This window comes from Pediococcus sp. AC40, from assembly GCF_030252485.1.
Lineage (GTDB): Bacteria > Bacillota > Bacilli > Lactobacillales > Lactobacillaceae > Pediococcus > Pediococcus acidilactici.
Map to the genome: position 1 here is coordinate 922,746 of NZ_CP127012.1, position 115,343 is coordinate 1,038,088.

114 protein-coding genes, 1 other RNA gene and 1 pseudogene (1 of these 116 only partly in view) are annotated in these 115,343 nt (G+C 41.7%); 91 read left to right on the forward strand and 25 right to left on the reverse strand.

All coding sequences use genetic code 11. The features are described 5' to 3' along the window. Positions 1-34 precede the first annotated feature (34 nt). The gene (gene rpmB, locus NL111_RS04455) at positions 35-220 is read right to left on the reverse strand and encodes a 50S ribosomal protein L28 (RefSeq protein WP_002831485.1); all 186 of its coding nucleotides are present in this window, start codon (positions 218-220) and stop codon (positions 35-37) included. A gap of 296 nt (positions 221-516) precedes the next feature. On the opposite strand from rpmB, the gene NL111_RS04460 reads away from it, so the two are divergent. The 17 genes from NL111_RS04460 to NL111_RS04540 all read left to right on the forward strand — a co-directional run bounded on the left by NL111_RS04460 (position 517) and on the right by NL111_RS04540 (position 17,637). Beyond that, positions 517-879 carry an Asp23/Gls24 family envelope stress response protein gene (locus NL111_RS04460; RefSeq protein ID WP_002831486.1) on the forward strand — a complete coding sequence of 121 codons (363 nt, stop codon included), beginning with the start codon at positions 517-519 and terminating at the stop codon, positions 877-879. A 70-nt stretch (positions 880-949) separates the two neighbouring features. Next, positions 950-2,587, forward strand: coding sequence for a DAK2 domain-containing protein (locus NL111_RS04465; protein WP_502929580.1), 1,638 nt, complete (start codon positions 950-952; stop codon positions 2,585-2,587). A gap of 101 nt (positions 2,588-2,688) precedes the next feature. Further along, complete coding sequence (gene recG / locus NL111_RS04470; protein WP_024862404.1) at positions 2,689-4,716, forward strand: ATP-dependent DNA helicase RecG; 2,028 nt, start codon at positions 2,689-2,691, stop codon at positions 4,714-4,716. Between the two features lie 33 nt (positions 4,717-4,749). Further along, the gene (gene plsX / locus NL111_RS04475) at positions 4,750-5,793 is read left to right on the forward strand and encodes a phosphate acyltransferase PlsX (protein ID WP_285110548.1); all 1,044 of its coding nucleotides are present in this window, start codon (positions 4,750-4,752) and stop codon (positions 5,791-5,793) included. Between the two features lie 41 nt (positions 5,794-5,834). Further along, positions 5,835-6,077 carry an acyl carrier protein gene (gene acpP, locus NL111_RS04480; protein ID WP_002831490.1) on the forward strand — a complete coding sequence of 81 codons (243 nt, stop codon included), beginning with the start codon at positions 5,835-5,837 and terminating at the stop codon, positions 6,075-6,077. Positions 6,078-6,178: 101 nt separating this feature from the next. Then, entirely contained in the window at positions 6,179-6,877 is a 699-nt protein-coding gene (rnc, locus tag NL111_RS04485; protein WP_002831491.1) for a ribonuclease III, read from the forward strand. Between the two features lie 9 nt (positions 6,878-6,886). Further along, the gene (gene smc, locus NL111_RS04490; protein WP_285110549.1) at positions 6,887-10,441 is read left to right on the forward strand and encodes a chromosome segregation protein SMC; all 3,555 of its coding nucleotides are present in this window, start codon (positions 6,887-6,889) and stop codon (positions 10,439-10,441) included. Then, positions 10,442-11,599: a signal recognition particle-docking protein FtsY gene (ftsY, locus tag NL111_RS04495; protein WP_285110550.1), complete on the forward strand. Its 1,158-nt coding sequence runs from the start codon at positions 10,442-10,444 to the stop codon at positions 11,597-11,599. A gap of 5 nt (positions 11,600-11,604) precedes the next feature. Continuing rightward, positions 11,605-11,946, forward strand: a complete 342-nt coding sequence (locus tag NL111_RS04500; RefSeq protein ID WP_285110552.1) for a putative DNA-binding protein — start codon at positions 11,605-11,607, stop codon at positions 11,944-11,946. A 16-nt stretch (positions 11,947-11,962) separates the two neighbouring features. Further along, positions 11,963-13,396, forward strand: coding sequence for a signal recognition particle protein (ffh, locus tag NL111_RS04505; RefSeq protein WP_002831496.1), 1,434 nt, complete (start codon positions 11,963-11,965; stop codon positions 13,394-13,396). 112 nt (positions 13,397-13,508) lie between these two features. Further along, positions 13,509-13,781, forward strand: a complete 273-nt coding sequence (gene rpsP / locus NL111_RS04510; protein WP_002831497.1) for a 30S ribosomal protein S16 — start codon at positions 13,509-13,511, stop codon at positions 13,779-13,781. A gap of 76 nt (positions 13,782-13,857) precedes the next feature. Then, positions 13,858-14,373: a ribosome maturation factor RimM gene (rimM, locus tag NL111_RS04515; RefSeq protein ID WP_285110553.1), complete on the forward strand. Its 516-nt coding sequence runs from the start codon at positions 13,858-13,860 to the stop codon at positions 14,371-14,373. Continuing rightward, positions 14,373-15,110 (forward strand): tRNA (guanosine(37)-N1)-methyltransferase TrmD, encoded by a 738-nt coding sequence (gene trmD, locus NL111_RS04520; protein WP_002831499.1) that lies wholly within the window; start codon positions 14,373-14,375, stop codon positions 15,108-15,110. The genes rimM and trmD overlap by 1 nt, the downstream gene beginning before the upstream one ends. Positions 15,111-15,291: 181 nt before the next feature. Next, entirely contained in the window at positions 15,292-15,957 is a 666-nt protein-coding gene (locus tag NL111_RS04525) for an ABC transporter ATP-binding protein (RefSeq protein ID WP_002831500.1), read from the forward strand. Further along, on the forward strand, positions 15,941-16,696 hold the full coding sequence (locus NL111_RS04530) for an ABC transporter permease (protein ID WP_004165726.1): 756 nt from the start codon (positions 15,941-15,943) through the stop codon (positions 16,694-16,696). The genes NL111_RS04525 and NL111_RS04530 overlap by 17 nt, the downstream gene beginning before the upstream one ends. Before the next feature lie 115 nt (positions 16,697-16,811). After that, the gene (gene rplS / locus NL111_RS04535) at positions 16,812-17,183 is read left to right on the forward strand and encodes a 50S ribosomal protein L19 (RefSeq protein ID WP_002831503.1); all 372 of its coding nucleotides are present in this window, start codon (positions 16,812-16,814) and stop codon (positions 17,181-17,183) included. A 115-nt stretch (positions 17,184-17,298) separates the two neighbouring features. After that, a complete protein-coding gene (locus NL111_RS04540; protein ID WP_285110554.1) occupies positions 17,299-17,637 on the forward strand; it encodes a hypothetical protein in 339 nt (112 codons plus the stop codon). 297 nt (positions 17,638-17,934) lie between these two features. Here the strand turns inward: NL111_RS04540 and NL111_RS04545 are convergent, their stop codons facing one another. Continuing rightward, positions 17,935-18,261 (reverse strand): heavy metal-binding domain-containing protein, encoded by a 327-nt coding sequence (locus tag NL111_RS04545; RefSeq protein WP_119178850.1) that lies wholly within the window; start codon positions 18,259-18,261, stop codon positions 17,935-17,937. Between the two features lie 21 nt (positions 18,262-18,282). Then, positions 18,283-18,615 (reverse strand): DsrE family protein, encoded by a 333-nt coding sequence (locus tag NL111_RS04550; protein WP_053905986.1) that lies wholly within the window; start codon positions 18,613-18,615, stop codon positions 18,283-18,285. A 396-nt stretch (positions 18,616-19,011) separates the two neighbouring features. Between NL111_RS04550 and fabZ the strand changes: the two genes are divergently transcribed. From fabZ to fabI, 12 genes are all read left to right on the forward strand, one after another. Next, entirely contained in the window at positions 19,012-19,461 is a 450-nt protein-coding gene (fabZ, locus tag NL111_RS04555; protein WP_002831508.1) for a 3-hydroxyacyl-ACP dehydratase FabZ, read from the forward strand. A 12-nt stretch (positions 19,462-19,473) separates the two neighbouring features. Further along, entirely contained in the window at positions 19,474-20,433 is a 960-nt protein-coding gene (locus NL111_RS04560; RefSeq protein WP_063504288.1) for a beta-ketoacyl-ACP synthase III, read from the forward strand. 26 nt (positions 20,434-20,459) lie between these two features. Further along, positions 20,460-20,696, forward strand: a complete 237-nt coding sequence (gene acpP, locus NL111_RS04565; protein WP_002831510.1) for an acyl carrier protein — start codon at positions 20,460-20,462, stop codon at positions 20,694-20,696. 26 nt (positions 20,697-20,722) lie between these two features. Then, positions 20,723-21,667 carry an ACP S-malonyltransferase gene (locus NL111_RS04570; protein ID WP_285110555.1) on the forward strand — a complete coding sequence of 315 codons (945 nt, stop codon included), beginning with the start codon at positions 20,723-20,725 and terminating at the stop codon, positions 21,665-21,667. Positions 21,668-21,751: 84 nt separating this feature from the next. Beyond that, the gene (gene fabG, locus NL111_RS04575) at positions 21,752-22,480 is read left to right on the forward strand and encodes a 3-oxoacyl-ACP reductase FabG (protein WP_002831512.1); all 729 of its coding nucleotides are present in this window, start codon (positions 21,752-21,754) and stop codon (positions 22,478-22,480) included. Between the two features lie 15 nt (positions 22,481-22,495). Further along, on the forward strand, positions 22,496-23,722 hold the full coding sequence (gene fabF, locus NL111_RS04580) for a beta-ketoacyl-ACP synthase II (RefSeq protein ID WP_285110556.1): 1,227 nt from the start codon (positions 22,496-22,498) through the stop codon (positions 23,720-23,722). A gap of 4 nt (positions 23,723-23,726) precedes the next feature. Then, the gene (locus tag NL111_RS04585; protein ID WP_004165734.1) at positions 23,727-24,152 is read left to right on the forward strand and encodes an acetyl-CoA carboxylase biotin carboxyl carrier protein; all 426 of its coding nucleotides are present in this window, start codon (positions 23,727-23,729) and stop codon (positions 24,150-24,152) included. A gap of 12 nt (positions 24,153-24,164) precedes the next feature. After that, positions 24,165-24,575 carry a 3-hydroxyacyl-ACP dehydratase FabZ family protein gene (locus NL111_RS04590; RefSeq protein ID WP_002831515.1) on the forward strand — a complete coding sequence of 137 codons (411 nt, stop codon included), beginning with the start codon at positions 24,165-24,167 and terminating at the stop codon, positions 24,573-24,575. Positions 24,576-24,591: 16 nt separating this feature from the next. Next, the gene (gene accC, locus NL111_RS04595) at positions 24,592-25,959 is read left to right on the forward strand and encodes an acetyl-CoA carboxylase biotin carboxylase subunit (RefSeq protein ID WP_002831516.1); all 1,368 of its coding nucleotides are present in this window, start codon (positions 24,592-24,594) and stop codon (positions 25,957-25,959) included. Further along, entirely contained in the window at positions 25,949-26,773 is an 825-nt protein-coding gene (locus NL111_RS04600; RefSeq protein ID WP_285110557.1) for an acetyl-CoA carboxylase carboxyltransferase subunit beta, read from the forward strand. Before accC ends, NL111_RS04600 begins: the two co-directional genes overlap by 11 nt. 16 nt (positions 26,774-26,789) lie before the next feature. After that, a complete protein-coding gene (accA, locus tag NL111_RS04605; RefSeq protein ID WP_002831518.1) occupies positions 26,790-27,557 on the forward strand; it encodes a carboxyltransferase subunit alpha in 768 nt (255 codons plus the stop codon). A 16-nt stretch (positions 27,558-27,573) separates the two neighbouring features. Further along, positions 27,574-28,332 carry an enoyl-ACP reductase FabI gene (fabI, locus tag NL111_RS04610; protein WP_285110558.1) on the forward strand — a complete coding sequence of 253 codons (759 nt, stop codon included), beginning with the start codon at positions 27,574-27,576 and terminating at the stop codon, positions 28,330-28,332. A 265-nt stretch (positions 28,333-28,597) separates the two neighbouring features. Here the strand turns inward: fabI and NL111_RS04615 are convergent, their stop codons facing one another. Continuing rightward, positions 28,598-29,287 carry a CvpA family protein gene (locus tag NL111_RS04615; RefSeq protein WP_285110559.1) on the reverse strand — a complete coding sequence of 230 codons (690 nt, stop codon included), beginning with the start codon at positions 29,285-29,287 and terminating at the stop codon, positions 28,598-28,600. A 697-nt stretch (positions 29,288-29,984) separates the two neighbouring features. Between NL111_RS04615 and NL111_RS04620 the strand changes: the two genes are divergently transcribed. Next, complete coding sequence (locus NL111_RS04620) at positions 29,985-31,154, forward strand: hydroxymethylglutaryl-CoA synthase (protein ID WP_285110560.1); 1,170 nt, start codon at positions 29,985-29,987, stop codon at positions 31,152-31,154. A gap of 101 nt (positions 31,155-31,255) precedes the next feature. Here the strand turns inward: NL111_RS04620 and NL111_RS04625 are convergent, their stop codons facing one another. Both NL111_RS04625 and lexA read right to left on the reverse strand, forming a co-directional pair. Beyond that, a complete protein-coding gene (locus NL111_RS04625) occupies positions 31,256-31,864 on the reverse strand; it encodes a hypothetical protein (protein WP_002831523.1) in 609 nt (202 codons plus the stop codon). An 80-nt stretch (positions 31,865-31,944) separates the two neighbouring features. Next, positions 31,945-32,574, reverse strand: a complete 630-nt coding sequence (gene lexA / locus NL111_RS04630) for a transcriptional repressor LexA (RefSeq protein WP_002831524.1) — start codon at positions 32,572-32,574, stop codon at positions 31,945-31,947. Positions 32,575-32,680: 106 nt separating this feature from the next. Here lexA and NL111_RS04635 point away from each other — a divergent pair, with 106 nt between their 5' ends. After that, complete coding sequence (locus tag NL111_RS04635) at positions 32,681-32,929, forward strand: DUF896 domain-containing protein (protein ID WP_002831525.1); 249 nt, start codon at positions 32,681-32,683, stop codon at positions 32,927-32,929. Positions 32,930-32,998: 69 nt separating this feature from the next. Further along, positions 32,999-33,220, forward strand: a complete 222-nt coding sequence (locus NL111_RS04640; protein WP_002831526.1) for a YneF family protein — start codon at positions 32,999-33,001, stop codon at positions 33,218-33,220. An 11-nt stretch (positions 33,221-33,231) separates the two neighbouring features. Here the strand turns inward: NL111_RS04640 and NL111_RS04645 are convergent, their stop codons facing one another. Beyond that, positions 33,232-33,879, reverse strand: coding sequence for a lysophospholipid acyltransferase family protein (locus tag NL111_RS04645; RefSeq protein ID WP_002831527.1), 648 nt, complete (start codon positions 33,877-33,879; stop codon positions 33,232-33,234). 76 nt (positions 33,880-33,955) lie between these two features. Here NL111_RS04645 and NL111_RS04650 point away from each other — a divergent pair, with 76 nt between their 5' ends. From NL111_RS04650 to NL111_RS04770, 25 genes are all read left to right on the forward strand, one after another. After that, positions 33,956-34,708, forward strand: a complete 753-nt coding sequence (locus NL111_RS04650) for a tRNA1(Val) (adenine(37)-N6)-methyltransferase (RefSeq protein WP_285110561.1) — start codon at positions 33,956-33,958, stop codon at positions 34,706-34,708. Beyond that, a complete protein-coding gene (locus NL111_RS04655; protein ID WP_002831531.1) occupies positions 34,692-34,988 on the forward strand; it encodes a GIY-YIG nuclease family protein in 297 nt (98 codons plus the stop codon). The genes NL111_RS04650 and NL111_RS04655 overlap by 17 nt, the downstream gene beginning before the upstream one ends. Before the next feature lie 43 nt (positions 34,989-35,031). Continuing rightward, positions 35,032-36,027: a D-2-hydroxyacid dehydrogenase gene (locus NL111_RS04660; protein ID WP_285110562.1), complete on the forward strand. Its 996-nt coding sequence runs from the start codon at positions 35,032-35,034 to the stop codon at positions 36,025-36,027. Between the two features lie 162 nt (positions 36,028-36,189). Further along, positions 36,190-36,975, forward strand: coding sequence for a 30S ribosomal protein S2 (gene rpsB / locus NL111_RS04665; protein WP_002831534.1), 786 nt, complete (start codon positions 36,190-36,192; stop codon positions 36,973-36,975). A gap of 115 nt (positions 36,976-37,090) precedes the next feature. Further along, positions 37,091-37,969 carry a translation elongation factor Ts gene (tsf, locus tag NL111_RS04670; RefSeq protein WP_002831536.1) on the forward strand — a complete coding sequence of 293 codons (879 nt, stop codon included), beginning with the start codon at positions 37,091-37,093 and terminating at the stop codon, positions 37,967-37,969. 158 nt (positions 37,970-38,127) lie between these two features. Further along, entirely contained in the window at positions 38,128-38,850 is a 723-nt protein-coding gene (pyrH, locus tag NL111_RS04675) for a UMP kinase (RefSeq protein WP_002831538.1), read from the forward strand. A 1-nt stretch (position 38,851) separates the two neighbouring features. Next, positions 38,852-39,412, forward strand: coding sequence for a ribosome recycling factor (gene frr, locus NL111_RS04680; protein ID WP_002831540.1), 561 nt, complete (start codon positions 38,852-38,854; stop codon positions 39,410-39,412). Between the two features lie 131 nt (positions 39,413-39,543). Further along, a complete protein-coding gene (gene uppS / locus NL111_RS04685; RefSeq protein WP_002831542.1) occupies positions 39,544-40,293 on the forward strand; it encodes an undecaprenyl pyrophosphate synthase in 750 nt (249 codons plus the stop codon). Between the two features lie 10 nt (positions 40,294-40,303). Further along, positions 40,304-41,089, forward strand: a complete 786-nt coding sequence (locus NL111_RS04690; protein ID WP_036671223.1) for a phosphatidate cytidylyltransferase — start codon at positions 40,304-40,306, stop codon at positions 41,087-41,089. A gap of 20 nt (positions 41,090-41,109) precedes the next feature. Further along, positions 41,110-42,372, forward strand: a complete 1,263-nt coding sequence (gene rseP, locus NL111_RS04695; RefSeq protein ID WP_285110563.1) for an RIP metalloprotease RseP — start codon at positions 41,110-41,112, stop codon at positions 42,370-42,372. 28 nt (positions 42,373-42,400) lie between these two features. Continuing rightward, entirely contained in the window at positions 42,401-44,116 is a 1,716-nt protein-coding gene (locus NL111_RS04700) for a proline--tRNA ligase (RefSeq protein WP_285110564.1), read from the forward strand. Positions 44,117-44,251: 135 nt separating this feature from the next. After that, a complete protein-coding gene (locus NL111_RS04705; protein ID WP_285110565.1) occupies positions 44,252-48,562 on the forward strand; it encodes a PolC-type DNA polymerase III in 4,311 nt (1,436 codons plus the stop codon). Positions 48,563-48,683: 121 nt separating this feature from the next. Beyond that, entirely contained in the window at positions 48,684-49,160 is a 477-nt protein-coding gene (rimP, locus tag NL111_RS04710) for a ribosome maturation factor RimP (protein WP_002831548.1), read from the forward strand. A gap of 13 nt (positions 49,161-49,173) precedes the next feature. After that, positions 49,174-50,340, forward strand: coding sequence for a transcription termination factor NusA (nusA, locus tag NL111_RS04715; protein WP_002831550.1), 1,167 nt, complete (start codon positions 49,174-49,176; stop codon positions 50,338-50,340). A 21-nt stretch (positions 50,341-50,361) separates the two neighbouring features. Next, entirely contained in the window at positions 50,362-50,658 is a 297-nt protein-coding gene (rnpM, locus tag NL111_RS04720; protein WP_002831551.1) for an RNase P modulator RnpM, read from the forward strand. Then, positions 50,658-50,957, forward strand: a complete 300-nt coding sequence (locus tag NL111_RS04725) for a L7Ae/L30e/S12e/Gadd45 family ribosomal protein (protein ID WP_002831553.1) — start codon at positions 50,658-50,660, stop codon at positions 50,955-50,957. The genes rnpM and NL111_RS04725 overlap by 1 nt, the downstream gene beginning before the upstream one ends. Positions 50,958-50,969: 12 nt before the next feature. Continuing rightward, positions 50,970-53,603: a translation initiation factor IF-2 gene (infB, locus tag NL111_RS04730; RefSeq protein WP_285110566.1), complete on the forward strand. Its 2,634-nt coding sequence runs from the start codon at positions 50,970-50,972 to the stop codon at positions 53,601-53,603. 16 nt (positions 53,604-53,619) lie between these two features. Continuing rightward, positions 53,620-53,970 carry a 30S ribosome-binding factor RbfA gene (gene rbfA, locus NL111_RS04735; RefSeq protein ID WP_002831556.1) on the forward strand — a complete coding sequence of 117 codons (351 nt, stop codon included), beginning with the start codon at positions 53,620-53,622 and terminating at the stop codon, positions 53,968-53,970. A 192-nt stretch (positions 53,971-54,162) separates the two neighbouring features. Beyond that, entirely contained in the window at positions 54,163-55,065 is a 903-nt protein-coding gene (gene truB / locus NL111_RS04740) for a tRNA pseudouridine(55) synthase TruB (protein WP_002831557.1), read from the forward strand. Continuing rightward, positions 55,066-56,013, forward strand: a complete 948-nt coding sequence (ribF, locus tag NL111_RS04745) for a riboflavin biosynthesis protein RibF (protein WP_285110567.1) — start codon at positions 55,066-55,068, stop codon at positions 56,011-56,013. It abuts the gene before it with no gap. A gap of 107 nt (positions 56,014-56,120) precedes the next feature. Continuing rightward, a complete protein-coding gene (gene hrcA / locus NL111_RS04750) occupies positions 56,121-57,161 on the forward strand; it encodes a heat-inducible transcriptional repressor HrcA (RefSeq protein ID WP_024862376.1) in 1,041 nt (346 codons plus the stop codon). Then, the gene (gene grpE, locus NL111_RS04755; RefSeq protein WP_004165170.1) at positions 57,151-57,774 is read left to right on the forward strand and encodes a nucleotide exchange factor GrpE; all 624 of its coding nucleotides are present in this window, start codon (positions 57,151-57,153) and stop codon (positions 57,772-57,774) included. The genes hrcA and grpE overlap by 11 nt, the downstream gene beginning before the upstream one ends. 26 nt (positions 57,775-57,800) lie before the next feature. Continuing rightward, entirely contained in the window at positions 57,801-59,663 is a 1,863-nt protein-coding gene (dnaK, locus tag NL111_RS04760) for a molecular chaperone DnaK (RefSeq protein ID WP_058121413.1), read from the forward strand. A 93-nt stretch (positions 59,664-59,756) separates the two neighbouring features. Continuing rightward, entirely contained in the window at positions 59,757-60,881 is a 1,125-nt protein-coding gene (gene dnaJ, locus NL111_RS04765; RefSeq protein WP_002831562.1) for a molecular chaperone DnaJ, read from the forward strand. Positions 60,882-61,166: 285 nt separating this feature from the next. Next, on the forward strand, positions 61,167-63,080 hold the full coding sequence (locus NL111_RS04770) for an FUSC family protein (RefSeq protein ID WP_285110568.1): 1,914 nt from the start codon (positions 61,167-61,169) through the stop codon (positions 63,078-63,080). Between the two features lie 161 nt (positions 63,081-63,241). On the opposite strand, the gene NL111_RS04775 is transcribed toward NL111_RS04770, so the two are convergent. Next, entirely contained in the window at positions 63,242-63,715 is a 474-nt protein-coding gene (locus NL111_RS04775) for a TspO/MBR family protein (RefSeq protein WP_002831564.1), read from the reverse strand. 386 nt (positions 63,716-64,101) lie between these two features. Next, positions 64,102-64,332, reverse strand: a complete 231-nt coding sequence (locus tag NL111_RS04780) for a DUF378 domain-containing protein (RefSeq protein WP_002831565.1) — start codon at positions 64,330-64,332, stop codon at positions 64,102-64,104. 206 nt (positions 64,333-64,538) lie between these two features. On the opposite strand from NL111_RS04780, the gene NL111_RS04785 reads away from it, so the two are divergent. The 4 genes and pseudogenes from NL111_RS04785 (at position 64,539) to NL111_RS04800 (ending at position 67,421) form a co-directional block, all read left to right on the forward strand. Continuing rightward, positions 64,539-64,826, forward strand: a complete 288-nt coding sequence (locus NL111_RS04785; RefSeq protein WP_285110569.1) for a hypothetical protein — start codon at positions 64,539-64,541, stop codon at positions 64,824-64,826. A 177-nt stretch (positions 64,827-65,003) separates the two neighbouring features. Further along, positions 65,004-65,883: pseudogene (locus NL111_RS04790) on the forward strand (ABC transporter ATP-binding protein). After that, entirely contained in the window at positions 65,883-66,638 is a 756-nt protein-coding gene (locus tag NL111_RS04795; protein ID WP_285110570.1) for an ABC transporter permease, read from the forward strand. Before NL111_RS04790 ends, NL111_RS04795 begins: the two are co-directional and overlap by 1 nt. 12 nt (positions 66,639-66,650) lie before the next feature. Beyond that, positions 66,651-67,421, forward strand: coding sequence for a DUF2705 family protein (locus NL111_RS04800; protein WP_285110571.1), 771 nt, complete (start codon positions 66,651-66,653; stop codon positions 67,419-67,421). On the opposite strand, the gene NL111_RS04805 is transcribed toward NL111_RS04800, so the two are convergent. Then, complete coding sequence (locus NL111_RS04805; RefSeq protein ID WP_002831571.1) at positions 67,418-68,308, reverse strand: LysR family transcriptional regulator; 891 nt, start codon at positions 68,306-68,308, stop codon at positions 67,418-67,420. The two genes, NL111_RS04800 and NL111_RS04805, sit on opposite strands and share 4 nt — an antisense overlap. A gap of 130 nt (positions 68,309-68,438) precedes the next feature. Between NL111_RS04805 and NL111_RS04810 the strand changes: the two genes are divergently transcribed. The 5 genes from NL111_RS04810 (at position 68,439) to NL111_RS04830 (ending at position 72,392) form a co-directional block, all read left to right on the forward strand. Next, a complete protein-coding gene (locus NL111_RS04810; RefSeq protein WP_058121001.1) occupies positions 68,439-69,653 on the forward strand; it encodes an L-lactate MFS transporter in 1,215 nt (404 codons plus the stop codon). Further along, positions 69,650-70,606 carry a ketopantoate reductase family protein gene (locus NL111_RS04815; RefSeq protein ID WP_285110572.1) on the forward strand — a complete coding sequence of 319 codons (957 nt, stop codon included), beginning with the start codon at positions 69,650-69,652 and terminating at the stop codon, positions 70,604-70,606. The genes NL111_RS04810 and NL111_RS04815 overlap by 4 nt, the downstream gene beginning before the upstream one ends. 317 nt (positions 70,607-70,923) lie before the next feature. Continuing rightward, on the forward strand, positions 70,924-71,406 hold the full coding sequence (locus tag NL111_RS04820) for a QueT transporter family protein (protein ID WP_002831576.1): 483 nt from the start codon (positions 70,924-70,926) through the stop codon (positions 71,404-71,406). A 24-nt stretch (positions 71,407-71,430) separates the two neighbouring features. Next, positions 71,431-71,652: a DUF2829 domain-containing protein gene (locus NL111_RS04825; RefSeq protein WP_053906007.1), complete on the forward strand. Its 222-nt coding sequence runs from the start codon at positions 71,431-71,433 to the stop codon at positions 71,650-71,652. After that, a complete protein-coding gene (locus NL111_RS04830) occupies positions 71,652-72,392 on the forward strand; it encodes a 3-oxoacyl-ACP reductase (RefSeq protein WP_053906008.1) in 741 nt (246 codons plus the stop codon). Before NL111_RS04825 ends, NL111_RS04830 begins: the two co-directional genes overlap by 1 nt. A 100-nt stretch (positions 72,393-72,492) precedes the next feature. Here the strand turns inward: NL111_RS04830 and NL111_RS04835 are convergent, their stop codons facing one another. Beyond that, on the reverse strand, positions 72,493-73,056 hold the full coding sequence (locus NL111_RS04835; RefSeq protein ID WP_002831581.1) for an LOG family protein: 564 nt from the start codon (positions 73,054-73,056) through the stop codon (positions 72,493-72,495). 104 nt (positions 73,057-73,160) lie between these two features. Beyond that, a complete protein-coding gene (locus NL111_RS04840; protein ID WP_002831582.1) occupies positions 73,161-74,003 on the reverse strand; it encodes an AraC family transcriptional regulator in 843 nt (280 codons plus the stop codon). A gap of 116 nt (positions 74,004-74,119) precedes the next feature. On the opposite strand from NL111_RS04840, the gene NL111_RS04845 reads away from it, so the two are divergent. Together NL111_RS04845 and ebgA are read left to right on the forward strand one after the other, a co-directional pair. Beyond that, positions 74,120-75,595, forward strand: coding sequence for an amino acid permease (locus NL111_RS04845; protein WP_220444135.1), 1,476 nt, complete (start codon positions 74,120-74,122; stop codon positions 75,593-75,595). A gap of 18 nt (positions 75,596-75,613) precedes the next feature. After that, positions 75,614-78,688, forward strand: coding sequence for a beta-galactosidase subunit alpha (gene ebgA / locus NL111_RS04850; protein WP_285110573.1), 3,075 nt, complete (start codon positions 75,614-75,616; stop codon positions 78,686-78,688). 206 nt (positions 78,689-78,894) lie between these two features. Here ebgA and NL111_RS04855 read toward each other — a convergent pair whose 3' ends face one another. Continuing rightward, on the reverse strand, positions 78,895-79,584 hold the full coding sequence (locus NL111_RS04855; RefSeq protein WP_285110574.1) for a hypothetical protein: 690 nt from the start codon (positions 79,582-79,584) through the stop codon (positions 78,895-78,897). A gap of 178 nt (positions 79,585-79,762) precedes the next feature. Here NL111_RS04855 and lepA point away from each other — a divergent pair, with 178 nt between their 5' ends. Then, entirely contained in the window at positions 79,763-81,601 is a 1,839-nt protein-coding gene (lepA, locus tag NL111_RS04860) for a translation elongation factor 4 (RefSeq protein ID WP_285110575.1), read from the forward strand. A gap of 58 nt (positions 81,602-81,659) precedes the next feature. On the opposite strand, the gene NL111_RS04865 is transcribed toward lepA, so the two are convergent. Beyond that, positions 81,660-83,090 (reverse strand): C69 family dipeptidase, encoded by a 1,431-nt coding sequence (locus tag NL111_RS04865; RefSeq protein WP_285110576.1) that lies wholly within the window; start codon positions 83,088-83,090, stop codon positions 81,660-81,662. Between the two features lie 184 nt (positions 83,091-83,274). Here NL111_RS04865 and thmT point away from each other — a divergent pair, with 184 nt between their 5' ends. Further along, positions 83,275-83,463: a 2-hydroxymuconate tautomerase gene (gene thmT, locus NL111_RS04870; RefSeq protein ID WP_002831590.1), complete on the forward strand. Its 189-nt coding sequence runs from the start codon at positions 83,275-83,277 to the stop codon at positions 83,461-83,463. Positions 83,464-83,542: 79 nt separating this feature from the next. Here thmT and NL111_RS04875 read toward each other — a convergent pair whose 3' ends face one another. Further along, positions 83,543-84,355: a Cof-type HAD-IIB family hydrolase gene (locus NL111_RS04875; protein WP_285110577.1), complete on the reverse strand. Its 813-nt coding sequence runs from the start codon at positions 84,353-84,355 to the stop codon at positions 83,543-83,545. A 164-nt stretch (positions 84,356-84,519) separates the two neighbouring features. On the opposite strand from NL111_RS04875, the gene NL111_RS04880 reads away from it, so the two are divergent. Next, complete coding sequence (locus NL111_RS04880) at positions 84,520-85,902, forward strand: RsmB/NOP family class I SAM-dependent RNA methyltransferase (RefSeq protein ID WP_285110578.1); 1,383 nt, start codon at positions 84,520-84,522, stop codon at positions 85,900-85,902. A gap of 72 nt (positions 85,903-85,974) precedes the next feature. Here the strand turns inward: NL111_RS04880 and fni are convergent, their stop codons facing one another. From fni to mvk, 4 genes are read right to left on the reverse strand one after another with little or no spacing between them, the layout of a single operon-like run. After that, a complete protein-coding gene (gene fni, locus NL111_RS04885) occupies positions 85,975-86,958 on the reverse strand; it encodes a type 2 isopentenyl-diphosphate Delta-isomerase (protein ID WP_285110579.1) in 984 nt (327 codons plus the stop codon). Between the two features lie 8 nt (positions 86,959-86,966). Then, positions 86,967-88,049 carry a phosphomevalonate kinase gene (locus tag NL111_RS04890; RefSeq protein ID WP_285110580.1) on the reverse strand — a complete coding sequence of 361 codons (1,083 nt, stop codon included), beginning with the start codon at positions 88,047-88,049 and terminating at the stop codon, positions 86,967-86,969. Positions 88,050-88,063: 14 nt separating this feature from the next. Beyond that, a complete protein-coding gene (gene mvaD, locus NL111_RS04895) occupies positions 88,064-89,059 on the reverse strand; it encodes a diphosphomevalonate decarboxylase (protein ID WP_002831597.1) in 996 nt (331 codons plus the stop codon). A gap of 15 nt (positions 89,060-89,074) precedes the next feature. Beyond that, the gene (gene mvk, locus NL111_RS04900) at positions 89,075-89,995 is read right to left on the reverse strand and encodes a mevalonate kinase (protein WP_053906018.1); all 921 of its coding nucleotides are present in this window, start codon (positions 89,993-89,995) and stop codon (positions 89,075-89,077) included. A gap of 118 nt (positions 89,996-90,113) precedes the next feature. On the opposite strand from mvk, the gene NL111_RS04905 reads away from it, so the two are divergent. The 5 genes from NL111_RS04905 (at position 90,114) to NL111_RS04925 (ending at position 95,851) form a co-directional block, all read left to right on the forward strand. Further along, on the forward strand, positions 90,114-92,897 hold the full coding sequence (locus NL111_RS04905) for a helicase C-terminal domain-containing protein (protein WP_002831602.1): 2,784 nt from the start codon (positions 90,114-90,116) through the stop codon (positions 92,895-92,897). 30 nt (positions 92,898-92,927) lie between these two features. Then, positions 92,928-93,419: a cell wall elongation regulator TseB-like domain-containing protein gene (locus NL111_RS04910; protein WP_285110581.1), complete on the forward strand. Its 492-nt coding sequence runs from the start codon at positions 92,928-92,930 to the stop codon at positions 93,417-93,419. A 14-nt stretch (positions 93,420-93,433) separates the two neighbouring features. Continuing rightward, a complete protein-coding gene (locus tag NL111_RS04915; RefSeq protein ID WP_002831606.1) occupies positions 93,434-94,150 on the forward strand; it encodes a DnaD domain-containing protein in 717 nt (238 codons plus the stop codon). A 136-nt stretch (positions 94,151-94,286) separates the two neighbouring features. Beyond that, complete coding sequence (locus NL111_RS04920; protein WP_004165838.1) at positions 94,287-94,961, forward strand: helix-turn-helix domain-containing protein; 675 nt, start codon at positions 94,287-94,289, stop codon at positions 94,959-94,961. Beyond that, a complete protein-coding gene (locus NL111_RS04925) occupies positions 94,958-95,851 on the forward strand; it encodes an IS3 family transposase (protein WP_285110582.1) in 894 nt (297 codons plus the stop codon). Before NL111_RS04920 ends, NL111_RS04925 begins: the two co-directional genes overlap by 4 nt. 236 nt (positions 95,852-96,087) lie before the next feature. Here NL111_RS04925 and NL111_RS04930 read toward each other — a convergent pair whose 3' ends face one another. Together NL111_RS04930 and recU are read right to left on the reverse strand one after the other, a co-directional pair. Further along, a complete protein-coding gene (locus NL111_RS04930; RefSeq protein ID WP_159214044.1) occupies positions 96,088-98,409 on the reverse strand; it encodes a PBP1A family penicillin-binding protein in 2,322 nt (773 codons plus the stop codon). 33 nt (positions 98,410-98,442) lie between these two features. Further along, complete coding sequence (gene recU / locus NL111_RS04935; RefSeq protein WP_285109963.1) at positions 98,443-99,042, reverse strand: Holliday junction resolvase RecU; 600 nt, start codon at positions 99,040-99,042, stop codon at positions 98,443-98,445. A 156-nt stretch (positions 99,043-99,198) separates the two neighbouring features. Here recU and NL111_RS04940 point away from each other — a divergent pair, with 156 nt between their 5' ends. From NL111_RS04940 to NL111_RS04995, 12 genes are all read left to right on the forward strand, one after another. Next, positions 99,199-99,750 carry an SLOG family protein gene (locus NL111_RS04940; protein WP_002831616.1) on the forward strand — a complete coding sequence of 184 codons (552 nt, stop codon included), beginning with the start codon at positions 99,199-99,201 and terminating at the stop codon, positions 99,748-99,750. 75 nt (positions 99,751-99,825) lie between these two features. Then, a complete protein-coding gene (gene gpsB / locus NL111_RS04945) occupies positions 99,826-100,167 on the forward strand; it encodes a cell division regulator GpsB (RefSeq protein ID WP_002831618.1) in 342 nt (113 codons plus the stop codon). Positions 100,168-100,185: 18 nt separating this feature from the next. After that, positions 100,186-100,561: RNase P RNA component class B (rnpB, locus tag NL111_RS04950), an RNA gene on the forward strand. Between the two features lie 89 nt (positions 100,562-100,650). Beyond that, a complete protein-coding gene (locus NL111_RS04955) occupies positions 100,651-101,781 on the forward strand; it encodes a THUMP domain-containing class I SAM-dependent RNA methyltransferase (protein ID WP_220444127.1) in 1,131 nt (376 codons plus the stop codon). Between the two features lie 9 nt (positions 101,782-101,790). Next, entirely contained in the window at positions 101,791-102,897 is a 1,107-nt protein-coding gene (locus NL111_RS04960) for an NAD(P)/FAD-dependent oxidoreductase (protein ID WP_004165843.1), read from the forward strand. After that, complete coding sequence (locus NL111_RS04965) at positions 102,897-103,280, forward strand: EbsA family protein (protein ID WP_008840924.1); 384 nt, start codon at positions 102,897-102,899, stop codon at positions 103,278-103,280. Before NL111_RS04960 ends, NL111_RS04965 begins: the two co-directional genes overlap by 1 nt. A 6-nt stretch (positions 103,281-103,286) precedes the next feature. Beyond that, positions 103,287-104,954 carry a formate--tetrahydrofolate ligase gene (locus tag NL111_RS04970; RefSeq protein WP_285109964.1) on the forward strand — a complete coding sequence of 556 codons (1,668 nt, stop codon included), beginning with the start codon at positions 103,287-103,289 and terminating at the stop codon, positions 104,952-104,954. A gap of 12 nt (positions 104,955-104,966) precedes the next feature. Further along, positions 104,967-105,419: a signal peptidase II gene (lspA, locus tag NL111_RS04975; protein WP_002831627.1), complete on the forward strand. Its 453-nt coding sequence runs from the start codon at positions 104,967-104,969 to the stop codon at positions 105,417-105,419. Positions 105,420-105,428: 9 nt separating this feature from the next. Next, positions 105,429-106,337 (forward strand): RluA family pseudouridine synthase, encoded by a 909-nt coding sequence (locus NL111_RS04980; RefSeq protein ID WP_285109965.1) that lies wholly within the window; start codon positions 105,429-105,431, stop codon positions 106,335-106,337. A gap of 80 nt (positions 106,338-106,417) precedes the next feature. Then, a complete protein-coding gene (pyrR, locus tag NL111_RS04985; protein WP_002831630.1) occupies positions 106,418-106,951 on the forward strand; it encodes a bifunctional pyr operon transcriptional regulator/uracil phosphoribosyltransferase PyrR in 534 nt (177 codons plus the stop codon). A gap of 28 nt (positions 106,952-106,979) precedes the next feature. Further along, on the forward strand, positions 106,980-108,065 hold the full coding sequence (locus NL111_RS04990) for a carbamoyl phosphate synthase small subunit (RefSeq protein WP_002831632.1): 1,086 nt from the start codon (positions 106,980-106,982) through the stop codon (positions 108,063-108,065). A gap of 1 nt (position 108,066) precedes the next feature. Then, positions 108,067-110,526 (forward strand): ATP-binding protein, encoded by a 2,460-nt coding sequence (locus tag NL111_RS04995; protein WP_119178882.1) that lies wholly within the window; start codon positions 108,067-108,069, stop codon positions 110,524-110,526. Between the two features lie 122 nt (positions 110,527-110,648). Here NL111_RS04995 and NL111_RS05000 read toward each other — a convergent pair whose 3' ends face one another. After that, complete coding sequence (locus tag NL111_RS05000) at positions 110,649-112,364, reverse strand: Rqc2 family fibronectin-binding protein (protein ID WP_159215857.1); 1,716 nt, start codon at positions 112,362-112,364, stop codon at positions 110,649-110,651. A 133-nt stretch (positions 112,365-112,497) separates the two neighbouring features. Here NL111_RS05000 and NL111_RS05005 point away from each other — a divergent pair, with 133 nt between their 5' ends. Then, positions 112,498-112,908 (forward strand): MarR family winged helix-turn-helix transcriptional regulator, encoded by a 411-nt coding sequence (locus tag NL111_RS05005; protein ID WP_002831635.1) that lies wholly within the window; start codon positions 112,498-112,500, stop codon positions 112,906-112,908. Between the two features lie 85 nt (positions 112,909-112,993). Beyond that, a complete protein-coding gene (locus NL111_RS05010) occupies positions 112,994-113,857 on the forward strand; it encodes a DegV family protein (protein WP_004165850.1) in 864 nt (287 codons plus the stop codon). A 5-nt stretch (positions 113,858-113,862) separates the two neighbouring features. On the opposite strand, the gene crcB is transcribed toward NL111_RS05010, so the two are convergent. Both crcB and NL111_RS05020 read right to left on the reverse strand, forming a co-directional pair. Further along, positions 113,863-114,213: a fluoride efflux transporter CrcB gene (crcB, locus tag NL111_RS05015; protein WP_005916895.1), complete on the reverse strand. Its 351-nt coding sequence runs from the start codon at positions 114,211-114,213 to the stop codon at positions 113,863-113,865. Further along, positions 114,213-114,614 (reverse strand): FluC/FEX family fluoride channel, encoded by a 402-nt coding sequence (locus NL111_RS05020; protein ID WP_002831638.1) that lies wholly within the window; start codon positions 114,612-114,614, stop codon positions 114,213-114,215. The genes crcB and NL111_RS05020 overlap by 1 nt, the downstream gene beginning before the upstream one ends. A gap of 181 nt (positions 114,615-114,795) precedes the next feature. Between NL111_RS05020 and NL111_RS05025 the strand changes: the two genes are divergently transcribed. Next, complete coding sequence (locus NL111_RS05025) at positions 114,796-115,152, forward strand: DUF1516 family protein (protein WP_002831639.1); 357 nt, start codon at positions 114,796-114,798, stop codon at positions 115,150-115,152. Positions 115,153-115,341: 189 nt separating this feature from the next. Here the strand turns inward: NL111_RS05025 and NL111_RS05030 are convergent, their stop codons facing one another. Beyond that, positions 115,342-115,343, reverse strand: partial view of a LacI family DNA-binding transcriptional regulator gene (locus NL111_RS05030; RefSeq protein WP_004165123.1) — a 2-nt sliver only. 931 nt of this gene lie beyond the right edge of the window; only 2 of the gene's 933 nt are visible here; the start codon falls outside the window, past its right edge; the stop codon is cut by the window's right edge — 2 of its three bases fall inside, at positions 115,342-115,343.

Here is a 115,343-nt window from a genome sequence, read left to right on the forward strand (position 1 = left end):
GAGCATTTTTTGTTTTAAGCTTTTAAGTGCTTGGTTATACACGAGTTACTTTACCTGATTTTAGAGCTCGAGCAGAAACCCAAACGCGTTTAGGCTTACCATCAACTAAGATGCGAACCTTTTGTAAATTTGGCTTCCAGCTTCGGCGGCTGTGGTTCAAAGCGTGTGAGCGAGTATTTCCAAAACTTGTGCGCTTACCGGTGACAAAATCTTTTGCCATGTTGAAACCCTCCTTTGTCACTTCTATATCTCAATAGAATCTATTTCAATTACCATAACAATTTATCACATTGCCCGGTATATTGCAATAGGAAACTTTCAAGTAATTATCCTTGACAGATATTTTAACGTGACGAAATAAAAGTTGCTGTCACTTCTGTTTAAGAATTGGCACGAACATAATTTCCCAGTATAATAGGAATTGACGTCGATTTATGGGGCAGGTTCTTGTATTTAGCGTCTAGATAAGATATGGTAAAATATCGTTGGTATATATGATACTAAGGAGGCAGGAAGATGGCTGTCAAAATTAAAACAAAAAATGGAACCATCGAGGTTTCAAACGATGTGATCGCGACGGTGGTCGGCAGCGCAGCTACGGATAACTATGGTGTAGTGGGCATGGCCAGCAAGAATCAAATCCGCGACAACATTAATGAAATTTTAAAACGTGAAAATTATGCACGAGGCGTGGTAATTAAACAAGAAGATAATGGGGTTGCAATTGACGTATACATCATTGTCGGTTATGGTACAAAAATTTCTGAAATTTCAAAAAACGTACAATCAAAAGTAAAATATAACCTGGAATCAATGCTAGGCATTTCTGCTAACTCAGTGAATGTCTTCGTTCAGGGTGTAAAGGCACTCAGCGATTAGTTCGTTGGGTTGGGAGGATAAAGAATTGGAAGCAATCGAAACCTTAGTTACTAATGAAGTTTTTGATCAGATGGTGCAGGCTAGTGCTGATCGCTTAAAAATGAATGCGGATTTTATTAACTCATTAAACGTTTTTCCGGTACCGGATGGAGACACCGGAACTAACATGAGTTTATCGTTAGAAAGTGGTGCAAAGTACGAAGCTAACGATGCTAGTGAAGAAGTTGGTCACTTGGCAGGTTCCTTAGCGAAAGGACTTTTAATGGGCGCGCGAGGCAATTCGGGCGTTATTTTATCGCAAATTTTCCGCGGCTTTGCTAAAAGTGTGGAAGGTAAGGAAAGCTTAGATGCCAAGGATCTTGCAGATGCGGTCGCTAATGGCGCTAAGACGGCTTATAAAGCGGTAATGAAACCTACTGAAGGAACTATCTTAACGGTGGTTCGGGAAGCCGCTAAGGCTGGTAACGAAGCTGCTTTAACGAGTGAAAATTTGGCTGAGGTAATGCAGGCAATCGATACCGCAGCGCAAGCAGCTTTGAAAAAGACTACGGAACTGCTCCCGGTTTTAAAGGAAGTCGGAGTAGTTGATTCTGGTGGTCAAGGATTGGTTTTTGTTTTTGACGCCTTTAATGATGTTTTAAACGGTAAGGACGTCAGCGAATATCAACATGAACCAGACGTTACTGAAATCAATGAAATGGTGGAAGCCAAGCACCACCAAAGCGTGCAAGGAAAAATTAATCCCGAAGATATTAAGTACGGTTACTGTACCCAGATGATGGTGCGGATCGGTAAGGGACTCCAAGTTTCTCAAGAATTTGATTACGACACCTTCTACAACTACCTTGCGAACTTAGGGGATTCCTTACTCGTAATTAATGACGATGAAGTGGTTAAGGTACACGTGCATACCGAACATCCTGGCGACGTTTTAAGCTGGGGACAACAATTCGGGGATTTAACCAAGATCAAGATCGATAATATGCGCTGGCAACAAGAAGAGATTATTGAACAAGACGACTCGTTGACGGCTCCCGAACCTAAGGAAGCCCCCGAAACGGCGGTAATCGCGATTTCTTCGGGAGACGGGATTTCAAAATTGTTTAATAGCTTAGGCGTTACCCACATTATTAGCGGTGGGCAAACCATGAACCCAAGTACGGCAGACATTGCTGCAATGATCAACAATTCGGGTGCTAAGCAAGCCATTGTTTTACCTAACAACAAAAACATCTTCTTAGCAGCAGAACAAGCTGTGGAAGTTGCTGAAATTCCGACTAAGATCGTTCACAGTCGGACAATTTCCCAAGGAATGGCGGCAATGCTTGAATTCGATCCCGAAGCGGAACTTGATGAAAATGCAAGTGCAATGGAAGATAACCTAGATACCGTCAAAAGCGGTCAAGTAACGGTTGCGGTCCGCGATACTAAGTTAGACGGACGTCAAATCCGCAAAGATGATTACATGGGCATGATTGATGGCAAAATCGTTAATACCGCTGCAAACCTCATGGAAGCAACTACTGAAATGGTTAAGTTAATGCTTGATGAAGATAGTGAGATTGTAACGATTATTTATGGCAAAGATGCAAACCAAAAACAAGCAGGTGAATTAGAACAGGCTATCTTAGCAATTGACGAAGACCTTGAAATTGAAATTCACGAAGGGGACCAACCCGTATATCCATTTTTAATTTCGGTTGAGTAGGCTAAGCGATTTAAAAGTGTTAAGCTAATGCTGAAATAGATTTTAGAGGCTATGACAAACGTAATTGATGTCACAGCCTCGATTTGCATTGTGGAGGAAAAATGAAAAGTCTGACAGATTCAGTGCAGGTATTGGCAGGAGTCGGCCCTAAGCGCGCGCAAGCACTGCAAGAGCTGGGAATCCAGACGATTGAAGACTTGATCACCTACTATCCCTTTCGTTACGAAGATTTAGCAGCAAAAAAGCCGCAAGAAGTTGCTGATCAACAGAAAGTTACTTTTCAAGGAATCGTGGCTACTGCACCGACCATTGCTCGTTTTGGAAGGCATAAGGTGCGGGTTAATTTTCGGCTATTAGTAGAAAACAGCTCGGTGATGGTCACTTTTTTTAACCAACCGTGGATCAAAAAGCAGCTTGAAGCTAACCAAGAAGTGGCTATCTATGGAAAATGGGATGCTAACCGGCAAAGTTTAACCGGAATCAAGATAATTACTGAAGAACAGGGAATGGAAGCTGTCTATCCCGCTAACAAACATATTCGACAAGCGACAATCCAACAATTAGTGGAGGCAGCTTTGAATGAATATGCTAAGCAAGTCCAGGATGTGATTCCGGAAGCTTTAATTGAAAAATACCGGTTAATGCATCGTTTGGCAATGATTAAAGCTTTGCATTTTCCTGGCGACGAGCAGATTACTAAACAAGCCCGCCGAACCGCAATGTTTGAAGAATTTTTAGTTTTTCAAATGGGATTGCAAGTGGTTAAATCGCGGGACCGCGTGGAAAAAGGAACTAAAATTGACTATCAGATCCAACTAGTTCGGGAATTTATCCAACAGTTGCCGTTTGAACTAACTGGAGCTCAAAAGCGGGTTACCAATGAAATTTTAGCTAACCTTAAATCAGCTTGGCATATGAACCGGTTGTTGCAAGGGGATGTAGGTAGCGGGAAAACGGTGGTGGCGGCAATTGCCATGTACGCCACCATCACCTCCGGCCACCAGGCGGCCTTGATGGCGCCAACCGAAATCCTTGCTGAGCAACACGCTAATAACCTCATTAAGTTTTTTGCCAATTTTGACGTTAAAATTGGTCTGTTAGTTGGCGGAATGCGTAAGAAAGTACGCAATGAGCTTTTAGAAGCTGTTAAAGCTGGAGAAATTGACATCGTAATTGGTACCCACGCTTTAATTCAAGACGATGTGGAATTCAAAAACTTAGGCTTAGCCATCATTGATGAACAACACCGCTTTGGGGTGAACCAGCGGCAAAAGCTGCGCCAAAAAGGAGCTAATCCTGATATCTTGGCGATGACGGCTACCCCAATTCCCCGTACCTTAGCCATTACTGCTTACGGGGATATGGACGTGTCGATTATTGATCAACTTCCTGCTGGTCGCAAGCCAGTGGTTACTAAGTGGTTGAAAAAAGGCGAGTGGGATAAAGTACTGGCATTGATGGAACACGAATTTAAAAAGGGACGGCAAGCTTTTGTGGTGGCACCGCTAATTGAGGAATCAGAAGTCATGGATTTGCAAAATGCCATGACATTGTATGAGGAACTAAAAGATTTCTTTGGACAAAGATATGCGATTGGAATCTTGCATGGTAAAATGGATGGTGCAGAAAAGGACCAAATTATGGCCGATTTTAAAGCTGGAAAGTATGCGGGGTTAGTCTCGACCACGGTAATTGAAGTGGGCGTAGACGTACCTAACGCCACCTTAATGGTGATTCAAGATGCGGACCGGTTTGGGTTAGCCCAGCTCCACCAATTGCGAGGACGGATCGGTCGGGGACAGCAACAAGCATATTGTTTACTGGTTGCCGATCCCAAAAATGCCGTGGGTAAGCAACGGATGCAAATCATGGTTGAAACCAATAACGGTTTCCGAATTGCCGAAGCGGACCTTAAAATGCGTGGGCAAGGGGATTTGTTTGGTCAACAACAATCGGGAGTTCCAGAATTTAAAGTCGGGGACCCGGTGGTGGATTTAGGTGCCTTACAAACTGCCCAACTTGAAGCTGCTAAGATTGTTAACCAACCCGATTGGCAATCCCAACCAGCTTTCCAAAACTTAGCCAAGTATTTGAACCAAGTTATGCAAATTGAGCAAGGATTAGATTAATTAAATTAGATAATAAACATAAGGAGAGTAAAAATGAAAATTGCCGTTGATGCAATGGGCGGCGACAACGCCCCCGAGCAGATTGTTAAAGGAGTGGCTGCCGCTCGTGAAGCTTTACCGGACGTGGAATTTATTTTATACGGGAAAAAAGATGAAATTACTAAGTATATGGACGACTTTCGGAACGTCCAAATTGTGCATACTGACGAAGTAATCACTATGGAAGATGAACCAGTGCGGGCAGTTCGACGTAAGAAACAGTCTTCAATGGTTTTAGCTGCTCAAGCAGTTAAGGAAGGCAATGCGGATGCAATTTTTTCTGCTGGAAATACCGGAGCGCTGTTAGCGGCGGGATTGTTCGTCATTGGCCGGATTAAAGGGGTCGACCGTCCCGGAATGACCACCACGTTACCAAGCTTACAAAGGCCTCACGATAATTTCACCATGCTTGACGTGGGTGCCAATGCGGAAAGCAAAGCCAAGAATCTGCACGACTTTGCTATTTTAGGTAATTTTTATAGTGCTAACGTAATGCATATTACGAATCCCCGGATTGCTCTCTTAAACAACGGTACGGAATATGATAAAGGGGATCGGATTCATAAGGAAGCTTATCAGTTGTTAAATGACGATAGCTCTTTGAATTTTGTCGGCAATGTTGAGTCCCGGGAATTGTTAAACGGTGCGGCTGACGTTGTGGTAACCGATGGATTTACCGGAAACGCGGTTTTAAAAAATACTGAAGGAACGGCGCTATCCATGCTTAAACTGGTTAAGGACACCATTTTAAACAGTGGCGTAAAAGGTAAAATGGGCGGTTTACTGTTGAAGTCCGCCTTTAGTCAAATTAAAGACCAAATGGACTATTCTAAGCACGGGGGTGCCGTACTCTTAGGGGTTAAAGCCCCGGTAGTGAAGGCGCACGGCTCTAGTAATGCTAACCAAGTAAAAAATGCTTTAATTCAAGTTCACGAAATTGTGGACTCCAAATTAGTTAAAAATCTTGCCGAATACTTTGACATGCACGTTAAATGTATTCAACAAGACGAAGTGGACAAGCCTCGGGAAAACAATTAAAATATTATCAGGATTTATAACAAATTTAAGGAGCAAGTAAATTGTCAAAAGAAGAAATTTTTAACAAAATTGCGGCAATTTTGGCAGACCGTTTTGAGTTGGATGCCGATCAAATTACCGAAAAACTTAACTTCAAGGAAGATTTGAACGCTGATTCAATCGATATCGTTGAATTTGTACTAGAATTAGAAGATACTTTCGGAGCTGAAATCAGCGATGAAGACGCTGAAAAGTTGACTACAGTTGCCGATGCTGTTAACTACATTAGTGAACATCAATCTTAATACAATAATGGGAAACTCGGTGATTGAATGTATTTTGGTCACCGAGTTATTCTTATCTATAAAAGAATTATTGAGTTTAAATTTAGAAAGGAATGATCGAGTTGTTAAAAGATTTAGAAGACGATCTAAGTGAAATGTTTGATATTCATTTTACCAAGCACGAACTACTGGACGAAGCCTTCACTCAAGCATCTTATGTTAATGAACACCCGCACCAAGGGTTGAAGTTCTATGAACGGATTGAATTTTTAGGGGATGCGGTTTTACAGTTAGTAGTTTCGGAATATCTATACAAACGTTATCCTGAAATGCCACAAGGAAAGCTAACCCGTTTGCGAGCTGCAATGGTTTGTGAGGCCAGCTTCAGTGATTTTGCCAAGGAATGTCATTTTGACCGGTACATCCGGCTTGGTAAAGGAGAGGAAAAATCCGGCGCGCGGCAGCGTCCATCACTTCTTTGTGATATTTTTGAATCGTTTATCGGAGCTTTATATTTAGACCAAGGACGCCAAGCGGTTGAAAAATTCGTCCGCCAAGTGATTTTTCCTAAGCTTGATGAAGGCCGGTTTGACCACATTATTGACCATAAATCTGAATTGCAAGAACTTTTGCAACGAAACGGTGAAGTGGAGATTAATTACGAATTAATATCTGAAACTGGGCCGGATAATGACTTGGTTTTCACCGTTCAGGTAAGTGCGGCTAACCAAGTTTTAGCGAAAGGTAGCGGACATTCTAAAAAAGCGGCGGAACAAAATGCCGCTAACAAAGCTTTACAAAAATTGCGTAATAGGAATTAGGTATTTTTAATGAAACTACGGACAATTGAAATTAGCGGATTTAAATCTTTTGCTGACCATACCAAGATCGATTTTAAGGATGGGATCACGGGGATCGTTGGTCCGAATGGCTCGGGTAAAAGTAATATTATTGAGGCCATTCGCTGGGTGATGGGGGAAACTTCCGCTAAGAGTCTTCGAGGTGGAAAAATGCCCGACGTAATTTTTTCCGGAACCCAGAAACGTAAGCCGCTTTCCCGGGCAGCGGTCAGCATCGTTTTTGATAATTCGGATCATTTCTTAGATTCCAAATTTGACGAAGTAATGATTAGCCGACGCCTTTTTCGAAATGGTGAAAGCCAGTACGAATTGAACCATCAGGAGTGTCGTTTAAAAGATATCCTAAATTTGTTTATCGACACTGGGTTAGGTCGCGAATCTCTGTCGGTAATCTCGCAAGGAAAAATCGAAGAAATTTTTAATAGTAAACCGGAAGATCGTCGCGCGATCATTGAAGAGGCTGCCGGAGTGTTGGAGTACAAGCAAGATAAACGGCGGGCTGAAAGTGAATTAGAAAAGACCAGTGGCTATTTAGAACGGGTTAATGATTTAATTGTGGAACTTCAAAAACAGGTGGAACCTCTCGAAGAACAAGCTGCGGTAGCAAAGGACTATTTGCAACAAAAAAAGCGGTTTGACCGCTTAGAACAAACCCGGTTAGTGCGAACAATTACTCGTAATAGCGACCTCCAAAAGCGGTGGGCAAAGGAAGCTGAAGTTAAGCAAACTGAGGCGCATCAATTAGAAAATAAATTAAACGAGTTGGTTAAGCAGCGTGACCGGCTTAAGGAACAAGTGAACCAGCAAAGTAAGCAAAAAGACGACCTCCAAGCGGAGTTAGTCCGCTTAAACCGGCTTGAACAACAATTAGCTGGGGAGCATGACTTACAGATTGAACGCCGGAAATATTTTGAGCAAGAACAAAGCCGCTTAACGGAACAAATCGAACAAGTACAAGAGCAAATTGATGCGGGACAGCAGGACTTAAAGGACTTAGAACAATTAACCGCCGATCTTAATCGACAAATTAAAAAGACTAAGCAAGCTTTACAACTATTAACTGATGATCATCAAGAACAAAAGAAGGCTGATTTGCAAGCCCAAATTGAAGACTTCCGGGCGCAGTATGTTGACCATCTCCAAAAATTAACCTCATTGAAGAATCAATATAGTTTTAGCCAGCAAGATCAAAAGCGTGATGAACAACAACGGCTGAATGTGGAGTTAAATTTAGCACGGTTTAACAAAGAGCTTCAAGAGCTTCAGACTAAACTAGCTGAATTAAACCAAGCGGTGGCTAACACTACGGAAATTTTTCAAAAACAAACTGATAAACTTCAAGAACTGACGCAAAGGCGCAACCGACTAAGCCAAGAATACGAGGAAGCGCGTCAGCAGTGGCTAGACGGGTCGGACATCGTGCACCGCGCAACCAGCAAATTAGAAGCTCTGACCAGTTTGAAAAATGAATACACGGGCTTTTATCAAGGAGTACGTGCGGTTTTACAACAAAGGGAGCGGTTTCCAGGGTTGGTTGGTCCAGTTGCGGACGTGATTGAAGTACCGGAACAGTACACCGTGGCAATTGAAACCGCGTTAGGAAGCCAAATTCAAAACGTAGTGGTGGACACGGACCAAACTGCCAAGTCGATTATCGAATTTTTAAAGAAACAACGCCAAGGCAGGGTAACGTTCTTACCCCGAAATACGTTGCAGGCGCGAACGATTCGTAGCGAAATGCTTACGCAAGTTCACTCGCTAGCTGGTTTTTGCGGGGTGGCAAGTGATTTAATCAAGGTTGCTAACGTTGACCGCGTAGTTAGCCAGCATTTGCTAGGGACAACGTTGATTGCGGATAATTTAGACCATGCCTTACAAATTTCACAACGAATTCAGCGCCGCTACCGGGTGATTACTTTGGCCGGTGACGTAGTGGGCGTTGGGGGAACGATGACTGGTGGAACCATGAAACATGGTCGCCAAGGACTTTTGCAACAGGACCAAGAAATCAAGCGGCTGCAAACGCAAATTGCCGAAATGAAGCAAAAGTTAGCGATAAAGGAAAGGCATGTGCAAGAGTTATTAGCGCAGGGTAAACAAGTTCAAGGTGAAATAGCAAAATTAACTGAAACGCAGCGAACCAGCGAACAGTCTAAGGTTAAGGCAGAAAATCAAGTTAGCTTAACTAAAGAGCGGATTGCCGAACTCGAACGTCGGATTAAAGCTACTAACTTTGAATTAACCCAGTTGAGCCCAGTAGATGACGCAATTCAAAAATTACCTGCCCAAATCAGCGAATTAGAAGCAAAAATTCAAGATTTAAAGGACCAAACGGCCGAAAAGCAAAAGCAATTGGCACTTTTTGATAACGATGCTGAAGCTCGTCAGGAACAACGGGCTGAATTACAAATAAAATTAGCAAAACTAAACGAGCAGTACTCCCAAAAAGAACAACAATTTCAGACGGCAAGGCAAACCCAAATTGACTTACAGGATCGTTTGGAAGAAACTCGGCGTCAGTTAGTTCAGCTACAAGAAGAACAATCTTCTTCTGCGAAGTCCCAAACACAAGCGGTCAACTTAGTAGATGTTCAAAAACGTTTGAAACAACGTGAAGAAGCGATGACGAACTTACAAACAGAATGGCAAAAGGCTCAGGTAGCACAAGACCGGGTCATTGCCGACTACGAATTAACCCAAAAGCAATGTAGTGAAGCGCAAAGTCAGGTCCAAGAAGCGCAAAATACGTTGGCGTTGGTGGAAAGTAAAATCGAATTAGCTGCCGATCAGCTTAACGATGATTACCAACAAACGTTTGAAAGTGCTCAAGCAGTTGTTGACCAATCGTTGGACGATGAGCAGTTACGGCGTGAATTGAAATTATTGCGCCGGGGCTTAGATGAACTCGGCACGGTTAACCTCGGAGCGATTGCTGAATACGAGCGTGTTTCTACTCGTTATAATTTCTTGAAGGACCAAAAGGAAGACTTATCTAGTTCCAAACAACAGCTGGAACAATCCATTGCGGAAATCGATCAAGAAGCAAGTCAAAGATTTAAGCAAACTTTCGACCAAGTTGCTGAAGAATTTGGACAAGTGTTTGTTAAAATGTTTGGTGGAGGGCATGCCGAACTCGAATTAACTGATCCTGATAATCTACTGACTACCGGGATCGAAATAAAGGCCCAGCCACCGGGGAAGAAGCTGCAACGTTTGAGTTTGTTGTCCGGCGGTGAAAAGTCCTTAACGGCAATTACCCTATTGTTTGCAATTCTACAGGTTAAACCCGTCCCATTTTGCATTTTGGATGAGGTTGAAGCAGCCTTTGATGACGCAAACGTGGACCGGTTCGCGAAGTATTTGCGAACTTTCCAAGACACGACTCAATTCATCGTGATTACCCACCGAAAAGGGACCATGATGGAGGCGGACGTACTTTATGGAGTTACCATGCAAGAATCAGGTGTATCAAAAATGGTTTCGGTATCAGTTGATGAAATCGAACGAAGAGAGCAGGTGGGATAAATGGCATGGTTTTTTGGTAAAAAGAAAAAGAAGGCTAAAGAAGCCGAAAAAAAGGTTGAACCATCAACCCCAGTTTCACAACCCGAAGTAGAGGCTTCTCCGGATAAAGTAAAAGAAGCACCAACGAACACTACACCGGTAAAGGAACCGGAAAACAAACCAGAACCAACTCCGGCTAAGGAAGTTAGTTCTGCGGCACCAGTTAATGAAGAGCCCCAATTAAATGAAGCTGAAAAGTATGATCGGGGATTGGAACGTTCTCGAAAATCTTTTGGTCAAAAACTTTCGGCCCTGTTTACTAATTTTTCAGGGGTAGATGATGATTTCTATGATGATCTTGAAGAAACTCTAATCGAAGCCGACGTCGGCTTTGACACGGCGCTTGAGATTAGTGAAGAAGTTCGTGAAGAAATTGAGTTCGAAAACGTTTCGGACCCCGAAAAAATTTCGCAGCTAATCGTTCGGCGTTTGGTAGATTTATATACGCGTAACGGTAGTGCAGAAGATAACCATTTAGTCTTCAGTAAGGAAGGCCCAACGGTATTTCTTTTTGTAGGCGTCAATGGCGTTGGAAAGACTACCAGCATCGGTAAGATGGCGGCTCGTTTCAAAGCTCGGGGACGAAAGGTCCTTTTGGCAGCCTGTGATACGTTCCGAGCAGGGGCAATTCAACAATTAGAAGAGTGGGCTAACCGGGACGGTGTCGATATCGTTACCGGTAAGGAAAAATCTGACCCTGCTGCAGTAGCCTTTGAAGCGGTAAAAAAGGCCAAGGCTGAGAATTATGACTTGGTTTTCATTGATACAGCTGGTCGTTTACAAAATAAAGTTAACTTGATGAAGGAATTAGACAAGATTAAGCGGGTAATTAGCCGTGAAATCCCGGACGCTCCGCAAGAATCACTGCTAGTTCTGGACTCTACAACCGGGCAGAATGCGTTAACCCAAGCTAAAGCATTTTTGGAAACCACGAACGTAACGGGGATTATCCTCACTAAACTAGACGGGACTGCCAAGGGTGGAATCGTTTTGGCTATCCGTAACCAGCTTCACCTGGCAGTTAAATACGTTGGCTTAGGGGAAAAGGTTGAAGATCTTAGTCCGTTTAATCCGGAAGAGTACGTCCGGGGATTGTTTAAAGGTTTACTGGATGAATAGTGCCTATGGAAATTGAAAAGAATAATCGGGTCAATAGCTTGTTGGAATTTTATGAACAGTTGTTGACCCCGAAGCAAAAAGAGTACATCACCCTGTATTATGCTGATGACTATTCTTTAGGCGAAATTTCTGAGGAATTTCACGTTAGTCGTCAAGCAGTGTATGATAATATTAAACGGACCGTGAAAATTCTGGAAAAATATGAGCAACAGTTGCACCTTTTGCGTAATTTTGAGGCCCGAAACGCCAAATTTGACCGTATTAAGGCGTACGTTGCCAAGAAATATCCAGAAGATACCCAGCTCAAGCGTTTTTTAGCGGACCTTGAGCAAAGTGAAGAAGAATAAGACGGAGGGGCTGTCAATGGCTTTTGAAGGTCTAACAGAACGTTTACAGAAAACTTTTAATAATTTAAGAAAAAAAGGAAAGGTAACGGAAGCCGATTTACGGGATACCATGCGAGAGATTCGTCTCGCCCTGTTGGAAGCCGACGTTAACTTTACCGTTGTAAAGAAATTTGTTAAAACCGTCCGAGAACAAGCACTCGGTTCGGATATTTTAGAAGGATTAAATCCGGCACAACAAATCGTTAAGCTAGTTAATGATGAATTAGTGAAGATGATGGGAACCGAAGCTAGTCCTTTAAATCAGGCACCTAAGATTCCTACCGTAATCATGATGGCAGGGTTGCAAGGTGCTGGTAAAACTACGACGACTGGTAAATTAGCATTAAAGCTAAAAAATGAAAAGAAAGCTCGCCCGCTGTTAATTGCGGCTGACGTTTATCGGCCTGCGGCGATTGACCAATTGGTTCAAGTCGGTGAACAAATTGACGTCCCAGTTTATCAAGAGGGTACCGACGTCAGCCCGGTTGAAATTGTTCGGCATGGTCTTGAACAAGCAGCTGAAAACAAGAATGATTATGTTTTCATCGATACGGCAGGACGTTTACAAATTGATGAAAAGCTAATGCAAGAGTTAGCCGACATTAAGGATCTAGCACATCCGGATGAAATTCTATTGGTTGTCGATGCGATGACCGGGCAAAACGCGGTAAACACTGCGGAAGGCTTTAATGACAAGTTAGACGTCACCGGGGTAATCCTGACTAAGTTAGATGGAGATACTCGTGGTGGTGCTGCTCTGTCAATTCGAGCAGTAACCGGTAAGCCAATCAAGTTTGTTGGTCAAGGTGAAAAGATGGAAGACTTAGACGTCTTTCATCCAGACCGGATGGCTTCCCGAATCTTGGGCATGGGAGATATGCTTACTTTAATCGAAAAGACCCAAAAGGAATTCGACGAAAAGCAAGCGGCTGAAATGTCCCAGAAAATTCGGGAAAACACCTTTGATTTCAACGATTTCTTAGATCAAATGAATCAAGTTCAAAGTATGGGCCCGATTGAAGACATCGTCAAGATGATTCCAGGAATGGCGAATAATCCTGCGTTAAAGAACATTAACGTGGATCCGAAGGACATTGAGCATACTAAGGCAATCGTCTACTCAATGACTAAACAAGAGCGCGAAAATCCGGACATTTTAAATCCGAGTCGTCGGCGGCGGATTGCTGCCGGATCGGGTCGGCCAGTTGTCGAAGTTAACCGGATGATCAAGCAGTTTAACCAAATGAAGAAAATGATGAACCAAATGTCTAAGGGAAACTTTGGCCCAATGGAAGGGATGTTTGGTAACGGAATTAAAGGAAAATTGTCTAAAATGGCAATGAATTCGATGGTTAAGCGAAACAAAAAGAACAAAAAGAAGCGGATGAAAAAGAATAAAAAGCGGAAATAACCGTATTTTAGCTGATTAAATAATTAAATTTAATCTGTTAAGGAAAAAACCTTTACATCTCTTCGAATAACTGGTATATTATTACTCGTGAATAAATAGTGGAGGTGTTAACATGTCTGTAAAGATTCGTTTAAAACGTATGGGTTCGAAGAAGCGTCCTTTCTACCGTATCGTGGTTGCTGATTCACGTTCACCACGTGATGGTCGTTTTATCGCCCAAGTTGGAACATACAACCCATTAGTTGAACCAGTTGCTGTTAAGCTTGAAGAAGAAGAAATCATGAACTGGTTAAACAATGGTGCACAACCTTCGGATACGGTTAAGAATATTCTTTCTAAAGCAGGAATTATGAAGAAGTATCACGAAGCTAAATATACAAAATAGGTTTTAACCTGAAATGAAGGGCGTAAGTAAAACGGTTGTTTTATTACGCCCTTCTTTTTGTATCGGAGGAAGAATAATGAATTATTATAACGTGGCCAAAATCGTCAACACGCGTGGCTTACGCGGTGAACTCAAGGTGATTGCGTACACCGACTTCCCGGAAGAACGTTTCCAAGCCGGCACCGAGTTGCAATTGTTTAAAGACGCAAACGCAACGACACCAACCCAAGCGGTGACAGTGCAATCGGCAAAGCCTTTTAAGGGAATGTGGTTAATCCAATTGGCCGGGCTAGACTCAATCAACGAAGTCGAAAAGTTCAAGGGCATGATGCTAAAAATTGCTGAAGACCAGCTTCAAGAACTCGCAGATGGTGAATTTTACCAACATGAAATTATTGGTTTGACGGTAATTGAAGATGGACAAACCCTCGGCAAAGTGAAAGAGATTTTATCATATGGCCCTAACGATGTTTGGGTAGTTGAACGGCCGGGTAAAAAAGACTTGTTACTGCCATATTTGAACGACGTGGTTTTAAAGGTTGACTTAGATAAAAGTATTGTTGAGGTCGTGGTACCTGAGGGGTTAGATTAATGAAGATCGATATTTTAACTTTATTTCCGAAAATGGTTGAAGTGCCACTCCACGAGTCAATCGTGGGAAAAGCGATCGAAAGCGGCAAATTAGGCGTTGAGGTGACTGACTTTCGGGAGTATTCAACTAATAAGCACAAGAACGTTGATGACTACCCATACGGGGGCGGCGCCGGGATGTTGTTAACGCCGCAGCCAATTTTTGACGCTATGGAACATGTTAAAAGCCAAAACCAGCAATCGGCAGGTCGGGTCATTTTGGTAGATCCGGGTGGCAAACGATTCGACCAAGCGATGGCAGAAGACTTTGCGAAAGAAGAACATCTGACCTTTATTTGTGGCCATTATGAAGGTTATGATGAGCGGATTAAGACGTTGGTTGACGACGAAGTTTCTTTGGGTGATTTTGTGATTACCGGTGGTGAGCTAGCAGCGTTGACGATGATTGATGCAACGGTGCGCTTACTTCCAGATGTTTTAGGTAATGACGAATCTGCTGAAGATGATTCGTTTTCAACTGGATTACTGGAGTTTCCGCAATATACCCGTCCCGCTGACTTTCGAGGATTAAAAGTTCCCGAGATTTTATTAAGTGGTAATCATGGCAAAATTGACGAGTGGCGCCGAACCATGGCGTTAAAGAAGACGCTCGAACGTCGCCCAGATTTGCTAAAAACTGCTAGGCTAACGGCGGAAGACCAAAAAATCCTCCGGGAATTGCAAACGCCAGATATATAATGAGGATGAACATTATTTTAGCAATTATCTAGTAAAAGGATGACATGGCGCAAAGCTGGCCACCCTAAAAATATTTTAGAAGATAACTATGTTGCTAGAATAGCGGTTCATCCTCTTTTTACTAGTAACTTACGTTTTTTTAAATTATAATGAATCTAAACAAGTTAGGGGAGTGACTTTTATGACCAAAATCTTTTCCGTTCGTAATCTTAATTACGTGGTTAACGGAACCAGAATTTTAAATTCAATTGATTTTGATGCGGAACTTGGTGATTATGTTACGATAATTGGCCCATCGGGGTCGGGGAAAAGTACTTTTTTAAAGATTTTGGCCACGTTGCTGACCCCGACAAGCGGAACGATTATGTATCATGGGGAAGACCAGCTTGCGATCCCCAAAATTGAATACCGTAAGGAAGTTTCTTATTGTTTTCAGCAACCCACGTTGTTTGGGGAAACGGTGCGCGATAATTTAGCGTTTCCTTTTGAAATTCGTAACCATCCTTTTAATGCTGATAAGGCAGTTAGGTCGCTCGAACAGGTCGATTTAACGGCGCGCTTTTTGGACAAACCAATTGTTGATCTCTCAGGTGGCGAAAAACAACGGGTAGCGTTGGTACGCAACTTACTCTTCCCACCAAAGGTCCTTTTGCTAGATGAAGTTACCACGGGGTTAGATGTGGATACCAAGGCGATTGTCCATCAATTAATTGAAAAAATGAATCAAAAAAGTAAAATTACGGTTTTGGCAATTACGCACGATGAAGCCGAAATTGGTTTAGCTCATCGGTTAGTAACAGTTGAAAATGGCAGAATTGTAGGTGAACGACATGAACTTAATCGTTAGTCCCTTAGCATTATCCTTCGCCATCATCCTGGTGATTATTGCCTTAGGAATCAATTTACACGAAAAAATTGGTTTGGAAAAAGACATGGTGGTGGGAGTAGTACGAGCGGTTATTCAATTAACCGTCGTGGGTTACGTTTTAACGTACGTTATTAAGGTTGATCGGGTGTGGTTAACCATTTTAATGGTGTTAATCATCATCTTTAATGCCGCTCTTAACGCAAAAAAACGGGCGGACAAGATTCCCCACGCGTTTTTTATCAGTCTCTTAGCGATTAGCGTGGCCACCGTAACTACCATTTGCTTGCTAGTGTTGGCTCGCGCAATTAAATTTACCCCCAGCCAAATCGTGCCAATTTCTGGGATGATTGCTAGTAACACGATGGTGGCGATTGGTTTATGTTACCGTAGCATGAACCAAACCTTTAAAGACCAGCGTCAAGGGGTTTTAGAACGATTGGCGTTAGGAGCTAATTTAAAACAGGCGTCACGGGCGATTGTTCAAAGTTCAATTAAGACGGGAATGTCGCCGACCATTGACTCGGCTAAGACGGTTGGAATTGTAAGTTTACCCGGAATGATGTCGGGGTTGATTTTTGCCGGAGTGGATCCGACAAAGGCTATTTTGTACCAAATTATGGTAACTTTCATGTTACTAGCGGCTACTAGTATTGGTAGCGTGATTGCGTGTTATATGGCGTATCCGCTTTTTTATAATGATGATTTACAGCTAAAATAACTTTGCATCACAGCAGCGGATGTGTTATTATTTTATTTGGCTTGAATGCCAACAATTAACAATGTTCCGCTGGCTCCGGGTGAGTTAAGAAGATTGGTGAAGGGAAGATTTTTTGATGAATGAATTAATCAACAAGATTACAAAAGAACAACTTCGCGATGACATTCCTGAATTCCGCGCTGGTGATACTGTTCGGGTTCACGCTAAGGTTGTTGAAGGTAACCGCGAACGGATCCAGATGTTTGAAGGGGTAGTTATCAAGCGTCATGGTTCAGGTATTAGTGCTACATACACTGTTCGCAAGATCAGTAACGGAATTGGTGTGGAACGGACATTCCCACTCCACTCACCACGTGTAGCTAAGATTGACGTTGTTCGTTACGGTCGCGTTCGTCGTGCTAAGCTTTACTACCTACGTGCACTACATGGTAAGGCAGCTCGGATTAAGGAAGACCGTCGTAAAGCTAACGCTATGAAAAACAAATAGTCTTTAGCCCTACTAAGATTGGGTAACGACTATTGAAGAAACCAATTCGCTTAATTGCGGGTTGGTTTTTTTGTTGTTAAGAATGAAAAGAAAATGCTAAATTTTTTAAATTTCCATGGTCAAAAAAAAGAGCCTCGACTATCGTTTAGCAGCAGCTGTTTATGGTACTCCACTTTGTGGAGCCTTTATGACTGATTTAGTAGCCATTAATGAAAGTAAGAGTGATAACGTGGTTAGTGGGGAAGCTGAGGTCAAGGCACTGGAATCACATCTTGATCAACTTGGCGTTTCATCTCAGGCCGTCTTGGTTGGACTTGGAGATAAAACTGCCGCAACTTTACGTCAATTTGCGCAACGCCTGGTTGAAAAGCTACCCCATTATTCAGGCGCAAACGGACACTGGAAAGCTGCTAATACAAGACAAGCAGTTCTAAAGATTGCTGAAAAATATTAATAACTCAACTAGGTAATTAATCAAAAAGGAATCCGGGGTATTCGAGGAGCATTTCGTATACTTAGGATTTCTTTTTAATTTGATAACAAAGACTATAAATTAGTTATTAATTCATTATTAGTGACTGATTAAGTTGAGGGGACATCATGAGCTTTAAGTAAATTAACCGAGCGGTTTACCATTATTAGAATTAACGATCTTCAAGAGAATACGTATATTAAAATTTCAAGCAAAAATAAAAAGGAAAGACATACCTTTAAACGAGATATGACTTTCCTTTTTTATTAAAACCCTTTACTACGCTTGGATAAACTTAACGGCAGTCCCGTAAGCGGCAACCGACTGCATATCCGAACCAATTGATCCAGAGTCAAAACGCATCATGACTACGGCGTCGGCGCCCATTTCTGCAGCATTTTCGCGTAAACGTTGGACCGCGATGTGGCGGGATTCGTCTAACATCTTGGTATAGTCCTTAATTTCGCCACCAACGATATTTTTTAGTCCTGCGCCAATATTGCGCACCAAGTTCTTTGATTGGGTGGTTAAGCCAAAAACTTCTCCAAGCACCTGATATTTCTTGCCAGGAATGTGTTCGGTAGTGGTAACTAACATTTCTTCCATAAAAATTCCTCCTCGTATAAGTTACGGACGTAAATATGCATAACCAGCGGATTGCTTTTCTACTAGTTCAACAACCCCCGAGGGAACAACTTTTGCTGCTGAAATTAAACTCCCGGGATTAATTTGTCGTTGGTCTAATGAATTTTGGCAAACGGCTAACTGATTTTGTGGTTGTAGTGCGGATTGAATTGACGCACTACGAGCCTGTGTAGTTTGTAAAGCCACCACTGCCGGACCGTTAACAAGTAATTCGATCACGTCGTCTGAATTAACGTAATGCTCATTCAAATGTGCGAGATTGCTTAACACCATCGGCCATTTTTCAATTTCGTCAATATGGATAATTATTTTCATTAGTAACGAGTCTGCATTTCTCAATGGTTATGTAACTCATATTATAACGCGAATCAAAGACGGTAGGGAGCTAAAAGCAAGTTACACAATCAGTTTATTTGTACACCATTAACGATGTCTAGGATGTATAAAAAAGACTTGACACGTTAAAAGCCGGTCTAAAGGTAATTTTGGTACATGGGGTTAATTAATTGTGACGATTCACATCAAACTGTTTCAGTAAGAAAGGAAAGCCTTCAGCCCCGTGGTTACGGAGTTTAGCGGAGCTTTATTAAAAAATAGAAAAAAGTTCATATTTTAAAATCAATTGCGCAAAGATATTTTTCTCGCTATTCTTTTGAATATTCCTTATATAAGGAATCGCAAGGAACACTCGGTTGAGGAGGAAATAAGAATTTGAGTATTTTAAACGCGGCAGAAATCATGGAATTAATTCCAAATCGTTATCCAATCTTGTTTATGGATTACGTTGACGAATTAGAACCAGGAAAATCAATCATTGCAACTAAAAACGTTACTATTAACGAAGAATTTTTCCAAGGACATTTCCCGGGTAATCCGGTAATGCCTGGCGTATTAATTATTGAATCATTAGCACAAGCAGCTTCAATTTTAATTTTGAAGTCGGAAGAGTTTGCCGGGAAGACAGCATACCTTGGCGCGATTAATAATGCTAAATTCCGCCAGATTGTTCGTCCCGGGGACGTTTTGAAATTACACGTCGAAATGATTAAGAAAAAACGCAACATGGGGGTTGTGGAAACTTTTGCAACCGTTGGTGAAAAGAAAGTTTGCCAAGCTCAATTGACCTTTATTGTTGGGGCGACTGACCAGCCTAAAGCATAGTCGGTGAAGTAAATGGGATTAAAAATTATTGATTCGGCAAAGTATAGTCCAGAAAGGATTATTACTAACGACGAGCTAGCTCAAACGTTAGATACGTCGGACGAATGGATTTCAAAACGAACCGGCATTAAGCAGCGACATCGAATTGATGAAGAAACTAATGCTGTAATGGCAACTAGGGTCGCAGAAGATTTACTAGCCAAGACGAATACCGCTCCCGAAGAGGTGGATCTGATCGTGGTGGCAACCATGTCTCCGGACTACCAAACTCCTTCGGTGGCTGCGCAAGTTCAAGGTGCTCTTAAAGCTTCTAGAGCCATGGCTTTTGACATTAGTGCTGCGTGCAGCGGATTTGTTTACGGGATGAGCGTGGTGAACCAGATGCTTCAATCGCCGAATTATCATAAGGCTTTATTAATTGGTTCAGAGGCGCTCTCTCGCTTATTAGATTGGCAAGACCGGAGTACGGCAGTTTTGTTCGGTGATTCCGCGGCGGGCGTTTTAGTTGAAAATGATCCCGCGAGTTCTGCTAGTTTAATTGCCGAACGACTAACTACTTATGGCGATTTAGGGGAACACCTCACAGCTGGTAACGTAGCTGCGTTAACCGATTCAACGCAATCTTATTTTTTTCAAATGAATGGCCGCAAGGTTTACGAATTTGCAACTAACCGGGTTCCTGAATCAATTCGTGCAGTGTTACAAGCGGCGGAAATTGACGCGAGAGACGTTAAGTATTTCCTATTACACCAGGCGAATGCCCGCATTATTAAAAGCGTGGCCAAACGATTGGAACTTCCGATAGAGAAGTTTCCGATTAACATTGCTGATTATGGGAATACCGCGGCAGCCAGTGAACCGTTGCTTTTAGCAGAACTGATGCAGGAACATAAAATCCAACGCGGCGACATCATTGTGTTCAGCGGCTTTGGCGGTGGTCTGACCATCGGAACTAACGTAATTAAATTTTAAAAACATATTATTTGGAGGAACATAAAATGACAAAAGAAGAAGTATTCGCAAAGGTACAAGAAGTAATCGCAGACCAATTGGAAAAAGACGCAAGCAAGATCACAATGGAAACTAGTTTTTCAGAAGATTTAGAAGCAGATAGCTTGGACATCTTTGAAGTTGTGGATCAATTAGAAGATGAATTTGATATCGACATTGATACTGACGAAAACATGGATACCGTAGGCAAATTAGTTGATTACATCATTGAAAATCAAGATTAGTTTTAGTCAGTATTAAGGAGAGCGTAATGGTTAAAGCAGCATACTTATTCAGCGGACAGGGTCAGCAGTTTGCGGGAATGGGGCAAGACTTCTATAAAACTGAACCAGCTTATCGGGCTTTAGTTGATGAAGCTAGTCAAATTTTAGACCAAGATTTTGCAGATCCTGCGGTAATGGATGATCCCGTCAATACCCAATTAGCGATTGTGATTTTTAGCTTAGGGGTGGAACGAATTTTACGGCAGGAAAAACTGCGGGCAGAAAAATTTGTGGGACTAAGCTTAGGTGAGTATTCTGCATTGTTAGCGGCAGGTAGTTTTTCATTGGCGGATGGTTTAGCAGTAATTGGAGACCGTGCGCGATACATGAGTGAAGCTGGTAAACAAAACCCTGGTCAAATGGTAGCGGTGCTCAACGCAGAACCTTCAGTAATTGATGAAGCGTTAGCGGATGCCCGAGAAGTTGGTGACGTTTTTCCAGCAAACTATAATACGCCAAAACAAACCGTTTTTGGTGGCAACGCAGAGGGAATTGAACGCTTTAGTGCGGCTTTAAAGGCGGCGGGCGTAAAACGCGTTGTTCCAATCAAAATGCCGGTGGCTTCGCATACTCCGTATATGATGCCAGCTAGTGCTCGTTTAGCAGAGCGCTTAGCAAACGTTCCGGTTCAAGAACCGCAAATCCCGGTACTTAGCAATACGCTGAAGGCGCCGTTTACCGTAAGTAATTTGAAGGAAACCTTAGTGAAGCAGTTAACACATCCGACTTACTTTACGGATTGTTTAAATAGTTTAAACGTTGATGAATTGGACTGTCTTATTGAAGTGGGACCTGGCAAAGCGTTGAGTGGTTTTGCGAAAAAAACGTTAAAAAAAGCGGAACTACCAATTTTTAACGTTGACCGGGTGGAAAATTTAAATAAATTACGCGAGTTCCTGGTGACTAAACAAGCTAAGGAACCGGTTATCTAAAGGTTTACGGACATTGATAGACACGAATAGGCTGGGAAAATTTAATTTAAGTTTTCTCAGTCTTTAATTAGGAGGCCATAATAATTGGATATTAAAGATAAAGTTGCGGTAGTTACTGGCGGAACGAAAGGAATCGGACTGGCAATCGCTAAAGATTTAGCGCAACAAGGTGCGAAGGTCTTTATCACTGCGCGCCGGGCAGTTGAAGATGAAGCGTTACAAAACGAACTTAATGATTTAGGAATTACCTTCAAGAACTTGGATATTCGCGCTGACGAAGCAGTGGGGACGTTGCTTAACGAACTTAACGAAGAACAAGGTCACGTGGACATTGTCATTAATAACGCCGGCATTACCCGCGATAAGTTGTTGAGTCGGATGTCGGTAGAAGATTTTGAAGAAGTTATCGCGACTAACCTAGTAGGAACTTTTTCAGTTACTAAATACGCAATGAAAATCATGCAAAAGCAACGTTCGGGAAACATTGTCAACATTTCTAGTATTTCAGGAACTCACGGAAACGTGGGCCAAGCTAATTATTCTGCTAGCAAGGCGGGAATTGTAGGTTTGACCAAAACAACCGCCCGCGAAGGTTTGTTAAGAAATATTCGGTGTAACGCGATTGCTCCCGGCATGATTGAGACGGCAATGACGGGAAAACTAAGCGACAAGGTTCGCGCTAAGACTGAAGAAATGATTCCAATGCACCGTTTTGGGCAACCGGAAGAAATTGCCATGGCGGTAAGCTTTTTACTGAAAAATGATTACATTACTGGGCAAGTTCTGACCGTGGACGGCGGATTGACCCTTTAAATCAAGGAGGAAAATATGACTAGAAGAGTTGTTGTAACAGGAATGGGGGCACTGACCCCACTTGGTAATAGTCGGGACGCCTTTATTGAAGGGTTAAATGAATCCAAAGTAGGAATCGACCAGATTACTCATTTTGATGCTGAACCTACTGGAATTACGGTTGCTGGAGAAGTTAAAGATTTTAACGCTACCGAACGTTTAGAAAGAAAAATTGCTAAGCGGATGGATCCATTTTCCCAATACGCTTTGTACACGGCGGTAGAAGCCATGGAGCAAGCCGATTTTAAGGATGGAGAAGTGGATCCCGAACAGATGGGAGTTATCTACGGCTCTGGAATTGGCGGGTTAACCACAATTCAAGAACAAGTAATCAAAATGAACACCAAGGGACCTAAACGAGTTTCTCCGTTGTTCGTTACTAATTCAATCACGAACATGGCGGCGGGTAATATTTCGATGTACTTTAATGCCAAAAATACTAGTCAAGCGATCGTTACGGCTTGTGCTAGCGCTAATAATGCCATTGGTAATGCGTTCCACCATATTAAAAATGGGTATGCGGACGTAATGATTACTGGTGGTGCCGAATCATCAATTAATGAAATCGGAATTGCCGGTTTTGCGGCCTTAACAGCGTTATCGACCGCGACGGATCGTTTACGCGCTTCGATTCCGTTTGATAAGGAAAGAAATGGCTTTGTCATGGGTGAAGGAGCCGCTACCTTAGTTTTAGAAGAGTACGAACACGCGAAGGCCCGTGGTGCAAAAATTTTAGCAGAAATTGTCGGCTACGGAATGACTAGTGACGCTTTCCACATGACCCAGCCAGATCCTGACGGCCGTGGAGCTATCCGGGCGATGGAAATGGCCTTACAAGAAGGCGGCTTAACTCCTGCAGACGTGGATTACATTAACGCCCATGGGACCAGTACCTACGCTAATGATAGCGCGGAATCTAAAGCAATCGCGAAGGTTTTTGCTGACAACGATCATTACCAAGTAAGTAGTACTAAGTCGATGACCGGACATTTATTAGGGGCGGCAGGTGCCATTGAAGCCGTAGCAACCATTGCGGCATTACAAAATGACGTGATGCCAGTAAACGTCGGGCTTCAAGTTAAGGATCCGGAAGTCAACATTCCGTTGGTAACGGAAGACAGCCGGCGAACAAAGGTTCATGCAGCAATCAGTAATTCCTTTGGTTTTGGCGGGCATAATGCGGTATTAGCATTTAAGAGGTGAGAAAATGGAAGAGATTGATTTAGATAAATTATTAACTAAATTGGATCAATCGTCGTTTACGTCATTTGAAATTCACGACGGCGACTTTAATTTAAAGGTTAAAAAAGAAGCAGTAGCGGTTAGCCAACCCGTAATGCAAAATAATCCACCGGTAGCGGAAGCGGCTCCTTCCGTGCCTGAAAGCGAACCGTTAGCTGAAATTAAGGCACCGTTTGTGGGAGTGGTTTATTTTGCTCCGGCAGAGGGCGAAGATCCGTATATTCAAGAAGGTAGTACGGTTAAAAAAGGTGACACCGTTGCCTTGATTGAAGCAATGAAGATGTTTAACGAAGTTCATTCACCAATTGAAGGCGAAGTTGTCGAAATCCTGGTTGATAATGGTTCTATGGTGGAATATGACCAGCCAATCGCTCGGATTCGCGAAAAATAGGGGGGCGTGGAAATGGTAAATGTACAAGACATCATTCCCCAACGGCCACCATTTCAATTAATTGACCAGTTGATTAATTTAGAAGATGGCAAAAAGGCGGTTGCCCAAAAGCAAGTTACCATCAACGAATGGTTTTTTGGCCATCAAAGCGAACTATTTATGCCGGAACCATTATTAATTGAGGCACTTGCGCAAACGGGGGCCTGTGCACTACTATCAGCACCCGAATTTGCTGGCAAAAACGCCTTTTTTGGCGGGATTAAGTCGGCAATCTTTAACCAACGGGTGGTTCCTGGAAACGAGTTAACCCTAACCGTGGAATTAACCAAACTGAAGCGTCAAATTGGGACGGGCCACGGGGTGATTGAAAATGAGCGACACGAAGTGGTTTGTGAAGCTGATTTAACTTTCATCGTGGGCTAGAAAGAGGAGAGTATTGATGTTTCAAAAAGTTTTAGTAGCCAACCGGGGTGAAATTGCGGTACAGATTATTCGTTCGTTACACGAGCTAGATATTCAGGCAGTGGCAGTCTATTCTACCGCAGATGAAAATAGCCTCTTTGTACGCCTCGCGGATGAAGCAGTCTGTATTGGCGGTCCCCAACCAGCGGAATCGTACCTAAATACTTTTAACATTGTTAACGCAGCCATTTTAACCGGCTGTGACGCAATTCATCCGGGTTATGGCTTTTTATCAGAAAATGCTGAATTTGCGCGGTTGTGTGAAGAAAGTAATTTAAAATTTATCGGACCAAGTTACCAGACAATCGAGTTGATGGGTAATAAATCACGGGCCCGTGAAACCATGATTAGTGCGAACGTACCGGTTATTCCAGGTAGTAACGGGATGGTGCGGGATTTAGAAAACGCCATGGTGGTTGCGGAGCAGATCGGTTATCCCGTAATGCTAAAGGCGGCCGACGGTGGTGGCGGAAAGGGAATCCGGCGAATTAATTCACCAGACGAACTAAAAAAAGCTTACCAAGCGGCGCAACGTGAAGCACAAACTTCTTTTGGTAACGCGGATTTATACCTAGAAAAAATTATTGAAAACGCCAAGCATATTGAAATGCAAGTGATTGCCGACCAGTATGGACACTACGTTTTCTTACCGGAGCGAGATTGTTCACTTCAGCGGACCAATCAAAAGGTGATTGAAGAAACGCCTTGCGCAGTAATTTCTCACACGGAACGGGAAACTTTAGGTGAAATCGTGGTTCGGGCGGCTAAGGCAATTAAGTACTATAACACCGGCACCATCGAATTCCTTATGGATCAAGATCACCATTTTTACTTCATGGAAATGAACACGCGCCTACAAGTGGAGCATACCGTTACCGAAGAAGTTACTGGAATTGAATTAATTAAGGAACAAATTAAGATTGCGGAAGGCCAAAAATTGAGTTTTAGTCAGCTTGACGTAAACATTTTAGGTCACGCAATTGAATGTCGGATTAATGCTGAGGACCCTAGTAACAACTTTATGCCATCGGCTGGTAAGATTGACCACCTCTTTTTACCGGTGGGAACCATGGGAGTGCGAATTGACTCGGGAATTACCCAAGGAAGTTTAATTCCACCGTTCTACGACTCAATGATCGCTAAAATGATTGTAAAAATGCCGACTCGTCAAGAAGCAATTGTTAAAATGCGACGAGTTCTAAAGGAATTTGAAATTGCTGGGGTTAAATGTAACAAGACGTTCTTAGAAGCGTTGTTAGTTGATAAAGGGTTTGAAAAGGCACAATTTTCAACTAAATATATTGAAAATAACTTTTTGAAAGAGTGGTTGAATAATGAAAAGTAAGTTTTCCTTGCCAACCCAAGAAGAAATTGTTAAGCGCCTGAAGAAAATTCCAGAAGGCTTATGGCGTGAATGTCCCGAGTGTCATGAGAAGTATTACTATCGTCACGCGGGTAGCTTAGAAGTTTGTCCCAAGTGTGGGTACGGAATGCGAATTGGTGCGCGCAAACGAATTAAGATGGTCTGTGACGAGTTTGAAGAGTGGGATAAAGCCCTTACTACCGACCCTCAGAACGCTGACCCAAAGTATCGCCAGAAGTTAGCAAACGGGATTAAGCAGACCCGGGTCAACGAGAGTGTTCTGACTGGAAAGGGTAAAATTGGTAATTTTGCGGTAGCTATTGCGGTGATGGACTCCCGGTTTATCATGGGAAGTTTAGGCCAGGTTACCGGACAAAAAATTGCCCATCTTTTCCAAAAAGCCACCCAAGAGCGGTTACCCGTGATCATCTTTACGGCTTCTGGCGGAGCGCGGATGCAAGATGGAATCCATTCCCTTATGCAAATGGCGAAGGTGTCTGACGAAGTGGCTCGGCATAGCGCGGAAGGCTTGTTATACATCGCGGTTTTGACTGATCCAACTACCGGCGGGGTGACTGCCAGTTACGCAATGCAAGCTGACATTATTTTGGCAGAACCGAAAACCTTAATTGGTTTTGCGGGACGGCGGGTAATCGAACAAACCATTAACCAAAAACCGCCTAGGGATTTTCAAAAGGCAGAAACGTTACTTAAAAATGGATTTTTGGATGCAATTGTCGAACGCAAGGACTTAAAAAGCTACTTAAATAACTTGTTAAGCCTCCATGCGGAATGAATAAGCAGGGATGAAAATGACAAAAACAGCATATGAAACGGTTATGGCAGCCCGGGCTAAAGAAAAGGTTGCCACCGAAGATTTGATTAATAATATTTTTACCGACTTTACTGAATTTCATGGTGATCGACAATTAAGCGATGATCCGGCAATCATTGGTGGAATTGCTCGACTAAATGGTTTACCGGTGACCGTTATCGGAACCCAAAAGGGAAAAAATACTGCCGAAAATATTGAACGCCATTTCGGGACGGTCGAACCGGAAGGCTATCGTAAGGCAATTCGTTTAATGAAACAGGCTGAAAAATTTAAACGCCCAGTAATTACCTTTGTTAACACGCCGGGTGCGTATCCTGGAATGGATGCTGAATATCACGGACAGGGATCGGCAATTGCCCAATGCTTAATGGTAGGCATGGAGCTACGGGTACCATACATCAGCGTAATTGTTGGTGAAGGTGGTAGTGGTGGCGCATTAGCCTTGGCAACTGCGGACCGAGTCTGGATGTTTGAAAACAGCATCTATTCGGTGCTATCGCCAGAAGGCTACGCCTCGATCGTTTGGAAAGATGCTAAACGAGTGGCGGACGCGGCGGAAGAATTAAAGCTGACACCAGAGATTCTGCTGACCGAAGGAATCATTGATAAAATCATTCCGGAAGTCGTCGACCAAGAAAGCACGAAAGTTTTAAAAAATATGTTAGTTTCCGAAGTGGAAAGTTTACGACAATTTTCGGCTGACGAACTTGTTGAACAGCGCCACGAACGGTTTAGTAAATTTTAGAAAAGGGGTTACCGATTTGGAAGGAATACTTAGTGGAAAAACAATTATTGTAATGGGCGTAGCCAATAAAAATAGTATCGCTTGGGGATGTACCCAAGCGATCATTAACCAAGGCGGCCGAGTAATTTTAACTTACCAAAATGATCGAATTAAAAAGAGCTTAAGCAAATTTGTAGCTCCTGACGTTCCCTTAGTGGAATGTGACGTGGCCGAAGATGAAAATATTGAAGCTGCTTTTGATAAAATCAAGGCGGAATATGGCGAAGTCGACGGGATTATTCACGCGATTGCCTTTGCCGACAAGGAAACCTTAGAAGGTGGCGTAATTAATACCAAAAAGGTTGGCTACAATTTAGCGCAGGACGTGAGTGCCTATTCATTGATCGCGGTATCTCGTTACGGCGCAAAAATTATGAAGAACTCGGGAAGCATTGTAACGTTAACATACTTTGGCTCTACCCGGGCAATCCCTAATTACAACATGATGGGAATTGCAAAAGCAGCGCTAGAATCTAGTGTACGTTATTTAGCAAGCGACCTTGGCGAACAACACATTCGGGTTAACGCAATTTCTGCTGGAGCAATTAAAACCTTAGCAGTTACGGGAATTAAGAAACACCGTGATCTGCTAAAAGAATCTCAAAGCCGGACGGTGGATGGCGAAAACGTTACTACTGATGAAGTGGGAAACGTTGCGGCATTCTTAGTAAGTGATCTGGCAACCGGAGTAACGGGTGACGTGATTTACGTGGATAAAGGCGTGCACCTCGTTTAGGACTATTAAATTTGCAATTATTATCGATACTTTTAAAGCCATAGCTGGAATGCTATGGCTTTTTGTGGTGAGGTATTTTTAAAGAAGTGAAAAGTAGCGATAATTTTTAGAAATGCTTCGGAATAGTTAGTGGAACCATTGGCATCCTAGATTTTATCGAAACTGCTAATAAAAGGTTAGTGAGAAGTTCCGATGGACCTTTATTTTTCTTGTTAACTCCCACCAGCGGAATCGAACCGCTGCGTGTCACCAGAGTGAGGATACGCTATGGTCTAGCGTATTCATTTCCTCTAGGAGCTCGGTGAGCATCCGCAGAATCGGCATCTTGTTGGCTAACGTATTGGAAATTACCAGGATTCTTAACTCTTGAATAGTACAAATTGCTGTCAGACACAAAAACCATGCCAGGTCCAGCAACTGTCCAATCGCCTTCTTGTGTGGAAGAAACTTCTTCGATAGAAGAAGAGCTTACCTCGTTACTTGACTCGTTGTCATCACTAGACGTCACAGAATCTGTATCCGATTTAGAAATGGCTTCATCTGTATCGTAATCCTCATCAGATGAAGCTTCTTCTGAACTATCAGATTCATCGTCTAAGTCGTTATCGCTTGAAGAATCGTCTACATCTTCGTCAAAATCATCTTCATCACTTTCGTCTATATCCTCGTCAGAATTATCTGAACTTTTAGCTACTTTTTCAGTTTTTGAACTATTGGTATCAGAAGATGGTGTCTCAGCAATTGCTATCCCAGTTATTAAAAGGATAACGCTAAAAAATCCGATAACTAGGGCAATGAGAGGTTTTCTGTGGTAAAAATCCATAATAGGTTCTCTATAATGATAGATTGCCCAAATACCTAGCCCAATAATAATTATGTACCAGAATCTAATTAACAGAAAAAACAATATTACTATACCAACACAGCCCCAAAATCCTGTGCTTTCTTTTTTCAAATTGAACTCCTCCAAAAAGTTTCAGCTTTTAACGTCGTCAGTTTTTGGACTTGTTTTTTTACAAACGAAGACTAATCACAACGGGTTACTAGAGTGGGATAGGATTTTTTGGAAATCTTCTGTTTCTAGTAATCATTAACATTAACCTTGCTACTTAATTAGAAAGATTCAACTATTTTAATCGGAATCCTTTAATACCAAATGACAAATTTTTTGTGTTTAATAACTGTGCCTTATTATTTTGTAAGTCAGCGTAGTATGTAACATTAAAGTTTTTGTATTGATTGCATCCATTAAAAGATTGGACATCTTTTAAAATACCCATCTTCTAATTCTGCCGAATACTTATGGCTGTAAAATTTTTAGTAGTAATTTTAATGCTAAGTGTGTTTTGGCTTTTCCATTATTTAGATTACAGAACGCATTTTGTAGCGTTGCCTAAACTGCTTATTGATGTAGTTTGATTTCTTCGTTATATTGTATCAATTTTGCAACCTCACAGTGTAAAATATATCAAAAGTTTTACAATAACACCACTGTTTTCTTTAAAATAAATGGATGTTACGCCATTTAAATAACCTTTGGAAAACCAACTAATAAACATTCAATTAAAATTTATTAATGCTTTTGATAAAGCCCGTCGCTTTTGCTAGAATTACTTGAATTGGTTTAACGTGAAAATTGGGAGGCACTAATTTTGAATATCGGAATTGATAAGATCAGTTTTTTTACTAGCGACCTTTATCTACCAATGGATGATTTGGCAAAGGCGCGCAATGAAGATCCGAATAAGTATTTAATTGGTATTGGACAGTCTAAACAAGCGGTCATCCGGAATTCACAAGACGCAGTCACCTTGGCAGCCAATGCGGCTTGGCAAATTCTCGATGAAAAAGAGCGGCAATCAATTGATTTGATTTTGTTTGGAACTGAGTCGGGAGTGGATAATTCGAAATCTGCGGCGGTTTACTTACAGTCGCTATTGGGGATTAACGCACAGGCAAGCGGGGTAGAGCTTAAGCAAGCTTGTTTTGGACTTACTGCAGGAATTCAGTTGGCGATGGGACATATTGCCCTGCATCCAAAAAGCAGGGTTTTACTCGTCGGTGCCGATATTGCCCGTTACGGAATTAAGACGGCTGGTGAACCAACCCAAGGCGGGGGGGCAGTGGCCATGATTATGAGTGCTAATCCGCGTATCTTAAAGATTAACCCCGAAAGTGCGCATTTGACAAAAGACATTATGGATTTTTGGCGCCCGCTTTATCGTAGTGAAGCGTTGGTAGATGGTCACTACTCATCCCAAGAATTTATTGACTTCTTCCAAAGTACTTTTCAACAGTACTCAGCCAAAACTGGGCAAGGACTTAACGACTTTACAGCGTTGATTTTCCATTTGCCATACACGAAAATGGGATTAAAAGCTCTTCGAAGCGTGCTGGAAGAAGCACCTGATGATCAAATTGCCGAAGGACTATTAGCTCGTTTTGAAGACAGTCGCCAGTTAAATCGCGAAGTTGGTAATTTATATACTGGATCGTTATACCTCAGTTTATTGTCGCTATTACAGGCACGTTCATTACGTGAAGGGGATCAAATTGGTCTCTTTAGTTATGGTTCAGGAGCAGAAGGAGAGTTTTATACTGGTGAAGTGGTGCAAGGCTATGAGAGAATGTTAGACACAAGCGTTTCTGAGCAGTTACGGCAACGTAAGCCAGTTAGCGTAACTGAATACGAGGAAATTTATCGTAGTTTCATGGCGGCGCAACCATCAGATTTTGTAACGGACTATCAAAATGATCCTGCCCGTTTTGCGTTAAAGGGACAAAAAGATCAGCAACGCCAATACGTAGAACGCAAAGATTGATTTTGAGCTTGATTACTAATTGGCTGGTGCTATTTTTGAAAATAATAAAGGAGACTTCCATTTCCAGGAAGTCTCCTTTATTAATAAGTTTGAAATTTACTTTATGATGCAAGCGCGTCTTCAACTATCTTGCCATCTTTAACGACTAACAAAGCTCGGTTACTATCGGGTTGTAAAAGTTTTACCGTATACCCAGAGCCTAACTCCTTCTTTAAGGATTTTGAAAGTCCAGTAAATTGTTTCTTTAGCCCTGCGTAGCTATCTTTATCAATCGTTCGGGAATCTTTCACCCAAGCGCTGAAAGCTTTTTTGCTATTCGCATCAGTTGGGGTAACCACGAATACTTTTTGATCTGCGTTAAAGGTGAGGTCGCCTAATGACTTCAAATTTTTCTTAAGACTAGCAGTAATGTTTCTTTCTTTAGCAGCCTGTTGTGACGCTGCCTGACTATCACTGTTCATTTTTTCAAATTTGTCGTCTTTAATTGAGGCTTCCTTACTTTTTTTAGCAGCCAAATGTGAACTAGCTGTGCTAGCAGCTGTAGACGGTTTTTCATGAATAACCTGGTTTCCCGAAAAAATGACTAGGGCTAGGGGAATTATAAAAAGAATAATTGCTCCAAAAATGGACTCACGGCTACGAATTGAAGAATGTAGCTTAAAGAGACTAAGTATTAACGCGATTGATGCTAAAACTAAAACATATAACATAATATCCTCCGAAATGATTCATTGCCTTGACCATTAGTATGACGGGTATAGGCGCAGAAATCAATAGATAACTATTAATTTTAGTATATATCGCTTCTAAAAAGCCCCACCACTTTGCCCAAAATGGTGACGTTGTCCAAAATAATTGGGCTCATGGTATCATTTTCGGGTTGCAAGCGGATGTGGTCGGTTTCTTTAAAGAACCGTTTGCAGGTTGCTTCGTTTTCGTCAGTCATCGCAATTACGATTTCGCCATTATCGGCGGTAGATTGTTTTCGAACGATGACTTGATCGCCCGATAAAATGCCGGCATTGATCATACTTTCCCCTCGAATGGTCAACATGAAAAGATCGCTGCTTTCATTCTTAAATTCCGGTGGAACGGGGAAAAAGTCGGTAGCTTCTTCAACGGCTAGGATGGGTTCCCCAGCGGTAACTACCCCCAAAACTGGGATTTGCTCGCCATTTTCTTGAATGCCAAGCGCTTCTAAGCCTTGGGCCGTAATTTCTAATGCACGAGGCTTAGTAGGATCTTTTTCTAAGTATCCATTTTTTTGTAGGCGGTCGATATGCCCATGTACCGTTGATGTCGAAGATAAGCCAATTGCCTTACCAATTTCTCGAACGGTAGGCGGATAACCTTGCGTTTGGACCGTTTGATAGATATACTCAAGAACGTTAAGTTGCTTAGTACTCAAATTCTTTATCATTTTTTCACCCCACGAATATTTGATATAATTTTAACATAGACAGGTGAACTTCTCAAACAGATGTTCGCATTTTGCCAAACGAAATAAATAAAGGGGAGTAATAGTAATGGCAGATCAAGAAATGCAAAAGCTAATTAAACGGATTAATGAATTAGCAAAAAAAGCAAAAGAAGAAGGCTTAACTGAGCTTGAAACTATTGAACGTAAGGAATTGCGGCAAAAATATTTAAAACGGTTTAGAGAAAGTTTTCGGAGCCAAATTGAAATGATGAAGATTTTTGATAAAGATGGTAAGGAAGTCACCCCCGAAAAGGTAAAGAAAGTTCAACGAAAAAAAGGCTTACGTGACGATTAAACGGGGCTTTTGTTTTTACTTGTTTTTGTGTAAAATGAAAAGGCAGACTGTTCACGAGGAGGATTGACAATGTCAACTGGAATTTGGATTATGATTGTAATTATCGCCGTTCTTGTTGGAGCAATCGGTGGATTTTTCTTTGCACGTCGTTACATGGAAAACTACTTAAAGAATAACCCACCAATTAACGAAGACATGCTTAGAACAATGATGCTTCAGATGGGGCAAAAGCCATCACAAAAAAAGCTTCATCAAATGATGACCGCAATGAAGAATCAATCGAAAAAATAAAAAAGCGTCCGTTATTTGGACGCTTTTTTTGTATGGGAAGGCTCGGCCATGTCAACATATTGGAACGTTGGATCTAATTCGCGGTCTAAAGCAGCAAAGGCCGCGTTTAAGTCTTTTTCCAATTGGGCTAAGTTTTCGTCGTTCATCCGAGTTTTTCGGTCAATTACGATTGGCTCACCAAAATTGATTTGAACCTTTCGCCGGCTAAATAGAGCTTTAAACGAAAGTGGTCCCTGATAAACAGCGGGGACAATGGGAACGTTAGCTAGCTTGGCAATCACGAATGCACCGTTTTTTAATTCTTGGGAATGGCGCGTGCCAGATGGAAAAATAATGGTTGAGAGTTCACCCTTTTTTAAAATTTTGACGGGCACTTTGATTGCCGATGGGCCAGGATTCTGACGATCAACTGGAAAAGCGTTGAGCTTGGTGATTAACCATTTTAAAAATCGGTTTTGAAACAGTTCCTTTTTCGCCATAAAAGAAAAACGCTTTGGGTAAGCTGCTAATGCATATAAAACCGGGTCTAGCCACGTTCGGTGTGGTGCAACTAACACGTACGAACCGCTTGGCAACCGATCTTTGTGATGGAATTGCGGGCGCCCGTTAATCAGCGTTAGAAGTCCCGAAACTAGATGTTTAATAAATGTATACAACATATAGAATAACCTTTGCTTTCAATTTGATATTAATTTGATTATATTATGAAGTAATGGGATTGAAAAGGAGTTTTAAATGGAAGTTAAGTTAAATGCTGACGAACGAATTGATCAGCTTTATCGCGATAATATTCAAATTATTCAAAGTCCTAGCGTTTTTTCATTTTCACTAGATGCAGTATTGTTAGCTAATTTCGCGGAAGTAAAGCAAAGTTCCAAGGCACAAATTGTTGACCTTTGTGCAGGAAACGGAGCCGTAGGACTTTTTTTATCTAAAAAAACCAATGGGCATGTGACAATGGTAGAAATTCAGTCACGTTTAGCGGAGATGGCCGAGCGAAGTATTTTACTTAACGATCTTGTAGAACGCTACCGCGTATTGAACCTCCCGCTTGCAGACTCATTAGGAACAATTAAAACTGACAGCGTTGATAGCATTGTTTGCAACCCGCCGTATTTTCCAAACCATCCGGATAGTAAAAAAAATCCTAACCAGTTTTTGGCAATTGCCCGGCATGAAATAGCGACTTCCCTCAATGAAATTTTGGAAACTAGTCAAAAAATGTTGAAAATGAATGGAAAACTATTTATGGTGCATCGTCCCGACCGGTTACCGGAAATTATTAATGACTTTACCCAAAATCGACTTGCTCCTAAACGGATTCAATTTGTTCACTCGCATGAGGGTGACGAAGCCAACATGGTTTTGATCGAAGCAATCAAGGATGGCAGGCCTAATGGAGTTAGAATTTTACCGCCAATCATTACTTATGACGGGCTTGAATATTCACCAACAGTAAAGGAAATGTTATATGGAAGCACCAAGTGAAAACGGTTTTTACTTCTACGTGCTCTGGTGTGCAGATCAGACGTTGTACACAGGCTACACGGTTAATTTAAAACAACGGGTTGCACGGCATAATTCTGGCCAAGGCGCTAAATATACCCGGGTTCCTAAACGTCGTCCGGTTCAGCTGCTTTATTATGAAAGCTTTGAAAACCAGCATGATGCAATGAGTGCAGAATATTTTTTTAAAAAACAAAGCCGCAAAGAGAAACTTAAATATTTAAAAAATAATGGGGTAATAGTAACTACTTTCTCACATTAGTGGTACATTTATATTGATTAAAAAAGAAAGGGGTAATATTACAATGAAGATTATTGCTTATGGAATTCGTGACGATGAAAAACCATATTTAGACGAATGGGTAACGAAGAACCATATCGAGGTTAAAGCGGTCCCCGATTTGTTAGATTCTAGTAACATTGATTTGGCGAAGGATTACGATGGGGTAGTTGCTTACCAACAAAAGCCTTACACCGCTGATTTATTTGATAAGATGCACGAATTTGGGATTCATGCCTTCTCGCTGCGTAACGTCGGAGTTGATAACGTACCCGCAGATGCACTCAAGAAAAATGATATCAAAATTTCGAACGTACCAGCATATTCTCCAAGAGCAATTGCTGAATTGTCAGTCACCCAACTGTTAGCATTACTCCGTAAGATTCCTGAATTTGAATACAAAATGGCTCATGGCGATTATCGTTGGGAACCAGACATCGGTTTGGAACTTAATCAAATGACCGTTGGGGTAATTGGTACCGGACGGATTGGCCGTGCTGCAATTGACATTTTTAAAGGATTTGGTGCAAAGGTAATTGCGTACGATGTTTTCCGGAATCCTGCATTAGAAAAGGAAGGCATGTATGTAGATACTTTAGAAGAACTTTACCAACAAGCTAACGTGATTACTTTACACGTTCCAGCACTAAAGGATAATTACCACATGTTGGATGAAAAGGCCTTTGGTCAAATGCAAGACGGAACCTTCATTTTAAACTTCGCGCGGGGGACTTTAATTGATACACCTGCACTTTTAAAGGCGTTAGATAGTGGTAAAGTTGCCGGAGCTGCGCTAGATACTTACGAAAACGAAGTCGGCATTTTTGATGTCGATCATGGTGATCAACCAATTGATGACCCAGTCTTTAACGATTTGATGAGTCGCCGTAACGTAATGATTACGCCACACGCTGCCTTCTACACCCGCCCAGCGGTTAAAAACATGGTTCAAATTGCCTTAGACAACAACCGGGACTTAATTGAAAAGAATACTTCAAAGAATGAAGTTAAGTTTGACTAATTTTTCTGCTTGAAATGAGTTTTAAGGTAAGGTAAAATTGTACTCGGCTTATGAGGCCAAAAACACACTTGGTTGGAAGTCAAAGGCGTGCTTTGTGAGGTTGACTTACGAAGTCCTGCGACCGTAGATAACCAAGGAGGAAAAAACTAGGAGGAAAATAACATGTCTGTTATTTCGATGAAACAATTGCTTGAAGCAGGTGTACATTTCGGACACCAAACCCGTCGCTGGAACCCTAAGATGAAGCCATTCATTTTTACTGAACGGAATGGTATTTACATCATTGATTTGCAAAAGACCGTTAAGTTGATTGACAATGCTTACAACTTTGTTAAAGACGTTGCTGCAAATGATGGGGTTGTTCTTTTTGTTGGTACTAAGAAACAAGCACAAACTGCTATCGAAGAAGAAGCAAAACGTGCTGGTCAATTCTACGTTAACCATCGTTGGTTAGGTGGAACCCTTACTAACTGGAACACAATCCAAAAACGGATCAAGCGTTTGAAGGATCTTAAGAAGATGGAAGAAGATGGTACTTTTGACCGTCTACCTAAGAAAGAAGTAGCACTTCTTAACAAGCAAAAAGACAAGCTTGAAAAATTCTTGGGTGGTATCGAAGACATGCCACACATTCCAGATGTATTGTTTGTTGTTGACCCTCGCAAGGAACAAATTGCAATCAAGGAAGCTCAAAAATTGAATATTCCGGTTGTAGCTATGGTCGACACCAATACTGATCCAGATCAAGTTGACGTAATTATTCCATCAAATGATGATGCTATCCGTGCCGTTCGTTTGATTACTTCTAAGATGGCTGATGCTGTTGTTGAAGGTCGTCAAGGTGAAGATGATGAAGCTGTTCAACAAGAAGAAGTTGCTGAAGGCGTAAGCAAAGACTCCCTTGAAGACTTGAAGAAGACGGTTGAAGAAGGAAGCAACGAAGAATAATTCTCACTTAGGCTGTTGCGATTTAAGACCTTTATGGCCTGAGATTTAGCACAGCCTTTTTTTACGGTTTCATAAAATTAAGATTTAATTATTAAATGCTAAGGAGGCCATAAAAATGGCAAGTATTTCAGCTAAACAAGTAAAAGAATTGCGCGACAAAATTGGTGTCGGAATGATGGATGCTAAAAAAGCTTTAGTAGCCAGTGATGGTGACATGGACAAGGCTGTTGATTTCCTTCGTGAAAAGGGAATTGCTAAAGCAGCTAAGAAGAGCGACCGTGTAGCTGCCGAAGGTCTTGCAGACGTCGAGATGCATGATAACACTGCGGCAATCGTTGAAGTTAACTCAGAAACTGACTTCGTTGCTTCAAACGACCGCTTTATCGACCTTGTTAAGGAAATTGCATCACAAGTTGCTCTTGAAAAACCAGCTAGCGTTGAAGATGCGCTTAAGTTGAAATCACCAAAGGGTACTTTGAACGATGACATTATCGAAGCAACTCAAGTTATTGGTGAAAAGATTTCTCTTCGTCGTTTTGCAACTCTTGAAAAGAGTGAAAACGAACATTTTGGTGCTTACCTACACATGGGTGGTAAGATTGCTGCTCTCGTATTATTAGAAGGTGCTGACGAAGAAACTGCTAAGGATGTTGCTATGCACGTTGCTGCTATCAATCCTAAGTACGTTAACCGTGACGAAGTACCAAGCGATGTGCTTGATCACGAACGTGAAGTACTTACTAAAGAAGCTGAAGGCGAAGGCAAGCCAGCTAACATCATTGAAAAAATGGTGGAAGGCCGCTTGAACAAGTTCTTAGCAGAAGTTAGCTTGGATGACCAAGAATTTGTTAAGGATCCTGACCAAACAGTTGCTAAGTACGTTGCTTCTAAGGGTGGAAAAGTTAAGTCATTCATCCGTTACGAAGTCGGCGAAGGAATTGAAAAGCAAACGGTTGATTTTGCTGAAGAAGTTCGTAAGGAAATGGGCCAATAAAAATCATTATCTTGCAAAAATCACGGTTGCGATAGGCGCCGTGATTTTTTTATGGGTAATGGAAAGATTTGGAACTACGGTTATAAAGGAACTTAATGACCCTGAACCACATTTGTGATAAAATTTATTGAAGGTAAAAAAACATAGGAGGCCGTAAAATGTCTGAGGTTAAATACAAGCGAGTAATCATGAAGCTAAGCGGTGAAGCGTTAGCTGGTGAAAAGGGAACGGGAATTAACCCGCCTGTAATCCAAAAAGTGGCTGAAGAACTTCGGGACGTACATGACCTAGGAGTGCAAATTGCAATTGTCGTCGGCGGTGGAAACATGTGGCGTGGCGAGACTGGTGAAGAACTAGGGATGGAACGTGTCCAAGCTGATTATATTGGAATGTTGGGAACCGTGATGAACGCTCTAGCATTGCAAGATAGTTTAGAATCTTTGGGAGTACCTACTCGCGTACAAACATCAATCGAAATGCGTCAAATTGCTGAACCATACATTCGACGCAAAGCAGTTCGTCATCTAGAAAAGAATCGTATCGTAATTTTTGCGGCCGGAACTGGTAGTCCATACTTCTCAACGGATACAACTTCCGCACTACGAGCGGCTGAAATTGGTGCAGAGGCTATTTTAATGGCCAAGAACGGGGTTGATGGAATCTACTCTGCAGACCCTAACGTGGACCCAAATGCCGTTAAATTCGAAAGCCTAACTCATATGGATATTATCGACAAGGGCTTGCACGTAATGGATACAACTGCAAGTTCGTTATCAATGGAAAATGACATTCCTTTGGTAGTCTTTAATTTAAACCAACCAGGAAATATTAAAAAGGTAGTTGCTGGTGAAAATATTGGAACAACAGTAAGGGGAGAATAAATTGGCAAATAACGAAATACTTAAAACAGCTGAAGAAAAAATGCATAAAGCACACCAAGCTTTAGAACGTGATTTAGGTTCAATTCGGGCTGGTCGTGCAAACGCGTCCCTATTAGACCGGGTTACGGTAGATTACTATGGAGCACCAACACCTTTAAACCAAATGGCCTCCATTAGTATTCCAGAACCCCGGGTGTTGTTAATTACTCCGTACGATAAGAGTGTTTTAAACGACATTGAACAAGCTTTACTAGTTGCTGACTTGGGAATCAATCCTGCTAACGACGGAAGCGCAATTCGCTTAGTAATTCCACAACTTACGGAAGAAACTCGTAAAGAGTTAGCCAAGGACGTTAAAGCTGAAGGTGAAAAGGGTAAAGTGGCAATTCGAAACGTTCGCCGGGAAGCTATGGAAGCTTTGAAAAAAGCTCATAAAAATGGTGACTACAACGATGATGAATTCCACGATTTAGAAAAACAAGCTCAAGATATTACGGATAAAGCCATCAAAAAGGTCGAAGAAATCGTGGCTAATAAAGAAAAAGAAGTGCTTGAAGGATAAGTTAATTTGAAGTGATTTTTAGAGTTAAAACTGGACCGTAGGGTTGTTTTAACTCTTTTATTTTCACGGGAAAATGATTTTATGCCCTTTTTTTGGTAAAATAATAACCATTAACTTGGAGGCTTCTTTTAATGAAAGCAAATCAACAAAGTAAAATAACGCTAAATGAAAACATTCCTAACCACGTGGCCATTATTATGGATGGAAACGGCCGGTGGGCGCAACGGCGCTTTATGCCACGGGTTGCGGGACATAAAAGGGGAATGGAAGTAGTCAAAACAATCACTAAAGCGGCAAGCAGTCTAGGAGTGAAGGTGCTTACGCTTTACGCATTTTCAACGGAAAATTGGAAACGGCCGCAGGATGAAGTTTCATTCTTAATGAAGCTTCCAATTACCTTTTTTGATACCTTTGTGCCAGAATTAATCGAGCAGGGAGTCCGGGTGAAGGTCACTGGCAATATCGAAGGCTTACCACAAGCTACCCAAGATGCAGTAAACCGGGCAATTAGCGATACTGCACATGGCACTAAAATGATCTTAAATTTTGCGCTAAATTATGGTAGCCGAGATGAGCTTACCCAAATGACCCGCTCAATTGCACAACAGGTTGCTAACGGAGAAATTGTTCCGGAGGCCATTGATGAACAATTAATTGCGCGGAATTTGCAAACTAGTTTTTTAGGCGATTTAGCAGATCCGGATTTGTTGATTCGAACCAGTGGTGAAGAACGCATTTCAAACTTTCTCTTATGGCAAATCGCGTACAGTGAATTGGTTTTTACCGATACGCTATGGCCAGATTTTAATGAACAAACCTTTATGGAAATGATTAAAGAGTATCAAAAACGCGACCGTCGTTTTGGTGCGATTAAAAAGTGAGGAATTAGTTTTGAAACAAAGAGTAATTACGGCCGTGGTGGCCTTAATAATTTTTATTCCAATTATTTTGCTTGGGGGACCATTTATTGAAATTGCTGCTCTAGTACTAGCTGGAGTTGCCATGAGCGAAGTTTTAATCATGAAAAAAATTTTGTTAGTTTCTCCAGAAGCAATTTTGAGTATTTTGGGTACTTTATTTTTAGTAGCACCAAAAACATGGCTACATAGTTTACCCAGCCAGATTAACACTTCGGCGATTTTTATGGTGTTTGCGATTGCGTTAATGATTCGGACCGTTTTTAGTAAAAATCGGTTTAACTTTGACGATGCGGGCATTCTCACATTAACCATGCTTTATATTGGAGTAGGATTTAATTTGTTCGTACAAGCGCGGACGATTGGCCTAGGGATGATTTTGTACTTACTATTAACCGTCTGGTGCACGGACAGCGGCGCGTACTTAATTGGCCGTAAATTAGGAAAAAGAAAACTTGCTCCCCAAATTAGTCCTAATAAGACTTGGGAAGGCTCCATTGGAGGAACCGTTGTCGCAGTTATTGTAGGAGTTATCTTCTCATTATTGGGTGCAATTAACCATGGAGTAGTAGCAACCGTGTTATTTAGTTTTGTTCTTTCAATCGCGGGACAGATGGGGGATTTGATTGAATCTGCCCTTAAGCGGTTCTACGGCGTAAAAGATTCAGGAAAGATTCTACCGGGACATGGTGGAATCCTCGATCGTTTTGATAGTTTGCTGTTAGTTTTACCTATGGCGTATCTGTTTGGGTTACTTTAACGACCAGTTAGGAGTTATTGATGATTACTACGGTAATTACTTTTTTGATTGTTTTTTGCATTTTAGTTATCGTCCATGAATACGGACATTTTTTGGCTGCAAAAAAGTCCGGCATTTTAGTCCGTGAATTTTCAGTAGGTATGGGACCGAAGATTTTTGATCTTAAACGACGCGGAACCACGTTTACCCTGCGAATTCTCCCAATCGGCGGCTACGTACGAATGGCGGGCTTGGATGAAGAAGACGAGGAATTAAAAGCGGGACAGCCGGTAGTGTTAACAATCAATTCTGCAGGAGTAGTAACTACAATCAATACTTCTGAGAAGTTTCGTTCTGCCGTCGGTGTTCCGTTAATCGTTACTAAATTTGATCTGCAAGACGCACTCTTCATCGAAGGTTACGAAAACGGTGATGAAGGTGCAGCCAAACGTTTTGCAGTCGATCACGATGCAACGATTATTGAAAAAGATGGAACCGAAGTACGAATTGCTCCCCGTGACGTACAGTTCCAATCAGCATCGGTTTGGCGCAGACTACTAACTAATTTTGCTGGGCCATTTAATAATTTCATCTTAGCCATCGTGGTTTTTGCGTTAATGGGGATCTTGCAAGGCGCGGTGCCTTCAAATTCAAATCAAGTTCAGGTAATTGATAACGGAGTGGCTCAAAAAGCGGGCGTTAGGAATAACGACCGAATCGTTGCTGTAGATGGACAAAAGACGCAGAATTGGTCGGCAATTTCAAAAGCCGTTTCAAGCCACCCTAAACAGTCGATAACGCTTAAGCTGCAAAAAAATGGGAAGACTCGTTCGGTGCGGGTTACCCCTAAGGTAGTTAATAATGGTCAAAAAAAGGTCGGAATGATTGGGATTCAATCATCAATGACCACTAACCTGGGTTCTCGAATTATGTACGGTTTTACGGGGACTTGGCAAATGACTAAGGCTTTATTTAGTGCTTTAGCACAAATGCTGCACGGTTTTAGTTTAAATGATCTGGGTGGACCAGTAGCAATATACGCAACCACGTCAAAAGCTACCCAACAAGGCTTCAATGCAGTTTTATATATTCTGGGATTCCTATCCTTAAACCTTGGAATCGTCAATTTATTACCCATTCCAGCGTTAGATGGCGGAAAGATTTTATTAAACTTAATTGAAGTGGTTCGGCGTAAGCCAATGAAAATGGAGACAGAGAATATGATTACACTAGTCGGCTTTGGTTTCTTAATGTTGCTGATGCTGCTAGTTACTTGGAACGATATTCAAAGATACTTTTTCTAAATGATTTAAAGGGAGTCGAATTGAAAATATGAAACAATCTAAGATTTTAATACCTACAGTAAAAGAAGTTCCAAATGATGCGGAAGTGCTTAGTCACAAAATGATGCTTCGGGCTGGTTACATTCGCCAAATTTCGGCCGGAATGTACGCCTACCTACCAATGGCATACAAGGTAATGGAAAAAATCAAGCGGATCATTCGCGAAGAAATGACCGCAATCGACGCGGTAGAAATGCTTACCCCAGCGGTGCTGCCTGCCGAGTTATGGAAAAAATCAGGTCGTTATGAAACTTACGGCCAAGAATTATATAAATTTAAAAACCGTCACGACCGGGATTTTATTTTAGGACCTACTCACGAAGAAACCATGACAACGTTAATCCGGGACGAAGTAAAGTCTTATAAAAAACTTCCGTTAACTTTGTATCAAATTCAGATGAAGTATCGGGATGAAGACCGTCCCCGTTACGGATTGCTTCGTGGACGAGAATTTTTAATGAGTGATGCATACTCTTTCCACGCGGATGAAGAAACACTCGACGAAAGCTTTCGTGCTTTCGAGAAAGCTTATCAAAATATTTTTGACCGGTGTGGTCTCAAATATCGCGAAATTGTTGGAGACGCTGGTGCAATGGGTGGTCATGACTCTAAAGAATTTTCTGCAATCGCATCGATTGGAGAAGACACCATTGCTTACTCAGAAGAAAGTGACTATGCTGCAAACCTCGAAATGGCCAGCAGCATTTACGAAGATTTACAAATGCATGAAAATCCCGCTGAAATTGAAAAGGTCGCTACTGGGGATGCCCATTCAATTGACGAAGTTGCCAAGGAACTCGGTGTAGATGATGGGCGCCTAATCAAGACCATGGTTTTGATGGCGGATGACCAACCGGTTTTAGCTTTACTTCGGGGAAATGATCAACTTAATGAAGTTAAGCTAACCAACTTGCTGCATGTTGATGAATTACGGGAAGCAACTGAAGAAGAAGTTACTCGTTTAACTGGTGCACATTTTGGTAATTTAGGACCCGTTTTTGATAAACGATCAGAAGATATTCAAATTGTTGCGGATAAGTATGTTGAACAGATGGTAAATAGTGTGGTTGGCGCTAACGAAGATGGTTACCATTACACTAATGTCAACGTGGGTCGTGATTTCAATGTAGATCAGTTTGCAGATATTCGAACTGTTAAAGAAGGCGAATTAGCTCCCGATGGGAAGGGCAAATTAAAGTTCACCAAGGGAATTGAAATTGGCCACATCTTTAAGATTGGAACCAAATATTCTAAGGCATTGGATGCAACCGTTCTTGACCAAAACGGACGTGCAATTCCAGTTATCATGGGTTGCTATGGTATCGGGGTTAGTCGGTTACTTTCTGCAGTTTCAGAACAGTTAGCTGATGAAAATGGGCTAGTTTGGCCGAAGAATATTGCGCCATTTGACGTGCACGTAATTCCAGTTAATGCGAAGAATGACGAACAAATGCAAGTTGCTGATCAAATCAATACAGAATTGGTTGCAGCAGGTTACGACGTTTTGATTGATGATCGTAAAGAACGGGCTGGAGTTAAGTTTGCGGATTCAGACTTGATTGGAATTCCTTTACGCGTCACGGTTGGTAAAAAGGCTAGTGAAGGAATTGTGGAAGTTAAATTGCGTCAAACTGGCGAAACGGTGGAAGTTAAGTTGGCTGAATTGAAGAATACGGTCGAAATTTTATTAAATCAAGCCCAGTAATAATTGGGAAGACTGAAAGCTGGGGGTAACCCAGCTTTTAATCGTTCATACCCCAGATATTTTTTAGGGAAGCAAAACCTAAATTAATAAGCACTTTAGGAAATTGGGTATTGTGGTACCAGGAGGACCAAAAAATTGAGTTTATCAGAAAATGAGCAATTTAAAATTTTGCTAAAACAAATAGATTGGTCGGCCCCGCCAGCGGTTGGCGAAGGACTAATTAAGAATTTAACGGTTCATGCAAATTCGAAACGCTGGTTTTTTAATTTTGAGTGGGACGATATTCTACCCTATGATCAGTTTGCAGAATTTGATGAGCGGTTGAAACATACTTTCAAACCCATTGCAAACGTCGACTACCAAATTAGCACTCGGGCAAATACAATCACTAAAGAACAAGTAGCGGGATACTGGGATTGGATTATTAAGCATAGTGGCATCCAATCCTCGTTATTACAGGTACTATGTGATAAGGCAGTTCCTGATTTTCAAGACCAAGTGTTAACTGTTAAGGTCGACAATGAAATCAGCCAAAATTTGCTTAGCGAAGAAGCGTTACGGACAATTGGACAGAAATATCAGCAAGCCGGGTTTCCCCAATTTAAAATCCAGGTAGCGATTGACAATGATGGAGCCGAACAACGCTTAGCCCAATATCACGAGGAAAAAATTAAACGTGATAAGGAAATTGTCCAAAAAGCAACCGAGGCAATTAAAAAAGCGGAAAAGAAGAAGGCTACCGAGAAAAAAGCCGCTCCCCAATTCAACGGGAAGGTTCAAATTGGTAAACCGATTAGTGACCAAGAGCAGGTTACACAGTTACGGGATATTAACCAAGAGGAACGTTCAGTAACCATCGAGGGGTATATTTTTGATGTAGAAGTTAAAACTTTGCGTTCAGAACGGCAACTTTTAATTTTTAAAGTTACTGACTATACTTCTTCAATTACCATCAAGAAGTTTTCACGTAATGAAAGTGATGAACAACTATTTGCGGCAGTCAAGCAAGGACTTTGGGTACGTGTGCGTGGGAGTGTGCAAGAAGATAGCTTTATGAAGGACCTTACCATGAATGCTTATGATGTCACCCAAATCAGTCACGCAGAGCGCGAAGATACTGCTGACGAAAAACGGGTTGAATTGCATTTGCATACTAACATGAGTACGATGGACGCTACTAATAGTATTAGCGACTTTGTCAGCCAAGCTGCTAAATGGGGGCATCCGGCCATCGCCGTTACCGATCATGCTGGGTTACAAGCCTTTCCTGAAGCATATGCCGCTGGTAAGAAAAGCGGGGTTAAACCACTTTTTGGTGTGGAAGCTAACCTAGTAGATGATGGGGTACCGATTGCTTATAACAGTGCACACCGCGCACTTAAAGGCGGTAAATACGTCATCTTTGACGTGGAAACGACTGGTTTGTCTGCGATTTATGACAAGGTAATCGAACTTTCTGCGGTTAAAATGGAAAATGGTAACGTAATTGATGAATTCGAAGAGTTCATTGATCCAGGATTTCCGCTATCTGAAACCACCATTAACTTAACCAGCATTACTAACGAAATGGTCCGGGGTTCGCTTTCGGAAAAGGAAGTTTTTACCAAATTCCGGGAATTTTATGAAGACGCGATTATTGTTGGGCACAACGTTACCTTCGATATTGGTTTTATGAATACCGGCTATCTACGGCACGGGATGGAAGAGATTAAAAATCCAATTATTGATACGTTAACCTTAGCGCGTTTCCTATACCCAACCTTAAAAGGGTACCGGTTAAATACGTTGGCTAAAAAGTTTAACGTAGCTCTAGAACATCATCACCGGGCCATCTACGATGCGGAAACGACTGGACACCTTTGCTATTTGTTCTTAAAAGATGCTGAAGAGCGTTATGGAATTGAATATCATGATCAACTAAATGATCACATGACGGAAAACGACGCGTATAAACATGCTCGGCCGAATCACGCAGTTTTGATTGCCAAAACGCAAGCTGGGTTGAAGAATCTATTTAAATTAGTTTCGTTGTCAAACGTTAAGTACTTCTATCGGGTGCCACGAATTCCGCGTTCAGAGTTAGAACGATTACGGGAAGGCATCATCGTGGGCTCTGCTTGCTCAAGCGGTGAGGTTTTCACCGCGATGGCACAAAAGGGTTACGTTGAAGCACGGGATCGGGCTAAGTTTTATGATTATTTGGAAGTAATGCCTAAGCCAGTTTACCAACCGTTAATTGACCAAGAAATCGTTAGTGACACTAACAAATTGGAAGAAATTATCGGCAATATCGTTAAATTGGGTAAAGATTTAGATATTCCGGTAGTGGCTACTGGCGATGTGCACTACCTTAATCCGCAAGATGCAATTTATCGGAAGATTTTGATTAATTCTCAAGGAGGAGCTAACCCGTTAAACCGGACCGAATTGCCTGACGTGCACTTCCGCACCACGGATGAAATGCTGGAAGCCTTCCGTTTTCTTGGGGAAGAAACTGCCCACCAAATTGTGGTTGAAAATCCTAATCAAATTGCGGATAGCATTGATGACATTAGTCCGGTCAAGGATAAGCTATATACGCCTAAAATGCCGGGTGCTGAGGACCGAATTAAGCAGTTGGCAATGGATCAGGCTCATGCTCTTTATGGTAAAGAATTGCCCAAAATAGTTAGCGAGCGGTTAGATAAAGAATTGACCAGTATTATCGGAAATGGTTTCTCAGTAATTTATTTAATTGCCCAGCGGTTAGTACACAAGAGTAACAAAGACGGATACTTGGTAGGTTCCCGGGGGTCGGTTGGTTCTAGTTTTGTAGCTACGATGTCTGGAATTACCGAAGTTAATCCGTTGCCGCCACACTACCGCTGTCCAAACTGTCAATACTCTCATTTCTATACTAAAGGGGAATATGGTTCTGGATACGATTTACCAGATAAGAAGTGCCCAGAATGCGGTACTTTGATGATTGGTGACGGTCAAGACATTCCGTTCGAAACTTTCTTAGGCTTTAAGGGAGATAAGGTTCCGGATATCGATTTAAACTTTTCAGGAGACTACCAGCCAATTGCGCATAACTATATGCAAGTTTTGTTCGGTAAGAATAACGTTTTCCGCGCTGGAACAATTGGTACCGTCGCTGATAAGACTGCTTATGGCTACGTGAAGGCTTACGAACGGGACACTAACCAGCATTTGCGTGGTGCCGAAATTGAACGGCTTGCCAAGGGAGCTACCGGAGTTAAACGGACGACCGGACAACATCCAGCGGGAATTTTGATTGTGCCTGATTATATGGATATCTATGATTTCAGTCCGATCCAATACCCAGCGGATGACCAAACCGCAGCCTGGGAAACGACCCATTTTGATTTCCATTCGATTCACGATAATATTTTGAAAATGGATATTTTGGGACATGATGATCCGACCATGATCCGGAAACTGCAAGATTTGTCCGGCATTGATCCGCAAACCATTCCTACTGACGACCCGGGAGTAATGAAAATCTTCTCCGGTCCCGAAGTGTTGGGGGTTACAGAAGAACAGATTAAATCCAAGACCGGTACACTAGGAATTCCAGAATTTGGTACGAGGTTTGTTCGGGGAATGTTAGAAGAAACCCATCCAACCACTTATTCTGAACTATTACAGATTTCAGGACTTTCTCACGGAACCGACGTGTGGTTAGGAAATGCAGAAGAGTTAATTAAAGCGGGAACCATTACGTTAAAAGATGTTATTGGGTGCCGGGATAATATCATGATGGACTTGATTCATTATGGACTTGATTCGCAATCGTCCTTTAAGATCATGGAAAGTGTTCGGAAAGGTAAGGGGATTCCAGAGGGTTACGAAGAAAAAATGCGTGCAGCTAACGTTCCTGATTGGTACATTGAGTCGTGCGGGAAGATTAAGTACATGTTCCCGCGGGCCCATGCTTCAGCTTACGTCTTGATGGCGTTGCGGATTGCTTACTTTAAGGTTTATTATCCGTTAGTTTATTATGCAGCATACTTTACCGTGCGTGCCGACGATTTTGATATCGTGGCGATGTCTCGAGGAAAAGAATCCTTAAAAAACCGGATGCAAGAAATTAATGACAAGGGTAATGAAGCTTCAGCAAAAGAAAAGAATTTGTTGACTGTTTTGGAATTAGCTAATGAAATGGTCGAACGAGGCTTCAACTTTAAGATGATTGACCTTGAAAAATCGGATGCGGAAGAGTGGTTAATTGATGGCGACTCATTGATTGCCCCATTTAATGCGCTTCCTGGTCTGGGATTAAACGTTGCTAAACAAATCGTGGCAGCTCGGGCCGACAAGCCGTTCCTTTCTAAGGAAGATCTTGCAAAACGAGGTCACGTTTCTCAAACGCTAATTGATTTTATGACCGAAAATAATGTTTTAGCAGGGTTACCTGATGAAAATCAATTGAGTCTTTTCTAGATTGTTTTGCAATCTTTGCAAAACAATGCTATATTAGAGTTAGTAATTTGATACTCGTTAAGTGAGTGAGCAGCGATGCTCACTCTTTTTATTGGCAAAATATAAATCGGGAGGTTCAAATTTGAGTAGCAATGTTGTTGAAAAAATAACGGAATTAGCTAGACCCGTTATTGAAAGTCATGATTTCCAACTAGTGGAAGTTGAATTCGTGAAAGAGGGTCAGGGTTGGTTCCTCAGGTTTTATATTGATAAAGTCGGCGGAATTAACATTGAAGAATGCGCCATGGTCAGCGACGAATTAAGCGAACTCTTGGATCAGCAAGATCCCGATCCGATTCCACAAGCTTATTTCTTGGAGGTTTCCTCACCAGGAGCAGAACGTCCTTTAAAGACTAAGGAGGACTTGGCAGCTGCTGTAGGGGAATATATCCATATCTCATTATATGCGTCAATCAACAAGCAAAAGGTGTTTGAAGGATACCTCAAGAGCTTTGAAAATGATGAATTAGTTTTAGATTACCTAGATAAAACTAGACATAAAGAATTGAAAGTCGCTTACAATCAAGTGGCGTTTGCTAGATTAGCAATCAAGATTTAGAGGAGAGTTAAAAATGAGTAAAGAAATGGTTACCGCTCTTGCTAACTTAGAAAAGGAAAAGGGAATTAAGCAAAGCGTAGTTATTGAAGCGCTGGAAGCTGCCCTAGTTTCTGCGTATAAGCGTAATTATGGTCAAGCACAAAATGTTGAAGTAGAATTCAACGAACGGAAGGGTGATATCCACGTCTACGCTGTCAAGAAAGTAGTGGAAGAAGTGGAAGATGACCAATTACAAGTTAGTTTAGCAGATGCTTTGCAAATTAACCGGGCTTACGAACTAGATGATGAAATTCGTTTTGAAGTAACGCCAAAAAACTTTGGCCGGATTGCTGCCCAAACTGCTAAGCAAGTAATTATGCAACGGGTACGGGAAGCAGAACGCGAAGTTATTTACGAAAAGTACAGCCAATACCTCGATGAAATGGTAACTGGTGAAGTTGCTCGACGGGATAACCGGTACGTATATGTTGACTTGGGTGGCGTAGAAGCCGTAATGTCTAAACAGGACCAAATCCCTGGTGAACAATACGAACCGCACGACCACATTAAGGTATATGTAACTAAAGTAGAGTATAGTGGACGTGGACCACAAATTTTTGTTTCTCGCAGCCATGAAGGATTGTTGAAACGCTTGTTTGAACAAGAAATCCCAGAAATTTACGACGGGACGGTTGAAATTATGTCCGTTGCACGGGAAGCTGGCGACCGCGCTAAGGTAGCGGTTCGGTCAAATAACCCAGACATTGATGCGGTTGGAACCTGTGTAGGTCCCCGCGGTCAACGGATTCAAACCATCGTTAACGAATTACATGGCGAAAACATGGACGTAATTGAATGGGAAGATGACGATGCAGAATTTATTTCCAACGCCCTTAACCCAGCAGAAGTAATCGATGTTTTATTTAATGAAGAAGAAGAAAATTCTTGCATCGTCATTGTGCCTGATTACCAACTATCATTAGCCATTGGTAAACGGGGACAAAATGCACGTTTAGCTGCTAAATTGACTAACTATAAGATTGATATTAAATCAGAAACTGATGCTGCTGAATTTGTTGAAGAAGATGACGACGAAGAAGTAGCAGATTCTGCCACTGAAATTGAAAGCAGTGCTGACGAAAGCACAGTTGATGAAAACGTCTTGGAAAGTGAATCAAACGACGATAGCGACGAAGAATAAGCCCATTGGAGGTACATTTCAATGAAAACTAGAAAGATCCCGATGCGTAAAGATATTGTAACTAACCAAATGTTTCCAAAACGCGAGCTAGTCCGGGTGGTTAAAAACAAAGAAAACGAAGTATCCATTGATCCAACTGGGAAAGCTGCTGGACGCGGTGCTTACATTGGACTAGACGTCGAAATTGCTAAGAAGGCCAAGCAAAAGCGGATTTTTGACCGTACTTTTCAGGTTAAAATCGATGATCAATTTTATGATGACTTAATTGCATACGTTGATCACCAACAAGCCCGTAAAGAATTGTTTGGGGATAAGTAATGAAACCCGCAGTTCAACAATATTTAGGGCTAATGCGCCGGTCGGGAAACTTGACGACGGGGCAAGAATTGGTCTTGAATTTAATTAGAAGCAAAAAAGCCAGGCTAGTACTTTTGGCAGAAGACATTGGAGAATCCAGTAGGAAGAGAATTATTGATAAATGCCATTTTTATGAAATCCCGGTAGTCGTTGCTGGCTCAAAAGCAGAAATTTCGGCAGCAATTGGACAATCGCGCTCGGTAGTGGCAACCACCAATAAGGGTTTCGCAGAAGGGTTCCTCAAGAGATTAAATGAATAGGAGCGTGAAACGATGGGCAAAAAAAGAATTTATGAATTAGCCAAAGAAATCAACGTTTCGAGTAAAGAAATTATTGAAAAGGCTCAAGCAGATGGTCTTGACATCAAGAATCACATGTCAACACTCGATGCCGATTCAGAAAAGCACCTTCGGGAAGCTTTTAAGAAAAATGCTGGCTCCGAAAAACCGGCAGAAAAGCGGACACCGAAGTTCCGCTCTAGTAAAACTGGTAAGACCGTTGTGAAAAAGAGCGGCCAACCAAATAAAAATGGTGCGAAGGGTATTCAAAGATTGAAATCAAACACTAACGATAACAAAAATACAGATCATACAAAAGAAGAAAAGCGGCAAAGTAATAACCGAACACGGGATAACCGCAATCACAACCAAAATCATAACCAAAACCGTAATCGAAACCAAAATAACGGTCAAAATCGGCCAAAGCGTGAACAAAGCGAACGCCAAGACAAGCAAAAGGCGATTCGGGCATCAGTTGCGGAAGCAGCACGAATGGCAGCTCAAGCAAATCGCGAAATTGCTCATGAAAAGCCCCAACCTGCTCATAAAAAGCACGTAAGAAATAATGCTGAACGTCCACAAGAACATAAGCGTTCAAATCAAAACCACTCTAACACTACCCCGCAAACTAACAAGCGGCCGGTGGTTGCGGAAGCAGTGGCTGCACCTGAAGCAAGCAAAGAACGGACAAACAATAACAAAAACTACGGTTCTAAGAACGGCAACCGGTTTAACAATAACCGGGGCAACAACCGTCCTTTCAACAAAGAAAACCGTAAAAACAAGAAGAAAAACCGTAAGGCAAAACGCGACGGCCGTTTGAAAGAAAGCCAAAAGAAGGTCGTTACGGCTCGTAAAGAAAAGCCGTTGCCAAAGGTACTTGAATATAGCGAAGGCATCAACGTTGCGGAAATTGCTAAGAAGATTCACCGTGAACCAGCTGAAATCATCAAGAAGTTATTCATGATGGGTGTAATGGTTAACCAAAATCAATCACTTGATAATGACACGGTTGAACTATTAGCGGCCGATTACGGAATCGAAGCACAACAAAAAGTGGAAGTTGATATTTCAGATATCGACAAGATGTTTGAAGATGAACAAAAGAACACGGATCATCTTGAAAATCGTCCGCCAGTAGTTACCATCATGGGACACGTTGACCATGGTAAAACTACTTTACTAGATAAACTTCGTCATAGTCACATTACAGAAGGCGAAGCTGGTGGGATTACTCAAGGAATCGGTGCTTATCAACTTAAGCATGACGACAAGCTAATCACCTTCTTAGATACTCCAGGACATGCGGCCTTCACTGAAATGCGTGCGCGGGGTGCTGACGTGACTGATATCACCATCTTAGTTGTCGCTGCAGATGATGGGGTAATGCCACAAACTATCGAAGCGATTAACCATGCTAAGGCTGCCGAAGTGCCAATCATCGTTGCGGTTAATAAGATCGATAAGCCAGGTGCAAATCCTAACCACGTAATGGAACAACTCACGGAATATGGTTTGATTCCTGAATCATGGGGTGGCGACACGATCTTTGTTGAAATTTCAGCTAAGTTTGGTAAGAACTTAGACAAATTACTCGACATGATCTTGTTACAAGCTGAAGTCTTAGAACTAAAAGCTAACCCTGAACAAAATGCGGCTGGTTCCGTAATTGAAGCTCAATTGGACCCTGGTAAAGGTTCAATTGCAACTGTTTTAGTACAACAAGGAACTATGCACGTGGGTGATCCAGTTGTAATTGGAAACACGTTTGGTCGGGTTCGGACAATGACTAACGAACATGGTCGGCGGGTTAAGGAAGCTACTCCATCAACCCCAGTTGAAATTACAGGACTAAACGACGTTCCTGAAGCTGGTGACCGTTTCGTAGTCTTCGATGACGAAAAATCAGCACGGGCAGCCGGTGAAGAACGAGCAAAACGTGCTCAAATGGAAGAACGCAAACGTAATAACCACGTTACTTTAGATAACCTCTTCGATTCACTTAAGGAAGGTGAAATGAAGAAGGTTGACATCATTATTAAAGCTGACGTTCAAGGTTCGGTAGAAGCCTTAGCAGATAGTTTACAAAAAATTGATGTTGAAGGCGTCCGGGTTAACATTATTCATAAGGCCGTGGGAGCAATTAACGAAAGTGACGTCACTTTAGCTGCCGCAAGTAACGCGATCATTATCGGATTCAACGTGCGGCCAACGGCACAAGCTAAGCAAATGGCTGACTCTGAAGACGTTGAAATTCGGCTACACCAAGTTATTTACAAGGCAATCGAAGAAGTTGAATCCGCAATGAAGGGAATGCTTGAACCGGTTTACGAAGAGGAAGTAATCGGACAAGTTGAAGTTCGGGAAACTTACAAAGTTTCTCGGATTGGAACCATTGCTGGTGGATACGTAACTGAAGGATTTATCACCCGGGATGCTGGCGTACGCTTGATTCGGGATGGCGTGGTCATTTACGATGGTAAGCTAGGCAGTCTCCGGCGCTTCAAGGACGATGTTAAGGAAGTTAAGCGCGGATTTGACCTTGGTCTAACAATCGAAAAGTATAACGACATTAAAGTCGGTGATGTAATTGAAGCATACCGGATGAAGGAAGTCCCAGTCGAATAGTAAGGGGGATTTGAAGATGGCTCGACAATATCGTGCAGATCGTTTGTCACAAGAAATTGAAAAAGAAGTCAGTGACATTTTACGTCGCCGAGTTCGTGACCCTCGCGTGCAGGGAGTTACGATCACGGGGGTAGACGTCACTGGTGACTTACAACAAGCGAAAATTTATTACAGCATCTTATCGGATAAAGCTTCTGACGACGAAAAGACCCGTAAAGGTCTCGAAAAGGCGTCGGGGTTGATCCGCAAAGAACTAGGCAGTCGGTTATCAATTTATAAAACACCAGAATTGATTTTTGAAAGAGATCATTCTGTACAGTACGGTGAAAAAATTGATCAGCTGATTAATAAACTTAATCGTGACTAAGTTAAAAGAGCAATCATGGACAGGAACGTTTCCAGCAAGTAAGCAGCTTATGGGAACCATTCCAGGTCGAATGGTTGCTCTTTTTAAGTTAGTGGGAGATACTGATTGGGATGAACATTTTGTATTCCACGGTATCTACTGTAAAATACTTAAGAAGAGCAAATTTGCACGAGAAATGTGAGGTTTATTTTGATGGATGGAATTATTCCAATTAATAAGGAACGCGGAATGACTAGTCACGACGTGGTTGCTAAGGTGCGTGGAATTTTAAGAACCAAGAAGGTCGGCCATAGCGGTACCCTAGATCCTAGCGTGGATGGGGTTTTACCGGTTTGCGTAGGCCGCGCTACAAAAGTGGTAGATTACTTAATGCGCTTTGGTAAAACTTATCAAGGATCAATTACGTTAGGCTTGGCGACCACCACTGAGGATCTGGATGGAGAAGTGGTGGAACGGCAACCCTTAAGTAAACCACTAACGGACGCTCAAATTGATGCAGCCTTAAAGCAAATGACCGGGGAATTAACTCAAATTCCACCAATGTATTCCGCTGTGAAGGTTAATGGGCGCAAGTTATATGAGTATGCTCGTGCCGGAGAAACGGTGGAGCGGCCTAAAAGAAAAATCCAAGTGTACCAGTTTAAACAAATTCGCCCTACGGAGTTCGACGAGGAAAAGGGAGAACAAACTATTTATTTTGAGGTGCAGTGTGGTAAGGGAACTTATGTTAGGACTTTAGCAGTCGATTTTGGTCGGCAATTTGGGTTGCCAGCCGTAATGTCTGATTTAACTCGGACAAGTAGCGGAGGGTTTGAACTAAAAGAGTGCGTTACTTTGGCAGAACTTGAGCAGGCTCGTGACGAAGACCGGGTCGAAAGTGATGTGCTACACCCGATTGACCATGCTTTAGCAAAGTTTGAGGCAATTGAAATTACTGATTCAGAGTGGCAATTAGTTCAAAATGGGGGCTTTTTGAAGCGCGCACTTACCGAACCGATTGTTGCCGTTAAGTATAAAGGTAAAATTCAGGCGCTGTACCAATACGACGAATCTCGTCAAGTATACCGCCCAGAAAAAATGTTGTTGGTGAGATAAATGCAAATAATTAAGATACATCATCCGTATGATAAAAAAATGATTCCCGAAGAAAAGGTGGTGCTTGCTTTAGGATTTTTTGATGGCATGCATCGTGGTCACCAAGCCGTAATTCAAAAGGCTCGTGAGATTGCGAACGCTAAGGGCTTAGCGTTGGTGGCAATGACTTTTGATCACCACGCTTCGGTAGTTTTCCCCAAGCCGCAGCACCGGTTTAGCGCGTTAAGCTACCTAACTTCTGTATCTCGGAAAGCAGAGTTAATGGAAGCGACGGGAGTGGATATTCTTTACGTAGTTAACTTTACTTCCGCATTTGGCAGTTTAACCCCGCAAGAGTTTGTTGACCAATACATGGTCGGATTAAATGCTGAAGTGGTGGTGGCCGGTTTTGATTATACTTTTGGGCCAGTTGCCACGGCTAATATGGATACGTTGCCAGAAATTGCGCAACACCGTTTTGAAGTAGTTAAAGTACCTAAAATCATTGCACAAGGGCAAAAAATTGGATCGACCGCCATTCGAAACGCCGTTGCCGACGGGGAGATTGACGAAGCTAACCGGTATTTAGGGTACCCCTTTGAAACTAATGGTTTAGTAGTCCACGGCGAAGCGCGGGGAAGGACCCTCGGGTTTCCTACCGCGAACATTGTTAGCAATCCTAATCAAATCACTCCTGGGATTGGCATTTACGTTGTGGAAATTAAGATTGCCGATAAATGGTACCAGGGGATGGCCTCGGTAGGACGCAACGTTGTCTTCGGGGACGGGCGCCCCGTAACTACGGAAATTAACATTTTAGATTTCAATCAAGAAATTTATGGTGAGACGGTCCGGGTTAAATGGCACCACCGCTTGCGAGGAGAAGTTAAGTTTGCTTCGGTAGACGCGTTAATTGCGCAATTGCACCAGGATGAAGCAGATACGCGTGCATTTTTTAAGAAGCGTTAAAGTTGTCTGACCAAGCTTGACTAAAGTTGACATTTCTACAAACCTCTGGTATCTTAATAGTTGTTCTTAGCACTCCGACTTTCTAAGTGCTAAAAGAGGTGATTTTCATGTTGACTGATCGTGAATTATTGATTTTAGAGGAAATTGTTCAAGAATATACGGAAAATGGTAAACCGATTGGTTCCAAGACGGTAATGAACAATCTGCCGATTAAAGTTAGTTCGGCCACGATTCGCAACGATATGGCTAAATTAGAGGACTTGGGTTTAATTGAAAAGACCCATTCTTCTTCAGGTCGGGTCCCATCGCTAATGGGGTATCGTTATTATGTTGATCACTTGCTTCGCCCAGAAGAAGTCGATCAGACGGAAGCACTACAGATTCAAAGGGGACTAGCAACTCATTTCCAAGAAGTTGACGACATTGTTCGAACTTCAGCAGAAATGCTTTCCAATTTAACGCATTATACAGCTTTAACGCTTAAGCCGGAGCAAAAGGGAGCCACGTTAGACGGTTTCCGAATGGTTCCGTTAGGTGGCAACCAGGTGATGCTGATTTTAGTTTCTAGTAATGGCGACGTTACTAGCCAACAATTCAGTATCCCACACGAGATGAACGGCGAAACCTTAGAACGGGTAGTTCGGATCATGAACGACCGGTTGGTAGGCAAAACGCTGAGCCAGGTATATTACCATTTGCGGACGGACATTCCGCAGGTAGTGGAAAAATACTTGCAGAGTGATGCAGGAGTTTTGGACGTTTTCCAAGACATCGTTACCCGGTCAACTCGCGACCGCTATTTTGTGGGTGGTAAATTAAACGTTCTAAACTTTTCGAAAAATGTGGATGTAAATTCGCTTCGGGGGTTACTAACGCTGTTTAATGAAAATGAGCAAATTGACGGACTGCTAGGTAATAAGCGGAGTGACTTGGATGTGAAAATTGGCGACGAGTTAAGTAACGCGTTGCTAAAGGATTTTAGTTTAATTACGGCAACTTACGATGTGGGGAGCCGTGGTAAGGGACTAATTGCCATTCTTGGTCCAACCAGTATGCAGTATTCGAAGACTTTGGGCTTGATCAATACGTTTAGGTACCAATTATCACACCGAATGCTACAATACTATAAGCATCTTGATGACAGTTAGGAGGATTGAATTGGCAAAGGAAGACGAAAAGGCAAAATCAGCTTCAACCGAAGCAAAGGTTGAAGAAGAAAGTAAGGGCGCTGACAAGCAAGCTAAAGCAACGTCCCAAGACGAAAAGAATAATCAAAAGGATTCCGCAAAAGATTCTAAGCAAACTACTTTAGATCCTGCGGAAATTGAAAAAATTACGGCGGAACGTGATGAGCTTTCCGACAAGTATATCCGCGCGCAAGCTGAAATTGTGAACATGCGCCGGCGCAACGAAAAAGAACAAGCTAGTCTTTTAAAATATGATGGTCAAAAATTAGCAAAGGCAATTTTACCTGCGTTAGATAACTTGGAACGAGCTTTGACAGTGGAAGCTGAGCATTCAGAACAGCTGTTGAAGGGGGTAGAGATGGTTCAAAAGGACCTCTTAAAAGCCCTTAAAGAAAATAATATCGCTGAAATCGAGGCAGACGGTCAAAAGTTTGATCCTAACCTCCACCAGGCGGTCCAAACCGTTCCAGCAGATGATGATCATCCTGCGGATACCGTGGTTAAGGTATTTCAAAAGGGTTATATTTTAAAGGATCGAGTATTACGGCCAGCGATGGTTGTTGTTGCTCAATAAAGATAGAGAAAGAGGGATTTTAGACAATGGCAAGTAATAAAATTATTGGTATTGACTTAGGTACTACAAACTCTGCAGTTGCTGTCATGGATGGTGACAAACCTAAAATTATCACTAACCCAGAAGGGGCACGGACAACTCCATCAGTAGTTGCTTTCAAAAATGGCGAAACACAAGTGGGTGAAGTAGCAAAGCGGCAAGCAATTACTAACCCTAACACCATTTCTTCAATTAAACGTCACATCGGGGAAGCTGGATACAAAGTAACGGTAGACGGCAAGTCATACACCCCACAAGAAGTTTCTGCAATGATTTTGAGCTACATCAAGAAGTTTGCGGAAGACTACCTTGGTGAAGAAGTTGATCAAGCCGTTATCACGGTTCCAGCTTACTTCGATGATTCTCAACGGCAAGCAACCAAAGATGCTGGTAAGATTGCTGGTTTGGAAGTTAAACGAATCATCAATGAACCAACTGCTTCTGCGTTAGCTTACGGTTTAGATAAGAGTGACAAGGATGAAAAGATCTTGGTATACGACCTTGGTGGTGGTACTTTTGATGTTTCGATCCTGGAACTCGGCGACGGTGTTTTCCAAGTACTTTCAACGAACGGTGACACTCACCTCGGTGGGGATGACTTTGACCAAAAGATTATTGATTGGTTAGTTGAAGGCTTCAAGGAAGAAAACGGCATTGACCTTTCTAAAGATAAGATGGCTCTTCAACGTTTGAAGGACGCTGCTGAAAAAGCTAAGAAAGATTTATCTGGGGTTAGCGAAGCACAAATCAGCTTACCATTTATTTCCGCTGGCGAAGCTGGTCCATTGCATTTGGAAAAGACTTTGACACGGGCACAATTTGATCAATTAACCGCAGACTTAGTTGCTAAGACTAAGGTACCAGTTGACAACGCCCTTAAAGATGCTGGCCTATCAGCTTCTGACATTGACCAAGTTATCTTAAACGGTGGTTCAACACGGATTCCAGCTGTTCAAGAAGCCGTAAAGAACTGGACGGGTAAGGAACCTAACCATTCCATTAACCCTGACGAAGCCGTTGCCCTTGGTGCTGCCGTTCAAGGTGGGGTTTTAACTGGTGATGTTAAAGACGTTGTTTTACTTGACGTTACTCCACTTTCACTTGGTATTGAAACCATGGGTGGTGTGTTCACTAAGTTAATCGACCGGAACACTACGATCCCAACTAGCAAGTCTCAAATCTTCTCTACCGCAGCAGATAATCAACCAGCTGTAGACATTCACGTACTTCAAGGTGAACGTCCAATGGCGGCAGATAATAAGACGCTGGGTCGTTTCCAACTAACGGACATTCCAGCTGCTCCACGGGGAGTTCCACAAATCGAAGTTAAATTCGATATCGATAAGAACGGTATTGTTAACGTTTCTGCTAAGGATAAGGGTACTGGTAAGGAACAAAAGATTACCATCAAGAGTTCATCGGGTCTCAGTGATGAAGAAATCGACCGGATGATGAAGGAAGCTAAGGAAAACGAAGAAGCCGATCGTAAGCGTAAGGAAGAAGTTGACCTTCGTAACGAAGTTGACCAATTGATCTTCACAACCGACAAGACTTTGAAGGAACTTGAAGGTAAGGTTTCTGAAGACGAAATCAAGAAGGCTAAAGACGCTAAGGAAGCTCTTGAAAAAGCACAAAAAGATAACAACTTAGAAGAAATGAAAGCTAAGAAGGATGATTTGAGCAAGATTGTCCAAGACCTATCTGTAAAGCTTTACCAACAAGCTCAACAAGCCCAAGGCCAAGGCCAAGCTGATGGTGCTCAAGGTAACGACCAGAATACCGGTAATAACGACGACAACACTGTCAATGGGGATTTCGAAGAAGTCGATCCTGACAAAGACAACAAATAAATAAGTGATTAGCAATGAAGGGTCGAAGTCGTTGACTTTGACCCTTTTGCGGTGATTAACGGTTAAAACTGGTAAAAATCATGGAGGATGAATATGGCTGGAAGTAAAGATTACTATGACATTCTGGGAGTCAGTCGCGATGCATCTGAAGATGAAATCAAGAAGGCTTATCGACGCTTGTCGAAAAAATACCATCCCGATATCAACAAAGAGCCGGGAGCGGAACAAAAGTTTAAAGACATTAACGAAGCTTACGATGTCTTAGGGGACGCGCAAAAGCGTGCGCAGTATGATCAATTTGGTTCCGCTGACGGCAACGCTGGTTTTGGTGGCGGTGGTTTCGGCGACCAAGGCGGCTTTGGTGGTTTTGGCGGCGGCTTCGACGACATTTTCAGTTCTTTCTTTGGTGGTGGCCAACGACAGGCCGCTAACCAGCCACGACAAGGAGAGGACCTACAGTACCAAATGACGCTTAAGTTTGAAGAAGCGATTTTCGGTAAAAAGTCGACGATTAAGTATTCACGAGAAGCCGAATGTAAGACCTGTGGCGGATCGGGTGCTAAACCAGGGACTTCGCCAGAAACCTGTCATAAATGTCACGGAACGGGTAGCATTCAAGTTACTCAAAACACTCCGCTTGGTCGGATGGTTCGGCAACAGGTTTGTGACGTATGTAACGGAACTGGTAAAGAAATTAAAGAGAAGTGCCCAACTTGTGGTGGTACTGGACACACTAAGCAAGAACATGAAGTAAAGGTTTCTGTTCCAGCCGGTGTTGAAGATGGTCAACAAATGCGGCTTCAAGGTCAAGGTGAAGCTGGTTATAATGGCGGACCTTATGGTGACCTTTACATCATTTTCCAAGTACAGCCAAGTAAGATTTATGAGCGCGAAGGTTCAGAAATTTACTATGATCAGTCAATTTCTTTCGTACAAGCTGCACTGGGAGATGAAATTGAAGTACCTACCGTTCACGGCAAGGTTAAGCTAAAAATCCCAGCTGGTACGCAGACGGGAACTAACTTCCGCTTGAAGGGCAAGGGAGCTCCTCGTTTACGAGGCAATGGCAACGGTGACCAACACGTCCACGTGAAGGTTAAGGTGCCTAAGAAGCTGAATGCTGGCCAAAAAGAAGCTTTGAAACTCTTTGCTAAGGCTAGTGGGGAACACCCGTCAGGCAACGGCAAGGGCGGTTTCTTTGATAAATTTATGAATTAATTAAACTAATGTACATTTAAAAAAGGCGAAAGTAGTGGAACTAAGATTCCGTGCTTTCGCCTTTTTGGATTGCTTTTAAACTAATTCGAAATTTAATTGCTGTGATATATTTTTAATACCGGGAATAATTTTTAATGGTTTGTTTTAGGCGTGTTATCGTGTTAAAGTGCGACAACATAGACTATCCGGGGTTTTATAAAATCTTTTTTTGTGAATGCGTGGTTATGAATATAATAACTAAAATGATATAATTGAGGCTACATACAATTTGAAGAAGGTTTAAATATGAACAAGAAAATAGCTAGATATCTATTAATATGGCTAAAATCAACATGGCTTTATTCAAAGCCTGTCTGGAACTTTGTTAGTTTAAGCGACTGGTTATTACTATCAGTGGCAGTATTAATAACCAATAGTATTGGTTTTTTACTTAGTGATATTTGGAATGCAACTTTTATTTTAATGAATGTTGGCTGCTTTTTTGGAACAATTGTTTGTTTGATGCCACGTCATGACGAGCCCTTAATAAATGCAATTAAAGGAATAGCTTTTATTGGCTTAGGAGGAGTAGTAGGAATTTTGTTTTCAGGTTTTCCACTCTTACTGGCAATAGTAATTACCGGAGGTCTATTTTTAACAGGAATTACATATAGTTTTAGTATCAACACATTCTTGAGATACTTGTTTTGTGTGCTAGCCGTTATGGCAACTGCAGGACTAAAAATTGGCGTTTCTACAGCTAATATGTTTTTAGGCTTGTTATCTTTTATCACCGGAATGGCAATTATAGCACTAATATTTTGTCTTTATAATAAGAGACTTAATATATCTTTGCCCATGACTGCAAGTCTATATAGTCAGTTAGTTTTAATTTCAAACAACAAAAAAGCGAATTACTTTGAAGAAAGAACCAAAGTTTTAGAGGCAGTAGAAATAATGCCAAGAATTTACCAAGTGCGTGATCCCTGGGTGTTTCAGGTGGTTAAATCCGCAGATAAAATTCTTACTAGGATAACCTGGAATAAAAACAAAAAAAATACCGAGGCATTAAGTTATATAGTGCAATTACTACAAGGTATGAACGTCCCTCAGCCTGCTAAATTGGAGAATGCTGATAGTGAAATACAGCAAGTTATTAGTATTTTAAACACAAAGCAAGAACGTGCTAGGACATTTTCAAAAAGAAGCTTTTCTCTTGCAAACGAAATAAAAACACTTAAAAAAATGGTTTCAACCACCTCAAACACAACACTTCGATTTGCGAGCCGTCTAGCTTTAACAGGTTTAGTATGTTACGTTTTATCGTTAGCTATGGATCAATTTATGATTATGCCACTAGAAAAACATAGTTTTTGGATTCCCTTATCTGGATGCTTAATGGTGATGCCAGGCGTCCATGATACATTAGGGAAATCAAGTGCGCGCGCCTTCGGATCATTATTCGGCGCATGTTTAGGAGTTTTACTATTTTCCATATTATTTCCATCACAAATTAATAATAAATTGCTTTACGCCGTAGTTTCTACTATATTGATTATTTTGTTTTTGACCATCAAAAAATTTAGTCAATTTTTCTTAATGATTAGCGTAACTTTTTGGCTAGTATTTTTATTAGGAGGAAGTATAGCTGGGGTAACTCGGATAGTTGATGTAATAATTGGAGGAAGTGTCGCTATTTTGATCTTGCTAATTTTTCCGGCAAAATCTAACGACGACTTTGCAGAAAACTTAGAGGATTGGGGGAAAGTAGCGGGATATATACTTTTATATATGTCAAATGAAGAAAAACTGAGCGACTTAAAAGAAAAGGACTTTAATACTTTATATATAATGCAGGATAAACTTAAACGTTCTGCAAACGAATTTATAATAGCAAATCGCGTGAAAAACGATTATGAGACGGTTTGCCTGATTGAAAGTATTAAGACATTAACTTCAAAAATTGAATTACAAATTGTGCAAATGAGGGAACATATTAAATTAGCAACGGTCCAGTTGCATGAGGTCCGGGGAGAATTTCAAGAATATTATGCTAGATTAAATTCTTTGACTAATTCTACAGAAATTGAGAAAAAAACTAAGGAGCAAAAACAAAGTTTAGACCATTACTATTTTGCTGAATTAAATTTAAATATAAAAAGATTGGAAATGGAAGTTGGACAAATACGGGCGGCTAATAAAGTATTTATTAACTCATAGTAATGATCTTCAATAGTTAAGCAAACCTAGCTTTTAGAACTTTTTCTAACTCCTAAGACTAAGCTAGTTTTGCAGGCAAAATTTGTAATTGTAAGAATAGAAAAGCAATGAAGTTCAGGAATGTCCTTTACTGTCATTGCTTTTTTAGTTTATGCATAAATTTAATTCAAAATCGCCGTTCCTAAAGTCAAGTAGGTAGCAAATAAGATCCAGATCAAGTACGGAACCATTAGACTAGCGGCTAATTTACTAGTTTGCCAAAATTTTTTCACACACCAAATCACTAGTGCATCGAGTACGATGATAATTAAAAAGCTGATCCAGCGGTTGCTTGCGCCAAAGAAAATGATGCTCCAAATGAAGTTTAAAACTAATTGGCTGATAAACAAAATCAAGTTATTTTGGCGTGCGTTGGTCCGGTCACGAAGAATTAAATAACCGACAATCCCAATCATTAGGTATAAAATTGGCCAGACAATGCCAAAAATAAAGTCAGGTGGGGCTAAGGGCGGCAACGTTAAGTTGTTATAAATTGCTTTAATATCACCTGATAATATCCCCGATAGGCTTCCGACCAATTCTACAACGATAATGCTAGCAATCAATAAGATCCAATTTGGATTTCTTTTAGTCATTAAATCATCCCTCCTTCAAATTTAAAACAATTACCCGGTTAGATTAGCTTAAGGGTAACAAAGAGTCGATAGTTTGCATAATAATTTGCTTAAAACGGGACGCCATAATTAAAAGAGGCTGAAAAAAATATCTTAGGATGTTAACTTTAATAAAGCCAAACGTCAGTTTACGCTGTTTAACATAAAAGCCATTCTAATGCAGGGGCTCAGATCTAGACATTCAAAAATCCCTCCATGATTAACAGATAAATTATGATATTTCATCTGTCAGCCACAAAGGGATTATCACATTATGCCCAATCCAGGCATCACGTCGATTTTTAGTTAATACTGATAAGCTACCCGACTTTTAGTGCATGCTTTCCGTAAAGTCGTAGTGCAAAAAATTAACGATTGTTGTAACGTGCGTCGTCTTCGGGGCGATGACTAAGCATCCCGAGGAATTTTAAGCTGTATAGGGCGCTTAAACCTACTAAAATATATACAATTTTAGAGATGATTGCTGTTTGCCCGCCGAATAAGGTAGCTACTAGGTCAAATTGGAAAAGTCCTACCAAGAGCCAGTTAATACCTCCGACAATTACCAAGATTAATGCTGTAAGATCCAATGCTTTCATAATAAATCTCCTCCCATAAGGTTATTATTTTTGGAACACCTTAAGCTTAGCAAATTCACTAATGGTTAAGCTAAGAATATGCTTAACTATGCTTATAAAAAATATTTTTTTCTCGCAAATTGCGTTGAGGAAAATCGTTGCCGATGTTAAGCTTATTCTGTATATGAAAGCGCTATTTTATTAAGGCTTAAGTGCGGGAGGTAAAAATGCAAGATATTCCAAAAGTTGTTCGGGTAGCATTGCTGCCGAGTTTATTTCTGCGAGTAGAATTTGCTGACGGTGCAGTAAGGTATTGGCGCTCGGCGATCAATAAGACAGAGCTGGACTTGTTAAAAAAAGCTGGAAACCTGCGTAAAGGACTTACTCAACTAACACCTGAGTACTACTGGCTAGGAACTCAAGCTACATTTGGCCAAGATAACACGTTTGCAATTAACCGGGTTATCTATGATGGTAATGAGATTTACAAACAAGGGAATCGGCAACTTACTTAAATTTTAGAAAAATAAATCAATAAAGGACCTTGAGGTTGCATTAATGCAACCTCGGGGTTTTTATTTGATTAAATTAAAATATGAGGTTAATAGAAAAAGACTTGCATTTTTCATGTCGAATCAGTTATAGTGTATCATATAAATATAACACTATAACTTAACGGAGGTTGAAAATTAATGTTAGAGGTAAATCAGCTTGATGTATTTATCGGTAGAAAGAAAATTATCAAAGGGGCGTCTTTTCAAGTTGGCGATGGGGAAATTGTCGGCTTGATTGGACCAAATGGAGCAGGAAAAACGACGATTATGAAAACCATCTTAGCCTTGACAAAATTTAAGGGGCAGGTCTTGGTGAATCATCAAACGGTTACCTCAAATCACCATCAAGCCCTTCTTAAAGTAGGGGCGTTAATTGAACACCCCGCGTTGTATCCGTACATGACGGGCCGGCAAAATTTGGCTTTGTACGCACAAAGCGAGGTCGAAATTGATGAACTCGCACATGCATTGGAAATGGAAACTTATATTGACACCCGGGCAAAGGGATATTCGTTAGGAATGAAGCAAAAACTGGGGATTGCGTTAGCATTGATTAAATCACCCGGATCTAGTGATTTTGGATGAGCCCATGAACGGACTCGACGTGGAAGCGACCATTTTAGTTCGTAATCTAATTTTACGGATGGCCCAAAAAGGGACCGCTTTCCTGATTTCTAGTCATATTTTGAGTGAGCTTGAGCGGGTAGTTTCTAACGTGGTTTTGATTAATAAAGGCAAAATTTTATTAACCGATTCATTAAAAAATTTCCAAAGCGGGAATTCTCGTTATTACCAGATTACAACCGACAATTTATTTGCTAGCTATGAATTATTGGAAAGTCACGGGGTGGTAAGCGAGCTACAAAAAGATTATTTAAAGATCAACGCTCCAGATCTTCAAGCAGCCGAAAAAATGTTGGTGGAAAATGAGCAGTACTTATTAACGGTGGCTCCAGAAAAACTAACTTTTGAGCAGCAAGTGGTGAAGTCGCTTAGAAGTCGCCAGGAGGTGCGCTAATGAGAAGCAGTTTGCAACAAGAGTTCTATAAATTCATTCATCGCCGAGGCTGCTGGGGCGGCATCGTAGCTCTTTGGTTGCTTATGGCCGTTTCGGTTTGGCTTGAAGGGACGACGTTTGATTCAGTTGCCCAGAGCTATGATTGGGGTAGATGGGCTGCGCTGGTGATGAGTATTTTGGTAGCAACTGATTTTGGCGGGGAATACGAAAATGAGACCATTGACACGTTATTTTATAAGAACACCAGCCGTGGCGGGGTTTTTCTTGCTAAATTACTAGTTCTACTGGGCTACGTACTTATTTTAAGTTTGGCAGGAGGAATATTCACAATGGTGATTCAGGCAACCCGTGCTCCTAGTACCTTGACATGGGATCTAGTGGTAAACCACCAGTCCCTTTGGAATGCCGCGCTTTTGACGGGGTTAGGAGCCTCCGGGATGGTTGCTTTAATCACCGTTTTAACCATCGGTGTGACTTGTTTGACCCGGAGTAAAATCGTGGCTATGGGATTTAGTTTCGTATTGATTTTTACCGGGCCAACCTTGGCAGGGGCACTCCCCAAAATTATTGATGGGCCGTGGATCAAGTGGAACCCCTTGAACATGTTGCAACTTGCAAGTCAGGTCGCAAATCCAGCTTTAAAGAGCGTTACTAAACTATCCACAGCGCAACTAGCTTGGGGAACGACAATTTACGCCGTTATTTTTACCATGCTAAGTTACCTGTTTTTTAGTCGGGGACAACGAAGTAAATAGGAAGGTGAAATTTTGATAACCGTTATTAATCAAGAAGCTTATAAGTTGATACATAAAAAAATAACTTGGCTTGCGCCGTTTTTAATAGTTTTACTAATGATTCCTTTCATTATGTCTTTTGATGATGCCATTTCGGCGCCCTGGCTGGTAATGTCGAGTTTTGGAATTGATGAAATTGCTCCTTTGTTAATGATTTTAGTTGCGGCAACCTTTTTTTCATCGGAGTTTAAGCAACGAACAATATTGACGATGTTAGCAAAAACTCCCAGTCGAAAGGATGTCTACTTAGCAAAATTAACCGTTGTCGCGCTCTGTGACGTTGCGATACATGGTTTTGCGGTAATAATGACCCTAATTTTAAATTTTGCGCTACCAAAATTTCGCTTAGACTTATTTAAACCGTATTTGTATCACCAAAGTCTTTTAACTAACGTGCTAACCATGACCCTGGTTGATATTTTGGTAACCATGTTCTTAGTCAGCATTCTCTTCTTAATTTCTTGTTCGATTACTGAAAATGCGGTTGTTTTAGCAATCAGTTTAGGAGTTTTCTTTATGGGGCAAATTGTTCCTCCTGGAATCCAATTTTTACCACAGCAATATCTCCACTGGCTCCGCTGGAATCCATTAAATATGATGTTGTTACCCTTACAATACGCAAATTACCCAGTGTATCATGATATGTCGCACCTTTCGACGTTGCAATTAGGGGTGGCAACCGCGGGATATGCCATCGTCTTTGCCGTTTTGGGTTACCAAATTTTTCGGCGGCGGCATTACTAAGAAGGCTGTTCCTTGGTTAAATAATACTTTTGAATTTGGTCCATAAGAATGGTTGTTTTGGGCGAAGGCGGAATGTCCGCTGGAAAAACCAAGGCAAGCGCTTGTTTTAAACCAGGTTCCTCAACTGAAATCACTTTTAAGTCGGCATGGCCGGCTTTTTGTGTTTCAAAAAAGGAGCGGGTGACGAGTGCTATCCCGGTTAATTGGCTAAGCGCGCTAATGCAGGCTGAATAAGAGGTTACTTCAACTAGGTATTGAGGCGACAAATGTTGATTTAAAAACAGTTGGTCGAGGGTTTGACGAATGGCAAATTGCGGATCTAAAACAATTAATGGTACTTTGGTAAGTTGCGTAAGCGTGATGTTCTCGAGAGTGTGGTACGGCCCCGTTTTAGTAGTAACGGCAATAATTTCGTCGGTGAATAAGTAACGGTAATTAATGGCGGGATTATGAATGGGCAAAAAAGCTATTCCAAAATTAATTTCAGCGTTTAAAAGCTGTTTCAAGGTGCTAGCAGAGGTATTTTCTCGTAACGTGAATGACGTGTGTGGGTTAATTTTTTGAAATGTCTTCAACAGTGGCGTTAAAAGATGGGTTCCAGACAAGCCAATTTTAATTGAGGCAGGTTCCGAACGTGGCTGAAGTGCCTGTTTGGTGGCACGAACTTGCCGTAAAATTTTACGGGCATGGGATTGTAAAATCAAGCCAGCATTAGTAAGCATGATGTGGCGCCCAACTTTCAAAAATAATGGTTGTCCAATTTCCCGTTGCAAATTACTCATTTGGACACTCAGGGTAGGTTGAGCAATAAATAGCCGTTCGGCTGCTTGGTGGTAATTAAGTTCTTCACTCAAAACTAGGAAATACTCTAACTGTCTTAAATTCATTAGGACGCCTCCCATCGATAGTAAAAGTTAATTACTCTAATAGTTTTTTGAGAATTGTTTCTTTTTGCTTTTAATCTTATCATGTTTTTGAATTATATTTGTGAAATTTTTAACTTTAGGAGAGTGGCAGATGAAACAGAACTTGAATCGGTGGGTAATGCTCACGGCACATGTGCTAATTAACTTTGTTTTAGGCGGAGTTTACGCTTTTAGCTTTTTTAAAACGCCTTTAATTGCGCAATATCATTGGGATCCGGCAGTTTTATCATTAGCGTTTTCCATAAATATGGGGATCATCCCCCTACCCATGATTTGGGGTGGGGCATTAATTGATCGTGGACATGGGAAATTAGCAATTGTGTTAGGTGGAGTCTTATTTTCAATTGGATTCATTCTATCCGGATTTGTAAAAACATTACCGTTGCTATTATTAACGTACGGTTTAATTGCGGGAATAGGAAGCGGGTTGGCCTTCACGGGCAACCTTAATAATGCAATTAAGTTTTTTCCTGATAAACGGGGATTAGCTTCAGGCTGCGTTCTGGCTGGCGTTGGCGTGGGTACTCTTTTATGTACCGCGCTGGCGCAGTTCTTCTTGACCAAGATGAATATTAGTCAGTCTTTGTTTTGGCTAGGGATGGTTTATTTAGTAGTGATTTTTGTAGTTCAATTTTTCATTCGCAGTGCACCGGCCAAGGATAGCAAACAGCTGGTGGCTTCTAAAATGGACCAAAACTGGCGGGGAATGCTAAAAGACCGGCGTTTTTGGCTGATGTTTTGGATCATGGCCTTTGGTGTATTTTCTGGGATGGTCATTAGTAGTTCGTCGGCGCAAATTGGGATGGGAGCGTACGGCTTAACTGCTGGTGCGGTGGTAGTTAGTGGAGTTTCCATTGCTAATTCCGTCGGTCGGCTAATCTGGGGAACGGTTTCCGACTGGTTGGGTGAGTACCATACTTTAGCACTAGTTTACGCACTAATGGCGCTTTTTATGGTCTTACTACTGCTTGGTAAGGGAAATACAAGCCTTTTTTACGTTTGTGCATTAGGCATCGGCTTTTGCTATGCAGGTGTGCTAGCTGTGTTTCCCAGTATCACCAGCGCTAATTTTGGGCTACGTAACCAAGGATTAAATTATGCGTTTATTTATTTTGGTTTTGCAATTGGCGCGGTGGTTGCCCCATACGTAACGGCCGCTTTCTTTAAGTATACGCATTCTTTTGCAATCGTCTTTATTATTGCAATGGGGTTGTTAGTTTTAGGAGTACTCGCAATTTATTTATTAAAGGCTTGGGCTAAAGAGGCTTTACAAAGAATCGAACAAAAAGGAGTGAAAAAATTATGAAAGTAGCAATTGCAGGAGCTGGCGCAATGGGGTGTCGTTTTAGTGCAATGCTTGCCGAGGCTGGTGTGCAAGTTACGTTGATTGACCAATGGCAAGAACATATTCAAACAATTAATGAATCAGGTTTGCGAGTGGAAAATGAGCAAGGGACTCAAAACTACCATATTCCAGCACTTTTTCCAGAACAAGCAACTGGGCGATTTGACTTGGTAATCGTCTTTACCAAGGCGATGCAGATGACGGATTTTCTGCACAAAATCATCCCCATCATTGATGAACAAACCACTTTACTTTGTTTATCAAATGGTTTTGGCAACGAAGAAACTTTAAGACAGTTTGTCTCAGCAGACCAAATTTTAATTGGGGTGACACTATGGTCTTCCGAGCTGCTAGGACCAGGGCAAATTAAAGCAACGGGAAAGGGGCGCATTGATTTTCAAGCCGTTTCTTCTGATTTTGCTCCAGCAAAGTTAAGTACGGTGCTAAATCTTTTGAATGAAGCAGGACTCCAAGCAAGCTTAGTCAAAAATGTCCACGAATCGATTTGGCGAAAAGCTGGTTTTAACAGTGTGATTAATCCCTTATCTGCCTTATTAAATTGCAACGTGGCGGAATTTGGGCAATTGAATTACGGAACCCAACTTACCGATCTAATTTTAGAAGAAATTAATACAGTAGCACAGGCGGAGGGAATTCCCTTTAGCGTAAGGATAATTAAACAAATGCTGGAAGTGCAGTTCGATCCCCAGGCTAGTGGGCAACATTATCCATCGATGCATCAAGATTTGAATAAGCAACGCCTCACGGAAATTGATTTTTTGAACGGCTACATAGTCAAACTAGGCCGAAAGCATCAACTCGCCACCCCAGTAAACCAAATGATTACGGGATTAATTCATAGCAAGGAGCAATTGGGGCAGTTAGGGGGGAGCTTGACGGACAGAAAAATTTAATAAAGCGGTTTTGAAGGTCCCTTAAATAATTAGGTGGTTGGCCATATTTTAGAAATTGAGGTGGTACTTTAATTTCTGAATTCGGTCCTTAGCCTAATAATAAAGGGGGGCTTTTTAAATTCACTAAATAGATTAAAACAAAGGATGACTTTTCTAAAACAGACGGGTAAGATGAGGAAGGCTAGTTAAACGAATTGGTTAGAAACTTTAATAAAATGCTGGAGGTAGGCCTGAAAATTTAACTATTTAACCAACGTTTACCAGCCCAGGCGGTTCGCGAAATCCCGCCTCAAATTAAAACTAGGAGTGATTTATTGATGAGTAAAATTAACCGTAATATTGCGGCAACTGGCGTAGTTGCGGCGCTTTACGTGGCAATCACGCTAATTTTTGCTCCCATTAGCTATGGAGTAGTCCAGTTAAGGTTGTCAGAAATGTTTAACCATTTAGCCGCGTTTAACAAGCGCTATATTTTTGCGGTGACCCTCGGCGTGTTGATTGTAAACATTTTCAGCCCGTTGGGAGTGGTGGACATGATTTTTGGTACAGCCGGGACGCTAATCGGAACTACGCTAACCTACTTTACGGCACGAAACATCGGTGCCAAACCACTTAAATTCTTAATCGCTACGCTCTGCCAATTACCCGGAATGTTTTTAGTGGATTTAGAAATGCACTTATACATGAATTTGCCGCTCTTTCCCACTTACTGGGTTTTAGCCCTGGGAGAAATTGCATCGATGGCAATTGGCGCGGTGATTATTTACCTAATTACCAAGAAAATTAACTTATATGAATAATTTATAAATTAAAGAGGGATTTAAATGACTTTTGAAAAAATCTTACCAATTTTAAAGCAAGGCGGAAAGGCAATTCGCCAACAATGGAACGGTGACGAAGAGTTTGTAATCGTGGTGGAAAACCAAACGTTTGCGGGGGTTCCAGTAACCCCGTATATGCTAATTAAGACCACTAGCGAGGGATACTCCAGCTTTGCGCCCACGGTATGTGACGTGTTGGCAGATGATTGGCAGGTTGTAGGATAATGTCGCAGATCACCGAGTTTACCGATTGCCAAGTAGTGGTGACCGGAAGCAATTCTGGAATTGGGTTAGCACAGGCCCAAGCCTTTTTAGAACAAGGCGCCCTTGTGTGGGGATTTGATCAAAACATTGATCAAATGGACCAAATTCAAAAACAATATCCCAACCATTTTAAATTTACGCAAGTGGACTTGTCCGATCCCTTAGCGGTTACAGAAGCCCTTCAACCTTTAGAAAGGATCGACATTCTATTAAATACGGCCGGGATGCTAGACGACTACTTACCAATTGAAGACACGTCTTTAACCCTATGGCAGCGGATCCTCAATAATAACGTTACCAGTATGTTTAACGTTACTAAAACCGCGTTGCCTAAAATGAAGCATTCTGGAGTAATTATTAACATGGCTTCAATTGCTGGAATGGTTGCGGGAGGCGGAGGAATTGCTTATACCGCTTCAAAACATGCCATCGTTGGTTTTACAAAGCAGCTTGCAATGGATTGTGCACCTAAGGGGATTCGAGTTAACGGAATTGCTCCGGGATGTATTGATACCCCGATGAACGCAAAGGATTTTGCGGATGGGGGTGAAATTGCTAAGGCAGTTGCCCAAGAAGTTCCGGTAAAACGTTGGGCAAAGCCCGCTGAAGTCGCCAGCGTGACCCTATTCTTGGCGAGTCAGGCAGCAAGCTATCTACAAGGAGTGATCATTCCCGTGGATGGTGGTTGGGTAGCTAAGTAAAACTATTGGAAATTTTTATAATTAATAATAAAACAACCTGGTTGCTAAAGCACGATAAGGCATTAGCAATCAGGTTGTTTTTATCTGGGATTGGGTTTACTTAAGCGCTAATTTCTGCGCTATCAGTTGTAGCTAAGATAGCAGTTACTAGTTTTTGGTAGTCGTCCGTAACGACGAGCTGCTTTCGATAGATGGATTCCATAAAGGCGGTATCAACAAAATTATCCAGTAAACTAATTAAGTGATCATAGTATCCGTTAATATTCAAAATACCGACTTTTTTAAGTGGAACCAATCCAATTGCCATATCGGACAACAATTGACTAACTTCTTCTAAAGTTCCCAAACCGCCTGGCAAAACTAGGTAGGCGTCGCCCTTATTGATTAATAACTCTTTTCGCTTTGCCATGGTTTTGGTGGTAATAAAGGAAGTGGTGTTTTTGCGCGGTAGCTCATCTTCAAAAAGACCTTCGGGATAAATCCCGGTCACTTTGCCACCGTGGTCTAGAACGCCCTGGCTAATTGCCCCCATGGTTCCTGAAGTGGACCCTCCGTAAACTAGTTCAACGTTTTTTTGAGCTAGGGTAGTGCCAATGTTATAGGCGACCTCTTTAAAATTGGGGTGATTTCCCGGACGGGAGCCACAAAATACCGTTATTTTCACAAAAATTCCCTCCTCGTTTTCGAAGTGTCTAGTATAAGACATTTTAAACGGGGGTGTCAATGCATAACGGGTAAACAATTTATACCCGTTGGGTTAGTGATAAGTTAATTCCGCGCACGAATAAACCGATTGCGATACTTTAAGGGAGTAGAATTCATTTCTTTAGCAAAGACGTTGGTAAAATATGCCGAGGATGAAAAACCACATTCTTGGCTGATTTGAGTAATATTTAACGAACTTTTTCGTAAAAGCGAACAGGCCTTCTGCAATTTTAACTGGTGAACATACTGACTCGGTTTTTTACCAAGATAACGCTGAAATAACTTATATAAGTAAGAACGATCTACGTTGTTATTAGCAGCAATTTGGCTGATTGTGAGTCCTGAAGCAAAATTTTCGTCGACGTAAAGTAGTATTTTATCAAAAATCTGTTTTCCTTGGTTAACCGGATTGTTTGCGTGATTTTCTTGTTGTAGATAATCCAATAAAGAATAAACGGCGCTTAACGACTGGAAGTTTTGTTTGTCTTTAAACGCTTGGTAAACGTGGTTAAATAGCATTTCTTTAGTTTTATCAATGGAGGCGTTAATTACGAAATTCCGGCGGCTAAGTCCGATTTGAGCTAAATACTTAGCAGTTAATTCGCCCGAAATTCCGACCCACACATACGTCCAAGGATCGGCCTTATCAGGATAATAAATATTGGGGCAGTTAGCGGGCAACAAAAATGTATCGCCAGCCGAAAGGTGTTGTAAGTCGGAATTGCCGGCTGAAAAGTAACCTTTGCCGTCCATAACGTAGTGAAGCACCCAATAGTCAATCGGGATGTATTCAAAAGGCTTAGTGGGCTGACATTTTTCATAGCCGACTTCGTAAATGTGAAATTCTGCGCTAAGGGGATCGTTATCTACAAGAATGCTGACGTCTTCTGTAAATTGGTTATTCATTTGGGTTAACTCCTTATTGGTTAATGTCAACAAAATTACAATAAATGGGCAACAATTATTATGTCCGTGAATATGTAAGCGCTTTATAATTCAAGTATAGCAATTGCTTAATCTAGATGAAAGAAGGCTTTACAATCATGAACAATTCAAGAGAGCGTTTAGGACCAGTAGCCCTAATGTTGATGACCTTTTCAGCAGTTTTTGCTTTTCCCAGCATTGTCAACAATAGTATTCAAATTGGTTTAGCGACCATTCCTGGATACATATTTGGTTCGGTATTTTACTTTTTCCCGTTTATTTTGATGATTGCCGAATTTGCTTCAGCCAACGCAGAAAATGAATCTGGCATTCACAGTTGGCTAGCTTCAGTTCTCGGAGAACGCTGGGCCTTTTTGGGAGCATGGTCGTATTTTTTTGTTAACCTATTCTTCTTCTGTTCGTTGCTACCCAATACCTTGATTTATGCTTCGTATTCTTTTGTGGGTAAAAACGTTTTTGAAGGTAGCCATGGTACGAAGGTGATTGCAATTATTTCAGTAATTTTGTTTTGGATTATGACTTGGGTTTGTATCAAGGGAGTTTCTTGGATCTCGAAGGTAACTAATTTTGCGGGAAGTGCCCGGTTATTTATGGGCGTCGCGTTTGTTATTTTAGCTTTTATCGTTGTTTTTGGGTTTGGCAAGGCGCCGGCACAAGATTTTACGCTAAAATCGATTACTCCTAAGTTTAACTGGACGTTCTTCATGACGATGGCTTGGATTCTTCAAGCCGTGGGCGGTGGTGAAAGTATCGGAGTCTACATTAAAGACGTGAAGGGTGGCAATAAGATCTTCGTTAAAACAATGATTGGTGCCACCGTGATTGTAGGAATTATGTATATTTTAGGGGCCGTTGCAGTTGGTCTAGTGGTTCCTACTGAAGTATTGAAGGGAAATTTTTCAAATGGGATTTTTGATATTTTTAAAATTCTCGGTAACTATTTCAACATTCCTGGAGGAGTAATGGTTCGATTAGTGGGAGTGATTTTATGCTTGGGGAGCTTAGGTTCGTTAGCCCTTTGGACGGCAGCCCCGGTAAAGGTGTTCTTTTCTGAAATTCCAGAAGGTGTTTTTGGTAAGTGGTTAGTACGGACTAACGAAGAAGGTAACCCCACTAACGCTTTAATTGTTCAGGGAATTATTGTAACGACTTTGCTGATTGTACCGGCGTTAGGGATTGGAAGTATGGACAGCTTTTTAGAAACCCTCATCAACATGACCGCTTCGACGTCTTTGCTGCCAGTATTATTCTTGCTGATTGCCTATATTCAACTTCGTTGGAAAAAGGATGATATGCCGCGGAGCTTTAAGCTAGGGCACCGGTCGTTTGGGATTACGGTAGGAATTTTTCTGTTACTGACCTTCATCTTTGTATTCTTCATGTCCACCGTACCAGACCCCCATTTAATTATGCAGGAAATCCACGGCACGTTGCCCAAGGGGACCGCTAGTCCAATCGGAATGTTGGTTTATAACGTGGTCGGCTTAATCGTGTTCATGGGCTTTGCGTGGATTTGTTGGTACCGTTATGAACGCAAACAACGACTTAATTAGGTAAAGGAAGGTTAAAAAATGAAACAATGGGAAAACTATCAAGTAGATGGGATTAATCGAATGGCGCCGCGAGCACATTTTAACAGTTACCCGACTCGTGAAAGGGCGTTAATTGGTGAAAATCGGTACACCCAGGCCTTTAAGAATTTGAACGGGGTGTGGAAGTTTATGTTCTTGCCCGCACCGGAATATAGCCCAGAAAATTTCTTTGCAAGTGATTTTGACACTACTACTATGGACGAAATCACGGTCCCTGGAAATTGGCAACGCCAAGGATATGGCAAAATGCATTATTCAGACTTATGGTATAACTTTCCAATTGATCCACCGTACGTACCCACCGAAAATCCAACTGGAATTTATAAACGAACTTTTGAAGTGGGCGCCGAATTTAAGGATCAAACCATCATCCTTCGATTTTGTGGGGTGGACTCAGCGTATAAAGTTTGGGTTAATGGGCAAATGGTTGGTTACAGTAAGGGAGCACGTAACGAAGCTGAGTTCGATATTACGGATCTAGTGTATTTACACGAAGTCAATGATTTGACCGTGCAAGTTTACCAGTGGTCAGACGGGACTTATCTAGAAGATCAGGACATGTGGTGGTTAAGTGGCATTTACCGCGATGTGGAACTTTTGGGCGTCCCTAAAAATGGAATTCAAGATTTCCAAGTAACTGCGAACCTGCTCCACGATTACCAAGATGGTGATTTACAGATTACTGCTACTTTACGAAAAGAAGCTGGGCAGACAGTGCAAGTGGAATTGCTGGACGAAAAGCAAAACGTCCTTTACACGGCAACCAATCAACCACAGGGTACGCAGGTCAAATTTGAAACCCAAATTCCGCACGTTAAACCTTGGAGTGCCGAGCTGCCACATCTGTATACCGTCTTGATGACGGTTAAGCATGCAGAGCAAGTGATCGAGGTGATTCCTCAAACGGTCGGTTTCCGATCTATTGAAGTTGTGGGAGACACCTTTTTGGTCAATGGGGTGGCCATTAAACTAAAGGGGGTTAACCGGCACGACTACAATCCCCGTAACGGGCGGGTAGTCAGTGAAGCAGAGATTGAAAAAGATATTATTTTAATGAAACAATTTAATATTAACGCCATCCGAACTAGTCACTACCCTGATGCATACTATTTTTACGACCTTTGCGATCGCTACGGGATGTACGTCATTGACGAGACCGATTTGGAATGCCACGGCTTTGAATTAACTGAAAAGTATGACTGGATTAGCGACGACCCCCAGTGGGAGACGTCCTTTGTTAACCGGTTGATTCGGATGATTGCTCGTGACCGTAACCATCCTTCAATTATCTTTTGGTCGTTAGGAAACGAATCCTCTTTTGGCTGTAATTTCCGAAAAATGGCGGAAGTGGCTAAAGAAATGGATCCGACCCGGTTGGTCCATTACGAAGGTGATTTTGATGCTGAGGTAGTGGATGTATATTCTACGATGTACACCTGGTTAGAACATCCGACCCGAAAATTGCTCATGAAGGATGTAATTAAGAACGCTAAGAAACCGCACATCCTTTGTGAATATGGGCACGCCATGGGGAACGGACCGGGAAATTTAAAGGAGTACCAAGACCTATTCTATGCTCATGATAAACTGCAAGGTGGTTTTATTTGGGAATGGTTTGATCACGGGATTGAATCTTATACGGAAGATAGGCGCAAGTATTATCGCTACGGCGGCGATTTTGGGGACGATCCCACTAATGGAGATTTCTGTATTGACGGGCTCTTAATGCCGGACCGCACTCCTTCACCCGGCCTTTACGAGTATAAAAAAGTAATCGAGCCGGTAACCACCGAAAAAGTTAACCTTCAGGAAGGACGAATAAAGTTAATTAACCGGTATGATTTTACCAATTTACAGATTTTTGATTTAGTTTACGAAGTAATGGCAGACGACCAACTTCTAACTAGCGGCCGCATTTCGCTGCCAAGTATTCCCGCACGACAAACCAAAGAAATTCAATTACTGGATGAGCTACCGCATGCTGGGGAGCCTGGGGCAACGTATTACCTAAATCTTTCATACCGGCTCAGACGGAACACCTCGTTTGCGCCAGCGGGATTTGAATTAGCTACCGCCCAATTTGTTTTACCAATTCAATCTAGCCGAATCTTAGTGTCGCCACGAGGAACTTTACAAGTTAGTGAAGGGGCGACCACGTTGAAGATTAGTGGAAATAATTTTACAGTTACGTTGGATACCGTGTGCGGTCAGCTGATTGATTATCAAAAAGATGGGCAAAAGTTACTAAAACGGGGCCCGCAGTTTACCTTCTGGCGAGCGCCGACTAGCAACGATATGGAGATTGTAACCGAAATGAAGCAACGCCAATTTTTACATTTAGAGCATGAAGTAGTGCGTGATTTTAGTTGGCAAGCTAGCGAGCAAGAGGCGGTAGTTCGAGTGAAGACGATGCACGGGACTACTAATAGTGCTTGGCACTTTGATTGCCAGTACGAGTATCGGATTTTAGCAACCGGAGACATACTATTTAAATTAAACGGGACCCCAGATGGTAAGCTTGACATGACCCCAGACATGCTCCCTCGTTTGGGAGTGGATTTAAGATTAAATCCGGATTTAGCACAAGTTCGTTACTTTGGCCGTGGGCCTCGAGAAAACTATGTCGATTCTCGGGAAGCTGGGCTACTCGGGGTTTACACAACTGACGTGGATAGTTTATTTACCAATTACGTAGTGCCACAAGCAAACGGGAATCATTTAGATACTAAATGGGCCTCCTTAACGGATGAACGCGGTCAAGGGATGTTATTTAGTAATCCATCCGGAATTAACTTTAGCGCTTCTTATTATGAACAACGGGATCTTGATGAAGCCAAACACACCATCGATTTAAAGAAACGGGACTACGTGGTTTTGAATTTAGATTACCAACAAAACGCACTTGGTAGTTTTTCTTGCGGACAGTGGCAACTGGAAAAGTACCGTACAAAAGTTACGGATTTCGAATTATCATTTCGAATGACGGGCTTCAATCAAAAGGAGGTTCGGGATACCGTCCTTGCTCGGGAAGAGTTAGTTGACGAATTTGATTAGCATTAAAGATCTTAAGAACACGATAAATTAAAAACGGAAGCAAGTAGATTACTCTACGGGCTCCCGTTTTTTATTTGATTTCAAAGTGTGATTCGTATTTAAAACTGTGTTTAAGCACGTCGGATAGTTCCCGGGGAAAGTTATCGAGTTAGCTGATAAAAAGGCTAGCTAAGTTGATTAACTTATAGCTAGCCTTTATAGTTCGTTTATCGGCGTCGTTTTCCGTGGCGACCGACTGGTTTTACGAAAAAATTCAAATTAGGTCGGAAACGCCGTTTTCCGCGATGTTCGGATGGAACCGTGGCTGTCCGCGGGTGTTTTTTACGCCAAAATAGGTACCCGCCTACAATAATAATTAGTAAAATTAATGCCGTCCAAAGGCCGCCGTGATGTTCGTTGTACTCAATCCCTGAGCTATGCGAAGTATCCGATTCGACCGTGGTAATGATTTTACTTTTCTTAGCTTTATGTGCCTTAGAAGAAGACGAGTGTTTAGCAGACTTCGACTTTTCCGACGATTCTTTACTGGATTCATCCGTGGACTCGTCATCTACGGTCGATGACGAGGGGGCCTGGTTTTGATTGCCAAAGTTGTATTCGTGTGATTGCCACCGCCAATTTCCGTTGTGGTTGGTTTGGGATTGACGTTCCGCGGGACGCGAACTCGATTTAGCAGACGAAGAAGGCGCCGATGATGCTGGTCGACTGCTTGCGTGACTTTGTGCGGGCGCCGAACTGCTTGGTTGGGACTGACGCGGTTGCGAACTTGATTGATGGTTTTGATTGGAATTGTGATTATTATTATTTTGGGTAGCGTGACTTGAAGCAGCGGGACTACTAGTAGTTTCTTTACTGCTTGATTGTGTTTGCGTTACCTTTTGTTCATTTTCAGCCATTGAATCTACAAGCCTTTCATTGAGATTATTGACATACTGCCTTAAAATTACTTATTTAATTTTAGCATATTTCTGAAAATGCGAAACCTTCGGGAATTAGTTGGCCGGAGCATTTAAATTTTTGCGGGAGGTCTGCTATAATTTAGCTTAGTGATTACTTATGAAAAGGAAACTATCTATGAACGAATATAAAGATTTAAAAGACCGGCAAGCGCACATCCGGAATTTCTCAATTGTTGCGCATATTGACCACGGTAAATCAACTTTAGCGGACCGGATTCTCGAATTAACCGATACGGTCGCAAAAAGAGATATGCAAAATCAGCTGCTTGATACCATGGATTTAGAGCGGGAACGGGGAATCACCATTAAGCTGAATGCGGTAGAATTGCATTACACCGCTAAAGATGGCGAAAAGTACATCTTCCATTTGATTGACACTCCGGGACACGTAGATTTTTCATACGAAGTTTCTCGGAGTCTGGCCGCTTGTGAAGGCGCGGTCCTAGTAGTTGATGCTGCCCAGGGCGTGGAAGCACAAACGTTAGCCAACGTCTATTTAGCAATCGATGATGATTTGGAAATCGTTCCGGTAATTAATAAAATTGATTTGCCAGCTGCAGATCCTAAGCGAGTTCAAGATGAAATTGAAAACGTAATTGGGTTAGACGCCAGTGATGCAGTGATGGCGAGTGCTAAGCAAGGAATCGGAATTGAAGAATTACTCGAACAAATTGTCGAAAAGGTCCCGGCACCAGATGGGGATTTGGACGTACCGCTTCAAGCGCTAATTTTTGATTCCAAATATGATGATTACCGCGGGGTGGTATTAAGCGTCCGTTTGTTTGAAGGGATGGTTAAGCCCGGCGACACAATCAAGTTAATGAACAGCGGGGCAACCTACGAAGTTAACGAAGTGGGAGTTAATTCCCCAAACCCGCTTAAACGGGAATATTTAATGGCTGGTGACGTTGGTTACATCACCGCCAGCATCAAGGATATTAAGGACACTCGGGTTGGTGATACAGTTACGTTATTAAATAACCCGGCTGCAAAACCGTTAGAAGGTTACCGAGAAATGAATCCCATGGTTTATTCGGGACTTTATCCTACTGATAACGCTAAGTATAACGATTTGCGGGAGGCCCTAGAAAAGCTCCAGCTTAACGATGCTGCCTTAGAATTTGAACCAGAATCTTCTCAGGCATTAGGCTTCGGGTTCCGGTGCGGCTTTCTTGGATTGTTGCATATGGACGTAATTCAGGAGCGTCTTGAACGTGAATTTAATTTAGATTTGATTACTACGGCACCGTCGGTTACTTACCGGGTGGAATTAACCGATGGTAGCGAAATTTCGGTTGAAAACCCTTCGGAGATGCCGGATGCGTCGAACATCAAGAATATCAAGGAACCGTACGTTAACGCGGATATCATGGTGCCTAACGATTATGTGGGGGCCGTGATGGAATTGGCCCAGTATCGGCGGGGAATCTTTAATACGATGGATTACATTGACGAGAATCGGGTGGACGTTAAGTATGAACTACCATTATCCGAAATTATTTTTGACTTCTTCGATAAATTGAAGTCAAGTACACACGGTTACGCTTCATTAGATTATGAACTCGGCGAATATAAAGTCAGCAACCTAGTTAAAATTGACATTTTACTCAATGGCGATCGGGTTGATGCTTTAAGTTTTATCGCTCACCGAGATTTCGCTCAACAACGGGGTAACGAAATTACGGCTAGCCTTAAGGAAATCATTCCCCGACGGAACTTTGAAATTCCGGTCCAGGCAGCGATTGGAAATAAAATTATTGCGCGGACTAACATTCGTGCTTATCGTAAGGACGTTACGGCTCGCATTCATACTGGGGACCCAGACCGGCGTGCTAAGCTTTTAGAGAAACAAAAACGGGGTAAAAAGCGGATGAAATCGGTCGGAAAGGTTGAAGTGCCACAAGAAGCCTTCATGACTGTTTTGAAGACCGATACGGAAAGTAAAGGGAAATAAGCCTAATTTAAGACAAAATAAAACAGCGAAAACTAGTTTACTAGCTTTCGCTGTTTTTTTATAGTTCGGGATTATGGGCGAAGTAAAGCGGGGATAAGTCAGTTGACTTGGTAATTAACTCCGCGGTCAACGCTTGGTAAGCTTTAATCGCAATATCGCTAATCTCCGTACCAGCTTGGTTAAGCAACGGTGTTAATTCCTGACGATCGATTTGGGTAGCCTGCGTTTCGTATTCGTGTAGCTTATTTTTCATAGCTACGTTAACCTTACTTCGGGTGTCGTTAAGTGCTTTAATAAACTGTTGGTAATGCGCATCAGTAAGGACGCTTGCCAATTTGAAGACCCAGTACGCAGAATCTGCAGAGTAAATTTTTTCGCCATGGTGGTACATCTCCGGAGTGCTGCTCATCCCAGCAAAGAATGGGACATAAACGCTTTGCGCAGCTACGCCCATGGCCAGCCAGTGAATCCCACCAATTTCAATCGGAAGGTCTGGCTTAATTTGTAAAATGTGTGATTCTTGAGTTGCCGGCAGACTAATTGGCCGGAATTGATGCTTTTCAGTTTCCGTACCTGTGCCGACCGGATTATATGGGGTCCCTTCATAATGAGAACTTAAGATTTGTTGGACGTCCTCAACTTGAATTAAGCGACTAGCCCGTCGTATAAACGGAAGGTCATGACTAGTAGGACTTTGTTTAATTTCCGGATTTAAAATTCGTTGACCTTCCCAAACCCGCGGAGTGTTGTAATACTCATCTGATAAATCGTTCACCCCAAAGATTTCACGGAAGTTGAAACTTGCTGGGTTGGGGTTAAGGTGGTACTGGGCAACGAACTCACGAATGTCGGCCTTAAACATGAAGTGGTCCGGGTCATCAAAATCAATTTCTTGAATCGACAACTGGTTGGCCACTACTGCGTAGCAATCGTCAGGAATACGTTGCGCAACCCACTGATGGCCGCCAGCGGTTTCCATGTACCAAACCTCATCCGCATCGGCAAACAAAATTCCGTTAGTCTCGTTAGTGCCATTTTCTTCAATAAGTTTAGCTAGGTATTGAACTCCTTCACGGGCGCTGTGCACGTAAGGAAGGGTGACCGTTACCATAGCTTCTTCTCCCAGCCCATCTTTGACAAGCGGATCAAAACCTAAGACGCGTTCGTTAGTGTAGGCACTTTCGGTAGCACTCATCGCCACGCCGTATTCGTTGATTCCATCTTCTTCAAAGAGCCCAAATTCGGCAGTCCATTCTGGAGTGGCGGTATATTTACCCCGGACTTCCGGTAGTTTTGTAGTAAAGCCATTGTCGTTTGATTTAAACGTGCGTTCATCCGCGGTGGAAACGTGGTGGGGATGTACCACAAAATGCTTTGGCCAAGCTGATTTAGCGTCTTCGTTACGCGCAATCATCGTTGAACCGTCGGCAGTTGCCAATTTACCCGCTAAGAAACTTGTACAAGCTGAATATTTTTGAGTAATTGTCAAAACCTTCTTTCGTTATTTCCTTTAGTGTATCATAAGAAACCGATAGCGATGAGGGCATTGTTTCTAAAAAGCAGGCCAGCAAAACGTAAGATAAATTGATTTTATAATTGTTAAAAACACTTTGTTTTTTAAAGCAATTCATGAGATTATAGTTGTGGCAATTTTATTAAAGGAGGGATTTGAAATGCCGTTAATTCATATTGATTTAATCGAAGGACGTAGTGAAGATCAACTACGCGGATTGGTAAAGGACGTTACCGCGGCGGTAGTAAAAAATACTGGCGCTCCTGCCGAACACGTGCACGTTGTTTTGAACGAAATGCAAAAGAACCGTTATTCAGTAGCGGGGGTTTTAAAGAGCGACGAAAAATAGGTTGATTAATAAAAAGCTTCTTCAAAGAAACGGACCGGCACCTGCTGGATGGTTGTTTCTAATTGAAGAAGCTTTTTTACTAGTTAGCTAGATCGAGATATTCGGACAAGTACTTGGCAACCCCGTCATGCTCATTATCAAATTCGGTAATGTCGTTAGCAATCGATTTGATTTGGGCGGTTGCATTACGCATCGCCACTCCGCGACCCACGTAGTCAAGCATTTCAGCATCATTATGCTCGTCACCAAAGGCAATGATGTTTTGCCGGTCAATGTGGTAGTATCTTGCTAAGTAATCGACCGCTTTAGCTTTTTGAATCCCCTTAGAGACGATTTCTAAGACGCTGTGCGGACCGCCCCAGACCCCAACGTTAATATAATCGCGATAGTGATACAGTAACTGGTTTTTAACAAACTGGGCGCTGTTAGGTTCGACTAGGATGGTAATGGAAGTCGGGTTCCCCCGCAGGCTTTCTTCGGTTAAAACTTGGTCGTCTGAAATCTCATGCGGGAAGAAATCGAAGGTAGTCGGCGCGGCATGATCAGCAAAGAACGAATGCTTATTTTCAACCGCTAGTAACTTAATGCCGTAATCATCCTTATGGCGCATTAAATCATAAACTACGGCCTTATTGATGGTCATTGAATACTCGCCATCCCATTTTTGATGAGGAATGTGGGTCAAGGCACCGTTAAAATTGGCCATGGGAGTGGTTAATTGTAACTGGTCGTAAATGTCGCGAGCCATCCGGTATGGTCGTCCCGTGACAATTGAAACTAAATGTCCAGCCCGGGCAGCTTTTTGCAAAGTTTTAATGGTTAAGGGTGAAAGCTGACTATGATTATTTAAAGTGGTTCCGTCTAAATCCAGAGTGATTAATTTTTGTTGCATTTGATCGCTCCTTTTTAAAAGTATTATTAGCCTATTTTAAGCCAAGTGCTTATAAAATGAAAGGTACCTTACCAATTCTTACCGTCCGGTGGTCGACTTTAGTAAAATTAGTTATAATGGATTGCGAGTTTATTTAGTAAATTAAATTGAGAAGAGAGTGGAATATGCGACTTCCTGACGGTTTCAAAGAAAAATATCAAAAATTACTGGGCGAAGAGGCACAACCTTTTTTAGCGAGTTTTGACCAGGCAGTTGAAAAGGGCTTCCGAGTTAATCCGTTGAAGGGTGCGGTAAAATTACATGACCATTCAATCGACCAGCCAATTTCATATTCTGACTGGGGATATTATGGTAAGGTCAACGGTAAAACGATTGACCACCAAAGCGGGTTAGTTTACAGCCAAGAACCTAGTGCGATGCTGGTTGGCGAAATTGCCCGCCCGCAACCAGGCCAAAAAGTTTTGGATCTTTGTGCGGCCCCTGGCGGTAAAACTACTTATTTAGCTAGTTTTATGGCTCAGGAAGGACTTTTGGTTACTAATGAAATTAATCGGGGACGGGCTAAAGTCCTAGCTGAAAACGTGGAACGTTTCGGAATTCAAAATGCTGTAATTTTAAACGAGTCACCGGATCGGCTGGTAAAAAAATTTAACGGATATTTTGATTTAATCGTAGTAGATGCGCCGTGTTCTGGAGAAGGCATGTTTCGAAAGGACCCTGAAGCGGTCGAATACTGGTCTTTGGAATACCCAGAAGAATGTGCGCGGCGACAACGTGAAATCCTGAAAAGTGCCATGCAATTGCTTGCTCCGAATGGTAATCTGGTTTATTCGACGTGCACGTTTGCACCTGAAGAAGATGAACAAATCATTGCTTGGCTATTGGAAAACTATCCAGACTTGAAGATGGAACCCGTTGCGCGAACGGAAAATATGGATGCAGGGCGTCCTGAGTGGGCCAACGGCAATCCTGAATTAGCTAAGGCAATCCGATTGTTTCCCCATCATTTTAAGGGAGAAGGCCATTTTATTGCCAAGTTAAGTAATCACGCGGAAGCTGCGACACCTCAGCCAAAAGGCAAACGTAAAAAGAAGGGTCGGGCAAGTGATAATTTGTTAGACCGGGAACAACAACGATTATGGCAAGATTTTGCAAACCAGTTCCTCGTAAATCCCCAATCCTTTGCAAAGGATCATTTAATTGTGCACAATCAACGGCTATATTATCAAACCGTTCCCGTGGATTTGAGTGGCTTACGAATTGTTAAACCAGGACTTGAACTGGGGGAATTTAAGAAGAGACGATTTGAACCTAGTTTAGGCCTACTGATGGCCTTACGAAAAGCGGATATCCAACAAGTAGTAGAGATCACGCCAGAGCAGTGGCAAAAGTACGTGCATGGCGAAGAAATTGCTACGGAAGCTGCGGGCAAGGGATGGGTTGCTTTAGCGGTTGACGATATCATTGTCGGGCCGGGAAAGTTAGTCCAAGGTAAAGTTAAGAACTTTTATCCAAAGGGGTTACGGATAAATTTTGCGCTTAAGTAAAAATAAAATAAAAAGCTGGATCGGCGGTGGAAGCGTAATACGCTCGTTACCGTCATCCAGCTTTTATTTATCTTATCGTAATTGCCGCTCCGACAAGTCGGCTAACTTAGTAACCCCGAGCAATACCATTAGGCAGCGGAGTTGGTACTTCCAACGCTCAATTAGGTCGATGATTTCTTGGTCGTCGTGATGTAATAGCTGATGGAGGAAGTAGCCGGCAACGCCCACGTTGTCCGCTCCTAACGCAATACTTTTAATTACGTCAGCAGGGGTACGGATACCACCAGTTGCGGTGACCGATAGTCCTAATCCGTTAACTTCTTTGAGCGATTCGACAGTGGTGAGCCCCAAATCAGTTAAAAAGGCGAAATCCTTTTCGGAACGCCGCACGTTTTCGATTTGGACGAAGTTAGTACCGCCCTTACCACCAACATCAATGTACCGGATCCCGACGGATTGTAGTCGCAGAGCGTCCGCTCGGGTCATCCCCGCACCGACTGCTTTAACAACTACGGGGACGCTCACAGCTGCTTGAATGGCTTTAATTTGTTCTAAATAGTTAAAACTGCGGTCGCCTTCTGGCATAACCAGTTCTTGCGCAACGTTAATATGTAATTGCAAAACGTCTGCGTCAAGCATGGCGACCGCTTTTTTGGCTGCCGCAACGCTAGCGTCCGCGCCTAAGTTAGCTAAGATCAGTCCGTGGGGATTTTCATTTCGAACTACTTGGAAGGTATCGGCTAATTCCGGATACTTTAGGGCCACTGATTGAGAGCCCACCGCCATTGCCAAACCAGTTTCACGAGCAATGGTAGCTAATCGACGGTTAAGTTTCGCGGTCGTTGGGCTGCCACCAGTCATGGCTTGGATAAAGAAGGGGACTTCTATAGGAAGTCCTGCTAATTTAGTTTGGAGGCTAACGTCATCAATCCCCATTTCTGGTAAAGCGTTGGGGCGCAACTTAATTTCCGTAAAACCTGCAGATGCGACGGGCTGGTAAAATTTTTCAGCGAGTGAGACGTGTTCATCTTTACGGTGGGATTGAATATTTTTCATAAGTACTCCTAACTCAATTCATCGATATCATGGACATCCAAATCTAATGGTTGAATATCTTCTTTTTGCCATTCGTTAATAATTTTTTCAGTATTATCATTTTCTTCGGTGATTACAATTCCACAATCTCCGCCACCAGCCCCAGAAGATTTTGCAGCTCCGCCGAATTGTTCAGCAATGTCGCATAAACTAGTTAGCGCAGGGGTTTCAATGGAAACGCCGCTTAATAAACTTAATTGTTGTAAGAGAAGCCGGTTGGCGGTAATTTGTTGCTTAATTAATTGGCTGTCACCGTTTTTAAATCCTTCGATCATTTTGCGCAAGCATTCTGCACTGTTTGTCAAGAACTCGTGGTAACTGTCGGTTTCTTGGTAACTGGTGGTGGCAACTTGGTCAACCAGATCCGAAGTGGAAGCTGGTGAGCCAGTCCAACCAATTAGTAGTTTTAAATCGGCGGGAGGAGTTAATAATTCAATCTTTAACTCGGGCCAAGGCGTCCGTAGAATCGTTCCTAAATCTTTAGTGCGCCGCATACTATTTAACCATTCGCGGTTGAAGGAGCGGTATGCAATCCATCCGCCATAAACACTTGCGGCGATGTCGCCTAGCGAACCATTTCCCTGAACGTCTAAATGGGCAATTGAAGCTAGCTTAAAAAGTAACTTTTTGGTTAGGGGGATTTGGTAAAATTTGGCCAACGCCTTGATGGTAGCGACGGTGACGGCTGCTGAACTACCTAAACCATACTTTTTACCATCGCTGCTATCCAAGTCACTATTGATGTAGAGATTGTAAGTTCTTAGCTGACGGTGCATTAAAACCGCTAATTCTTCGGTGATGGAGATTGCCGCTAGAATATAGTGGTAAGGATTATCACGATTGTCAACTACCAATTGGCCGCCTTTACGACGCCAGGAGACCACGTTGTCATGATATTGCTTAGAGATGATGTTTCCAAAAGTTAACTCGCTAGGTTCAATACTAGCAGTAATAAATTGGTTCACCGCAACTAATACCGCACTGTTACCTGGTTCGACAATTGCGTATTCACCAGCAACGTATAATTTTCCCGGAGCTTTTTGTGTTATCAATTTAAAAATCCCTTTCAGTTTTTTGAGAATTTAATTCCACTGCCTGGACGGGCAATGACTAATTGGCGTTCTTCAAAGTAATTCTTTAAAAAATTTCGAATCGCTAAAATGTCTTTGTTTTGGCATAGAACCTTCACATTCGGGCCCGCATCAATGGTGTAATAACATTCGATGCCGTGTTCCTTTCGAAGCTGGGTAACGAGCCGGATGACTTTTAAGGTATCCGGCTGGAAGTAGGTAAATGCCGGAATGGCCGCAAGGGTGGTTGCGTGCATCATCATTGCACTATGCTCCGCTAGCTCCCCAATTTTGGTAAAGTCATTTTTCTTGACTGCGGCAAGCATTTCGGGGACCATGCGGTTAGATTCGGATACCCACGTGGGATAAAAGGGAGAAGTTTCTACCGTTCGTTGCATCCCGTTAGTGCTTTTAATACTCTTTTGATGACTATTGACTACGACAGTAACCATGTTTAAATCAATATCTTTTTCATTGACCACTTGTTCGACAAAGGAAGATTCATGATCGCTGCCACGGTGCCAATGCACAATTCCGCCGAAGACTGAGCGCGAAGCAGAACCAGAGCCCAACCGAGCAATTCGGGAAATGTTAGTTAGGTCATGTTCATCGCCTAAAGCATCCGCAGCGGCTCCAGCCAAAGCGGCCATTCCAGAAGCGGACGAAGCGAGCCCGGCTGAAGTCGGGACATGATTAAAAGACCGAATTTTTGCAAATCCAGGGTAATCATACTCTTCTTTTACGGCGTCAATTACGCGATTAATTCGGGCCATATGTTTATAAGGCATTAAATTGCCATTTAACCAGAACTCATTGACCTTGTAATCTTCAGAGAAGTTAACGACGGTATCCGTATAAAACTCGTCTAAGGTCAACGATACGCTATCATTAGCGGGGATGATTAATTCAGAATCAACTTTTCCCCAATACTTAATTAGCGCAATGTTGGTATGTGCGCGGGCAAAGCCACGCTTCTTGTCGGTTGTCTTCAAAACTAAAATCTACTCCTATAATTTTTCAATCCAAGTGGCAGTTGCTCCAGCTTTGCGTAATTGAGCGCTAACGTTTTCTGCCGCTTGGGCATCGGAAACTAAGGAAATTACACAGCCACCTAGCCCGCCACCGGTTAATTTACTGCCTAAAGCACCGGATTGGTTAGCCGCTTGGATTAATTTTTCGACTGCCGGATGGCTAACTCCTAGCTGACGGAGACAAGCTTGCGCGTTATTCATAATGTCACCTAAAGCTAAAGAATCGTTATCCTTTAAGGCAGTTGCAGTTTGACTAGTTAATTCTCCCAATTTTTCAATCAAAAGTCTACTATCATTATCGATACGTAGCTTGTTCTTAACAATGTCAACGGCTTCGCCAGTCTTTCCTTTAATTCCGGAATCACTGATCACTAAGTAGCCGTTAAAATTAATTGGCAAAGCTTTAATGGTCCCATCTCGTTTAAACCAAATTGGTCGGTCTGCGCTGGCGGTTGCCGAATCAAGGCCGCTAGGGTTACCATGGATAATTTTTTCGGAAATATTAACCGTTTTTAATAGCTTGTTTTTAGTTAAGGGGCGGTCAAAAAAGGCGTACATGGCGCGTACAATTGCTACGGCAGTGGAAGCCGAAGAACCCATCCCCCGTTCAGCTGGAATTTGGCTGTCAATATCTAGTAACAATCCATAATGTGGCTTTCCTAACGTAGTTAAAGTTTGGTTAATCAGCTGCTTGATTCCCAACAAATTACTATGAATATCATTTAAGAAGCCATTAAAATAGCGACTCCGTATTTGAATGTCGCCAGGGATGGATTGTATTTTTACGGTTGTTTTTACGTTACGGATGGGAAGGGCAATCGCGGGCTGATTATACACCACACTGTGTTCACCCATTAAAATAATTTTTGCGTTACTAGTTTTAATTACCTCTTTCACGATGCTCCTCCTTTTTGGCCTAAAGTAAATGATACTCTAAATCAGAGGATTTTTCGATGTAGAGAAGGTAAACATTTGGTAAAATTAGTAATTAGAGACTAAGGTTGGAGATTTAGTAATGAAAAAAACAAGGTATGCTGTTGTAGATTTAGAAACAACCGGTACGGGATCGGTTGAAGAAAGTCGAATTATTCAAATTGGCTGTGCTTTTATTGAAGGCGACCAAATTACTGAAACTTATCAAACAAAAATTAACCCGCAGATGACGATTCCTAAGCGAATTTCACGATTAACGGGGATCACGGATCAACAAGTTCGCCAGGCCCCTAAGTTTGCAGACGTGGCGGATAAGATCTATCAAAAATTAGCGGGCACGGTGTTCGTAGCGCACAACGTTAATTTTGATTTTCCGTTCTTAAATCGAGAATTGGTGCGTAGCGGGTACCCAGAATTAGACTTAAAAGCGATTGATACCGTTACGTTAAGCCAGGTTCTTTTTTCGCGTACCCGTGGTTATCGGTTACGGGATTTAACTAATTATTTACACATCGAACACGACGACCCGCACTCGGCAGATAGCGATGCCGTGGCAACCGCACATTTATTCTTGAAAATTAAAGCTGCGTTAAGCGAATTGCCAATCGTTACCTTAGAGCAGTTAGTTAAATTAGGTGACCAACTACCTTTACAAACCGCAACGATTTTAGAAGCGGCGTTGCAAAAAAGCAAACGGCATCCCAATAAGTTGCCGGATGACTTATTAGTGGTTGACGGATTGGCAATTAAACGACCCGCTCCCTTAAATACGGGTGAAGAGGTTAACGTAAAAAAAGAAGCCTATCCACAGACTAAGCGAAGCAAAATAAAATTGTACAACAAGACGTTAAAGTGGCGTAAGAGTCAAGCAACCTTAATGAACTATGTTTACCAACAGTTTAGTCAAGAAAACGAAGAAAGAAACATCGTTGTTGAAGCTCCTACGGGGATGGGCAAAACGTTAGGGTACTTGCTTCCCCTTAGTTATGTGGGGCGGCAGCGCGCGCGTAAAGTGGTGATTAGCGTCCCTACTACCGTTTTACAGAACCAAGTTCTTAAGGTAGGTAAGGAGCAGCTAAATCCGCTTTTGAGATACCCCCGGCAATTTGCGGTATTAAAGGGTAGCAGCAATTATTTGAATTTAGATTTGTTTGCCAAAAAAATTGCCACCCCAACGGAACTAAGTAAGGATAGCCGGTTGTTAGCAATGAAAATTTTAGTTTGGCTTACCACCACAGAGACTGGTGATTTCGATGAAATTAATTACCACGTTGGTTTTGGCAATAGTATTGATCAATTTCGCCATGCGGGGGCAACCGTATTATCTGCACAATCGCCGTTTTACAGTTATGATTTTTATCGGCGCGCTAAAACCAAGTTAAAGTTTGCTGATTTCATTATTACTAACCATGCTTACTTGGCACATCACAGTGCAAAGTTTAACGTGCAGGAGCGGGCGCCATACTTAGTGATTGACGAAGCTCAGCATTTTGCACAGGAATTAGCTAATTTAAATCAACAATATTTAGACTTAAATGAATTGATGATGGAAGCGCATCGGTTAGTTAGCCGATTATTAATGAACCACCATGATAACCTAATGCGTTCGGTAATGAAGCATCCGTTGGCTGGTTTTCATATTCGCCGGTTCGTTAATAGCCTAGAAAAAATCAATCGGCTAATTTCCCAAATTCAAGGGAATTTGTATGAACATTTTGTTCAACGGCAAAAAGTGGAACTGGTTGAAAATCAACCAGCTGAAATTGCAATCGACGAAGCTACTATTCAGCAGCTAAATCAAAACGAGTTTAATGCGCTCACCCAAGAACTCGCTAACACCTTTATTGAATTTGACACACTGGACCGGTATTTCAAACAACATGACTTAGGTTCGGTAACCAACGAAGCCTGGCGACAAATCGGAGCGTTTCAAGGTAACCTAACTAAGTTTTACGACGCGATTCGCGACTTGAAAAATGATTCCGCGCAAAGTTACTACTGGATTACTTTAGGCCCTAATCACGATGCTGGTAGTATCCGAATTGGCCGGGGAGTAGTTAATCCTGGAGAATTTTACCAAAAAGAAATCGTGCCAGCATTTGCTCAAATTTTGTTAATCGGTGGTACACTATTTGTTGGTAATCATCGAGATTATTTCTTAGACAAGTACGCCTTAACCAAGGAAAATGCAATTATTCGTTCCTTTAACACGGGGGTAAACTTTGCAAAACAACTTGACTTTGAAGTTTTAGATTCTAGTTTTACGCTGGATCCGGACACCTCGCCGAAAGCTTACGAGCGCTTTTTGGCCAACGCAATCGTGGAATTAACGGAAGACGTTAACCGGCAAACTTTAGTACTTTTTAATTCGTTAGATACCATTGAGAAGGTATATACTAGGATGATGCAGGAACATCCTGAGCGCTCCCGTAAAATCTTGGCTCAGGGCGTGCATGGTTCTCGTGCTAAGATTATCCGAGAGTTTAACGATGAGGATAACGCAATCCTGTTAGGTGCGGCGTCATTTTGGGAGGGAATTGACTTTCCTGGTGACCGTTTAGAGTACCTAATTGTGACCCGGCTTCCATTTCGTTCGCCAGGCGATAAGCTAGTTCAACTAGCCGCTAAGCGGGCACGAAATCCGTTCCGGCAATTTACGTTGCCAGACGCGTTATTAACTTTCAAGCAGGGCCTAGGACGAGTAATTCGCAATAGCGATGATACCGGAGCAGTCGTGATGTTAGATAATCGGATTATGAAACGTCGTTACGGCAAGCAATTTATCCATCAGCTGCCTAACGGAGTAGAAGCCCACTATGGCAAAATTGATGAGATTAAAACAAGGGTCGCTGACTTTTTTAAGTAGTCCCGTTGTTTATGTTAGTTGAGGAAGATTATGAAAAAAGGTAGACTTAAACATCCATTTTTGCTGATAACTTTTATTGTACTTGCAACAATTATTGGTTCAGCTGTGATTATTTTTAATGAGATTAACCAACCCATTCAGGGGGATACCCGCGTAGCAAAAACGATTGCGCTAGACAATACTGACTTGACCAAAGTTGATCGGGTAACGCGATTTGTTTATAACCAAACCGAGTACACAGTTTCTGGTGCAAAAAAAGACGGCACTAACATCTTTGTGGTAATTGCTGATCATGGAAAGAAAATCACGGTATACCCTCAATCAGCTGGAGTGTCGGAACAGGCCGCAATTAAAACTGTTGAGCAAGATTCTGCGTTAAAAGAAATTACGTCCAGCCGATTTGGGATTGTTAAAAAACGTCCGGTGTGGATGATTTCGTACATTAACCAGAAGGACCATTTAGTCATTAAACTAATTGACTTTAAAACTGGACAAGAAATCAAGCACGTATCCACGTACTAAGTTAAGGAGCAAATATGCAAGACGTATTGTTGAAGTTATTACAGGACGGAAACACTAGCATTCCTAATTTTTTGTTAGATAATTATGCAAAGTTGGGGATGACTAACAACGAATTTTTACTATATTTACAAATTAAGAAAGAACAATCGCGGGGAAATGGGTTCCCGCCGATGGATAAACTTGCCACGAGTTTAGGCATTGACAGTCAAACCCTATTTGCAACCATCCAATCTTTACAAGACAAAAAGATGTTGGAAATTAAGCAAAGACGGGATGGACAGGGTCAGCTAACTGATTTTTATGATTTTAGTTTGTTTTACCAAAAGTTAATTGCCCTCTTAGATGGAAAGGCGAATCAAGAGGTAGCAACTCAAACGCAAGAGAAAACCAATAGCATTTATGACCAGATTCAAGTAGAATTTGGGCGAGCATTGTCACCGATTGAGATTGAGACGATTGCCCAATGGGTCGATACGGATCACTTTTCGCCGGAATTAATCCGGTTAGCTTTAAAAGAAGCGGTTTTAAATCAAGCGTATAACTTGAAATATATGGATCGGATTTTATTGAATTGGCAACAACGAAACCTCACCACGGCGGCTCAGGTAGAAAGTAGTCTCAAGCAGCGCCCGCATGGTGAAGCGGAAAATAGTTCCAAGGCCACCAAAAATAAAGCCTCAAATGTATATATTCCGCTAATTAAACTTACCGATAACCAAGATAATAAATAAATGTATAAAAAGAGAGTGGGACAAAAGTCGGGTAGTTTGCGAGCATTAACTGAAAATTGACCATGATGTGATAATCCCTTTATGGTTGTCAGATGAAATAACATAATTCATCTGATAATCATGGAGGGATTTTTGAATGTCTAGATCTAAGTACACAGCATTAGAAAAATTAAATTTTATAAATGAATTTAACCAATCGAATATTAGTCAAAGAGCATTTGCTAAATATCATGGTCTTCGAAGAAGCACTTTTAAGGATTGGTTAATACGCTACGAAACCTTTGGTATTAAAGGTCTGATGGAAGTTAAAAAAAACAATAAATATTCCACTGACTTTAAGTACACAGCGGTTATGGCATATTTGAATGGTGAAGGTACCCTTAGTGAATTAATGAGTAAATTTGGATTACGTTCATGTAAGCAACTAATTGACTGGATTAACAAGTATAATGAGGATAAAACTTTAACGGCTACGCCGTTTAGGAAGAAGGTCCCCGTTATGAGTCGTAAGACAACTTTTGAAGAGCGAATAGAAATTGTCGAGTGGATTACCAAAGGTAAACATTCGTATGCCGAAGCAGCTGAGCACTTTAAGGTATCATACCAACAAGTTCGCTCATGGGTTATCAAAGCTCAAACTGGTGGTTATGAAAGCCTCGCAGATAATCGTGGGCATCGTAAACCAACTACAGAATTAACCGAAACAGATAAATTAAAGCGCGAAAATCGGCAACTCAAGGCACAATTAGCTGAGAAAAAAATACTTGAAGAATTCGTAAAAAAATACATGGAACTTCAGCGCAGGGGGTGAAAAAGCAACATCGGTTGATTTATCAAGCAATTAAAGAAATCAGTCAATATCACTTTGGAGCAGTATCGCTTCTTTTGAGGAATGCAGGTTTAAGCCGACAGGCTTATTATAAATTTCTAAAACGCAAAGAAACGGATTGGGAACGACAAGATCAACAATTAAATAACCGTGTACAATATTGGTTTGATTTTCATCATCAAGGTATTGGCGCTGGAAATATATTAGTTAATTTAGAAAAAGATAAGCTGATTGGTTTCCCTGTGACCACTAAAATGGTCCGTCGTGTAATGCGTAAATTGCGTATTAGATGTCAGATTCGACCGAAGAAACATAATCGAAACAAACAAAACGAACAATATATCCAAGACAATTTATTAAATCAAAATTTTGAAGTAAACAAGCCAAACGAAGTTTGGTTAGCAGATTCAACTGAATTATCTTATGGAGTAAACAGTGAATATAAGGTACGCCTTAGTGGCGTACTAGATTTATACGGTCGAAAGTTACTTACATATACCTTAAGCGAAACAGAAACTAGCAAATCACAGGTACAACTATTTAAGCGGGCGTTTTCAATGGTAAGTTGTGTTCAACCACTAATTCATACTGACCGTGGATCAGCCTACACCTCCGGAACATTTAACAATTTTCTTAATCAATTCAACATTAAACGAAGTATGTTACGTCCTGGAACTCCGTATGATAATGCTCCGATGGAGCGATGGTGGAATGAATTTAAACTACGTTGGATAGAACGGCATGAAACACCTAAAACTTATCAAGAGCTGATTAAGTTAGTTGAAAGTGGAATTGAATATTTTAATCATTATGATCGAACAACAAAAAGAAACGGCCTCACTCCAGATGAATACTGGAATGAAGCCGTTTAGTAAGCCGCCTAATTTTATATTATTTCATCTGTCAACTTGACAGGGCCTAGTACATGATGCCTGAATTTGGCATCATGGCCAATTTTTTGTTAAGCGGAACAAACTGACTTTTGGTACACGTTTTGGCTCTATTGAAGCCAAAACGCCAAAATAAAAACGATTCATGAAGCTTAACTTCATGAATCGTTTTTTATTTAGAGCCTTTTGTCACAACCTCTTTTATTATTTAACGTTCGTTAGTTACTGGAACTAACCGAGGCGCTCTCGGTAGAAGGCGAGGTAGCAGAAGAACTTGGTGTTTCACTGCTAGATGGTTCGCTAGAGCTAACTGAACTACTGGAAGATGATGACTCAGAACTTGAAGAGTCGTCATCTTTTTGACTTTGTTCGTCGTGATCGTCATCTTTATCCTCATCCGAAGAAGATGACTTGCTCGAACTGCTGGAGCTTGAAGAACTGCTAAAGATTGATGAGTAGGAGCGTTTATTATTTTTTGCATAATCATCGCTCTTACCGGTATCATCATAATCTGCCCCAATTTGATAGTATTCATTTTCACCTTTCTTACCAACTGAAGATGGCATACTCCAGTCCGCGTTAGATGAATACTGAGCCATGTAATAAATCATGTATTTCCACAGGTACTGTGCCAAGTTAGTTTGTTCTTGGGTTAAATAACCAGTGGTGGAGTTAGGATGATCAAATCCGGTCCAAACAGAAAGTGAGTAGTCTTTTGTATAACCCGTCATCCAGGAATCACTAGAAGCGTTACTTGGAATATCATATGCTTCAGTAGCTTTCTTAGAGTACGCTACGGTACCAGTTTTACTTGCCATGTTAATTCCTGGAAGGTTAGCTGCACGTCCAGAACCATTACTATCTGTGGTAACACCCTTTAAAATTGAAGTCATCAGGAAGGCGGTTGCTTTAGACATCGCTCGGCTACCTTTAGACTTGTATTTGTAAATCTTACCATCATTAGTAACTACTTTATGAATATAGGTTGGTTTGTGGTAAATTCCTCCGTTTGCAAATGCTGCGTATGCGGCCGCTTCTTGCAAAGTAGAAATATATAAACCGATCCCGTTGCTAAGGGTGTACCCATCTTTACTGGTAATTCCTAAGCCTTCCATAAAGTCGCTTGCCTTAGAAATGCCCACGTCTTGTAAGGTGCGAATAGCCGGAACGTTCCGTGATTGGATCAACGCATCCCGAACGGTCATCGTTCCCTTAAACTGGTGGTCAAAATCGTAAAGCTTAGTGTTTGTTCCCGGATAAGTAAACGGAATATCCTTAACTTTTCGATAAGTTGGCCACTTCAAGTATTCAAAGGCGGGGCCGTAATCCATCAAAGGTTTAGCAGTGGAACCGGAACTACGGTCAGTTTGTACCGCACGGTTTAAACCATAGGTGACGTCGCCGGTTTTCCGACCACCTAGCATTGCGACAATTTTACCAGTTTTGTTATCAACCATGGTGGCGCCGACTTGAATTTCGTCGTCATTAAAGTTAACGGTTTGATCATCGTTTGCTAGTTCATACAATTTCTTTTGGGCAGCGTAATCCATGTTGGTATAAACTTTCAAACCGCCCTTGGTAGTATCAAATCCCTTATCTTTAAGGTCAGTTAATACTTCTTTAACGTACGGGTCAATAATCTTGTTTTTCTTGGTAGATTCTGAAGTAGTTTCGTGTGTATCAGTTAATCCAGATTGAATACTTTCGTTTTCTGCTTGATCTGCTTGTTGTCGAGAGATTTCCTTATTCTTAACCATCGCTTCTAGAACGGTATCTCGACGTGACTTAGCATATTTAGGGTTGCTAATTGGATCATAGTTAGTAGGGGACTGTGGCATTCCGGCCAACAACGCTAACTGAGCTAAATCAAGCTTGTCCAGCGATTTACCAAAGTAGTATTTAGCGGCCGTTTCCATGCCATATACGCCGTTTCCCATGTATACCTTGTTAATGTAAAATTCTAAAATTTGATCCTTGCTGTACTTTTTGTCAACTTGCAAAGCTAACCAAGCTTCCTGAGCTTTAACCTTTAAGGTACGGTCGGAAGCATCCGTTGAGAAAACGGATAGTTTTACTAATTGTTGGGTAAGGGTACTAGCCCCTTGTAGTCCCAGGGAAGAGCCGGTAAAGTTGGCTAATGCGGCCCCAACGATTCGTACGGGGTCGATCCCATTATTTTTATAGAAGCGCCGGTCTTCAATGGAAACAATCGCGTGTTTTAAAGTCTTCGGGATCTCTTCTTTTTTAACATATTCCCGGTTCTGCGACCCTAGACGGGTTAACACCTTACCGTCTTTATCGTAAATAACGGTGGCATTGTCGCTAGATAATTGCGCTTCCGTAATCTTGGGCGCGCTTTGGGCGTAATACATAAATAAACCGCCGCCAAAAACAATTAACGCAACTAAAAAGCCAACCGCCGCTAATAAGAGCTTTTTAACCCATGAAGAAGGACCTCTCTTATTAGTATGAGAACGTTGCATTTGCGAATGTTGCGTTCGCCGCAGGGGCTGTTCATGATTATCATTTCTACTATTCATATCTAATCTCCTTGCTCTTTAAAAATCGATTCACTATATAATTTGATCTACTGCCTCAAGATATGGAATTAACGGGTTAATCTGGTAGTTAATTTCATAACCATTTTGTTCAAATACAGAAAGCGGAATCGATTTTCGACCACCATTTTTGATATTTTTCCAAAATTTGAATAAGTCTGTTGCCGGTAGTAAAAATATCTTATCCAATTTTACAAATTTTACTATGGTAAAGCAAACTCCACCAACTTTTTGGCATTGCTCCATATGGGTAATTTGATGTTCGTGAAAGTTACTTAATGGAAAAGAAGTCGTACTCGTAGTTTCCTTTGCATCAAAATCAATGTATTTACCCTTGTATACGCCGTTATAGTCAGTAGTGGAAGCTTTACTAAAATATGCTTCTTTAATTCGTGCTGCACTACGTTTAGGGTAGTCAACCTTTACAATTTGAATTGGGGTTGGCTTTTTATGCACTACGGCAATTCCACGAGATAAGTAGTAACGATTACTTTCGTTAAGCTCTTCTTCTAAAGACATTCCCCGTTTTCCGTAAATCGGCACGCTCGGTTTCTGTGGACGATCAACACTAGGGTGGTTATTAAGTGTTGATCCAGTTGGGTAGTTAAATTTCACGGCTCATCCTCCTGATAGCTTATTATACTATGCTAATAAGCTCTTTAAGATTACAAAAGACTTAAAAATAGGGGAACCACAAAACAATTTAGTTTTTCTGCGTACCTATAATGTAGTAAACTTCATTTACAAATGGTATGAAATGGGAGCGATAAAATGAGTCGGCTTTGGTTAACAGGTTACCGTAGTTATGAATTAGGGATTTTTTCGGATAGTGATCCCAAATTAAAAGTGATTAAGTTTGCCCTAAAAAATCGGTTGATTGAAAAAATTGAAACGGGAACGACTTGGGTGATTGCAGGACCGCAATTAGGAACTGAACAATGGGGATTGATGGTGGCGAATGAACTAAAAAAAGACTATCCCGAGCTACAAACAGCAATGATGGCACCGTTCGCGGATTTTGGTCAGCAATGGAAGTCAGAAAAACAAGAGCAATTGGCCGCTCTTAAAGCAAAGGTAGATTTTTACGGTCAGGTAAGTGATTTGCCATACAAAAATCCACAACAATTAAAAAATTATCAAAGTTTTATGTTAGAACATACCGACGAAGCACTTTTGTTATATGATAGTGAGCGGGAAGGAAAAACCAAATATGACTTAACGGCAATTCAAAGATATCAAAACCAAAATGCGTACGACCTTACCACCATCGATTTTTATGATTTAGAAGATGAAGCTAATGCATACGCAGAAAACCAGGAATAATTCTTTGAATTTCCAAGAAGTTTTGATACAATAGAATACAGTTATTTGATCAATAGTAATCAACGAGGTGCAGCGATGGACAACATTAATTTTACTCCAAAGGATATTTTGCAAAAAGAATTCAAACCGAAGATGCGGGGTTATGACCCAGCAGATGTCGATACTTTCTTAGATTCCGTAATTAAAGATTACGAAAACTTTGGGAAAGAAATCGAACGGCTTAAAGACGAAAATGAACGGTTATCAGATAAGGTTGACGAATTAGGTAAGCAAGTTTCCGCTGGTGCAACCGTTGAAGAATCAGCACCCGTTAGTGGAGCAACTAATGTGGATGTCTTGAAACGTTTATCCAATCTTGAACGTCGCGTATTTGGTGCTCAACTTGAAGATAACGGCAACGATTCGCATCGAATCTAAATTAAATATCATTTTGTAAATCTCGGGTAATTGCGGCTAACATCGGTTAGCTGAGGAAAGTCCATGCTCGCACAAGCTGCGATGCTTGTAGTGTTCGTGCCCGGTGAAAAAATAAGCTGGGGCATCTGATTTCAGATGACGGCAAGCCAACGAGCTAAAGCTTCGGCCATGCTCTAGTAGCTTTGAAAAGTGCCACAGAGACGATCTTATTAAGAAATTAATAAGTTGGAACGCGGTAAACCCCTCGAGCGGGAAACCCAAACTATGGTAGGGGAGCTTCACATCGTGGAAATGAACTAAGATGTGGGGGCAGATTTAAAATCTGCAGATAGATGATTACCCAAATTTAAATTTTTCCTGAGAATTTATTTTGGACAAAACATGGCTTATAGAGGTTTACAAATTCAGGGAGGCTAGGGTGAAAGTTTACTTTTATCCTAGCCTTTTATTTTACTAATAAACAATTCTAATAGGGAAGTTATTATGAAAAATTACAAATTATTGGCAACCATGGCAAGTGGTTTAGAAAGTTTGACTAAAAACGAATTAAAGGATTTAGGTTATGATGTCCAAACAGAAAATGGGCGAGTAAGGTTTGAAGGAACTTTTGAAGACGTTATTCGCACTAATTTATGGTTGCGGACTGCTGACCGAATCAAAATTATTGTGGGAGAGTTTAAAGCGGTCACTTTTGACGAGCTTTTCGAACAGGTTAAAGCATTACCGTGGGACGAGTTAATCCCGATTAACGGTGCTTTTCCAGTAAATGGTAAGTCTAAAAAATCCCAATTACATAGTGTGCCGGACGTCCAGGCAATTACCAAAAAGGCAATTGTTGAAAAACTTCGCGAGGTTTACCACTGGCGCAATCAACTACCGGAAACTGGGGCTAAGTATGGTTTAGAAGTCAGCATTGATAAAGATCACGTATTAATTACGCTGGATACTACCGGAGATAGTTTGTTTAAGCGGGGGTATCGTTTGTATAAAGGATCAGCCCCTCTTAAAGAAACCATGGCCGCGGCATTAGTAATGCTAACTAATTGGCACGCTGATAAACCACTAGTAGACCCATTTTGCGGGTCAGGAACGATTCCAATTGAAGCAGCCCTGATTGGACAAAATATCGCCCCTGGCTTTAACCGTAGCTTTGCTTGTGAAAGCTGGGAAATGGCTGACAAGGAATTAGTGGAACGGATCCGGGCCGAAGCAGACGAAAAAGCCGATTACGATGTCGAACTCGACATTACCGGTTATGATATTGACGGTAAAATGGTTGAGATAGCAAATAAAAATGCTGAAGAAGCTGGATTAGCCGGAATCATTAATTTTAAACAACAAGCCGTTAAGGACTTTAAAACGGAGCAAAAAAATGGGGTAATGATTGGAAATCCACCATATGGCCAACGGTTAAGCGACCAAAAAGCAGCCCGCGAAATTTATCGTCAATTAGGCACGGTAACTAAGCCACTAGTCACTTGGAGTAAATATTTCATCACTAGCGACCTCGATTTTGAAAAATACTACGGGCAATCAGCCACTAAAAAACGCAAATTATATAACGGAGCGTTACGAACGGATTATTTTCAATTTTGGGGTAAACGTGAAAGGTAGGTCTTACTGGTGAAAATTGCGGTAATTGGTAACGGGATTGTAGGAGCTACGTTTGTTAGCGAAATGCTAGAGCGTTTCCCGGAAAACCAAATTGTTCAATTTGATGGCATTAAAGGAACGGCAACTACCGCTTCTGCTGGAATTATAGCTCCCTGGTTATCAAAACGAAGAAATCAAAAATGGTATCACTTGGCTCGATTAGGTGCCGAATATTTAAATCAGCTCGCCCAAAAATACGAAATGCCAGCTGACGTTTATTATCAGAGCGGCGTCATTTATACTAGAGACCAAGCTGATAAGTTAAGTGAGTTGTACCAACTAGCCCAGACGCGGATTAAACAAGCGCCTCAAATGGGAGAATTTGAAATTGTCGACCATCAGACAATTCAAAAGGAATTTAATTTTATCCAAACCAAAAATGACGGACTTTACGTAAAGGGCGGCGCTCGAATTGATGGGCGCCAGTTCATTAATTTTTTACAAAAGCGTAATCAAGGTAAATTTGAGTTTCGCCATGATGTTGCCCAATTGAAACGAGAAGGTTCGCACGTGCTCGTTAATGGCGAACATTTTGATTTGGTTATTTTGGCTTGTGGGGCATGGTTAAAACAAACTTTGGCACCACTTGGGGTGGAAGCCTTGATTCGGCCACAAAAAGGGCAGTTAATTGAAGTTACTCTACCTGAGCACGCACGGATGGCTGACAAGGCACCCGTTCTAATGCCAGAAGGTGAACGGGATTTTATCCCCACTAATCAAGGAACCTTGCTGATTGGGGCTACGCACGAAAATGATCAAGGTTTTGATTTACAAGTTAGCTCCCAAATTGTGGAGGACTTATTAGCGAGCGGTCAACGAGTTATCCCCGGGCTTACTCAAGCAATGGTTAAAAGTGTTCGCGTAGGTACCCGAGCATATACAGCAGATTTCGCCCCATTTTTTGGTTATTTACCTGAATTTCCAGAAATTATGGTTGCATCCGGTCTAGGATCTTCTGGATTAACCACGGGACCAATCATTGGGAAGTTACTAGTAGACTTAGTTGCGGATCCTCAGCGCGACGTTACCTCTTTGACTAAGCCAGTCGGTGATTACGTTAAATTAGGAGGAATCTAATGAAAAAAGTAGAGAGTTTTTATTATCAACCTGATTTTTTAAACAACATCATTTCATGGTGTTGGACATTCTTGATTTTAATCGTTGGGGTCATTTTTTGGCTGGAAGTTACCACGTTTAATTGGATTACGGCAGTTTTCTTTGCACTGTTTGTAATGGTAATTAGTATTCAAACGGTAAGCCGAAGGGTCGAAGTAATTGGCTCGGAAGTTATTATCAATCGGGTGTTTAAAAGCAATTTTACCGTACTAAGCATCGCTAATATCGAAGACGTTACTCGCGGAAAAATCTCGATAAGTTTCCAATATGATCATAAAAGATATAAACTATTGATGAGGCGTCGCTCGGTAAATCGCCTTTATGAAATTCTTACAAAGGAGTAGATCATTATGAACGATATTGAGATTTCCCAAAATGCAGAAATGCTACCCATTCAAGAAATTGCCCAGCAGGCGGGATTTAATGAAAAAACCGTCGAACCATATGGGCGTTACAAGGCAAAGATTGATATTTTTGCTGAAGACGAAGAAGCTGCTCAATTAGGTAAACTAGTTTTGGTTACTTCAATTAATCCTACCCCGGCTGGAGAGGGTAAGTCGACGGTCACGGTGGGGCTTGGCGACGCTTTAAATGAAATGACTGGTTCTGCAATGGTAGCGCTAAGAGAGCCCTCACAAGGCCCTGTAATGGGCATGAAGGGCGGTGCTACTGGTGGAGGCTATTCACAAGTAGTCCCAATGGATGAAATTAACTTGCATTTTACCGGCGATATGCACGCATTGACCGCTGCTAATAATACATTGGCAGCCTTGATTGATAACCATATTCAGCAGGGAAATCAACTCAATATCGATCCGCGAACCATTGTTTGGCGGCGGTGCTTAGATATTAACGATCGGGCGCTTCGAAACATCGTGATTGGCATGGGCGGTCGCTTTAGTGGGGTGCCGCGGGAAGATCACTTTGACATCACCGTTGCAAGTGAATTAATGGCGATTTTGTGTTTGGCAGAAAGCTTGGCGGACCTTAAAAAGCGGATTAACCGAATTTTAATTGCTAAAAATTATGCTGGAGAACCAATTTTTGTCCGTGATCTAAAGGTCGGCGGTGCGATTACCGCCCTCTTAAAAGATGCTTTAAAGCCTAACCTTGTCCAAACATTAGGTCATACTCCAGCATTAATTCATGGTGGTCCATTTGCTAATATTGCACATGGCTGTAACAGTGTTTTAGCAACTAAAACGGCGCTAAAACACGCTGACTACACAATTACGGAAGCCGGTTTTGGAGCAGACTTGGGTGCTGAAAAATTTTTGGACATTAAGTCTCCCGTTTTAGGTAAAGAACCTGACGCGATCGTCATTGTGGCTACCGTACGGGCGTTGAAGTACAACGGAGGCGCTAAGCTAGCTGACTTGCAAAACGAAGACCTTGTCGCCTTGGAAAAGGGTTTTGTAAACTTACAAAGACACATTAAAAATATGCAACGTTACCAAGTGCCAGTAGTGGTTTCGATAAACCATTTTACTTCTGACACTGATCAAGAAATTGCCGAACTCAAGCAATTAGTAGAACAGACTGGCGTACAAGCAGTAGTTACTGATGCTTGGGCGAAGGGCGGTGCTGGCTGTAAAGAGTTGGCCCAGGCCGTGATTACAGCTACCGACACAAATTCAGATGTTACGATGCAACCGTTGTATGATGTGGCAGCTCCTATTCAAGATAAAGTTAAAGCGATTGTGCAAAAAATGTACGGGGGCGCTGAAGTTCAATATTCAGCAACGGCTTTGAAGAAAATTAAAGAATGTGAGCAAAATGGTTGGGATAAATTGCCAATTTGCATGGCTAAGACCCAATATTCCTTCACCGACGACCCTAAACAATTAGGGGCACCGACAGGATTCACTATGCACGTTAATGACATTAACATTCGCTTAGGGGCTGGATTCTTAGTTGTACTAACTGGCAAAGTATTAACCATGCCTGGACTACCTAAGCAACCGGCTGCATTAAATATTGACGTTAATGATAAAGGAGAAATCACTGGATTATTTTAGTGATTAGAAGTTATGAAATACACTGCTTATATTTTTGGGCTAATTCTATTAATAGCTGATCAAGCATTTAAATTTTTTATTAGCCACACGATTCCCTTAGGTGCAGTACGGCCATTAATTCCAGGTGCACTGTCGTTAACTAATTTACGTAATGACGGGGCAGCCTGGAGTATTTTGGCAGGAAGCCAACTTTTATTTACTCTAATCACAATCGTTGCGCTCTTTGTTTTGGGCTATTTATTAATTACGCAGCATAACCACGTTTGGTATCGTTGGGGCTTGAGCCTAATGATTAGTGGCACGCTGGGTAATTTTATTGACCGCATTCGGTTAAAGTACGTGGTGGATATGTTTCAAGTGGATTGGTTTAATTTTCCAATCTTTAACATTGCCGATAGTTGCTTAACCATCGGAGTGCTCATTTTAATGATTGCGATTATGCGAGATAACCGAATTGAAGGATAAGGGGATTTTATGAAAGAAATTAATTTTACGATTGAAGAATCTGCAAAGGGGCGTTTGGATAAGGTGATTGCGGAAAACGTCGCTGATCTAACCCGTTCTCAAGTGCAAAGCTTGATTAAAAAAGGGCAGATTCTGGTAAACGGCGTGCCTACTACCAATCGTTATCAAGTTAAACCGAACGATCAAGTTATAATTAAGCTACCAGATCCGGTAGCAATTGACGTTCAGCCCGAAAAAATGGATTTAGATATTGTATATGAAGATGACGACGTGATTGTTGTTAATAAGCCCCAGGGTATGGTTGTCCATCCTGCTCCCGGGCACGATCATGGAACTTTGGTGAACGGACTACTGGCCCACACGCCTTTGGCAACGATTAATGGGGAGTTGCGCCCTGGAATTGTGCATCGAATTGACAAGGATACTTCCGGATTGCTTATGGTTGCTAAAAACGACCAAACTTTAGTAAGCTTGAGCAAACAGTTAAAGGACAAAACTAACCAACGTAAGTATTGGGCAATCGTTCATGGTAATATCAAAGAAGATACTGGTACGATTAATGCACCAATTGGTCGTTCTAAAAAAGATCGCAAAAAAATGGCCATCAACGAGGAAGGTCGCCCGGCGGTCACACATTTTAAAGTTTTAGAACGGTTTGGCGAATATACCCTCATAGAATGCCAGCTAGAAACCGGACGAACCCATCAAATTCGGGTGCACCTTAAGTACATTGGTCATCCCGTAGCGGGAGATCCGTTATACGGTCCCCGAAAGACCTTGAAGGGAAACGGCCAGTTTTTACATGCTAAATTACTAGGGTTTAAACACCCGCGGACTGGCGAAGAAATGGTGTTTGAAGTTGATCCACCAGCTATTTTCCAGGCCACTTTAAAAAAATTACGAGCCATTAGTGACTAAGAAATTTTTGCACAAGGTTGAAAAAGATTTAGATAACGTAAGTATGGCGTTGATATTAAAACTACGGAGGAGCTGACATTATGGAAAAAGAAATTATGGATGCAATGGCGATGAAACGGGCGTTGACTCGCATTACATATGAAATCATCGAACGGAATAAGGGCGTTGAAGATATTGTTTTAATTGGCATTAAAACTCGGGGAGTGTACATTGCTAAACGAATTGCTGAACGCCTGAAACAATTAGAGAATATTGATATTCCAGTTGGCGAGTTAGATATTGCGGAGTATCGCGACGATCAACGCGATGGGGCAGGCAAGCGGCCTACCAAAACTAATGCTAACCTATCTAAAATTGACTTGAAAGACAAGAAGGTTATCTTGATCGACGACGTATTGTATACTGGGAGAACGATTCGGGCGGCAATGGATGCCATTATGGACATTAACCGGCCAGCGCAAATCAGTTTAGCTGTTTTGGTCGACCGCGGACACCGTGAATTACCAATTCGAGCAGATTTCGTCGGGAAAAACATTCCTACTGCCCAGAATGAAAAAATAAACGTCTCCGTTCGTGAAATCGACGATGAAGACGTTGTGTTATTAACGAATTAAAGGTGCATTAAATTGTGGAGGTGGCATTATGGCAGACCGTTACTTGATTTTAGAAGATGGTTCTGTTTTTAAAGGCAAAGCATTTGGCTCACGAGCAACCACCTTTGGCGAAGTTGTTTTTAATACCGTAATGACCGGCTATCAGCAGGTGATTACTAATCAAATTTACCATAATCAAATTATTGTTTTTTCTCAACCAACCATTGGTGCGGTCGGTATTGACCGCTCGAGTTATGAATCTGTTGACCCAACTTGTAAGGGAGTGATTGTCCGTGATGTCGCCGACGTTTCCATTAACCGGCGTCGGCGCCTTTCGCTGGACGAATATTTAAAGCGACAAAACATTCCGGGAATTTCTGGAATTGATACCCGTGCATTAATTAAAAAACTACGCACCAACGGTAAAATGAAGGGAAGCATTATCGATCCGGTTAAGGATTTAGAACATGCATTTGACCAACTCCGGGCGATTGTCTTGACTAATCAACAGGTAAACCAAGTTTCAACCCCTAAACCATTCCCTAATCCAGGAAATGGTAAAAATGTGGTGGTAATTGATTTAGGACTAAAATATGGTATTTTACGGCAGTTAAACCAACGAGATTGCAACGTTACGGTTTTAACTTATTCAGCAACTGCCGATACTATTTTTAGCCTTGATCCGGACGGTGTGATTATTTCCACGGGTCCCGGGAATCCCAATGATTTACCAGCGGAAGTTATCGAAATGATTCAAACCGTACAGCGCAATAATATTCCTTTATTTGCGATTGGGTTGGGGCATGAAGCATTTGCAATTGCAAATGGTTGCCAAATTAGTGAACTAACCTCTGAGCATCACGGCGCTAATCATCCAATTTTATCGGTAATTACCGACGAAATAATGTACGCATCACATGGTCAGGGATACACGGTAGACCCAGCAACCGTGAACCGCAAGGATTTAATTGTTACGCATTATGATATGATTGATCACTCAATTCAAGGTTTACGGCACCGGGACTTCCCCGCATTTAGCGTCCAATTTTTCCCTGATAGTTCACCAGGACCTCGCGAAGCAACCGAAATGTTTGATGAATTTATGGAAATGATGACGACAAGAGGGGGCCGTTAAGTTGGCTAGATTTCACGCAAGAAACGTTTTAATTATTGGTAACGGACCAACGCAAATTGGTCGCGATACGGAAAGCGAAGCAGCAGCCGCACAAATTGTTGAGATTTTTGCGCAAAAGGGGCGTAATTTATTTTACGTAACCAACGATGCTAACTCCGTAATCCCGCAACTAGACGTGCCAATTAACTTTATCGTCACCGAATTAACGGTGAACAATTTAATCCAGATTCTTCGAGAACATGAAATCGACGTAATCTTGCCGGTAGTAGGTAATACTGGCGGGCTACAGTTAGCGGAGCAGTTAAATGAATCTGGGATCCTAAAAGAGCTTAATATTCGGACAATGGGCGTCACGACCACTACGATCCACAACATCAATAATCCTGAATTGATGAATAAAGTCCTGCGACATATTAAGGAACCAATTATTCCGACGACGGTAGTGGAAAACGAAAAAAACGCGGTTATGTTTGCTAAGCGAGTGGGGTTCCCGGTATTAATCAAACCGATTGCTTCCTTAACTAAGACAAACCGAATTAAATGCGATAACGAACACCAGTTACAAGAAGTGTTAGAGACGGCCTTCAAGGTCTCGACAACTAACCAAGTTGCCGTAGAAAAGAGCGTAGTGGGCTATAAAGAGATTGAGATGACCGTGATTAGAGACGCAGAAGGTTCGAAGCTACTTATTAATGGTGCCGAAGACCTTAACCCAATCGGTGTTCATTCGGGTGATTCGATTATCTTTAGTCCAACGCAAACGTTGACCGATACAGAATTTCAAGAATTGCGGGCTTCGGCATTAAAAATTACCGAAGTTTTGAAGATTAAGGGCGTTTGTCATGTCCAATACGCACTTGACCCGACGAACGGCAAGTACTTCGTAACACGAATCAATCCGTTCTTTGACCGGACTACGGCTTTTGCAGCGCGAGCAACTGGTTATCCCGTTGCTACAGTAGTGGCCGAGATCTTATTAGGAAAGAACCTTCGCGAAATTGAGCTAACCGGAGTGCAAAAACACGACGCCTTGGCATTAATTGAGCCTACGTTAGATCATATTGCGGTACGCTTTCCGACATGGTCGTTTGCTAGCTTTAAGAATGCGGATCAAGAGTTAAATACGAAAATGAAATCAACGGGAGCAGTAATGTCTTTCGGACGGAGCGCGGAAGAAGCTCTTCAAAAGGCGATTCGCTCAGTAGATTCGACGACAGCTGCGGAACAAGCGGCCCTGGACGAATCCCAATTGAGCGAGGCGCAACTGATTAACGTCTTGATCCACGAGCGGGCGGGCGAAGTTTACTATTTACTAGAGGCTTTACGACGAGGTTATACAGTTGACGAGCTTGCTGAAATGACGCACATTGACGCTTTTTATTTCTACAAATTACGGCATTTAATTAAAGTTGAAAACCGTCTAAAGGCCCACCATTTTGATGCCGAGGCTTTACGAGAAGCGAAATACTTTGGATTTGGAGACACACAAATTGCCCACCTCTGGCGCACCACTCCTAGTGCAGTACGTAAATTTCGGACGGAAACGGCTAAAGTATTTCCGACCTACAAGGGCGTTGAGCCTACCGCTGGGGAATTTCCATACCTCACCAACACCTATTATTCAACTTTTGAAGATGAAGACGAGGCTGTGCAGATTTCCGGTAAAAAGGTGTTAGTTTTAGGCACGGCAAACAGCCAGGTGGGAACGAATAGTGCTGCAGAGTATACCACTTTTCAAACCTTACGGCGGTGTAAGGCTTTAGGGTACAAAGTGATTTTAATTAACAATAACCCTAACGCAATTACTTTTAACCAGCAATTAGCGGACAAAGTCTATTTAGAGCCCTTAACCGTGGAAAATTGTTTGAATATTATCCAACGTGAAAAGCCTGATAAAGTGCTGGCTCAAGGAAAATGGCAAATTGTTACACAGTTAACCGAACAAAACATTGAAATTGCGCAAATCCCTCTAAGCCGAACGACGCGGTCAGAAAACATCGGAGCTGATTACATGGCGGTAATTAGTAAGATAAATGGTCAAACCCATCTATTTGGCATTATCGGGGTAGATCAGAATAGACTGTTTAGTTTTGCTGAGAACTCAGTCGTGGATCAACAGTTAGATACCTCGGCAATTGATGAGGAAGCTAATCAAATTGAACATGACGGAATCTTTTCGGTAATGTTGAAAAAAGAAGCTTCCGCGTTGAAGGTGATTAGCTGTGTACCGGTGGCAATCCAGGATTTACCATTCTTATCCCTTGCATTTAACCAAGATTTTGCAGGAATGATTACTGAAATTACGCTTACCGGAACGTTCCAAATTGAAGAACACCCGGTTCGGATGGCTAGGTATCACTACGAACATGTTTATCCGTATAAGCAATTTGGGTTAACGCAACCACAAAGGGCGCCATACTCCTTAGCAATTGGTGCCAAACTAGAACAAGCTGACTCATAGTTTTAAGATTAGAGCATAAAAAAACTGTCATTATAAAGTCAATTATGAATACACCTGAGAACTTAACTTCTAAGTGTGTTCCGTTATCTGACTTAATATGACAGTTTTTTTGAATTAGTTAGTTATTTTTTCTGCATCAATTTTTGAACGACCGTAATCTGTGGGGTAACTTTTAAAGTACGTTGCCCTTCGTAAATCACAAATCCCGGTTTAGCACCATTCGGTTTACGGATATTCTTTACTGGTACGTAATCAACAGGTACGTTAGCTGAATTCTTTCCCTTTGAATAATATGCTGCAATTGTAGCTGCTTCAATCAGGGTTTGTTCTGACGGCTGGCTACTTTCTATGATAACGTGTGAACCAGGAATATCTTTAGCATGTAGCCAATAGTAATCTTTTTTAGCGGTCTTCAATGTTAAACGATCGTTTTGGGCATCATTTTTTCCCACCAAAATAGGGGTTTGATCGCTGGAAATAAACTGCTCCGGCTTACTAATAACGTTTTTGACACGTTTTTTAGGATTCCTTTGCTTACGAAGGTAACCTTCATTTTCCAACTCGATTTTAATTTCGGCCAAATCTTCTGGTTTAGCCAAATCAATTTGAGTTTCAATATTGTCCAGAAAAGCAATTTCACTTTCGGTCTGCGCAATCTGTTCGCTAACGTACTTGACGGCATTTTTTTCCTTTTGGTACTTTTTAAAATACTTTTGTGCGTTCTGCGACGGTGATAATTGGTTTGATAGTTTGATCGTAATTGGTTGATTCTGATCATAAAAGTTGGGTAATTCAACGGAAGTCATTCCACGCTTGATCTGGCTTAAATACGTGGTTAATACCTCTCCTTTAATCCGGTAGCTATCAGCATACTGGGTTTGAGCCATTGTATTTTGCAATTTTTTTAGCTTTTTACGATTTTTCTTTAATTCATTACGCACTACCCGAATTAATTGATGTCCCCGTTGCTGAACCCGATCCCGTTGGACTTTCTCAAAATAGTATTGATCCAGCATTTCAGAAAGGCTATTAAAGGCTTGCAAATTTGGTTGATCCGCAGTTAACGTAGGCTGGATTGCTGAATAGGTTAACTTTTTAGCTTGAGACTCGTAAATAAATCCTTTTGGGCCCGTATTGAAGCAATCTAAGAACTCGTGGACAACCGTTGCGGGAGTTTGTCCATTAATTAAGCGATAAGCTAATTCAAGGGCATTTTCTTTGCCAAAACCTTGAAATGTGGCTTGAATTTGCTTAGCTAAAACTTCATAATTTGGGTAATCCCGAAGCAAATTGTCCCAGGTTTGCTGGTTAGAGTCAGTAAAGGGGTTCAATAATTCTTGAGCGGGTGGGGTAATGTATTGTGCGCCCGGAACTAACATCCGATATCGGTTTTGATCAGCAGAAATGTGTTTGATCGTGTCGATAATTTTTTGCGAGCTGCCTAAGTACAAAATAACGTTACTACGCCGACCCATAATCTCAACTGATAGGATTACGTCTTCTTCGTCACCAATATCGTTGCGGTGTGAAAAATAGAAGTTAATAATACGGTCATTATCCAGTTGCTTAACCGACTTTAAAATAGCGCCCTCAAGGTGTTTCCGTAAGCTCATTACAAAATTGCTAGGAGTAGCGGGGTTGGATAGGGCTTGGTTAGTAACTTGAACACGTGCATAATTAGGGTGCGAGGAAATTAGTAAAGGAACGTTTTTCCGATTTGCTCGGATAGTGAGTACTAATTCACTTTGGTAAGGTTGGTAAATTTTAGCTACGCGGCCACTTTCAAGACTGCGTAACTCGTTAACCATGGCGTGGGTAAATAAACCATCAAAGGCCATGTAATCAGTCCCTTCTAATAATTAATTACTAATTTCAAGTATACCGTTTATAGATTTTAGTTGCAAAGAATTGCTTATTTGCATTATACAACTATTTTAGTTGTATAATGCAATACGAAGGAGAGGATCATTTATGCAAGCCAGTTTAACTGCCTTAGAGCAAATTGCTCATATTCGTAATAACTACTTAAAAAAATATTGTCATGAAATGACGGGGACCGTTGCAGATTGGAAGATGGTGAATTACGTTAACGATGCTAGACTAACGACCTTAAATTTAGTGGAACTAAGCGGCTTAGATAAATCAACCGTTAGTCGTCAATTAAAACATGCTATCCAGCATAATTTTTTGCAAAAACAAAGTAATGAAATCGACCAACGTAAAAGTACTTTTACGATTACCGATAAAGGCGATACCTTAAGAACTTACGTTAACCAAAAAATGGCTGAGTTTGACCGGCATCTTTTTGATAACTGGAGTGAAGAGGAATCCGCCATGTTTCAAATCTTAATTAATCGCGTATTAAAAAACGCTTTAAAATAGGGCTGTCGTGTCAAGTTATGGGAGCATTCAATAAAGAATTATGGTATAGTGATTGTTATGGATTTTAAATGAAGTAGGTGTACTAATGAAAACAGCTATTGTTACTGATAGTACTTGTTATTTAACGGATAAAGAAATTGAAGAAAATAATATCACGGTTGTTCCAATTCCAGTAATTATCGACGGAAAAAGTTATAAAGAAGGCGTTGATATTACTACCGAAGAATTTTACGAACGCCTGCGTACGTCGCAATCATTTCCTAGCACATCACAGCCTCCACTAGGAGAAATGATTGAACTTTACCAAGATTTAGCTAAACAGGGTTATGAAAATATCATCAGTATCCACTTAGCTAGTACGATTTCAGGTTTAGTGGCGAGCTTAAAGAGTCTAGAAGGGACCATTGACGGAGTTAACCTAGTAGTTTATGATTCTCAACTAACGATTCGCTTAATGGGAGTACTTGCGCTTGAAGCTGCGCGTATGGCAAAAGAAGATGCCGATATCAACGACATCATTGCGCGACTCGACTTTTTACGTTCGACATTTGACGAGTATTTTGTTGTGGATGATCTACAAAACCTTGTCCGCGGGGGCCGTCTATCTAACGCTTCTGCTTTCGTGGGAAGCTTATTAAAGATTAAGCCGATTTTAACTTTCAACGACAAGCACGAAATTGTCGCTTTCGAAAAGGTTCGGTCGCGTAAAAAGGCAATGGCACGGGTTGAAAAACTCTTTGCGGAGGCCTACAAATCAGTAGATTATCCTCTGCGAGCCGTAGTCATTCATGCCAATGATGAAAAGAGCGCGATTAAATGGCGGGAGAGCCTAAAAGAAAAGTATCCTAGCTTACCAATTGATATATCTTACTTTGGTCCCGTAATCGGAACCCATTTAGGTGAGAAAGCAATTGCTTTGGCTTGGTTAATTGATTACACAAAAAAATAAACGAATTACAGTTGGCTGCCAAGAGCTGCCAGAAGTAATCCGCCTAGTAAACTCGCGAGTGCGTAAAGCACCGCGAGTTTTTTTGTATTTGGTTGTTTGAATAGGGTGACTACCTCATTTGCAAACGTTGAGAAGGTTGAAAAACCTCCAAGGACACCGCTAGTTAGCAAAATTTGGGTAAGGGGGCTGGTAATTACACTAGTTAAATAACCAATCAAAAAACAAGCTAGCATGTTAATTAAAAAGGTTGACCAAGGGAAGCTTTCAGAAAGGGCCTGCCGATTAATGAAGGTGGTTGCCCAAAAACGAAAAAGGGCGCCTAGAGCACTTCCAAGGCTCACAATTAATAAACTCATTACTCCCATTCCTTTCGATAATGATGCAAAATCTGTTTGCCGCCAATTTGGCCCGCATAGGCGCAAAGTACTCCTAGAAGAAGGGAAAGTATCATAAAGCTACCACCGTTAATCCATTGCAAATGTACCAGCAGTTTATCTGAGGATAGAATAAATGTTGAAAAGGTAGTAAAGCCGCCCATTAATCCCGTCGTAAGCCCCACGTTAATAAAATCAGAAGTTTCTAACGCAGTTAATAGGCCCCCTGTTAGAATACCTAGAAGAAAAGACCCCAGGAGGTTAATGATTATTAAATCTAATGGAAAAGCAGTGGCACCGTGATGGAAAAATGACTGTAATAGCAGTCGCAAAGCACCGCCAATTGCTCCAAACAGAGCAACACTAACACTTTTTTTAAACAAATTAATTCAATCCCTTTCAATTGAAAATAAGCAACATTAAATAAAATATCATAAAATAAGCGTTCATCATAGCAGGAAAGTAAGATTTCAGTATGATTACAATTAAGCCCTAGTGTCAACCTCAAAGGTTCAACTATGCTAAACTACTTTAGTAAGCTTAAATTTAAAGGGGTTACTTTGCATGTCAACAATTGAATTTCTTCATAGTATTGTGTGGATTTTGGTCGGAATGATTTGCGCGTATGGATTAACAATTGACCAGTTTCAACAAACATTAATCGCGCAGTACAGTTCACGGGTATTATATATATTTGTTATTCTTACGGGACTGTTTAATGTAGTTCACACAGTTGCCATGTCGCCATTATTAGTTTGGATACAGTTTATTTTAGAAATTATTACCATCGGATTATTTGACTTTTTGCTGACGTACAAACGCAATAAACGTGGCTTTAAAAGCAATTTTGTGATCCTGCTTATCTTTGCATTTGCAATTACATCGCTACTTGCGGTAGTGATTCAGTATTTTTATGGCTAGTCGAATCGTAAAAGATGAGCATCTTATAAAAATACCTTGTTGTGTGTTAACTTTAGTAAAGCCAAAACGTGCACTTAAAGTCAGCTGAGCTGGTTGCACTTAACTCGAAAGCGACCATTATGCCAAATTCTGGTATAATGGTCGCTTTTTGTTAATGCTCACAAGCTACCTAACTTTTTAAATTTAGTTTT

Excerpts from the sequence above, each read along its gene's own strand:
- lspA (WP_002831627.1), top strand. The coding sequence starts at position 104,967 with ATGAAATACACTGCTTATATTTTTGGGCTAATTCTATTAATAGCTGAT.
- NL111_RS04545 (WP_119178850.1), bottom strand. The coding sequence starts at position 18,261 with ATGGAAGAAATGTTAGTTACCACTACCGAACACATTCCTGGCAAGAAA.
- rbfA (WP_002831556.1), top strand. The coding sequence starts at position 53,620 with ATGGCTCGACAATATCGTGCAGATCGTTTGTCACAAGAAATTGAAAAA.
- NL111_RS04940 (WP_002831616.1), top strand. The coding sequence starts at position 99,199 with ATGAGTCGGCTTTGGTTAACAGGTTACCGTAGTTATGAATTAGGGATT.
- truB (WP_002831557.1), top strand. The coding sequence starts at position 54,163 with ATGGATGGAATTATTCCAATTAATAAGGAACGCGGAATGACTAGTCAC.
- acpP (WP_002831510.1), top strand. The coding sequence starts at position 20,460 with ATGACAAAAGAAGAAGTATTCGCAAAGGTACAAGAAGTAATCGCAGAC.
- ebgA (WP_285110573.1), top strand. The coding sequence starts at position 75,614 with ATGAAACAATGGGAAAACTATCAAGTAGATGGGATTAATCGAATGGCG.
- ftsY (WP_285110550.1), top strand. The coding sequence starts at position 10,442 with ATGGCATGGTTTTTTGGTAAAAAGAAAAAGAAGGCTAAAGAAGCCGAA.
- NL111_RS04640 (WP_002831526.1), top strand. The coding sequence starts at position 32,999 with ATGTCAACTGGAATTTGGATTATGATTGTAATTATCGCCGTTCTTGTT.
- grpE (WP_004165170.1), top strand. The coding sequence starts at position 57,151 with ATGACAGTTAGGAGGATTGAATTGGCAAAGGAAGACGAAAAGGCAAAA.
- NL111_RS04465 (WP_502929580.1), top strand. The coding sequence starts at position 950 with ATGGTGCAGGCTAGTGCTGATCGCTTAAAAATGAATGCGGATTTTATT.
- NL111_RS04590 (WP_002831515.1), top strand. The coding sequence starts at position 24,165 with ATGGTAAATGTACAAGACATCATTCCCCAACGGCCACCATTTCAATTA.
- NL111_RS04805 (WP_002831571.1), bottom strand. The coding sequence starts at position 68,308 with ATGAATTTAAGACAGTTAGAGTATTTCCTAGTTTTGAGTGAAGAACTT.
- NL111_RS04775 (WP_002831564.1), bottom strand. The coding sequence starts at position 63,715 with ATGACTAAAAGAAATCCAAATTGGATCTTATTGATTGCTAGCATTATC.
- hrcA (WP_024862376.1), top strand. The coding sequence starts at position 56,121 with ATGTTGACTGATCGTGAATTATTGATTTTAGAGGAAATTGTTCAAGAA.
- NL111_RS04820 (WP_002831576.1), top strand. The coding sequence starts at position 70,924 with ATGAGTAAAATTAACCGTAATATTGCGGCAACTGGCGTAGTTGCGGCG.
- NL111_RS04915 (WP_002831606.1), top strand. The coding sequence starts at position 93,434 with ATGCAAGACGTATTGTTGAAGTTATTACAGGACGGAAACACTAGCATT.
- smc (WP_285110549.1), top strand. The coding sequence starts at position 6,887 with ATGAAACTACGGACAATTGAAATTAGCGGATTTAAATCTTTTGCTGAC.
- accA (WP_002831518.1), top strand. The coding sequence starts at position 26,790 with ATGACAAAAACAGCATATGAAACGGTTATGGCAGCCCGGGCTAAAGAA.
- NL111_RS04815 (WP_285110572.1), top strand. The coding sequence starts at position 69,650 with ATGAAAGTAGCAATTGCAGGAGCTGGCGCAATGGGGTGTCGTTTTAGT.
- NL111_RS04500 (WP_285110552.1), top strand. The coding sequence starts at position 11,605 with ATGGAAATTGAAAAGAATAATCGGGTCAATAGCTTGTTGGAATTTTAT.
- NL111_RS04955 (WP_220444127.1), top strand. The coding sequence starts at position 100,651 with ATGAAAAATTACAAATTATTGGCAACCATGGCAAGTGGTTTAGAAAGT.
- NL111_RS04625 (WP_002831523.1), bottom strand. The coding sequence starts at position 31,864 with ATGTTATATGTTTTAGTTTTAGCATCAATCGCGTTAATACTTAGTCTC.
- nusA (WP_002831550.1), top strand. The coding sequence starts at position 49,174 with ATGAGTAAAGAAATGGTTACCGCTCTTGCTAACTTAGAAAAGGAAAAG.
- uppS (WP_002831542.1), top strand. The coding sequence starts at position 39,544 with ATGAAAGCAAATCAACAAAGTAAAATAACGCTAAATGAAAACATTCCT.
- rpsP (WP_002831497.1), top strand. The coding sequence starts at position 13,509 with ATGTCTGTAAAGATTCGTTTAAAACGTATGGGTTCGAAGAAGCGTCCT.
- NL111_RS04930 (WP_159214044.1), bottom strand. The coding sequence starts at position 98,409 with ATGAATAGTAGAAATGATAATCATGAACAGCCCCTGCGGCGAACGCAA.
- NL111_RS04645 (WP_002831527.1), bottom strand. The coding sequence starts at position 33,879 with ATGTTGTATACATTTATTAAACATCTAGTTTCGGGACTTCTAACGCTG.
- thmT (WP_002831590.1), top strand. The coding sequence starts at position 83,275 with ATGCCGTTAATTCATATTGATTTAATCGAAGGACGTAGTGAAGATCAA.
- dnaK (WP_058121413.1), top strand. The coding sequence starts at position 57,801 with ATGGCAAGTAATAAAATTATTGGTATTGACTTAGGTACTACAAACTCT.
- NL111_RS04650 (WP_285110561.1), top strand. The coding sequence starts at position 33,956 with ATGGAAGTTAAGTTAAATGCTGACGAACGAATTGATCAGCTTTATCGC.
- NL111_RS04970 (WP_285109964.1), top strand. The coding sequence starts at position 103,287 with ATGAACGATATTGAGATTTCCCAAAATGCAGAAATGCTACCCATTCAA.
- NL111_RS04910 (WP_285110581.1), top strand. The coding sequence starts at position 92,928 with ATGAAAAAAGGTAGACTTAAACATCCATTTTTGCTGATAACTTTTATT.
- NL111_RS04855 (WP_285110574.1), bottom strand. The coding sequence starts at position 79,584 with ATGGCTGAAAATGAACAAAAGGTAACGCAAACACAATCAAGCAGTAAA.
- NL111_RS04550 (WP_053905986.1), bottom strand. The coding sequence starts at position 18,615 with ATGAAAATAATTATCCATATTGACGAAATTGAAAAATGGCCGATGGTG.
- trmD (WP_002831499.1), top strand. The coding sequence starts at position 14,373 with ATGAAGATCGATATTTTAACTTTATTTCCGAAAATGGTTGAAGTGCCA.
- NL111_RS04905 (WP_002831602.1), top strand. The coding sequence starts at position 90,114 with ATGAAAAAAACAAGGTATGCTGTTGTAGATTTAGAAACAACCGGTACG.
- recG (WP_024862404.1), top strand. The coding sequence starts at position 2,689 with ATGAAAAGTCTGACAGATTCAGTGCAGGTATTGGCAGGAGTCGGCCCT.
- NL111_RS04920 (WP_004165838.1), top strand. The coding sequence starts at position 94,287 with ATGTCTAGATCTAAGTACACAGCATTAGAAAAATTAAATTTTATAAAT.
- NL111_RS04770 (WP_285110568.1), top strand. The coding sequence starts at position 61,167 with ATGAACAAGAAAATAGCTAGATATCTATTAATATGGCTAAAATCAACA.
- rpmB (WP_002831485.1), bottom strand. The coding sequence starts at position 220 with ATGGCAAAAGATTTTGTCACCGGTAAGCGCACAAGTTTTGGAAATACT.
- NL111_RS05025 (WP_002831639.1), top strand. The coding sequence starts at position 114,796 with ATGTCAACAATTGAATTTCTTCATAGTATTGTGTGGATTTTGGTCGGA.
- NL111_RS04825 (WP_053906007.1), top strand. The coding sequence starts at position 71,431 with ATGACTTTTGAAAAAATCTTACCAATTTTAAAGCAAGGCGGAAAGGCA.
- NL111_RS04660 (WP_285110562.1), top strand. The coding sequence starts at position 35,032 with ATGAAGATTATTGCTTATGGAATTCGTGACGATGAAAAACCATATTTA.
- NL111_RS04570 (WP_285110555.1), top strand. The coding sequence starts at position 20,723 with ATGGTTAAAGCAGCATACTTATTCAGCGGACAGGGTCAGCAGTTTGCG.
- NL111_RS04830 (WP_053906008.1), top strand. The coding sequence starts at position 71,652 with ATGTCGCAGATCACCGAGTTTACCGATTGCCAAGTAGTGGTGACCGGA.
- rpsB (WP_002831534.1), top strand. The coding sequence starts at position 36,190 with ATGTCTGTTATTTCGATGAAACAATTGCTTGAAGCAGGTGTACATTTC.
- ribF (WP_285110567.1), top strand. The coding sequence starts at position 55,066 with ATGCAAATAATTAAGATACATCATCCGTATGATAAAAAAATGATTCCC.
- NL111_RS04530 (WP_004165726.1), top strand. The coding sequence starts at position 15,941 with ATGAACTTAATCGTTAGTCCCTTAGCATTATCCTTCGCCATCATCCTG.
- ffh (WP_002831496.1), top strand. The coding sequence starts at position 11,963 with ATGGCTTTTGAAGGTCTAACAGAACGTTTACAGAAAACTTTTAATAAT.
- lepA (WP_285110575.1), top strand. The coding sequence starts at position 79,763 with ATGAACGAATATAAAGATTTAAAAGACCGGCAAGCGCACATCCGGAAT.
- infB (WP_285110566.1), top strand. The coding sequence starts at position 50,970 with ATGGGCAAAAAAAGAATTTATGAATTAGCCAAAGAAATCAACGTTTCG.
- NL111_RS05000 (WP_159215857.1), bottom strand. The coding sequence starts at position 112,364 with ATGGCCTTTGATGGTTTATTTACCCACGCCATGGTTAACGAGTTACGC.
- NL111_RS04845 (WP_220444135.1), top strand. The coding sequence starts at position 74,120 with ATGAAAGAAGGCTTTACAATCATGAACAATTCAAGAGAGCGTTTAGGA.
- NL111_RS04810 (WP_058121001.1), top strand. The coding sequence starts at position 68,439 with ATGAAACAGAACTTGAATCGGTGGGTAATGCTCACGGCACATGTGCTA.
- NL111_RS04880 (WP_285110578.1), top strand. The coding sequence starts at position 84,520 with ATGCGACTTCCTGACGGTTTCAAAGAAAAATATCAAAAATTACTGGGC.
- NL111_RS04780 (WP_002831565.1), bottom strand. The coding sequence starts at position 64,332 with ATGAAAGCATTGGATCTTACAGCATTAATCTTGGTAATTGTCGGAGGT.
- fabF (WP_285110556.1), top strand. The coding sequence starts at position 22,496 with ATGACTAGAAGAGTTGTTGTAACAGGAATGGGGGCACTGACCCCACTT.
- rplS (WP_002831503.1), top strand. The coding sequence starts at position 16,812 with ATGAATGAATTAATCAACAAGATTACAAAAGAACAACTTCGCGATGAC.
- dnaJ (WP_002831562.1), top strand. The coding sequence starts at position 59,757 with ATGGCTGGAAGTAAAGATTACTATGACATTCTGGGAGTCAGTCGCGAT.
- fni (WP_285110579.1), bottom strand. The coding sequence starts at position 86,958 with ATGAAAAATATTCAATCCCACCGTAAAGATGAACACGTCTCACTCGCT.
- NL111_RS04840 (WP_002831582.1), bottom strand. The coding sequence starts at position 74,003 with ATGAATAACCAATTTACAGAAGACGTCAGCATTCTTGTAGATAACGAT.
- NL111_RS05010 (WP_004165850.1), top strand. The coding sequence starts at position 112,994 with ATGAAAACAGCTATTGTTACTGATAGTACTTGTTATTTAACGGATAAA.
- NL111_RS04540 (WP_285110554.1), top strand. The coding sequence starts at position 17,299 with ATGGTCAAAAAAAAGAGCCTCGACTATCGTTTAGCAGCAGCTGTTTAT.
- pyrR (WP_002831630.1), top strand. The coding sequence starts at position 106,418 with ATGGAAAAAGAAATTATGGATGCAATGGCGATGAAACGGGCGTTGACT.
- NL111_RS04980 (WP_285109965.1), top strand. The coding sequence starts at position 105,429 with ATGAAAGAAATTAATTTTACGATTGAAGAATCTGCAAAGGGGCGTTTG.
- NL111_RS04700 (WP_285110564.1), top strand. The coding sequence starts at position 42,401 with ATGAAACAATCTAAGATTTTAATACCTACAGTAAAAGAAGTTCCAAAT.
- NL111_RS04990 (WP_002831632.1), top strand. The coding sequence starts at position 106,980 with ATGGCAGACCGTTACTTGATTTTAGAAGATGGTTCTGTTTTTAAAGGC.
- NL111_RS04655 (WP_002831531.1), top strand. The coding sequence starts at position 34,692 with ATGGAAGCACCAAGTGAAAACGGTTTTTACTTCTACGTGCTCTGGTGT.
- rseP (WP_285110563.1), top strand. The coding sequence starts at position 41,110 with ATGATTACTACGGTAATTACTTTTTTGATTGTTTTTTGCATTTTAGTT.
- NL111_RS04600 (WP_285110557.1), top strand. The coding sequence starts at position 25,949 with ATGAAAAGTAAGTTTTCCTTGCCAACCCAAGAAGAAATTGTTAAGCGC.
- NL111_RS04525 (WP_002831500.1), top strand. The coding sequence starts at position 15,292 with ATGACCAAAATCTTTTCCGTTCGTAATCTTAATTACGTGGTTAACGGA.
- NL111_RS04560 (WP_063504288.1), top strand. The coding sequence starts at position 19,474 with ATGGGATTAAAAATTATTGATTCGGCAAAGTATAGTCCAGAAAGGATT.
- rimM (WP_285110553.1), top strand. The coding sequence starts at position 13,858 with ATGAATTATTATAACGTGGCCAAAATCGTCAACACGCGTGGCTTACGC.
- pyrH (WP_002831538.1), top strand. The coding sequence starts at position 38,128 with ATGTCTGAGGTTAAATACAAGCGAGTAATCATGAAGCTAAGCGGTGAA.
- NL111_RS05005 (WP_002831635.1), top strand. The coding sequence starts at position 112,498 with ATGCAAGCCAGTTTAACTGCCTTAGAGCAAATTGCTCATATTCGTAAT.
- gpsB (WP_002831618.1), top strand. The coding sequence starts at position 99,826 with ATGGACAACATTAATTTTACTCCAAAGGATATTTTGCAAAAAGAATTC.
- accC (WP_002831516.1), top strand. The coding sequence starts at position 24,592 with ATGTTTCAAAAAGTTTTAGTAGCCAACCGGGGTGAAATTGCGGTACAG.
- NL111_RS04875 (WP_285110577.1), bottom strand. The coding sequence starts at position 84,355 with ATGCAACAAAAATTAATCACTCTGGATTTAGACGGAACCACTTTAAAT.
- NL111_RS04785 (WP_285110569.1), top strand. The coding sequence starts at position 64,539 with ATGCAAGATATTCCAAAAGTTGTTCGGGTAGCATTGCTGCCGAGTTTA.
- lexA (WP_002831524.1), bottom strand. The coding sequence starts at position 32,574 with ATGATAAAGAATTTGAGTACTAAGCAACTTAACGTTCTTGAGTATATC.
- NL111_RS04795 (WP_285110570.1), top strand. The coding sequence starts at position 65,883 with ATGAGAAGCAGTTTGCAACAAGAGTTCTATAAATTCATTCATCGCCGA.
- plsX (WP_285110548.1), top strand. The coding sequence starts at position 4,750 with ATGAAAATTGCCGTTGATGCAATGGGCGGCGACAACGCCCCCGAGCAG.
- crcB (WP_005916895.1), bottom strand. The coding sequence starts at position 114,213 with ATGAGTTTATTAATTGTGAGCCTTGGAAGTGCTCTAGGCGCCCTTTTT.
- NL111_RS04725 (WP_002831553.1), top strand. The coding sequence starts at position 50,658 with ATGAAACCCGCAGTTCAACAATATTTAGGGCTAATGCGCCGGTCGGGA.
- tsf (WP_002831536.1), top strand. The coding sequence starts at position 37,091 with ATGGCAAGTATTTCAGCTAAACAAGTAAAAGAATTGCGCGACAAAATT.
- NL111_RS04965 (WP_008840924.1), top strand. The coding sequence starts at position 102,897 with ATGAAAAAAGTAGAGAGTTTTTATTATCAACCTGATTTTTTAAACAAC.
- NL111_RS04460 (WP_002831486.1), top strand. The coding sequence starts at position 517 with ATGGCTGTCAAAATTAAAACAAAAAATGGAACCATCGAGGTTTCAAAC.
- NL111_RS04585 (WP_004165734.1), top strand. The coding sequence starts at position 23,727 with ATGGAAGAGATTGATTTAGATAAATTATTAACTAAATTGGATCAATCG.
- rnpM (WP_002831551.1), top strand. The coding sequence starts at position 50,362 with ATGAAAACTAGAAAGATCCCGATGCGTAAAGATATTGTAACTAACCAA.
- NL111_RS04635 (WP_002831525.1), top strand. The coding sequence starts at position 32,681 with ATGGCAGATCAAGAAATGCAAAAGCTAATTAAACGGATTAATGAATTA.